Raw genomic sequence first — 115,343 nt, 5'->3', positions numbered from 1 at the left:
GCCATCACAAATTCAAAGCTGCGTTCTAGATGCGGTCTGAATAGTCCGGCATCCAGTGTGATTCCAATAATGATATGATGGCCTACAGGTAGTTTGACCGTCATTTCGGTCTCGGGCAGATACAGGTAGCAGGCACGATCCTGCTGAAAATGCACTGACGACTGTCCGTTATCTTCATGTAAAACGAGCGGATGCTCTCCATTGCTCACTAAGGGATAACACAAATACAGGTCTGGAGCCTCAGAAGTGAAAGATAGGGACATTGCTGTGCTGATCCAGAATTCATAGTAATAGATGTAGGCATACCGTCCATCAAAGGTTTGTATAGCATAACTGTTGTCTCTGTAGGTCCAATACTTTGTGTCGGCATGACGTATTGGATAAGTGACCCTCAGGTCTGGTTGGGCTATCTCCCGAACACCAGGAGGTTGATTTAGGATAATGGTTCGTCTCATAATTAAGTTTATTCTGGGTTGAGACGCAATGGGTGAACCTTTGGGTACAGCTTTTATGATAATCGTATGTGGCTTTTTTGTTTCAAGTTCACCTCTATTGCATCTTTTTTTTCAATCTGGTAGGTAAACACAGATGGGAGAGGAGACATCTGTATTTATTGTACCGATCTACTGAAGTAAAGATAATGGCAAGAAGGCCGGTTTGGATCTTAGATATTTGAGGTTTTCATCTACGATTTTCGAGAAAATGATCTTCGATTTTGATGATTTAATTCTTTAAAATCTAAGATTATGCTTTTTTTGAGTGCTGTAGCCATACTTGGAAATGATTTGCAGTAAGGAGGGGTCTTGCAAAAAAAAAATTCTTATTTAAGATAGACAACTGCATCTTTAACTTGAGGCTGCAGTTGTCTATAGAAGCCTAAATTGTGCTGTAGTAAGAGGCGCTTATTCCTAAAAATGAACTTTTATCGCTTATACTGCAATGAAAATTTGCTTCTGTATATTCTTTTCCAAAAGTTGTTTTTCGGTCTTTTGCAGGCATTTTGAGAAGTCTCCCTCTGAACGATCTACGATTCAATACTGTCGCAATTAAATAATTTGAATGGTTTGCAAAAATGGGGTGCTCTTCCATGAGCTTGATGATGTTCTTTCGGCTAATGAAAGCCGTCACGACATCGCTATCTGTTTTAAAATAACTGCCATCAACATCTTCAATATGAAGAATAAATTGTTTTTTTGAGATAAAGTCGATAACATCATTTTGGAGAGGCCCAGCGTCATCCCAGCGTTTGATGATGATGCCTTCCAGTACAATATGCAGATCCAATAGCTTGGCCTGAAGTTGCCGGTTTTTTTTATAGGATCTGATTTCGACAACGGCTAATATGCTTGACCATAAATCGGGTGGCACAGGAGCGAGTTCATGCAATATTTCAAATAATAGGTTATGATAGTTTGTTCTTTCCATATTTAGACTATCCAATTGTTTACAGATATGAGAATGAAAAGGTGAGCACCATCATGCTTGTTTCTGGTATTTCTGGATCTGGAACGAAGCTTTGCGTCGAGTTGGCGGTCTTGCTATTTCCTTGTCCTTTTCTTTGGGCATCGTTTACCAATACTATAGTTGCTCTGTTATCAATAGCAGTAATAAGCGAATTGGCAATAGATTGTTGTGCCTGTGGACCTAAAGATACGGCGTATTGAAATTGATCGGTACTGAGTTGAAATCGTTGCGGTAACCAATTGATAAAACCGGTTTGAATAAACTGTTTTTCGACATCTATAACAGTTTGAGTAGCTGCGTAAAGGGCAGTTCTCCAATCTGTAGCTCCTACCTGATTGAAGGGAAATTGATCTGTCATTATTGTTTAGATTTATGTTAAATATTACCTTCAAAGATATGCTTCGATTTAAAAAAACACCTGAAATAACGTATTGGAAAAATCGAATCGGCAGTTTATTTTATCGAACCGATAGTTTCTTGCATTTTAGGTGCTGTTTTGATAGCTTAACGCCTGTTTTTTTTTCATCAATTACGTGATTCGCTTTTTAGTGGTTGCGAAATTGTTACTCTAAATGTCGAAATTTTTAAATATTTTTATATTTCTTTTTACTTATGGTTTGTTAACCGCTGGTCATAAGTAATCCAATTTGACAACTTAAACCAGTGCATGAATAGTTATATCAAAACATATTTTAAAATTATCAGTTGGCGTATTTTCGTTATCTGCATTGCCATTGCTATGGTCATGGCATCTTTGTTTCCATTCGATGATATGTCAATGAGTTATATTTTCAGTAAGCCAGTAATGAAGGTCATGCTTAAAACCTTTGTAATCGGTGGTTTGTTGCTGACGATCGTAAATGTTGTCGCATTCTATGTGTTTCGTTTACGGCTCTGGGAGACTAACGTATTACATGCCAGTTTTTATCATACTTTCTTTGGAGTCATTTTGCCTTTTATCTGTGGTGTGGGTTTAATAAGGTTTTTTTATGGTCCTGCTATATTTCAGCACGATCATGTAAACAGTGACTTAATGCTGATGCTCCTTTTATTGGTTCTGTGCAATGCATTTATGGTAATACGGATGTATGCTTTTTACCTTAATAAAAAAACCGTGCTGGTAAAAACTTTAAAGGATGGGCATAAAGATGGAGATGTACGTCAAAAAATGTTATTAGAAAAAGCTGATTTAAAACATAGGGAGGAGCTAGATGGATTAAAGTCTAGTTTGGATAGTATCAATGCTGAATTGAAAATAAGTTTAGTTAATGCAGATAAACATGTGGCGCAAGCTGAATTGCGTGAACGACAGTTGACTGATGAGATTGATAGGCTGACAAAAGAAATCGTGCTCAAAAGTACATCTGTAACACATGAACTTGATGAGCACCATATACAGCAGCTATCGTATATTTTACTTAATGATATTGTTCCTTATGAATATGATCCGCTTAGTAGATATCAATTTGCCAGTGAATTGAATGACAGGGTGATCAAAGAAGAGCATGTTGCTTTTATTTTTGGTGCAAATCGGGAAGGTGTGCTCTGTCAGGATATCTATCTATTGGATGGTGAAGTGTTCACTGTGTACGAAAGTTCTTTGGAAGAAATGAACAGGGTATTTCCAAGAATGGTCCGGATCTCACGCAATCACCTTATCCCAGGTACATCGGTTGTTTCATACGAAGTCATGAGCTCTAAACTTGTTAAAGTAAAAGTTCGAGGTCAGGAAGAACCGATAGAAATGAAACATGAGTATATAAAAAAAGTGTTTTCCTGGATTATATTGCAGTATGTATGGAATCAATATAGGGAGAAACAGTCCTCTCCAGCTGTTTCAGTTTAAAGCATATTAGAGCAATAATTTTCTAATTTCTTCTTCCGGCAATCCGGTATAGTCTGCAAATAAACTGATGCTGACATACTGGTTTGATTTCAATCCGTAGCAATCGCGTATGGCCTGAAAGATTTTGTAGGTGTGTTTTTCTGTACGTCCCAATATAAGTGCTGCTTCTTTGGGGTAAATGCATAAACGAGATTTGTTTTTCATGTTATTCTGGTTTTTAGAGGGATGATCTGTTGATAATCAGATCATCTGGATTTGCTAATGATTGTCCTGACCGTAGACAAACATTCCCTATCAAACCACCTGTGAAGCAGGTATAAAGCAGTAATGGAGCACGGGTAAAGTCTATTTGGCTATGTACAGTATGCGCATAGGCTAAGTGCGTGGTAAGTGTGTGCTAAGTGCGTGAAACATACTGTTTTTACACTGTATCTACGCTCTATCTACGCTTTACATACGCTTATGCCACGCTTTATAACCGTACAGCGTCCAAGTTTACAACGTACTTAAGTCCTTAAGCTTTGCAGATTAGGTTTGATTCCTCTCCAGAAAAATGATGTTATTGGTTATTCATTTACTAAGATAAGTTTTTTCTATATAATATAGTTTTATTCGCGTTTAGGTACATTTTCGTCAATTTATCGCGCCAATTCAGTATCATTATTCCGTATTTTTCCCCTTTTCTACGCTTTTGATCCCCATCCTTTTGTACTGATGATCATCTTAGCAGTGTCAAAACAATACTATTATGGCAAGAGTAGAAAGTTTAATCAAATTAAATGGAACGATCGGGGATCTTTCCTTTTACAAATCAAAAAGTGTGGGTTATCAGGCTCGTATGAAGACCGGTGTATCGGGAGACCGTATTGCCAATGATCCAGCATTTGCACGTACACGTGAAAATGGCAGTGAATTTGGCAGAGCACAGCAGGAGAGCAAAAAGCTACGTGATCTGTTGCGGGATGTGCTGTTCGAAAATTCGGACAACAGATTCAGTACCAGGCTGGCAAGCCGGATGTTAAAAGTCATCCAGATGGATCCGATAAGTGTCCGCGGGGAGCGCGTTTTAGTACCGCAAAACATGGTATTGCTGAATGGTCTAGAATGTAATCAGCGCGCCAGTTTAAAAAACATCACCTTAAAACCTTTGTCGGTAACCTTTGACAATTTTAGCGGTGAAGGTTTTTTATCCTGCGAGCAACTGATCCCGAATTTGCATATCGCCAAGTTGAGTGGGGCGACGCATGTGCAGTACACCCTGGTTCTGCAGGAATTCTCGGGAGATGAAGCCGATAAGCGTCCCGTAATCCAACGGTCCGCTTATATCAAACTTGGTGAAATGCAACCCATGGATCTGGATATTGCGGCTACACTTGCTCATGATCCTGATAAAAGTGTTCTGGTACTTGTGGGGACAGGATACTATCAGCTTGTGAACGGTGCTTATTATCCTTTGGCAAATGGTCAGTATAATGCGCTGACCATTCATCAAGTAGTGATACCGTAATCTAATTTTAGGATGTATTGATGGGATTATTTTTCAGGTAGTGGGTGGTTGTGTTATAGCAACGACCTGCTTCCTGAAATTTATTCATCAGGTGGAGCTGAAAAATGAATAATAATTTTTAATAGATGATGTAATAAGATGTCAACAAAACAAATCTTGCATCTCCAACGGATTTATGGAGAGCAAGGGACGAACGGTACACTTACTTTTGAAGGTGAGGTCATCTGCCGTACTATCGAACTGCCTTGGCGCAATAATTTGCCGAGGCTTAGCTGCATCCCGGTGGGGAGTTATAAACTTGAAAAACGAAAGTATACCAGACATGGTGAGCAGATCGGAATTCCGGCTGTATTGGGACGTGAAGCGATATTGATCCATGCAGCCAACGATGCACGGAAAGAGTTATTGGGATGCATTGCTCCGGTTACAGCATTAACGGGTGAAGGTTGCGGTACGGAGAGTAAAAAGGCGCTTGCAAAATTGAAGTCTCTGGTTTATTCGCTTTGGGATATGGAGCAGGAAGTGTTTTTACATATAAAGTAGTGACGAGTGATGGAGTAACATAGTGACGAGTAACGAAGTGACAAGTGACATAATATGTTTTGTGCCTCTGTCGCCGGCACAGGACGACAAACTTTGTCTTGACACAAAGTTTGACAAAAGTCAAGGCTGCATTCCTTTATGCTATTTCACCTTGAATAGGCTAAATGAATTTAAACTCGTTTCACTCAAACAGAAATTCATTTTTAACGTCTTTTCATCGGTAAAATTACGCAGTCGGAATACTAGGCCTCATGATTAAGCCTGAAGCTTTTGGGAAAGAACAGTGAACGAGTAACGAAGTGACAAGTGATAGAGTAACATAGTAACGAAGTGACGGAGTGACATAATATGTTTTGTGCCTCTTTCGCCGGCACAGGGCGAATTACTTTTTTCGTTAATGATTTGATTTAACGAGGTACTCAAGAGTCTCTTCGAGAGTTTTCTTGATGAAAAAAGTAATCAAAAAAATCAAGGTTGCATTCCTTAATGCTATTTCACCTTAAATAGGCTAAATGAATTTAAACTCGTTTCACTCAGGCAGAAATTCATTTTTAACGCCTCTTTTTCGGTGCAATTACGCAGTCGGAACGCTAGACCTTTTAATAATTAAAAACATGAAAAAGATAATTCAAAAAATAAGCCGTGCGCTACAGGTGGTACTGATGGCGCAGATTAAACTGCCGGGAAAGGCAATAAATATTATTAAATACATTGCTCTGGGGCTTGGTGTGGTGGAGACCGTAATGGATGATAAAGACAAAAAAGGAGAGGAGGAGTCACCTCCGGCAGACCAGCTGTTAATTGATAAAGAAAAGGAGGTTCAGGATGAAATGGAATGATATCCGTATAGGAACTTTAGGGGGTACGCTCTGTTCGATATGGGTTAGCTTTTCTCTTGGTGATGTCGCGCATACCGCATTGATGGCGGTTGTCGGGACAGTCGTGAGTTATGTGACGAGCCGACTGTTGGGAAGGATAAGGAAAAGGTGATAAAAAAGGAGATTCTTTATAGAGTCTCCTTTTTATTTTAATTAATTTGGCATTTGCTTTTCCAACTTTAATATCTTTATCAGAACTTAAAACTTATTATTTCCATAAAGCCACTTGTTGGTTCAATGTAAATTTTGTTTTCCCCATATAATGTTTTTTCCATTGACTGTGTTGAATCAGATGTCATTATATTTCCTTTAAAAAATTGGATCAACCCGGTGATATCAAATGTATGATAAACCATAATTGGCCAGCCTAAGCTTTTTTCCAGCGATCGAAGCATGAGGCGTGATTTCTCCCGATTGCTTTCATGAACAGCTTCAAATGGTATAACATAGTCCAGTATTACTGCTTTCTGTCCATCAGCGGCGGCTAATTTTTCAAGCAAAGTACTGAACTTATCTCGGCTGATGTAATAAACAAAACCCTCCAGTAAGAATATCGTCGGGATTGATGTATGATAGCCCATTTTTTTAATTTCAACCAACAAAGGATCAATATCGGTAGCATCATGAGTAATCAGCTTTAATTTATCATTATCACCGATCAATTTGGTATACATAGCACGTTTTTCGTCCATAGATTCCATGTCAACTTCAAAAATAGTCTCGATTTGATCATGATATTGTTCTAGCAGATAAAGTGAAAGCGGATCAAGACCAGCTCCTAAAATACAGACCTGGAATTTTGGGAATTGCTTAGCATAGTCTTCGAAAAGATGGCGGATATACCGCTTTCTCAGTATTGCGATTGACTCGGAGTGTTCGAATACTTGTTTAAAACTCTTTACGAGCGATTCTCCTTCTGAAGTATCGATATTTTCTACATATGCCTGGCATGTTTTTCCGTCTCGATAAAGCTCACTGGCTAAACAAAGTACTAGACTGGCGGTCGGTGAAATTTTAAATTTCCTTTTTAAGGGCTCGTTTATCATGATTAAAAAAAAGGTTGTCGTTGAAGGTGTAAGTCTTTACTGTCGATCTTTACTATCACAATAATACCAAATAAAATGAAATTGTAAATAATTATTTTTCAAAATATTCATAAATATTATCTTGTATTATTGATTACTGATGGATAAATCCTTGATTCATTACTTTAATGGGATCTGAACCTCTCATCCCAGCTCACTTTTTACTGCCTTTATTTGTGAACTGTTTCTATTAGGTTGTTAACTATTTTAATTTACAAAGTTTGTTTAAATATTCGCTTCCTAAAGGAGAAAGTTCGTAACCTACATTACGGCTTATGGTCAAGCCTAAATTTTTCAATTTTCGTATATTCAGCTTTAACCATTCTTTTTCAAATCCTGTCAATTCTGCTATACTTTTGGCATGTAAATTGGGATTGTCGTTTATAGTAGATAGAACTTTGTTCGTCCAATGTTCCTTCTTACTATAATTGTCTAATCGTTCTAATTTCTTTTTTAAATCGGTAAATACCTTTTCTGATAGTTCCGTTTGTTCTCTCAACTTAACTCGTGGGTCTGCGGAATGATAGCTGACAGATATTTTAAAAATGGTTCCTGTACTATGATGCGTAAATGATTTTAGTAACTGTTGTTTATCTGTAAAACCGGCCTGTATTGCATGCTGTTCGGTTATACAATTTTCGCTTATGGTTTCAATTTTACCGATTTCAATCAAACCAACAGAGGTATGTAAAAGGCTTCCGCATTTTACAGAAACCTTTTGCCACTTACGAAATGCCAATGTGATTTTTCCCGATTTAATTCCGTTCAGATGTACTTCCTTAAACAACATAATCAAAAGATTTTTATAAACTCGTTCAAGACTAACGGTTTTCTACCAAGCAATTTTTCTAGTGTGTTGTCAACATAGGAAAACTCACCTATTTTAATACCATTTGCCATACTGACCAATAAATTGACTATTTCAAGAGGCATTCGGTAACTAGTCAGTTCTTTTCTGAAGAATTCCTCTGAAATATCGCTATGTTGTACTGGTATGCCCTTTTCTGTAAAGATTAGCTTTGCCAATTCATCAAATGAATACGCTTTATTGCCTGTTATTTCATAGATTTGATTATCGTGTGTACTTTCTGTTAGTACTTTTACAATAGCTTCTGCAATATCCATTCTGGAGACAAAACTTATCTTTCCCTCGCCCGATGGGTAGCGGATTTCGCCCGATTGCAACGCATCTCCAATAAGTTCGGGAATGGCTTCCATATACATACTGTTTCTTAAAAACGAATAAGGTATTTTAGTCTCTTTTATCAATTTTTCCGTTTCGTATGATGTTTTAGTCCCTTCAAATATCCTGTTGGCTTGGGTCTGTACCATACTTGTATAAACAATGTGTTTTACGTTGTTTTCTAGCAATGCGTTTACCACATTTTTTTCCTGCTGTTTAGCTGTTTTTAAGTCTACTCCGATAGTGGAGATATGCAAGGCCTTTTCAACACCTTTAAACGCTTCCAGAAGCGTTTCATAGTTGTTGTAATCTGCTTGCCTGACAATAATACCTTGTTTAATAAAATCATGTACCCTTTCTGGGTTTCTGACAATGGCAACAATGTTTGTAGGTGAGACTTGCTGCGATAAAAATTGAATAGTGGCTTTGCCTAAGTTTCCGCTTGCTCCTGTAATGGCTATCATAACTCTTTTTTTGAAGCAAAGTTATTAGGCTTTTTTTTGATAAAATTGGATAAAACCGACAGTATCTAAACCTTCCATTCCGGAAAATTCGAAACGATCTCATTGGCATGGAGCTTGAATTTCTTTGGACTTGTTCCTGCAAATTCTTTGAAATCCCTGATAAAATGAGATTGGTCAAAATAATCACTTTGATAAGCGATGTCGGTCAATTTTTCAAAGGGGTTTTGACGTATGATTTCTAAGGCAGATTGAAAGCGACCTATTTTCGAAAATAACTTGGGCGAGATGCCAATGTACTGATTGAAATATCGTTCCAATGAACGTTCGGACATTTTAAGCTCATTTTGCACATCTTGCAAACTCATTCCTTTTTCCAGTTGTGCGATTGCAAAATCTGGTTTTTCACTATTGATATTTGTTCGTTGCAACTGCCGCAATAAGAATGTAGAGAGTAATGCTATCTTTTCATCAGTGCTTGCAGTATTTGAAATCTGTTCAGTTATAGTAGTTTTTAGTAGATCGTCTATGTCAATATATTGGTTCGTCAGTTCGCTTGCATCTATTCTGAAGATGGATTTAAGTGCGCTCGGCTGAAAGTAAATTCCAATATTTTGGAAACTGTTTATTGCTCTTTGTTCAGTATATCGTGTAGTTTGTCCATATACGAATAATTGTGGTAATTCCTGATTGTTCTTGTCTCGAAATGCCTTTTTGTTAGTTTGAAAAATAAGACCTGGCATACCGTCTGACATTATCTTAAATATTTTTTCAGAAAAATCCAGACTATTACCCTCCAATACCCAAAAGTAGCGAACATATTTCCGCAGTGGTTCTATTGGATATATTTGTTGATAAAACATGTGTTATTTTTTAACTCTGAAATATAGAGATTTTTATGCTGAAATCAAATTCACCTGTTTTTTCGATCACTGTATGAGTTCAATTAGAAAAGCGCCTATTAGATTTCCGGAAAAGGCTCTGAATATTATTAAATACATCGCTCCGGGGCTTGGTGTAGTGGAGACCGTACTGGATGATTAGGAAATTGTTGTATTACCATCATGCACATTCTCAAATATAACATCGCAAAAGATTTATAAAAAAACCCTCGAAAGGATATCTTCGAGGGTTTCAAATTTTAAAATTTATCAAAAAATAAAATTTATGAACAGCTTAAAATTATGCAAAGGCATAATGATCTGCTATGGTACTAAGATACAAAAGCTTAATTAAAGATGCAACTTAATTGCAATTTAAACTTTATCTACTTTTTGTATTCCTGTTGCTACTAACAGTGAGGAGCATACACGTAGATCTTTGTCGCTAACGTAATTTTTTACTCTAAACCCAAAGAGAGTGTTGTTATTACTTTTTGACCATTCGTGGTGTTTGCTTGTAATGCAAGTGTGTAAATTCCAGCTTTCAATGAAGTATTATTTTTTACACTTACCATTCCTGTTCCTTTGTCTATGGTAAATACTGTTTCAGAGTCATTAAATACATGACCATCTTTCTCTATAGAAGAAATTTCAAAGCTGGATATCAATTTCTCTGGAAAAAAAGAAGGTTGAACCATGCTACCACCTGCAACCGAGCTGCGTCTAAAGCTGGTATTGATCTTTTTAATGGATTTGGTAGACGGATCGAGATATAAATCGCCAAAAAAGAATTCAATTTTTGGAATGTACCTGACCGAAAAACTTGCTGAGCCGATAGCGAAACCATCTTTCTCCAATTTAGGATTTAATTCCATGTATTTGTCATGCTCTTGGTTTGGGTTACCTTTCCAATAGACCTTTAGCGCATTGTCCTGCAATGAAAATCCCACCTCTTTTGCTTGTGCTTCATTTAACTTTAGTATTAAGTTTTTTGAAGGAACTGGCTTTGCTAAAGTTAAATAACTTTCTGTGTCAGAATATAAGGTATTAAGCATTTTTAGTTGACCTTTTTTTAATTCATGAAAATATTTAAATTGAAGATCTTCCAACTCTAAAACACGTATTGACAACAATTTCTGAGCGACTTCTTTACCATCAGTTGATTTGGCGGACACTGTTACGCTGTATTGTGCAGGAATTTTTTTGCCATTTAAGCTGGAGGTGGTTCCATTAGGATATAATTCTTCGCTTTTAATAAACAATTTTCCAGATTTATCGACAAAAATTGCTTTTTCAAGTTGATTATGCAATGTTATTTGGGGTGTAATCTGTACATTCTCGGTGGGTTCAAAATCTATAGAAAAATTGACACCATTTCCTTGATTAATAATGAATGTGTTTAAGTCAATTGTATCATGTTTCCCATACTCCAGATTGATGTCTGCGGGTAGGTCAAAGGAAATCTCAGGTAATGCCATCGCGCCATCTTTTTTACAGCTCATTAAAGCCAACATCAATAATCCATAGACTAAAAAATGCGGAGGTCTCATGTTAAATGTTTCTATCATATCTATTTATTTAATAATAGGCGAAAGTAATAAATAATTCTGAAAAAGCAACAGTGTTGCATTTGTGAAGTTATATTTTGTGTTATGTATAAAAATTCTGAACAGTTTAGGAATCCATATTTTATAGTCGTACTGTAGGAACATTGAGTTGGCAGCAGGGAATGTAAATAGTTAAAACATAAAAATGTCAACAAAACAAATCTTGCATCTCCAACGGATTTTTAGAGAGCAAGGGTCGAAAGGTATCCTCACTTTTGAAGGTGAGGTAATCTGCCGTACTATCGAACTGCCCTGGCGCAATAATTTGGAGAGGCTTAGCTGTATCCCGGTAGGGAGTTATAAACTTGAAAAACGAAAATAATACCGGACATGGTGAGCAGATCGGAATTCCGGCTGTACTAGGTCGCGAAAAAGGAGAGGAGGAGCCTACACCACCAAAGCAGATCTTGCCGAATCAAGAAAAGGAGGTGCGGGATGAAAGGCAATGATATCCGTATCGGAACTCTGGGAGGTAAGCTCTGTTCCATCTGGGCAAGTTTTTCTCTTGCTGATGTTATGCATACTGCCTTGATGGCTGTAGTCGGGACGGACCTGAGCTATGTGACTAGTCGACTTCTAGAGAGAATAAGGAAAAAGTGATCATGATACAGGAGCAGGCAACTAGGTATTTGCTCCTGTAAATATGTTAGGGAGAACTCAACTTTGCTAAACTATATTTAAGGTATAGTATATTCTCCTATAAAAAATCAAGGGTTTTTTACAAAATCCAATAATATTTTCTTCTGTTTTTTTATAAAACCTGCTTTGTCTTTTTTTACAGCATTAATAATCTCCTTCTGTTCTACGGGTATCGTGTAATATTTATCTGCCCATAATTGCATTTCAATCAATAACGGGAGTAAATCTATTCCCTTTTTAGTAAGCGTGTATAACACTTTTGCTTTACTTTCCGGATGTTCTAATTTACTGATCAGTCCATTTTCTTCGAGCATCAACAATCTTGAAGCCAAGATATTCGTTGCGATCTTTTCCTCAGATTTTAAGAATTCACCATACGTGCATTGCTTCGATAGCATCAAATCCCGGATGAGCAGTAATGACCACCTATCTCCTAAAATATCTAGTGAACAGCTGATAGGGCATTGCGATCTATTTTTCATAATAATGTACTTTTTTTTAAAAAACACTTGCATTTTGCAAGTTGATATTTATATTTGCACTTGCAAAATGCAAGCAAATTTACGATTTTAAATTATTAATACCATGGAAAACAGTGCAATCTTTGATTCTTACCATAAAAATGGATTACAATTGCGGAACCGTATAGTGATGGCTCCCATGACCAGAAGCCATTCTGATAATCCCGAAAATAAAGCAACTGAGCTAACGGCACTTTATACTAACAGCGTGCTTCTGCCGGATTAATCATTACAGAAGATACATTCATCAGCCCTGAAGCTGTCGGTGTGATACATGTTCCTGCAATTTATTCGAATGAACAGGTTGCAGGCTGAAAATTGACCACGGAAGCAGTCCATGAGCAAGGTGGAGTCATATTTACAGCTTTGGCATACTGGTGCATATTCGCACCCTGATCTGCACAATGGTGAAAAGCCTTTGGCACCTTCGGATGTAAATCCAGGGCAGCAGTTTTTTACTACGGTTCTTCATTTTGTTAACGAATGAAGAACCTCTTTAAGCAATTTATATCAATTATGAAATTAAAAGGAAAAACAATACTAATAACAAGGGGAACATCTGGAATAGGGCTGGAGGCCGCAAAACAATTTTTAGAAAAAGGTGTTCATGTCATTATTACAGGACGAAATCAAGCTAAATTGGATGCAGCAAAAGCAATGTACCCCGGCGTCATTCCGATTAAAAGTGATGTCGCTTCTGAGGAAGAAGCACAGTTACTCTTTAAGGAAATCGAAAAACTCGGTGGAATAGATATTTTATATAATAATGCCGGAGTTGGAGTCGAACCTTCTAATCTCGGGATTTCAGATGTAAAACATCTGCAAGGAGCCGCCTATGAGATGAATATCAATTATTTAGGAGTTATTCGTTTGAATAATCTTTTTCTTGATATGTTGAAGTCAAGACCTGAAACTGCGATTATTAATACCACATCGCTGTTGAGTTATGTACCTTCTTTACTTGAGGCAACTTACTCATCATCGAAGACTGCGCTTGCATTTTATACAACAGCTCTACGTGCACATCTTGGAATTTTAAAAAGCCATGTGAAAGTTTTTGAGCTCATACCTCCACTTGTTGCTACTGCAATGACTGTAGATAGAAATGATCCTAAATTAAGTCCCGAAGAACTGGTAAAAGCTTTAGTTGCTGGATTAGAGAAAGACCGCTTTCACATTCGAGTGGGCTCTTCCAAATTGGTTTATATTTTAAACCGTATTTTCCCTAAACTAACTTTTAATCTTGTTAACCCGAAGAAAATAAATCCATTATTAAATCCTGATCAATGAAAGCATTTCGCATTAACCGCTATAGTAAAACAGATAAGTTAGCACTTGTTGAAGTTCCGGCACTCAAGATTAAAGAGCATGAAGTATTGGTGGAAATCTATGCTGCCAGTATCAATCAATTGGATGCTAAGTTAAAACATGGCGATTTCAAATTATTATTACCCTATAAAATGCCTCTTATTCTAGGTCACGATGTGGCAGGTGTTATCGTACAGGTTGGTTCAAAAGTAAAAAACTTTCAGGTCGGCGATGAAATCTATGCTAGGCTTCCCGATTTTAGTATTGGTGGTTTTGCGGAATATGTTGCCATAGATGAAAATGATATTGCTTTAAAACCGACGAATATGACGATGGAAGAGGCCGCTTCCATACCACTCGTTGGTTTAACCGCCTGGCAGGCTCTTGTTGAAATTGCTCAGATTAAAAAAGGTCAAAAAGTATTTATTCAGGCCGGATCGGGTGGAGTAGGAACGATTGCTATCCAATTGGCTAAATATTTGGGTGCGACGGTGGCGACCACTGCGAGTAAAAATAGTTTTGATCAACTGAGCGCGCTAGGTGCAGATCTTTTGATTGATTATAAAACTGAAAAATTTGAAGAGATACTCAGTGATTATGATGTCATATTGCATAGTCAGGATACCAAAACATTGGAGAAATGCTTCGATATCTTAAAACCAGGAGGGAAAGTTATATCAATCTCGGGTCCTCCTACTGTAGATTTTGCTCAACATCTGGGTTTAGCCTGGTATATGAAATTGATAATAAGTTTATTGAGTAGGGGCATAGAAAAAAAAGCAAACAAGCTGAAAATTGACTATACTTTTCTATTTATGCGCGCAAACGGTCAACAATTAGCCGAAATTACCAAATTGATTGAAGCTAATCAGATAAAAGCTGTTATAGATCAAATTTTCCCATTCGAGAAAACCAATGATGCACTGACTTATGTAGAAAGTGGTCGTGCAAAAGGCAAGGTTGTCGTGACCAGATCTTTAAAAGATTAATCCGCTTGGATATAGTGACATGAATCAATGGAGAAAAATCTTTGATTTTATATTCAAGAAGATGGATGATTATGTATTATAGGTTGAGGTTCTTATTAATTTGTTTTGATATGTAAATTTTCACAGTATTGTTTACTATAATTGTGAAGCAATGAAAGATCGAAAAAAGATAGCAATAAAAGATAAACTGGAAACTCAAAGGTTAATAAAAGTTGTTGATTTTGACCTGTCCAAAAATATAACTAGACCGCATAAGCATAATGGCTATTTAGAGCTTGTTTTTCTATCTTCTACGTCGGGAAAGCATATAATTGATGGTCAGGAATCAATTATAAAGACACCTTGTTTACTCATCATTCAGAAAGATAATGTACATCATTGGGAGCTGGTCAATCCGGTAAAGGGTTTTGTGCTGTTGGTAAAAGATGCTTTTGTGAGCCAAAGTTTGGATCTGGAAATAAATCGGCTGGTCGGTACTATTTGTCACTTCAACACCATATACTTCGATAATGGTGTTGTTTTTGAAAATCTACTGAAGCTTTTGGCCGTGGAAGATAATAAAATTTGCCAAGAAGGCTTGTTTAAAGCTTTCTTGGCAAAAGTATTAGAATATAAAGCCAGTTCAAAACAGGCTAAATATACGCAGCAAAATCTTTATGACCGATTCTGTGAATTACTCAACAAAGAGATCAGAGTGGTAAACCATGTTGCTCACTACGCCTCTCTGCTGAATACGAGCCCACAAAACCTCAGTGCTAACTGCAAGACTAATGCCGATCAAACGGCGTCGGAGGTATTAGCAGGGTATATTATTAAGGAAGCCAAAAGACTGTTGTTCTATACCGCAAATACAATATCTGAGGTCGCATATGCCTTAGGTTTTTCTGATAAATCAAATTTTTCAAAATATTTTAAGCGTTATACGGGTATGACTCCTTCTGAATTCAAAAAACAAGGAAACTAAAATTCTTTTTCTCCAAATTCGCTTTTCGGTAGTTTAAATAACTTATTCAGTTTATGCATATTGAAGCTTAGATTAAGCAAAACTATATTTTTTTCATAAATGTAGTTTGTCGTGGTGTAGAAGTCACTGGAGTAGGTGGTAATTCGTTGTTCGTTTACACCCCAGTCACCAAGCTCAATGAATTGCCATTGCAATTGAGCCGTTAGTGCTCCCTTCCAAAAAGCTTTACTTAAATTAAAGTTCGGTACGATAAATCGGGAATCCATACCCTGTACGGTGGGTTTTTCCGATAGATAATTTAGCTGTATTCCTGTACTCCAGTTTTTTAAGAAATCAGCCTGAATACCCGCATTAATGGAGTAAACCCAGTCCTGATTTGTTCTGGTATCCTGATAATTTAAGACCTGTCCTGAAATTTTGTAATGGTATACATTTAGTCCACCATTAACCTTCAGCCAGGAAATCAATCGACCTTCGCCACCTAGCTCCGCACCATATCGAGAGGCATAATCGGCATTTGTGAAGACACGGCGAAGAATGGTATCTGCATAAACGGAATTTACTCTTTGGATCGGATTTTTAGTGTGTTGGTAATAGCCGTTGAAAAAAATGCTTCCTGTTTTTAGTTTTTTAATCAGTCCGGTTTCAGTATTTACAGTGAACTCGGGCAATAATTTCGGATCTCCCTGTTCTAAGGTTTCGGAGTGTTCCCGTTCTGGAATAGGATTCAGCTCAAAGTTATTGTTACGTTGCACCCGTCTGGATGCAGCTACTTTCCATGACCAACCGGATCCCAGATCGTGCATTAAATTAAAGGTTGGATATAGTTGATGAATAGCATAGGGATATTTCTGATCCGTATGAAGTAAATGCAGATCACGCTGGTAATATTCGTAGCGGAGACCTAGGGACAGCTGGGTAGCTGAAAATTGCTGATTATACTGTGTGAAAATAGCATGTACACGATTGGTCGCTGTTAGTTTACCAGTAAATTCTGGAACTAATTGCTGGTTGCCGCTGCCATTTTGAGAAGCGTAATAGTCGAAACTTCCTTTTTGGTTATCGTTCCTTAACTGGTAACCGGTCGATAATTCCTGATGATCAGATTTCCAGGTGTGCTGTAGGGAAAGTCTTAATCCATGAAGTGGATTTTTATACTTATTGTGGGTCCACTGTACTGTATCCACATCATGCTCGATATTTCCATTTTTGGTTGAGCCATAAATATGAGCATATTCATAGATAACACCCATTTGAAGGGAATTAGCGGTGTTGATTTGATATTGATAATTAAAATCAAACATGTAAAATTCTCCTTGTTTATTCTGGAGATTAGAATTGAAATAGTCTGTTCGGCTTATTTCCTCACCTGTAGATGGACGGATGGTCCTGTTGTTATAGTAAATATCGGCAAGTCGATCTTGAAATTTTCGGGAAGCTAGCATACCTAAGCTCACAGCATGTTTGTCAGATATTTCGTACGAACTGTTTACTCTCATGCCGAAGTTATATTTATCAAAGCTTCTTTCACCTTTTGAAGGAAAAATGGTCTGACGGTCCCCAATGACCGTATTGACATCACCTTCCCTAAATCCAGCATTATCATTTCTGAGATAATTTGCAGCACCATTTAATGCTAATTTTTTCTTTTTGTATTGGAAAGCAATGTCGCCTCCGAAACGCTTTTGCGGCTCACGATTATTATAGTCATCTATACTCGGTAAACCGGCTTGAAGATTGACTAACCAGGAAAATCCAGCGGCAGTAGATTTTTTTGTTTTTAGATTGATGATGCCACCTTTGCCATCCGGATCAAACTGGGCGGTGGGACTGGTGATATATTCTATTTCGGTGACATCGTTGGCCGCTATCTGATTTAAGATAGTTGCAGGATCCAGGAAAGAGGGTTTCCCATTTATTAATACAATGACACCCGTATTACCACGCATACTGATATTGCCACTCGCATCAACCGATGCTGAGGGTAAATTTTTCACAATATCCAATGCAGTGCCACCTGTGGCATTTTTGTATTGACTTGTCATATACGCCTGTCTATCACTACTGTGTTTTTGTGTTGCTGTATTGGCAGTAATGGCTACCTCTTGAAGATTTTGCCCAGTTGAAGCCAGTAATAAGGTTCCAATATCGATTTTCTTTTGATCCTTGATTTCAATAGACCGGTGTATTTGTTTGTAACCGATGAATTTGACATTGATTTTGTATTTTCCCTTCTTGATATTGGAAAATCGAAAAGCTCCAAGTGAATCTGTCATCATTCCATCGATTACCTTGTTGTAGGTATCAAGTAGGCCAATACTGGCATAAGGTATTGGACTGTTTGACAAGGAGTCTTTAACCAGACCGGAAAGCTTTATGCTCTGGGCAATTCCAAATTGAACTGTTAATAAGAAGTAAAGTGCAATTAAATATCTAATCATTGGGCTTAAGTTTGGGCAAAAGTAGAAAAGATAAAAAGCTTTCTGCCCAAGATCGCATATTATACCCCAATTTTTTCAAATGCACTTTTTTATACCATTTCTTACCACTTTTTATCACAGGAGCGGATAAGTCGTCGGCATTTGGAGAATGATATGGTGATCCCTGACGGGGTTATTGAATAAGGAGTACTGAAGTAGCCCGTGACGTAGTCTCTAGGAGGTTTTGATCCTGATAACGTTTTAATAATTAAACGGTCAATTAAATGACTGTCTAAATTCTAAAGGTGATCTTTCGGTTTTCTTTTTGAAAAGTTTACTGAATGATTGGGGATATTCAAAACCTAACTGATAAGCAATTTCACTTACAGATAATTCCGTTGTTGACAATAGTTCTTTGGCTTTTTCCAAGAGCTGGTTTTGAATATGTTGCTGTGTAGTTTGCCCTGTCAAATTTTTCAGCATATCATTGAGATAGTTTGATGATACCGATAGCCGTTCGGCGAAATACTGAACGGACGGCAGCCCTGATACACTTAAATCATCTTTTTGATAATATGCATTTAATAAATCCTCAAATTTTAAGAATAAATCATTTGACGCTTTTTTACGTGTAATAAACTGACGGTTGTAAAACCGGTTGCAATAATTCAGCAACAAATCAATATGAGAAACAACAACATCTTGTGTGTAGTTGTCTATCATGGCTTCAATTTCCTGTTGAAGATTTAGCATCAATCCTGAGATTACGGACTCTTCTTTGTCCGAGAGATGCAATGCTTCATTGTTGGCATATGCGAAAAAACCGTATTCTTTAATACGTTTTGCTAAAGCATAACTTTGAATAAAATCGGGATGAAAAACAATCATCCAACCTTCCACAGTTGATGAACTGTTTTGTTCAATCGAAAATAGTTGTTTGGGTGCAAAAAAGGTCATTATCCCATCATCATAATCATAATATTGCTGACCATATTTTACTTTTCCGTCAAAATTCTTTTTCAGATAAATCGTGTAGAAATTATAGACAATCGTTAACATTTCTTCAGCAACGCAAGAATTGATTTCATCAAGATTCACCACACTTACTAAAGGATGTGCTGGTTTTTTGATGTTTAAGAAATGATGAAGTTCTGAAACCGTGTTTAGAAAATAAGTTTTATTATTTTTCATTTTATAAATTTATAAAAAAAACAGTGGATAAACGTTAATTTATCCACTGTTTAGCCTGTTACAAATTAACGCCTTTCATACTTTCAGCATCGTACCTAGCACCTGTTTCTGTACCCAAAGGAATAATACTTTCCAAACGGTTCAGATCGTCTTGCGTCAAAGAAATGCGCGCTGCAGCTATATTCTCTTCTACATATTTTACGCGTTTTGTCCCTGGAATCGGCGTGTGACCTTTAGCAATCACCCAGGCAATAACCAACTGTGCAGATGTGATATTTTTTTCGACCGCCACTTTCTTAATTTCATTTACCAACTCCACATTTTTGAAAAACTGCTCACCTTGATATTTGGGTATAAATCTTCGGAAATCATTTTCGTTAAAATCTTCTGGTTTTTGTATTGTTCCGTTTAAAAATCCACGTCCTACTGGTGAATAGGCAATTAAGCTGATGCCTAATTCTTTCAGTGTATCCAGAATGCCCAGTTCTTCAATTTGTCTTTCAAACAAGGAATATTCGGACTGTACTGCTGTAAGTGGATGAATCTGGTGTGCTCTTTTGATGGTTTCAGAATTTACTTCCGAAAGACCGATATATTTTATTTTTCCTTCTTTTACCAATTCGCCCATCGCTGCTACGGTCTCTTCAATTGGAGTACTGGTATCCAACCGATGCTGGTAGTACATATCAATATAATCGGTACCCAGATTTTTTAGGGAACGCTCTACGGCTTTTTTTATGTAATTTTTACTGCCATTGAATGCGCCAGTTGCTTGTCCGTTGTCGTCAATTTCGAATCCGAATTTTGAAGCTATGATGTATTTTTCTCTATTACCTTTGATCGCTTTTGCTATTAACTTTTCGTTGAGAAAAGGACCATATATATCTGCTGTATCTAGAAAATTGCCACCCAGCTCCAATGAACGATGAATAGTTGCAATCGCCTCTTTTTCATCTGCTTTTCCGTAAATATCTCCACCGAAACCTGTTGTCATACCCATACAGCCGAGGCCAATCGTTGGTATGGTAAGTCCTTGACTGCCCAATTTTACTTCTTTCATGTTGCTCATAGATCTATTATTTTTAATTTAAATCAAAATTATGATGAGAAACCTGATTAAAAGTGTTCAAATCACGGAAGGTTGTATCCAAAAAGTTTGCACCTAGCCGGTCATCTATTCTGGTGATACTGCGGAAGACTGGATTTATAAAGGAAATCATGATGTCATTGGTGGGTGGTCTTGTGAACTCGAGTTCTTCTATAATGGAATCGATGCAACATTGAAGTTTGAACAAAAAGAAACCAAATTTACAAATTGTCCTTTTTTCAAAACGGAATGGATTTGGATTTTCTCAAGAAGTAGGTAGTGTGCATATCTCTCTTCTTAATTTGGTTTTTCAATAATCAAAAGGGGACGCTGTTTGAATTTAAAACTAGAAACTTAAAGGACGTTAAGTTTTTTATTTTAATAGATTTGAATGCTCTTAAAGTAGGAATCGGGTCTACTCTATAGCCTCTTAGCTTAATATAACTTTTTGTGCATTTGCCGTTTTAATGAATTTAGAATATAACGCTGATCATACAAATTAAAGGGTTTTATTTTTTAGTTTTGTAACTATTGGACAACAACTTAGAAGCATTAAATTTGAAGTATCAGAAACATAATATTGAACAGTTTGAAATTTTCCCCCATGCCAAAGCGGGTGTTTTCGTCCTAAATATGGATAAGCGAGAAGTTGGGTCACACAACATTTCGAGACCTCATCGGGATGATCACTGTCAATTAATGATCGCTTTGAGCGGTAACTTTAGATTAAATATTGATTTTGAAAATGTTGAGTTTACTGGTCCAGCGTTACTTTTTGTGTCTCCCGAACAAGTCCATTATATTATGGAAGTAAAAAATCCTCATGGATGGATGTTCAACATTGATGCCTCTTTAATTAACGAAGAATTACTTCAGATCATAGAAAATAAAATCCGTAATCCCCTAATACTTCAAAATGGATCTGCTTTCCATCAGCAGCTTGCATCATTAACAACGTTAATTGAAAATATACAATTAAACAATAGTAATCACTATACTGAAAAAATTATGCATTCCCTAGTGAACGGTCTTCTAGGTATTATTGCAGGAGAAATTGTATCTATTTCGCCTATCGCTAAGGAGAAAGAAAATAGGGGTGTTTTGATAAAAGAAAAATTCATTAAATTGCTCAAAGAGCATTTTAAAAATTGGAAACAACCTGCAGAATACGCCTCTGCACTTTCGATTTCAACGTCCCATCTCAATGATACTGTAAAATCTTTAACAGGAGGATCGGTATCCACTCATATTCAAGCAGCATCGATTATGGAAGCCAAAAGATTGCTATATTTTACAGATGGTACTGTTAAGGAGATCGCTTATAAAGTTGGCTATGATGAACCTGCTTATTTTGGGAAACTTTTTAAGAAAATAACCAATCTTACACCTCTTGAGTTTCGGAATAAATTCCGTGATTAGAACTATCTTTCCCTGCTTTGAAACTATTATAAAGTATAATTCTGTAAGTAGTTTTGCATTAATAATTTAATACAGAAAATTGATATGCAAAATGAAATCAATATCCCAATCATCTTAGCTTCTGTAAGAAAGATAGGGGATGCATTTTTAAAACAGTATAAACAAAATACCATACCTCAAAGTATGGATGAACTTTTGAAACAATTAGAAGATATTGATGTATTGTGTCTTACATCTTTGAAAAAAGATCTCACTGCTACTTTTCCCCATATGCCTTGGCATATCGGGGATGAATTTGATACCGAATCGCAAAAGGAGTCAACCATAAAAGGGGATTACTGGCTCTGTGATGCAATGGATGGTGCCATCCAATATCTTCAGCATATTCCGGGATGGACAATCAATTTGGCATTTATTCGTGATGGAAAACCATTATTCTCCGTTATCTATGATCCCTTGGCCACTGAAATGTTTTGGGCAGAAGAAGGTGCGGGAGCTTATATGAATGGCAAACCTCTTATGGTTAGTAAGAAAACTGATTTGGGGGTGATGTTGTCAGTCTTTGAATACGGTCATCAAGATAAATCGACAAACCAACTTAATAAAGAAATTGGAATGACAGTTACAAGACTGCTTGATAATTTTGGAATTGTAAGAAATTATGGACCTCACGGATTGCAATTGGCCTATGTGGGCGCTGGAAGAATCGACCTGTTTATTCAGGAAGATATCGATACCTATAACTGGATAGCAGGTATGTTAATCGCTAAGGAATCAGGTGCCGAGATATTGAACGCAGACGGAATTCCCTGGCAATGGGGGAGTGAAAGCCTATTGGTAGCAAGGAAAAGTATCACCGAAAAATATCTTGAAATAAAATCATTAAAATAAAATGAATATAGCAATAATAGGGGCAGGGGCGGGAATTGGCTTACATGCGGTTAAACAGGCTGTTGAAAAAGGACATATGGTAACGGCATTATCGACAAATACGGATCAGCTCCCTACGCATCCCAATCTCATTAAGATAAAAGGAAGTGCAACAGTGTCTGAGGATTTGAAAAATACAATTAAAAATACTGATGCCGTCCTTATAACTGTTGGAACAAAGAATAAAAAGGCAACGACTCTTTTTTCTGATATAGCCAAAGCACTTATAAGCGTTACAGCTGATCTGAACTTTTCTTCGCCTGTTTTGGTCATCACGGGATTTGGGGCCGGAGAGAGTAAAGGTTATTTAAGTTTCTTTATGCGCACAGTCATTTCATTGTTTCTTAAAGATCAGTATAACAATAAAACCATCATGGAAGATTTGATCACAGCGAGTGCTATAAAATGGGAAATCGTACGACCAGGAATGCTGACGGACGGAGAGTTGACTTCATCTTATCGTGTATTACCCAACCTTCAGAAAGGAATGAAAGTTCGGAAAATATCGCGAGCTGATGTCGCACAATTTTTAATTACCGAAGCCGAAAACCCTACGATGCTTCACCATTATGTAGCATTAACGAATTAATGATCAAAACAAAGGCGGGAGTAATTCTGTCTTTGTTCATTAGTAAAAGGAGTGTTTATTTGCTTTTTTAAAAGATATTTGTTTGCAGATATTTCTATCAGAATGAAACTGAAGGAATGAATAATAGATGGTTTAAGAATAAACATGCCTGTGGCTTTTAAATAGTAAAACCTGATAAGATATGGGTATTTGGAGATTCCGAACTTTTACTTCAACATTCCCTAATTGTTTATTTCACAATGATCTAGTCCTGAATGATAGGGGAGTTAATTCAAATTTTAGATTCTCCTCCTGATTTCTGATCATCATTTTTAATATTCGAATCATACTTTTCCTTTTGCGAACTGCTCTTGCCGAACTTCCATGAGAAGTTAATGCCGAAGGATCGAAATGGAATAGCGAAATTTCCATGCTGTTCATACAGATCGGTTTTTGCATAAGAACCAAGGTTCTTTATTTTTTGAAATGGATCGACCATAGTAAGCCCCAAAGTGCCTTTCTTCTTCAGTATTTCTTTCTTCACACCAAGATTCCACATATTGAAAGAGGCATAATACCCTTGGAATGTGCGCTCTGGAGCATCAAAAAATAAAAAAGACTCGGCTATCCATCCTTTTTTCAAATCTACAGTAGCGCTGATAAAGGTCTTGTAATTGATGAAAGTCTTATTTGCCTGATGTGTTAAATTACTGTATAGATCTTTGGGCTGTATATGGTAGGTATATAGATCGATGTTTCCCCTCAATGTTAATATTTTAAATAAATCGACGGATGCAAAAATATTAGCACCAAATGATTGTGTTTCGCCGATGTTGGCGAAAGTCTGCAATACGGTTGGTTTGTCGTTATGTATGGTATTCTTATAGATAGATTCAATGACATTGCTGTTTCTTCTGTGGTATAGCGAAAGATTAATCATGCTTTTTTTCATAGTGAGATGTGTGCTCAATTCCATGTTATGCGACAGTTCAGGGGCTAATTGCGGATTTCCCTGTAATTGGTTGACAGGGTCTGATTCGTTTCGGAATGGATTGAGAAAATACAGACTGGGGCGCTGCATGCGCTGGTTATAACTGATTTTGAGATTGAACTGTTCTGAGACTTTATAGGAGATCACTGCGCTAGGGAGAATATGGTACTGCTGATCATGAAAACCAGCTTGCTGATCGATTGCTTTAATTTCTGCTCCTGTATACTCGTATCGAACTCCGGCTTTAAGGTCAATTTTTGTATTTAAAGGGATCTGTAGGGTTGAATAGATGGCCCCTACATCTTGCCTGTAATTGAACTTGTAAGTTCTCTGACTGACATTTAAATAAGTATTATCCTGTCCGATTGTATCCACTTGAATAGCCGATTGGATGTCTCTAAGTATGGCTTTTGCTCCGAATTCTAACATCGCTATTTTAAAGGGATGCGTATAATCCAGCTGCATAGTTATTTCTTTATTTAGCCCTGTGTTCAGTCCTCTTTCATCAGGACGAAAATTGTACTGCATAAAGGAAGATTGATAATTTGTATTGGCGTTATTTTTAGATAATTGAACTGAAAAGTTTAATTCTTGATTTTTCTTCTGAAATTTTCGGATGTAATCGATACTCCAGTCAAATCCTCCGAATCGAATATGGCTATTATTGGTGCTGCTGATAGGGGCACTTGCTGCATAGCTCGTCTTGAGGAGATTGTCTGTTTGGATAGTGAGCTGATGAATGTTGAAATTGGAAATGAGGAGATTATTGGAATCAAGTTCATAATCTAATGATAAGCTCCCTCTCAAACCTTTCCTTTTGTTCCGGCTTTCGGTTTCTTGTTCAATAAACGATTCCGTATTCAAAAGTTTTTGATCAAATGTAATATGTGTATTGACCGGCCAGCTCCAGGAATTTCCCAAATTTGCATTCATGCCTAATTTACTCTTTCTGATGCTGATATTTCCATTAAAATTATTCTGCCGGGTGCCTAGACCACCGGAATATGATCCATGTACACCTTCTGTATTATTTCGTTTGGTATTAATTATAATTATACCTGACGCTCCTTCGGCGTCAAATTTTGATGATGGGCTGGTGACCACTTCTACATTCTTTATCTGATCGGCAGGTATCATTTTTAAAGCATCTGCAACATTATTGCTCATGGCTCCTGAAGGCTTTCCATCGATTAATATGCGCACATTTCGATCTCCTTTAAGGGATACGTTGCCTAATGCATCCACAGATAATAGCGGTACTTTTCGTAATGCATCAGCCGCATTTCCTCCAGACATGGTGGGGTCAAGTGCCGTATTATAAATAAGCCGGTCTGTTTTGATTTGTACAAGCGGTGTTTTATGGTATACATCCACCTTTTGCAACTGAAGATTGGCTGGAGACATACCAATCATTCCTAGAGCAACATTTTCGTTTTTGATGTGAATTGAGTGCGTTGTATTGGTAGCATAACCCAATGCGCTCAATTTTAAAAGATAATTGCCGGGCTGAACTTCTGTGATTTTAAAATAGCCTTCTTCATCACTTATCACTAATTTGATCGGTTTGCCATGCGGAGTAGATACGTTATATAAAGAGATGTTTGATGCTGAAATCTTTTTTTCTGTTAAAGAATCCACTACTTTTCCCGTGATAGTTTGACCGCTATGTTGCTGTTTTATTTGCCCAGACGTAAAGTTCGCCATGCTTAAAAGCAGGAGCAGTATTGATGATTGAATCTTAAAAAGTACCTTATTTTGTTTCATAATCATTGTTTACCCAAATGTTCAAACTTTGTTGGACACCGTAAATTTTATTACGCCAACGGGGCGGGAAATGATGTTAAACTAAGATTTATAGATTCACGTAATATTAGGTGCCATTGGTGTAAAAAATTATAAAATGGTTATTAAATTTTTAAATTTGGGTATGACGAATAGAAGGCTTCTGAGCATCGTTTTATTTTTTTGGCTGATTTCATTTTTATACCTCATAATCGGAGCAGTTTTATTTTCAAGATCATCCTTTGAAGGGGTGATATTGATTGTGTTTTCGCAATTACTTTTATTGGGAGAGATCATCGTCTGTCTGTTCCATATCTTCCCAAAGTTCTGGCGTGCGGATAAAGCTATTTTCTTAACGGTTAGCGTTGTGCTGTTAATTTTAACCATTGTATTATTGAGGTATTCGTTCGAAGAAGTACTGTTTGTGCAGTATCTTGGATTCAAACCGAATCTTCACCTTGATCCTTATTATTTCATCTACGATAACTTTTATTTTTCATTACCCGGAGTTTTTATTGCTTTGATTGTATTTCTGGTCGCAAAATCTTTTGAGGTTGAAAAGAAGAACAAATCGCTTCAGGCGGGGATGGAGCAAGCTGAATTGAATCTCTTGAAATCGCAGCTCAATCCTCATTTTCTATATAATACTTTAAATTATATGTATTCCATAGCATTGCCTTTATCCGAAAATTTATCAACTGCGATCCTAAAGCTTTCGGATACGATGCGGTACACGCTTGCGCAGAATAAGCGGGATATGCTGACGCTAGCTGAAGAAGTCGTGTTTATTGAAGACTATATTGCGCTGCATAGCATGCAGTTTCATCCTAATTTTTACCATACATTTTCAATAACGGGAGCAATAGACGGGCTCTTATTCCCACCTTTATTGCTTGCTCCATTTGTGGAGAATGCCATTAAACATGGCATAACACATGTTGAAAAGCAACCGGTCAATATCCGTTTAAATGTCACGCCAGCAATATTGGAATTTGAAGTTTCCAACTATATCAATAAACAGTTTCAGGAAAAAGGCAGTGGTATCGGAATCGCCAATGTTAAACGGAGACTTGAAATTTTATATCCGGGAAAACATACCTTACATATGGAGAAGAATGATCTGGTTTATCGCGTATCTTTAATTGTGAAATTATGATGAAGGGTGGGGTAGATCGTATTACATACCGGTGCATAGCACTGGATGATCAATTGTATGCGACGGGAATTATTGCAGCATATATCGATAAAACCGCGGACCTGACTTTAATAAAAGCGACCGATGATGCATTCGATGCTTTAAATATGATCATGAGCGGACAGGTCGATCTTATATTTTTAGATATTCAGATGCCAATGATAAACGGTATTCAATTTCTTAAACGTTGCGGAAATAAGTGCAAGGTTATTTTAACGACTGCTTATCCGGACTATGCACTGCAGGGTTTTGATCTGGATGTGGTAGACTATCTACTGAAGCCATTTTCCTATGAACGTTTTGAAAAGGCTGTTGATAAGTTTCGGTTATTAAAAATAGCGTCCATGACTCCACAGATTGAAAATGATTATCTCTTACTAAAAGGTGATGCTAAAAATAAATATTATCAGGTTAAATATTCAGATATTATGTTTATTAAGGGTTTGAATAACTATATTTCCGTCTACACGAAGGATCAGCACATCATTACTTATATGAATCTGAAAGAAATCATTAATCTGATTCCTGCCCGCCTTTTCTGTAGGGTGCATCGTTCCTATATAATCTCTTTTAAATATATCAAATTTATAGGTGGAAATTCTCTGGTAATTGATGAAGAGAAAATTCCCATCAGTGAAAGCTATAAGGCTACATTTTATTCGAGATTGAAGGAATTTCGATAAGGGGTATGATGTATTTTATAAGGTAAATTTCAAAATGTTATCTTTTTTAATTTCTTAGTAGGGTATAACAAGGTCATCTAAAACATCTTTGTATCGGTTTCGTTCGTGCTATTTTAATTGGTAGTATGATCACACTAAAAATCATAGCACTAATTTAAAAAAATCTCATTAACTCAAGTATTGTCGTAAGTGTAGTTCTCGCGAAAATGGAATTGTTTTTAATTACTGTTTGCTAAAATAAATAGATTTATTACTACTTATTTTAGTTCTTTATGTTTATATTAGTGTTTGATAATCAATTAACCATGAATTATGATGAGGCAAAAATTAAGACGTGTTGATGATCCCTTGTGGAAATCGATACTGGAGCAGACTTTTGCAGATTTCCTCCGATTTATGTTTCCCGAAGCTGAATTGTTATTTGACTTGAATAAACCTTTTGAATATCTCGACAAAGAGTTTGAGACCTTATTTCCGCCAGAAAAGAGTAATAAAGGTAAAAGATTTGTCGATAAGTTAGTAAAAGTCTATATGAAAGGTGGAGGTGAGCAATTTATCTTTTGTCATATTGAAGTGCAGTCCAATAAGGGTAATAATGATTTGGAAAAACGGATGTTTGAATATTATTATAAAATCACTGATCGATATCAAGTGCCAGTTTGTGCCATAGCGATATTGACTGATGAGAATAAACATTATAAGCCAAAGTTGTATGAACAAAGTTTTTTAGGAACGACTTTACGGTATGAATTCAATTACTATAAGATTCTAAGTCAAAATGAGGAAGATTTACGGTCTAATCCGAATCCATTTGCTGTGGTGGTATTAACGGCATTTTTGGCTATAATTAATAATAATGTGACCGACGAAGAACTTAAAGATATTAAACATGATCTTTACGATCAAATGATGAAAAGGGATATGGAAAAGACTACACGTCAGGGTATTTATGATTTCCTGGCTTATTATGTTAGTTTTGAAGATAAAGAAATTTTTATTAAATTTGAACAAGAAATCGATACAAAATTAGGAAGGAGCACAACAATGGGTACACGTGAATATTTATTGGATAAGGCTAAGCGAGAAGGACAGGAGCAAGAACGTGGATTAGCGGCGGTACGCATCAAGAAATTGGAAGCTCTTGCTGAGGCTGAAAGGGAGAAAGCTGAAGTAGAAAAGTTCGAATCAGCTACTAAAATGTTGAATAGTGGTTTTGATATAGCGATGATTTGTGATATTTTATCTCTGACTCCGGAGCAAGTCGAAAAATTGAAATAAAGTTTTACTGAGCTAATATTAAAAAAGGTGCCCAAAGGCACCTTTTTTTGTTGATATCAATTCTCTTTTAGAATCAGTACTTGCGCAGGGTTGGCAGTGTACCATAGTAATATGTTTTCGGCTGTAATGTAGTGACATATTGAAAAAGTGACATCGTTAAGACGTAACATATTGACGGAGTAACGGGACAAGGGAGTGACCAGCCGGCTGTCTGGGAGATGAAGGAAAAGTGATTAAAAAGGAGATTCTTTATTGCGTCTCCTTTTTTGTTTACGACTTTTGATGTCTACTTCTTCTATTCAACTGTTTTCTGCAAGGAAGACGATTAAACAGCCTATAGCTGTGTTTCAGAACTGTATTTTGAACATTTTTACCCTTATTTTTACGATCTGTTTCATTTTTTGAAAGCCTAAAAGTATAGTTTTGTTTTGCAATTGGAGATTCTTAAAGGCTGCATTTGCAGACCAAACCATAAACTACTAAACTTAAATTTAATAAATGAAATTTTTTATTGACACAGCCAATTTGAATGATATTCAGGAAGCCCAAGACTTCGGGGTTCTCGACGGTGTAACGACCAATCCTACATTAATGGCTAAAGAGGGAATAAGCGGAGATGATCTTGTTAAGAAACATTACCTCGCTATATGTGCTATTGTGGATGGCGATGTCAGCGCTGAGGTGATTGCTACCGATTATGAAAATATGATAGCAGAAGGACAGGAGCTGGCAATGGGGGAGCGAAAGCCTATTGGTAGCAAGGAAAAGTATCACCGAAAAATATCTTGAAATAAAATCATTAAAATAAAATGAATATAGCAATAATAGGGGCAGGGGCGGGAATTGGCTTACATGCGGTTAAACAGGCTGTTGAAAAAGGACATATGGTAACGGCATTATCGACAAATACGGATCAGCTCCCTACGCATCCCAATCTCATTAAGATAAAAGGAAGTGCAACAGTGTCTGATGATTTGAAAAATGCAATTAAAAATACTGATGCCGTCCTTATAACTGTTGGAACAAAGAATAAAAAGGCAACGACTCTTTTTTCTGATGTAGCAAAAGCACTTATAAGCGTTACAGCTGATCTGAACTTTTCTTCGCCCGTTTTGGTCATCACGGGCTTTGGGGCCGGAGAGAGTAAAGGTTATTTAAGTTTCTTTATGCGCACAGTCATTTCATTGTTTCTTAAAGATCAGTATAACAATAAAACCATCATGGAAGATTTGATCACAGCGAGTGCTATAAAATGGGAAATCATACGGCCAGGAATGCTGACGGACGGAGAGTTGACTTCATCTTATCGTGTATTACCCAAACTTAAGAAAGGAATGAAAGTTCGGAAAATATCGCGAGCTGATGTCGCACAATTTTTAATTACCGAGGCCGAAAACCCTACGATGCTTCACCAATATGTAGCATTAACGAATTAATGATGAAAAATAGAGACGGGAATAATTCTGTCTTTGTTTATTAGTGAAAGGAGTGTTTATCTGCTTTTTTTAAAAGATATTTGTTTGCAGATATTTCTATCAGAATGAAGCTAAAGGAATTGATCAGTAAAAAGGCTTATCTGTAATGGGATAAGCCTTTTTATCATTAAGAAAATGAACGGGTTCCTAAGCTTTATTTACGCTTTCTTTTTTTTCTTTTTACGTCGATTGTACCAGATGTAGAAACCGGTGACAGGTAGGCTGGCGGCAATCAACGATGCCAAAAATACCAGCATCTTGCCCGGGATTCCCAGAATACTTCCTAAGTGGATATCGTAATTTAAGGCCCGCATTTTTTCACCGCAATTTTTAGTTGAGAAATCTATGGTTTTTTGCAGTGCACCTTTTTTAACATCATACTGCCGTATGATAGAGGCATAGCTTTTTTCATAGCGGATATACACGTTTAACGGTGCTTCTTCCTTCTGTGGAAAATAAAAGTAATAGGCATGTGCATCGGGATAGGTTACCTGTACTTCGTTCAGAATGTTATCGTAGACCGAAAGATTTGTATTCAAATGAGCCTGTGACTGAATAGGTTTCGCCAGAACTGTTTCCGGAGCCTTATTTTCGATTTTATTGAGTACTTGCTGTACCGACTCATCAAACCAGGGAAAGGCCCAGATCATACCGGTCAATCCAAGAATTAAAGCGATCGTGAAGGAATAGAATCCTAGAATATTATGCAGATCGTAATTTTTCCGTTTTATGCCGGTTTTATTTTTCCAGCGAAACCAAAACCGAACACGTCTTGCTTTTTTGTTTTTTGGCCACCACAGATATAGACCTGTTAATAGTAAGAGCACAAAAAATAGCGTTGCAGTGCCTACAATGGGTTGGCCAATGTCGTTTTTGAACAGCAATGACCAGTGGAGGTAGAGTATGACCCTGAAAAATTCAAATTCAGCATTTTCACTGTATACGTTTGCTGCGGTATAGGGATTGATGAAAACAGACTCATAGTATTTTTTCTCGTTCCAGTACCAGATTCCATCGTTATCATCTTCTTTATATGCCCTAAAATGCCAGGTCCGTTGTGGATTGTTTTCAATTTCTACGGCCGAGACCTGTTTTTCAGCACCCCAATGCTGTTCTGCTTGGTCCAATAAGGTTGAAAACGACTGACGGTCATGATCTGGACTCGTGGACTCCACGTAAAAATGACTTTTATAAACCAAGGGTTTGATTTCATCAACAAATGCCAATATACAACCGGTTATGCCCAGTATAAAGACGATAAGTGATGAGAGTAAACCCATCCAAAGGTGTGTTTGATGTAATATTTTCTTTAGCACAATTTACAATCTAATAAAGCAGACCGCTCGCTAAAAGCGGTCTGCTCGTTGCTATACAATTTTTAGAAACGATAGGAAAGGTTTGCCGCCACACTGGATGGTGCCTGCAAATTGCCCCAACTGTCCCAATATTGTTTATTAAAGATATTGTTCGCTTTCAATTGAATTCCCCAAGCTTGTTTGTTATAAAACACAGTTGCATTGGCCAGCGTATAGCTGGGGATAAAAAAGGTATTTGTCGAAGCGCGGTACATTTTATCAACATAGTTGACTCCGGCACCGATACCGAGACCTTTTACTTTTTCTTGGAAAGTGTAAGAAGCCCAAAAACTGGCGACATTTTCAGGCGCAAATTCTGCCTTGTTTCCTTCAACAGCAGTATCAGAAGCTTTGATGATGCGATTATCATTATAGGCATAACTTCCGATGATGTTCAGTCCTGCGATGGGGTTGGCAATGACCTCCAGTTCTGCACCTTTGCTCACCTGCTTTCCATCCTGTTCGGTAAACATGTCCGCATTGACACGGGTGGCATTATCAATCTTGATATAATAATAGCTGGCCGTCAGACTTAATTTTTTATGAAAAAGCTCCGATTTTATTCCACCTTCTGCTTGATTGGCAAATATTGGATCTATGACAAATCGATTTCCATCTGGCTGGATGACCGGAGCAACATTTTGGAAACCACTCATATAATTGGCAAATGCAGAAATACGCTCGGGAAGAATCTGATACACCAATCCTAATTTAGGCGCTAATGATGTTTGTTTGAATCCTTCTTCATCTTCCACTTTGTTCCGATTGAAATGATCAACACGTAGTGAAAGCATGGTCGAAAGACGTGGCACGATGGTGATCATGTCGGATACATATGCACTGAGCGTTTGTTGCGAAGGAGTGGGGTACGGTGCAAATTCGGCATTTTTATCGATTTCCTGTCTCAACAGGGGCGTGAATTTTTGGGTCACATCTACTTTATCGAATAGCTGTATATCTCCGAAAAGGAAACTGCTGCTGAGGGTTCTATAATTGGCTCCGACCAGCAATTTATGTTTGATACTTCCTGTGTTAAATTCGCCATTGATATTTTGCTGAATATTTGCGTATCCATTATAGACATCCTTATATATGGATGCGGCTCTGGTAACCTCTGTAGGAGAACTGACGAGCACGACACGCTGATAGCTGTGGTCCACATTTTCCGAAACGTACGAGAACACGGTGGTGGACTGGAATTTATCCGATATTTTATATTTTGCCTCAGCAAAGATTCTGGAAGCGCTATTTTGTACATCGGCATCGCTATAATACAAGCTTTTGCGGTAATCCAACTTCAGATCTTTAGGTTGAAGTACATCTTTGGCCCGGATAACAAAATTATTGGGCTGTGTATTGTGAACCTTTAGGTATTCGGCATCTAAGTTTAGGGTCAGCTTCTCATTGACCTGATAGCTTAAACTGGGTGCGATTAAAAAGGTATTGTTAAAAGCATCCGAGAGGTAACTTCTTTCTTTATGGATAGCGGTATTCAAACGAAATAGTACACTTTTGTCGGCCTTTAACGGAGTATTGAGATCTATGGATAAACGGTTTAAGTCATAGCTCCCGGTGGTGTAGTTTACTTCCGTACGTTTTGCTTCAATTGGTTTTTTCGTAACGAGATTGACTACGCCACCAAATGAAGATACGGATGCTCCAAATAGTGTTCCCGATGGACCTTTAAGTACTTCTATGCGTTCTACATTGGCAAGATCCATTGCAGATCGGTCCGAAGTGGACTCCATACCGTTGCGGGCATTAATTCCTGTACTAAATCCTCTTAAATGGGCACTCAGTCCGCCAGAAGGATTGATCACAGGTACAGTACCACCTGCATTCCGCATGGCTTCGGCGATGGTATAAGAAACTTGTTCTTTCATCAACTGCTGCGTTACCACCTGATAGACCTGCGGGTTCTCCAAATTGCGCAGTGGCATACGGGCTACAAAAGGGGTCTCTTTATTTGCAAAGCGGTTTTTACGTTCGCCGTTGACCACTACTTCCTGTAGTGCTGTAGCATCTTCATAGAGCACAAGGTTGACTGTAGATGTTTTATTTGCTTCAATATGTACCTGTTGCTTTTGGGTCAGCAAGCCAACATATTTTGCTTCTACGGTATAGCTGCCGGCTTCTATATTACTGAACGAAAATTTACCATTTTCATCGGCCTGGATTTGTCTGCCCGCAAGGGAGATGCTCACATATCCAGCTGGGTGACCATCGCTGCTGTGTACCTGTCCGTTCAGATTGCCTTTTCCAGAAGAGGGCTGTAAATTAATGCGATTTCCATTGGTCTCTACGCGTTTTACAGCATCGCCCAGGATCTCCTGCAAAATTGTTTCTAAGCGTGCGTTTTGCAGGTTTACCGATACTTTTTTTTGTGCGTCGATCAGGTTGGGGCTGTAGATAAAAGAACAGCCTGTTTTTTCTTCAATTTTTTCTAGCGCCTGCGCTATCGTTTGGTTTTTGATCTGGATGCTGACCTTGGTCTGGAGGATACCCTGTTGCGCCTGTGTCAAGAGACAGGAGAAAGAAAGTGCTAATAAAAGGCTATTTTTTTTCCATGTTCTGGGAAATAGCGGTGTGCTAAGTAGCAAAAAGTTCATATTTTTACAAATGTGATTAAGTTAATGTATTTAATTTCATCCCCCGGTGGACAATTTTGGCGATGCGTACACCGGGTTATTTTTTGCGGATCGATTATCTATATAAGCTGACCTCCTTATCTTTGATGGTATATTTGATGGAGGTTGCAAAACTGATATCATGTAAAACTGATGCTAAAGAAGCCTGCTTAAACTTCCCTCTCACCTGATCATTCAGTATTGCTGTATTGTGACAGGTGATCTTTACATTATACCAGCGTTCAAGTTCCGGAATCACCTGTTTGATGGTTTTGTTGTCGAATATAAGTTGTCCTTCCATCCAGGCAGTCGACAGTTCACTATTTACGGTACTTGATTTCATCTTTCCTGCAGCATAACTACTTTGCATATTGGCTTTTAAAATAAGGGTGTCCGGACAATTTGCTGCGGTAAATTGTACTCGTCCTTCTTCCACAGTAAGCATATCGGACTGTCCGGTACGGCTTAGCAAATTGAATCGGGTACCCAGTACGCGGGTACTGGTATTTTTAGTCTGGACAATAAAAGGTCGTTTTGGATCTTTGCTCACCTCAAAAAAAGCTTCACCATCTAAGGTCACTTCTCTTTTCGCTGCATCAAATTTTTCGGGATAGCGTAATTTTGTTCCGGAATTGAGACTTATGGTCGTTCCATCGCTGAGGATGAGTTTTTGTTTTTTTCCAAAAGGTACTTCGATCTGTACAAAGCGGGTGGTTACGATCGGTTCTGCTGTTATTTTATCCGATCGAAGATAGAGCCAAGCTGCCGATAGGATACTCACGATACTGGCTGCTGCGACGAGTTTAGGCCAGCGTCTACGGGTTGATTTTTCTGCAGAAAACGTATCGGGGATATCAGCTTGATGGCGAATATTTTGCCATAAGATCGCTTTTTTCTCTTCGGGTGTATAGTTACTTTGCTTGCGTGGAAATTCTTCATCAGGAATACCATCAGCCATCCAAGCTTCCACAGCTTGTTTCTCAACAGGTGTGCACTGGCCTGACCAGTATTTTTCCAAGAGCTGATGATCGATCTTCATATATTTTTATATACCAGTCGTCGTTTAGCTGTTTTACCCTTAGTCTAAAAAAAAATTATTTTTGTTCTGATGTAGAGATCTTATTTCTCAGGAATTTTAGGGCTTTCGTGAGATGTGCTTCGACAGTCTTTTCGGACACAGACAATGCTTCGGCAATTTCGGGTATGCTTAGACCGCTATTGCGGCTCAGGGTATAGACCTGACGGCAACGGCATGGGAGTCGGTTGACCAGGCCATCTACAAAATGATCAAGATCTCTGAAATAGATGGTCTCCTCTGTGTTGTTGATGCTATGGCAGAAGGTCTCTGTCAATTCATGTGTCTGATCAATGCGCTTATATTTTTCACGGTAATAATCATTGATCCGTATTCGCGCAGCGCGAAAGAGATAGTGTTCGATCTGAATAATTTCTTCCATCACTTCTTTACGTTTCCAAAGCGAGCAGAAAATATCCTGTACCATATCCATAGCGATTTGCTCATCATTACAATGGTGTTCACAAAAATCAACAAGTCGATTCCAATAGGCATCGAACCACTCCTGAAATATTTGTTCAGGTGGTTTTTTCTGCTTGTTTTTTTTTGTAAAAAATAGTTTAAGGCTCACTAAGCAAGTCGTTTTAGATAGATAGGTTCAAATATAGGTTTTAATCTGGAATTGTTCTAAATAAAATTAAATTTCACTGATTTTAATATTTAGATGGCGATTATCTCCTAACATGAATTTGTGCTGTACAACATATTCCTCCCGATGAGGAATTTTTCACCGAGATTATAGCTTCTGACGCAGGTTTTATTGGGAAATTTTGATATCTCTGCACGAAAATTTGTGCGTATAATGAAGTATAATGTGTGTGTTTGGAAAATTTATCTATTTTTAAGGGAATTTAGTCAATACCTTTTTATGAGTTGGAAGTCAATTATCGTTAGTATTTTAACCTTTTTGTATTCGATCGCCTTATTTGGGCAGTCTGCACTGTTCAATAGTCAACGTCAATCTTCGGATTATTATATCTATAAATTAAACCCCGAGATTTTAAAAAAGATCCATATCGGAGAAGTGAAATTTAACGAGGGTATGCTGACCGATTTTGTTCAAAAAGGAAAGTATCGTAATCAAAAACTCAATTTGCCACGTGGCAATTATGTGGAAGTCCGTGCTGATGAAAATAACCTGGTATATGATGAATTTATCATTGATGATCTGTATGCTAAGGTCATTCCGACCGAAGCATTTGCGGTTTGCTTGTACGATTCATTGGGTAATATGATAACCGATGCACACCTTTCTTTGGGCAAGAATAGGGTCTCTTATGATCGGAAATTGGGCTATTATCATGCTGCTAATGCGAAAACAGGTGATATCGTCAGCATCTTGCATAAAGGGGTGTATCATTATCTACGTGTAGAAAAGAACTGGCCTTATGAAGAAAAAGTATCCTTTTGGCAAGGTGTGAAAACAAACTGGCAACGGACAAAATATAAATTTAAAAGGATTTTTCGTAAGAAAAAAAGTTTTGATAACCAAAGCTTTATGGTATTCAATAAGCCGATGTATAAGCCCAATGATCAGGTGAAATTCAAGGCTTATCTCGAAGAGGGTAAATGGAAACCAAATCTAGATTCGGTGGATGTACATGTAGTGGGCAATGCTAAAGATACGGTCATCACAAAACTTGCTCCCTATCGCCCTGGCATGTATGCTTTTTCTTTTGACTTAAATGCAGGACTGGGACTTACCCTAGATAAATATTACCGTGTTTTATTGAAGTCTAGCAAATCTAAGCAAGTGTTGCTTGAAGAGTCGTTTCGATATGAAGAATATGAATTGAAAAGTCTCACGTTTAGCATGAAATCCGATCGCACGGATTTTGCAAAAGGGGATAGTATCCGCCTGAAGTTAAAGGTTGTCAATGAGAATGATATGCCTGTTTATGATGGTCGAGTAGAATTGAAAGTTGTACCAAACTCTTACCGTACAGGAAAAATGAAGGCCAATCAGGTGAATTTTGTTCCGGATACGTTATGGCAGACAACGGTATCTCTTAATGAAGTCGCGGAAAAGGAAATCGTTTTGCCAGATTCGATTTTCCCGTCAGACATGGGTCTTCCTTTTCAAGTTATAGGTACCTACCTCAGTTCGGACAATGAGCGTCATGAAAAAATACTGCAGCTCCATTTGCTTGATACGGAAAAAGAAATTCGTATCGCCGTTAAAGACGGGCAGGCGGAGATTAAGTATTTTGAGAAAGGTATTGAAAAATCAAGCGATGCTAAGATCGAATTATTAGGTGAAAACAATGAAATGTTGCGCGTAGAGCAGGTTCGTTTACCCCATATCATACCGGTTGCATGGCATGCAACGGAAATAGGAGTTAAGGCGAATGGAATTTCTGAAATCTTGGATTTGGAACAGGAACAAAAGGAGCAACTGCGTTATCGTTTTTACCGCACGACCGATTCGGTTTTATTGACGGTGAGTAATCCGGCAGCTATTCCTTTTTGGTATCAGGTTAGGAAAGGTAAGAAAATGGTTTCGTCGGGTTATGCGACTCAATTAAACGAAGCATTTTCAGAACGGGGAAAAGAAGGGTATAGCCTGCAGATTACTTATCTTTTTGCAGGCCGTGCCAAAGTGATAAAGGAAGATCTTCCTTTTATGCAGAAAAATCTGAATTTAGAGGTCAATACAGCGACAACGGTTTATCCTGGTCAAAAGGCTGAGGTGCAATTGTCCGTGACCGATAAAGTGGGCAAACCTGTGCCGGATGTGGATATTACGGCTTATGGATTTACATCAAAATTTAAAAATACAAGTGCTCCAAATGTCAAGATTGGCGGGCTCATGCGGTATGCCCAACCTTTCCAGAATTTTAATTTTGATCTGGATGAAGCCCAGGTAAGACACCAGGAGGCATTAAAGGACTGGGCGAGATGGTCTAAAGAAATGCAGCTTGATACGATTGCTTTTTACCAATTTTTATTTCCTAAAGTTTATTATCAGGCGTCGCAGCCGGTCGCGGAAATTAAAAGCCAAATTTCTCCATATCTGGTGGTAAATGGCTTGGTACAAGGGGTTCACATGATGTGGATAGATGGTGTTTTGACTTATGCGAAACAGAGTCAACACCATGATGATTATATTTTTGAGATCTATCCGGGACAGCATGAATTTAAATTCAGAACACATGACAGGGAGGTATTGGTGAAAGGGTTCCGCGTTGAAAAAGGTCGGAGAACGATCGTATCCTTTAATATAGCGCAGGATACAATTGGATTCAACTACCCTGATGAAACGCTGGGTAAAGGACAGATCTTGGTCAAAATGCTGCCCAAGGACGATGTTGGAAAGCTGAAAGATACCGAAGTCACGGAACTCAAAAAACAGTTGATTTCCGTAACCAATAATTTTGGAGCTTGGCAATTGCCAAATCTAAATGTGCCTATCGAAATGCCAGGTTATATCCAGACTTCAGGCGATCTTTTTTATCTGAATCCATTTCCGAACAGGACCTATAACAGTAGGCTTAGGACTCAAGTGTCAGCACCTGTTTTGGTAGGTCCGTTTCCGCGTACCGAAATGTATAATGGCGTGCCCAAAATAGCAACATTAATCGTGGATACGACATCAATTGGACGTTTTGAAATAGAAGGCGGATATCAATATACACTTTATCAGCAGTACCAAAAGTTGAAAAGTTTTGATGCGGACTATATACGAAAAGATGCACCTTACTTTAAACCGCAATTGGATTTTACGAAGAAATTATGGATACGTAGTGATATTCAGAAAAATGTGGCGAGTAAATTTAGGGAGGCCATGCAAAATAATAGTGGAGTTGCGCAATTTGTTTTGGCGAAAAAAGATTCCAAAGAACCAACCTTTAACCTCAATTTAAGTTATGGTCTGGATGCTGAACAAAAGCTTGTCAAGCCTGCTCTTATTTTCGTAGAACCTGCAAAAGCGGAAGACCGTAGGTATTATAGACTGTATTATGGAGCTGAAAATAGCTTGCGTAATTTACCTCTCGGGGATATTATTTTGCATGTGGTGAAAGACGATTCGACGGCCTATAGTTTGGCTGTAACGTTAAAATCGAATGGACTAAACTACCTGAAACTAGATGGTATTCAATGGAACCAGCGATCACCTCATGCCGCAGTGGCTTATAAGATGGTCCGTGATGAAACCGTTGCAAACAGGGTGTTGAATCCGCTTCGTGATTCTATTCTTTATGAACAGCAGGGGCATGGTCAAGTTCTAAAAATAAACAAGGCTGAATTTATTGCAAAGCGTAATAGCAGCTCCTCTGTCAGAATTTTGGTTTATGATGGTGATGCACCGGTGATCGGGGCTGCTGTCAAAAATATGGGTTCGAAACAGCAGTATTTTTCCAATTTTGATGGTAGTATCGAATTGGATCTTTCGGATGAAAAAGCAGTACAGTTGCAGATCATTGCAATAGGCTATAATCCTTCGGATATCAAGGTATCTATGGGGCAGGATTATTTTGTTGAGTTGAAGGCGCAGGACAATCAATTGGATGAAGTCGTTGTGATGGGTGTGGCTAACCAGAAGAGGGTAAGTATGACAGGTTCTGTCCAGACGATATCGTTAAATGCTTCACAATCGTTGCAAGGAAAGGTGAGCGGTATCTTGATTCGAGGTAATAACAGTATGGATGCTGGTACAAAACCGCTGATCTTGGTGGATGGTGTGGTGTTCGAAGGTGATCTTGCTTCTTTTGATCCGGCTGCAATTGCTTCCGTGAATACGGTAAAGGATCAATCCATGATTGCCTTGTACGGCGCAAGGGCTGCCAATGGAGTCATTATGGTACAGACCAGAACTGGAACTGTGGCTGCAGTACAGCCGAATGTTTCAATGCCTTACCTCGAATCGGGTAATACGATGCGGGTCAATTTTCATGATGATGCTTTCTGGCAACCGAAGCTCAAAACAGACGCTGCAGGGAAAGCGAGTTTTGAGACTACTTATCCAGATGATATTACCAATTGGAGAACAATCTTTATTGCCAAGGGGGTAAAAGATTTTGCAGATACCAAAGAGCTGAATATTAAAGCCTTTAAAGCTGTTTCCGCACATTTGGCAGCTCCACGATTTGCTATTCGTGGCGATCAGTTTACCGCAATAGGTCGAGTGGTTAACTATCTTGGCGATAGTCTGGAAGTACTACGGACGATCTATAATGGGGTTGATTCTGTAAAAGCGAATTTGAAAATTGCGAAGTCATACCGCGATCCAATTGCTGTTCGGGCAAGAAAAGGCGATAGCTTGCAGCTTTCGTATGCGATCGGACTTTCTAATGGCTATTTTGATGGCGAGAAACGAAGTATTCCGATTTTCGAAAAAGGACTGGAGCAGCATCAGGGTGATTTTAAGGTGTTGAATGGAACGGAAGAATATCAGTTAAAAACATCACCTGAGCTGGGAGAAATCACCGTGCATGCTGAGGCCAATTCATGGGAATTCATCCAGCGCGAAATAGCACATATTGATGCTTATAAGTTTTTGTGCAACGAACAGCTGGCATCTAAATTAAGTGCGCTACTTTCTAAGAAAGCGTTAACAAAACTTTTAGGGAAGCCGTTTGAAGAAGAGAAAAAAATCCTTGACCTTTTGAAAGAATTGCAGAAAAACAAGAATACAGTTGGAGGTTGGGGCTGGTGGAATAAAAGTGAAACGGTATCATGGATCAGTAATTATGTCGTTTCTGTGCTATTGGATGCTGAAGATGCGGGTTACAGGACGGGGTTGACGAGAAGATTGTATATCGAACGGGAGGAGGAAAGCTTGAAAAGAAGTTTAGCTTCGTTGGATGTTCTTTGGAACAAAGATAAACTTAATATGGCCAAGGAAGGATTGTTTAACGCATTGGTGTTTTTAAACCGGCTGGATCCTAAAACGGATTATAAACACTATTTTCTTGCTATTGATGGAAAGTTGAAAAGTAAATCAACGAAGGATATATTGCTTAAATATCTGTTGATGGCTAAATTGGGGATCGCAGATGCTCATGCCGCAGATACTGTGCTGAAATATGCTTCAAAAACAATTTTAGGTGGTATGTATTGGACTTCGGGAGGTGTTTCTGATAAGAACGAAAGGATATTTTTGAATCCAACCGAAACGCATACGGAAAATACGTTATTGGCGTATGCAGTATTGAAAACAATCGGGGGGCATGAATCGGATCTCGAGCTTATTCGAAATTATTTCTTTGCACAGAAGCAACGGGGTAACTGGAGCAATATCTATGAGTCTTCACGGATTATTCGAAGTATTCTTCCAGACTTATTGAAAGAAGGCGAAACTTTTCAGGCACCTGTAGCAATTGTGAACGATAAGCGTATTACCGCATTTCCTTATACGCAGACATTTGCGCCGACTGAACAGATTCGAGTACGTAAAGAGGGGACAGGACCGCTGTTTCTGACGGCATATCAGAACTTTTGGAATGCCAATCCTGCTCTTGAAAAAGATAAGGGTTTGACTGTTTCTACTCGATTTAAGAACGAAAAAGGAACTGTAACTACGTTAAAAGAAGGTAAACCGATCAAAATAGAAGTTACTGTATCGCTGACGGGAGAGGCCGAGTACGTCCAGCTTGAAGTTCCGATTCCTGCGGGTTGTACTTATGAAAGTAAATCGCCTGGATATTACCGAAATGAAGCCCATCGGGAACATTTCAAGGATCGGGTAGTTATCTTTTGTCCAAAATTGAATAAGGGGTCGCATATTTTTGAAATCGAGCTATTGCCACGATACACGGGGGTCTATACGGTAAATCCGGCAAAGGCGGAGTTGATGTATTTTCCTGTTTTTTATGGTAATGAAAAGATAAATGAGATCGTGGTGGAATAGTTAAATAAAGGATTTTTACAATTTTATAATATAAAAGGGAGATACCGTATGTATCTTCCTTTTTGTTTGATATTTTAAAGATAAATATGGGGTACTGAATAATTTAAAATTAGAAGTCTAGCGCGCGATCTTTTTTGCTGCTCCTGTTTTTAAGCTCTCTTAAAACAGGAGTATGGTATGCGATACTTTTTAGCTTAGTATAATTTTTTGTCCATTTTGTTATTTTTTTCTAATGATCAGTGCAATGACCCAGATGGACAATAATGAAGTGAGTAGGATGATTTTTATGGTATTCATCTCCGGGAAAAAATTATTGAGCGAGTGAAATGCAGCTACTGCTAATAAGGAATGGGTATTAGTGGCAACTTTTCCGATTCCCCAGCTGCCAAGGATTAAAATCCCCAAAAACAAGAGGTTTGAACTGGTAAAATCAAAGTTCAGGTGCCAGATAAACCAGAGTACAGCCACGATGAATACATTTAAAAATTCCGGTAATGGCTTCAGTTGCTGCTGTAAAAATCCGCGCCATCCGATTTCTTCTAAAAGACCATAAATTAAGATTGCGGTAATAGCTTCAAAAGATAGGGTTCCTTTGATAGCATACTCCGTACCTAAAATTAGGATAATGGGTAATGCCCAGTATAAGAGAAAAGGTGTCATGATATTGCTGTAGTTCCCTTTTAATGTTAGAACGGGTTTTATTTTAAAGAGAGCGAAGACAGCTAATGCAGCAATGGTGGGAGAAATACCCTGTAGGATGATTTTAATAAATCCGCTTGATATACCGTTCAATAAATCAGTTTTATTGGTCAGATAGCGAAGAAGAACAGCAATAATAAAAAACGTCAGGACAGCGAGATAATTTACTTTATTTTTCATATACAATGGCTTTATTGAATGTCCAAAAGTAGCAAGATGATTTCGCTAAAAAATTGACGAAAGTTAAGAAATGTATACTACAGGTTTTTTTTTCTAATCCTGCTCAGACTTTCAGCTGCTATACCGAGATAAGAGCAGATGATTTTTAATGATGTTCTCTGGAAAATCTCGGGACGCTCTTTGATTAATTTTAAATATCTCTCGGTAGGGCTGAGCGTCAGTAAATTAATCTGTTCGGATTGTTTTCTGATGAACATGGCATCGGAAATAGCCTTGCCAATGATTAACCCTGTAGTGGACCTGGAATATAAAGCATGCAGATCGCTATGGCTGATAGACCATACGAGCGATTCTTCTAAAGCCTGCGTCTTGATAACCGTTGATGATTGGGTAAGAAAGGATAGGTAATCACTGAATAATTGTTCCTCGTAATATAGATTAATGCAGATATCTTTTTCCTCTGCCAAAACAAAGTGTGCAACAGAACCGCTAATTAATATGTTGATGTATTTTTCTTTACTATGATAATCTTTTATTAACTCATTTTTTTTAAAGGTGCGCACCTGAAGATATTTTGCAAATTCAGTCCATAGTTTCAGGTCAGCTTTGTAAAATGGGTCAAATATTTCTTTTACTCGTTGCGGTGTGGGTTGCTCCATAAGTAGTCTTAATTCTTGATCTTTTTTTAGCAGTTTATCATCAGTTGAACGGTTGATGAAATATCGGTCAACTTACAAAATATTTTCTTTATATAAACTCGTCTGTTTAGGAAAGTGAACCGAAAAGTTAGTTAAATAATAAGGAGGTTCAATATTGAACCTCCTTATTATTTAAAATGCGAGTTCATAAGGTTTCGGGGTAGGTGGTTGTGAGCGAAGTTCTCCTGCAGCTGCTAAGGCAAAATAGGGATTTCTTAAAAACTCTCTTCCTATGAAGATCAAATCGGCATCTCCGTTTGTCAAGATGGTTTCTGCCTGATGTGCATTCTTGATTAAACCCACTGTACCAACTATTAAATTGTCTTTTATTTCTCTTTTGATGGCACTGGCGAAAGGTAATTGATATCCTGAACCGACTGTAATGTTAGCTTTAGGTACTGTTCCACCGGTCGAAACATCAACAATATCGATTCCAAATTGTGATAACTTTTTACTTAACCATTTTGAATCTTCAATTGTCCAACCCTCATCCATCCAATCTGTTGCTGAGATGCGTACCGCAATTGGAAGATTTGCAGGCCATACTTCTTTAATTTTATCAATGATTTCAAATAGAAAACGCGAACGGTTTTCTCGGTTTCCACCATATTGATCGGTTCTTTTGTTCGAAATAGGGGATAAGAATTCATTGATTAGATAACCGTGTGCACTGTGTATTTCTATCAATTTAAAACCAGCTGTTAATGCTCTCTTAGTGGCATCTGCGAAAGCTTGTTGAACTGATGTGATATCTTCTGAACTCATTTCGCGTGGGGTTTGCATGTTTGGAGAGAATGCTATTGCAGACGGAGCAATAACTTCCCATCCATTTTCATCATGAGGCATCAACGGATGACTGTCACGTCCAGATGCCCACGTGCTTCCTTTTCTACCAGCATGTGCTAGTTGGATTGCTGGGACACTGCCAGAATTCTCTATAAATGATGCAATTTTAGTAAGCATTTCAATATGATCATCTTTCCAGATTCCCAAGTCTCCAACTCCAATGCGTCCATCGGAATGGACTGCTGTCGCTTCGAGCATAACACAACCTGCACCCCCCATCGCTCTAGAGCCATAATGTACTAAATGCCAATCATTGGCAAAACCATCATTAGCCATATACATACACATGGGCGACGTAACGATCCTGTTTCTAAAAGTTACTGATTTTACAGTTAAAGGACTGAATAATTTTGACATATCTAAATTTTATAACGAATTTTCACCGGAAAGAAAGGTCTTATGTCCAATGAAAAGTTGAAGTAATAGTTTTTGATTATTTCGTGTATAGATGGAATAGTTTTGCAACAATTTTCCATTCTCCATTTATTTTTATCAGGGAGTGATAATCTGTGAAATCTTCATCTGCGGCGTCGTGTTCCATTTCAACACGAACTACCGCTGTGGTGGACGTTTTGTGTAACACCGTAAGATTGGTCTGAATATTTGGTGCGGCACCAAATTCTTGAACGTAAGCATAAAGGTTCTCTATACTACCTTGTGAAAGGTCGTGCTCTAAATGACCATACATAACAGCATCTTGATGAAATGCTTTTTTTAACTGTTCGATATTGCCCGTTTTTAGCCCATCCACGTATCCTGCTACAATGGCTAACACATCTTCGTAATCTTGTACAGTATTACTGTTTTTATTTGTCGACATAATTTTATATTTTTTAATTTATGTTACAAATTTACAGACGATAAAAGGTTTTCATTTTTTTATAACGTCCAACTATTTGTTCTATTAAGTCCAAATGAGCAGGAGAAATCGGGCTTGATGGACATCTCTATTTTAATGACGAAATACGGTCGGTGCTTGTCCGTGGTATTCTTTAAAGATTCTCGAAAAATGTGAAATGTTTTCGAAGCCCAGAGAATAACAAATTTCTGAAACAGGCAATTGTGTTGCCTCTAACATTTCCTTCGCTTTTTCAAGACGTTTTTCCCGAATCCATGATGCAGGAGTCATATTGTAAATGGCTTTAAAATCTCGTTTAAAACTGGATAGGCTTCTGCCGGATAGATACGCTAATTCTGGTAAAGAAACTGGTGAGGCATAATGCATTTCGACAACATGACGGATATCCGCCCTAACGGGCTCATGCAACTGTAAAATTTGGAGAAACATATTCCGATTTCCCTCAGCGATGTCATACAGTAATTCCATGATCTTAAGGCGTAATTGTCCGGGCTGCACAACAGAATGATCTAGAAAATAAGGTTTCATAGAATTTGCAAAAGCAACAAGGCACTCATTCATCGGGTAAACTCCCGTCTTTATTTCTCCTTCAATTTTCGGAACCTTTATTTCAGACATAGCTAAAAATGATTTTAATAAATCATCTTTGATGCTGAACATCAGGCTGTCATAGATATTGTCATTATCGGGGTTACCAATTTTATCGTATTTGACCGCCGTTGCCTTTTTTAGCAGAATCATTTCATTTTTACCGACAACATACTGCTGTTTGCCATAAGTTAGCGTTGCAGATCCTTCGAGCACTATCATGAGGAGATGCTCTTCCAGATACATCGTTCCCTTAGCTTCCATACTATGGATGCATTGCTCGATAATAGAGCATCCGTCGAGCATTAGTGCATTTTGAGGAGTAGGACCACTTATTAATGATGTTGGTACTTTGATCATTTTTTTCATAAACGATATTTAAAACTCAGATGATAAAGGAAATCAAAAGAAATTTGAATCACCGATTGATGACCAGTGAAGTAAAAAATATAATGCAAATATATTGAAATAAATAACACTTAACTTTTCTAATTAGTCCTTATATTTTGACTATTTAGTTCAAATAATTGGCCAGTTTATGAAGGTATAAGTTTTCCAACATCTAAATCATGGGGCAGGAGATCTGCTTTTTTGCTTAAAAGTTTTAATAGAATTGCTATTTCTTATTTTAAAAATAACTGAACTTTACGCAACTGTACGAAAGATCTCATAGGTGAATTGATCTCCTGCTTGTCATCTTAACTTTTATAATATCAGTGCTCTACCTTAATTCCATCCGATAATACTTTCTTTTGCGCTTTTATAAAACCCTCTTTATCCTGTTTAACCGCTTTAATGATCTCTTTCTGTTCTTTGGGTACCGTGTAATATTTGTTTACCCATAATTGCATCTCAATCAATATCGGGAGTAAATCGATACCCTTCTTAGTAAGGATGTATAAAACTTTTGCTTTGCTTTCCGGATGATACAGTTTACTGATCAGTCCATTTTCTTCCAGCATTAATAATCTTGAAGCTAATATATTGGTCGCAATCTTCTCACCAGATTTTAAAAAGTCGCTGTAGGTGCATTGTTTCAAGCGCATTAAATCCCGGATGAGCAATAAGGACCATTTATCTCCTAAAATATCTAATGAACAACTGATAGGGCATTGCGATCTATTTTTCATAATAATGTATTTTTTTTAAAAAACACTTGCGTTTTGCAAGTTGAATTTTATATTTGTACTTGCAAAATGCAAGCAAATTTACTATTTTAAATTATTAATACCATGGAAAACAGTGTAATATTTAATTCTTACCATAAAAATGGATTACAATTGCGGAACCGGATAGTGATGGCTCCCATGACCAGAAGCCGTTCTGATAATCCCGAAAATAAAGCAACAGCGTTGACTGCGCTGTATTACAAACAACGTGCTTCTGCTGGACTGATCATTACCGAAGGTACATTTATCAGTCCTGAGGCGGTAGGTGTTATACATGTTCCTGGAATTTATACGCAAGAGCAGATCGCAGGCTGGAAATTGAACACGGAAGCAGTACATGCTGAAAACGGAGTCATCTTTGCCCAGCTTTGGCACACTGGAGCATACTCGCATCCTGATCTTCATCAGGGTAAAAAACCGTTGGCCCCTTCGGATGTAAATCCAGAGCAGCAGGTTTTTACAGCGACGGGATTTAAACTTACTGTCGCTCCTCAGCCCATGACGGTTGCTGATATTAAAAGAACGGTTAATGATTTCAAACAAGGGGCGCTTCATGCTTTTGAAGCTGGATTTGACGGTGTTGAACTTCATGCTGCCAACGGCTATTTACTGCAGCAGTTTTTTAGTAAAAATTCTAATCTGCGCAACGATGAATATGGGGGTTCGATCGAAAATAGAGCGCGCATTCTTTTCGAGATTTTGGATGCCATAAAAGAGGTGGCCGATATCCGTAAAGTTGCGGTACGTCTCAATCCTTCTTTAAACGGTATTATGGGTATTTTGGTCGACGATGAGACCATTGCACTTTACAACTATCTAGTCAATAGACTTCAAGATTACGACCTGGCATATCTGCACTTGATAGAGCCGTTTACTGATGTTTCAGGAAATCCCAATGCTATCCAGGAGGTTGCCAAACATTTTCGTCCGCTTTATACAGGTACGATCATCATCAACCGTGGTTTTAATAAAGACACGGCAGATAAAGTTCTAAGCGATGGCGATGCCGACTTGGTTTCATTTGGCGTACCCTTTATTGCAAACCCTGATTTAGTGGAGCGTTACAGAACCGGAGCTGCACTAAATGTTCCGGATCAGAATACCTTTTATACTCCGGGCGAAAAGGGTTATACAGATTATAAAACTATAGATCAATATTAACAATATGAAAACAACAGGAAATACCATATTCATCAGCGGCGGAAGTGCCGGAATAGGATTAGCGATTGCTAAGAAATTAGATGCAGCAGGAAATAAGGTTATTATCAACGGCAGAAATGAAGAACGGCTTCAAAAGGCGTTAAAAGAACTGGATCAGGCAGTGGCCATTCAGGGAGATCTGTCGGTCGAATCAGATAGAATCCGTATTGCCAATGATTTGAAAACAAATTATCCGGATGTTAATATTATCATCAATAATGCAGGTGCTGCTTTTGCTTACCTCTTAAGTGAAACGATCGGAGCACATGAAAAAGCAGCTATTGAGATGAATACCAATTATTTCAGTGTTATCCATTTTGCAGAATTGCTACTTCCACATCTTCTTCAGAAAGCTGAAGCGGCTGTTATTAATATTTCATCAATAGCAGTGTTCGGAAGCCATGTAATGCTACCCACTTATGGTGCTACGAAAGCGGCGCTCCATAGCTATACTACCGCATTAAGACAGACCTATCAAGATCAGAAAAAGCTGCAGGTCTATGAAGTTTATCCGCCTTTGGTCGATACCGAATTTTCCGCAGAAATCGGAGGGGCAAACGGTATTCCTGCTTCTGAGGTTGCTGATGAATTGTTTTTAGCTTTGGAAAAAAATCAATTTGATGTTCCTGTAGGAGATACCAAACAGTTTTTCCAAGAAACTAACTAGTCACTAGAAACGGTTCTTCATTTTAGCAAAAAATGAAGAACCGTTTTAAGTAATTCCTCCTTATTTCAAATTAACAGGAAAACGATGGTCGTTACAGTCTGAATATTGGGAATAGGACTTACTATTGGATGCGTTCTCGCAATTCACTTACGCTATTATGCATCTATGAACGTTGTTAAATTTCAAAAACCTGAGCTAGATGTGCCGGATAGTTTTGGAGGCTTGTTGCGATATCACCATCTTTAAAAATATCAAAACAGTTATAGTCCGAGACAACTTCTACGCCGCAGAATCTGTAATTACTTGTTATATGCATTAAATAATCAGCAGTGCTTATACCTCTAAATAACTGTTGGTTTTCATCATTAAAACTTGCTTCAGGTGCATTCCAGGTACTACATACCATAAATTTTTTACCTTGCATTTTACCTCCTGTTCCATATTGTCGGGAGAGATCTTCTCTGGTTCTGCCATCACCTGAAAGAAATTTTTCACTGAATAAGCCACTATTGAATACTTCATCTACATATTTTTTATAGATCCATGGAGCGCCAAACCAATTAATCGGTGTCTGTAAAATTATGATGGCCGCTTCCAAATGTTTTTCTACTTCCTCGTCTGCGTTGTATCCTTTCTCGATACTCGTCTCGATGACCTCGTAACCCTTTGATAAGAAAAATTCGTGCGCCACCTGTATAAAAGCTTTATTGAGTGTTCCTTCTGACCAATTGGGATAGGGCAGATGTGCATTGATTAAAAGTACTTTTTTTATAGTTTCCATTTTATATTTAAGCATTGATAATAAAGACTGTTTTTTAAATTTGTTAGCTCTGTATTATAATTATGAAACAAAATTATTAGATGGCAGGTACAGGCAAGGAAACAGACTACTAGAAAAAAGGAAACAAATTACAGGGCGTAAATTTTTTGGAAATTTGGGGTCAGAATTAACAGATTATTTATTGATCAGGGACTGACGGTATTGTCGAGGGGTAAGATTCACCTGTTTTTTAAAGAACTTGGCAAAATAGTTCGGGTACTCAAATCCAAGTGCATACGCAACCTCGGTACTATTCAATTCTTTTTTGATCTCGAGCAATTCTTTGGCTTTTTTTACTACAAAATCATGGATATTTTCAAGGGCAGATTTATTTGTTAAATGTTTGATGATATCGCCCAAATAATTGGCCGACAAGCCTAATTTATCTGCGAAATACTGTACTGTTGGAAGCTGCTTGACGGGTTGTCTATAATACTCGTGAAGGTGTTGTTGAAAATCTGTCAGGATTCGGTTGTACTGCTTTGGATCTGTTGAAAACTGTCTTTTATAAAATGCTTCTACTAAAGAGACCAACACGTTGACGTAGGATAATAATACCGTATTATTTTTCTTTTTACTGTTATAATAAGGCATCATCAATTCAAATACCGTACGGATTTCTTCCGCCTCCGCCTGGGTCAGATACAATGCTTCATGCTGTCCATAATCCAGGTAATTTTTGAATAAAAATCGGTTCTCCGCAATGATCTTCTTTGAGAGCTGTAGATACATTCCTGTATAGGTGGGGAGCGGTGCTATATCCCAACCATTTGCGAGGTTAGGACTATTGAAAAAAACGGCTGTAATGGGCGTTGCATCTGGCGTATTACTATAAACCAGATTTATCTTTATTGAAATCCGATAAAAATCTATTAAAACAGGATCTGATGTAGACCTCATGTGAAGTGGCTGATAATAACCGATATCTATATCGTCATCTAACGGTTCTTTTAAACCTACATACTGATTATAAGACGCAAAGTTTTCGAATCGTATCATACTACAAATATATATAATTCAAGTGCTGCACGCGTAAATTATTTATTGCAGAGGACAAGAACGTTCTCATATTCTTGATTTCTTAAATGTATACGGTATTTCATACCAGATCAGTAATATTGGTAGTTTAAAGAGTAATATGTGTAATTTATTCTTCTAAATCATGCTGAATTTTGTTATTAGGATTGACTTTGTTAGTGATCTATTCTATAGCATGCGACATTGCTATTATTTAATATTTGAGCTTTTGGTAATGAATTAAAACAAGGTGAAATAGTCTCTCATTGGCATGGGCAAGTGCAGATAGCGTTTTTGATGAAATAGCGTGTTCCAGACATGGGGTAGGTTAAGTAAAGTACGAAAATTATTGTCTTAATAATCGGGTTTTCCGCAACTTTTTTTGGAAGATATTGCGTAATTTTAGTAGCCAGTTTGAAATTCCTTTTAGACAATTATTGCGGTTCTATAATGATTCGGTAGGAAGTCAAATTGCGCTTCCAGTTAGATGATGATGAAGAACCGGATATATTTTTGAATTTGATGATCTCAAATAACTTTTAACAATAACTCGATCGTATTCCTTTTTTAATTGAAAGAATTTTATGCCTGTTCCAACAAATAAATCTGAGCTACAATTAGCAATAAACACGAATTACGATAAACTGAAAAAGGACTTAAGTACTGTTCCCTATGAACGGACAGCGGTGAAGGATATGGAAGGTCATGGTAAAGGCACATTGATGAGTATCAACGATCTGCTGGCTTATTTGGTGGGGTGGGGATCGCTTGTACTCAAATGGAATAGACAAAAGGATAATAACGAGGAGGTGTCTTTTCCTGAGTCGGGATTTAAATGGAATGAACTTGGTCTACTCGCACAAAAGTTTTACGACGATTATAAAGATGACGATTTTCATGTATTAATGGATAAGTTAAACCATACTGTAGAGGCGATATTAGCATTAATAGCTAAAAAGTCAAATCATGAATTATATGAAACACCTTGGTATGACAAATGGACCTGCGGAAGAATGATCCAATTCAATACTTCTTCACCTTATGCCAATGCGAGCAATCGAATTCGGAAGTGGAAGAAAGAAAATGGTTTAAAATAAATAAAGCACCTTATTTGATAAGGTGCTTTATTTATTGCAATGTAATTCCATCTTAGGGAGGAATATCCCATTTTTTTGTTTAAATAAACGACGATCAAAAATAGGAGCTAATGCGAAGGTCACCATGCTAAAACTAACTGTAATATTTCTTTTTGAGCCAAAGACTGGCACGTACTAAGAGGATGAGGACCGGTACTTCAATCAACGGTCCTATAACGCCCACAAATGCCTGTGGGGAATGTATACCGAAGATGGCTATCGCTACTGCAATGGCTAATTCGAAATTATTTCCGGTAGCCGTAAATGATATCGCTGCATTCTTATCATAGGCGACTTTCATCGATTTATTGATGAAAAAACTTATAAAAAACATCAGTACAAAATAAATCACCATTGGTACAGCCACTTTAATAACCTGCATGGGTAATTGAATGATCTGTTCGCCTTTTAAACTGAACATCAGCACAATGGTAAATAGCAGGGCATATAACGTAAATGGCGATATTAGGGGTATGAATTTTCGATGATACCAGTTTTCACCTTTTATTTTGGGGAGAAATCTGTGACTTAAAAAGCCCGCAAAAAAAGGTATTCCTAAGTAGATCAATACACTTTTGACAACTTCGCCCATCTCTATCGATATTGCATACTTCGCAAATCCAAAATAGGAGGGCAAAACATTGATAAACAACCATACGAATAAGCTATAGAACATCACTTGAAATACACTGTTTAAAGCAATTAGAAGTGCGGCATATTCGCGGTTTCCTTTGGCTAAGTCATTCCATACGATCACCATCGCAATGCATCGCGCGAGTCCGATTAGAATTAACCCTACCATATAATCGGGTTCATCTCTTAAAAATAGCACTGCCAGTATAAACATCAAGATGGGGCCTACCATCCAATTCAGTAAAAGGGATAGACTCAGTACTTTTTTATCTTTGAATGCCAAGGGCAGTAGAGTGTAATTTACTTTAGCGAGTGGCGGGTACATCATAACGATTAATCCAACTGCCAATGGTATATTGGTGGCACCAATGGATAGGTGATCCATTACATCTGAAATACCGGGGAATACATTGCCTATTAGGATACCTAATCCCATCGCCAGGAAGATCCACAGGGTAAGGTATCGGTCTAGAAATTTCATTTTTACCTGCATCCTGAATTTTATTTAATTTGTGAAAAGACGTAAAACATTTCAGAAGCAATTTCTACGCTTCTATTCTGATAGATCTCATCCTCTTGCGCGGTATGGTCTGCTATTTTAGGATCTTCAAAAGTAATCGGTATGCGTTTTTCTGCTCCTGGAATAAAAGGGCATCCGCCATCTGCCTGTGAACAGGTCATGACTGCTGCAAAGTTGGATTCAGGATTGAAAGGGGAGTCGTATTTCTTAGAGAAACCAATCATAGGCAAAGCATTTTTATCGTATTTGAAGGCATAAACCGGATTTAAAGTCTCGGAAATGATTGTGACCTCAAGGCCCGCATTTTCGAGTGTTGCGGCAATTTTAGGAAACAGTGCCGTCTCTTCAGTACCTCCTGAATAACAGGTTACGTTTGGTATTTGGTAATGTGCAGCCGCGATCTGTGCCCAGACCTGAGAGAGGTGACTTCGACGGGAGTTATGCGTACAGATGAAATTGATATTGATAGCTGAGCCAGCTGTAACTTTATCCTGGATATAATCAATCAGGGGCTGCAATGTAGATTTGCGCCCTTGATTGATCGTTAATTTCAGTATTTCTGAAATGGTCTTTACTAGTTTTGCGTTCATGTCGGTCTAATGATTAACAACAACCAGATCCTGGTGTGCAACTGTTTGAATTTGAACTGACTACTTGCAATGGATTGGGGATGCCACAGGCATCTTGTGCCAGACAAGCTGTGGTTTTGTTCGTTAAGACGAAATTCGTACCATTGAACGCTAATCCGTATTTTCCAATTGTACCACTTTGATATTCTACTTCAATCTCGTGATCTCCGATATTCAGTTTTGTTTCGGAGAGTTCAATAATGTGTGCCAATTTTCCTGGTTTCAAACGATGTTCATAATCATCGGCATTCCATAACTGGAAATTTACGGTGTTTTCAGTACGCGTAACGCCACCGCAGTCAATAAAAGTTTTACTAATCTGACCGACTTCGGTTACGTGGAAATGCTCTGGTACAAATGTTCCATCTTCTAATTGGAATTCAACATTTTCTAATGTTGGAAGAATCTGTTTGATTTCTGATAATTTCATAGTATTTCTATTTTATTATATCGTTATATTACGATGGTTATGGTTGTAAAAAAGATTATATTATTCTGTTTTTTTGTTAAAAAGTTACGTGCCGTAAGGACTTTCTAGCAACATTTTTGATTGTTTACAGATAGAATAATGTTACCAAAATAGGCTTTTAGGATCCCGAAAGTTTTTTCATCAATGCAGTAACAGATGGATGTTCCTTCGATATTCCCTTTTATTAATCCCGCATTTTTTAGTTCTTTTAGATGCTGTGAGATTGTGGATTGTGCCAGTGGTAATTCATCAACAATATCACTACAGATACAGGCATTTACTTTCAATAGGTATTCGATAATGGCAATACGAGCAGGGTGACCAAGTGCTTTCGCAATGTTGGCGATATGATTTTGCTGTTCTGTAAAGTGAACTGTTTTTGTAGCACCCATGGTATTATGATTTGTATATCGCAATATTACGATTAATGAATTGAATTCTAAAATTTTTTTCTCAAAAAGATTTATACATGACAAAAATACTCGTCGGGTGATATGAAGAGTATCTTGACGAAGCCAAGACGCAATGTTTTAGGAGTACGTACTGAAAAGCTTATTTTATTGTTAGCATAAACGGCAAAATTCGGCAGAATAGAAATAGTAGAATTCATTTGTGAATGGTTCTGCTAAATATGATTTGGAAGGAAATGTTGCGATTATCACTATTTTACACAAAAAAAATTATAAAGGAGGTATCGAGGGCAATATTTACGTTCGAGTTAGTAAAGATTATGAAAAAGGGACTGATGATAATTTTTTCCATCAATCCCTTTTATGCTATTACTTTTGATCTTAATGTATGGTTGTGCATCACATTAAAATATAATTTCAGCGTTTAATAAACCGATACTTCTGCCATGGCGGCATTTTGGGTGAAATCAAATGCGGATTTGAAAACAAGTTTAAAATAACGGAAGGATTGGGTTGATGGTAAGTCAATGTTTTGTGGTACACTATTTTCCTGCAGGGTAAATGTTCCTAGACTGTTCCAGTCTGCGTTGTTCTGACTCACCTGAATTTCAATTTCTCTTACTTTACGAGAACCATTTCTTTGGGTAAGCGTAAAGCCGGAAACCGTTTTGCTGGTTTTCATATCTACTGTAATAAAATAGGGATATGTTTCGGGATTGCTGGACCAGCGTGAATGCCAGAATGTATTGGCATTGCCATCAATTATATTCGCTGCCCTTCCATTTTCTGCACCGGTTTCCTGATTGGTGTAATCGATCACGAGCCACTTATTTTCCCAATTAGGATCATCGGTCTTAGTCGTAAGATCCTCAGTAGGCGTAGGTAAATTGAGATTCTGTATTTCTGTATATACTGATTCATCGACTTTAAGTCCCCATTTGCGAAAAAAACCGCTTAGATTTTTACCTGAAATTGTACATGCTTTTAACATAAAATAGCGCATCTTCTGTGCTCTTGTCGTCACATTAGGTTGCTCTATTCTGGTTTCTTTGTGCAAAGTTTGATAGAAAGTATCTCCAAATGCTAACCAGAGTTGCTGGAACATGGCTAAGCGCGCAAATATGCTGGTACTTGATGCATTAAAATCTTTTTCAGCATAAGGAATGATGAGATAGTCCATGACCTCTGTCCATACGTTATCACGGGTCAGCCTCGAGTTTTGAGCGCCCATTTTTCGTTCCGCAGCCAAAGAATAAATGTTAACGGTGGTTTCACCTAATTCTTCCCATGTCCAGGCAGACTGCTGATGCATATGTCCCAGTTCATGCCACGGACCCCAGCCGTCATTTCTAGCACCGGTTACTGTGAGTAGTGTATTCATTGTGGAGGTGTAGTAAGCAGTCCGATACCAGGTGGCAACCATGAAATAGTCTGCATTATCGGTCTCGGTCATTAATATTTTATGGATATTCTCATCATGCTGTGCCGCTGAACCGTCTATACCACTGATCGCATATTCTGCTTTGACAATTTCATCGTATGTCTGCATGAGCTGTTCTTGATTTTTCAGTCTGTGGTCTAAGGCCTTTGCGCGGGAAGCGACTAACATGGTCTCTTCGCTTTCTAATAACACATCGGGTGCTTCGGTCCAGGTATTCAGCATGACCTGCCATTGTGCATTGGTAGTTTTTCCCAACACATAATGAGGAACAGGTTTATGTCCTGCTCTAAATTCAACCCGTGCTTTACCGCTAGGTGTGCTGTTGTCATTGGCATTATACCGTATATACAACAAACCACCGTACTGATCTGCCTGAATGGTATTGAGGCCCTGTGTCAGCGGAACAACTGTCGGATTCCATTTGTCTTTATAGCGTGAATAGGTGCCTATTAATAAGGTGGGGATACCTGTTCCGTCCTCCAGCTGGTCTACATAAATGGATAATGTACCACTTGGTGCTACGTAAAACCCGGTAGCGGTAAAATCTGATGCTGGAAATGATTGCCCAAGTCTTTTAGATTCTTTGACTCCCGAGGGCAGTTCATTAAAAACCTGGATGGTATCGTAGCTGATCGCTAAACTATCAACCGGGATGGTTTCGATAGGGCCTATCGTTTTTTGACAGGATGAAAAGAGGGCGATGACTGCTATCAGCCCTAATTTGATTGTGTTTTTTATCATAATTAAAGTTTAAAATTTATATAATTGATCTGTAAATCTATCCTGATATCTCCCCATATCTTTCTTGCATGATCTAAAAAAGGGGCGTTTCTTTTTGAAAAACGCCCCTGATCGCCACTTATACATCACCTAATTTTTCGTTTCTTTTCACCTTATTTCAAGTAGGATGTTTTACCTACTTATATGTTGATATTTAAAATCTAATTTAATAAATATTTATCGATAAGATATTTTTTATTTTGTTTTTAATATAATTACCTTGAAAAGGCTTATCAGTTCTTTGTTATATTGTATTTATCAGAAAATGTCACCCGATATGTCGCTGAACTATATTTGAGCTTATGTTTATTGAGAGTGATTAATCAAGAAAAACAAAGAATTGGAAAAGAGATAATGGAAGATTATTTTCAGTTTTTAAACCATATTGACGATGTCGCTTTGGAACAAGTACCTGAATATCTTTAAATTGATAAAATTACAGGAAAACTATTTATTTCGCATAAGCACTCGAATGATCCTATTTTAGAAAGAGACATTTCACAAAAGAAATAGGTCTAAGGTTTGGACAATATAATAATGCGTATCTTGAAGAGCAAGATACAGAAGGTTTCCACGAATGTAGAATCGTTGAAATATTTGATTTCAAATTTAAGAATGGCCAAATACGGTATGTAATGTCCGATTTTACGCAGTAGTATAAACATATATAAGCATGGAAAAAGATAATTTTGACGAAATAATTCGTCGCTCAATAACTATCAGGAAAAAATACCACGAGTTGGAGATGACCCATCATGGCAGCGAATGGACTGTGGAAGAAGATGCTTTAGCTTATTTAACTGATGCTGGGTTGGTCGGACGGGACATTATGTCGCAACAACTACGCTGGCCAAAAGTGGGATCGGAAGCTGAGCTGGAACATAAACTAGGGGAAAATATATGGTGGTTAATCGTATTGGCAGAAAGATCGGGCATTGATATTAAAGATGCTGTTCATAATTTTCTGGACAAAACAGAAACAGTATTAAAATAAGCGGATCGAAATCTCATAGTGTCATGAGATTTCGGTCTGCTGGATAATTAGTTGTCTTTTAGTTGTGATAACTAATTATTTAGCTGATATTTGAGTATAAAAGAATCAGCAATGGAAATAGTAGAATTTACCAAAGTAGAACACCAATTGATGCAGGTGCTGTGGAAATTAGAGAAAGCATTTGTTAAAGAAATCATACAGGAATTGCCTGAACCAAAACCTGCTTATAGCACCGTGTCTACGATGATCCGTATTTTGGAGACAAAAGGTGCAGTGGCTTACGAAGCTTTTGGTAAAACTCACCGTTATTATCCGTTGATTTCAAAAGAGGAGTATATGCGTTTCGAGGCCGATAAATTTTTGGACAATTACTTCTCCAATTCTATTCAGGATATGTTCTCCTTTTTTGTTAATGAAAAGAAAATTGACTTAAAGGATGCTGAACAGTTACTTAAGATGATTGATAAAATTAAAGACTAAGTCCTGTGGAAAACCAGCTCTACTTCATTTGGTCGAGTATCGCGATGACCATTTTTTATATGTTTTATCAATTGGTGCTCAAACGTGAGACTTTCTTTTTATGGAATCGAATTTATTTGTTAGCAACACTTTGTTTGGCGATGATGCTCCCATTGCTGAACCTTTCAGCGCTTTTTGGCTTACCACAAATGGTGCTGATGGAAATTCCTTTATCTTTTATTGCTAAAGATAAGCTGGTTTCTGTCTCGGAGATACAAATTCACCTGTTTTCTGTTTTATACTGGACTGGCGTTAGCTGCAGTGCTATATGGCTGGTCATAAAACTTGCTGTTATAAAAAATCAATTGCATTCGCAGGAGATCGGTAGAGCATTTTCATTCTGGAGAACTAAAGTTATTGATCCAGATCTATCGGATTTTGACGCAATAAATGCGCATGAAGAGGTTCATGTTAAACAGTTACATACACTGGATATCATTTTTGTCGAATTGATTGCCGTATTTTTTTGGTTCAACCCGCTCATATATTGTTATCGTAAGAGTCTTAAGTTTGTTCATGAATATCTCGCGGATGAACATGCTGTCAAATATGCCGGCAGCACTAAGCAATATGCAATGACTCTTTTTCTGAAATCTTTTAAAGTTGGACCGGTGCTGACGAATACTTTTTATAATCCTTCCTTACTGGAAGCCCGGATCAGGATGCTTCAGTGCAAGAAGTCCAGCGTTAAACACTTATGGAAATACATTGGGCTTGTGCCTATGGCCGCGCTTGTTGTGGTACTATGTTCGTGGAAGATTTCAAATTTTAGTGCGATGGATTCGGACAGTAGGGTGCAGCCTGCTATTTTTCCTGGCGGGGTTGACGCTTTTAGTAGTTTTTTGATTCAGAATTCAAAAAAGGTCTCAAATGAAAGGGGAAAAGTAGCAGTGAGTTTCATTGTCGAAGCTAATGGTGAAGTGACCCATGAAAAAGTTGAAAATGGATTAAGTCCTATAGTGGACAGCGAGGCCCTGCGTATTATTTCTTTAAGTCCGAACTGGCAACCAGCAGTCCAAAATGGTCTTCGTGTTCGATCTCTTTATCATATGAATATAAATTTTAATCCTGATAATCAGTAGTTTATATTTATTTATTACATTATTAGTTGTGATGACTAATAAATTAGTTGTATAACTAGTTTGTTAGTTGTATGTTTGGGTATACCAATTTATACCAAACATGATCGGCATTCTGATTTTTAAATCCACTCGATTTTATAGCTATTTAGGCTTAATATTATGCAGTTTGATGTCTGCTCATGCACAGGAAAGAAAGAATAATGTGTTTGGAGCTGTTGTTAATGAAAAGAATATATTTATACCTTATGCTCAGGTTAGTTTAAAAAATAGTCTTGATTCAAACACGGTAAAGACGGTATTGGCAGATAGTTTGGGAAATTTTGGTTTTGCAATCGCATCTGGTAAATATTTGATTGAAGTGAAGAGCATGGGTTATAGGTCAGCTTATACTGTAACTTTTGAAGTTACTGCGGTATCGAGTATAAACCTAGGGAGTATTGCACTCCAAATTGAACCGACACAGTTAGGTGTTGTGACGGTTGATGCAAAGCTTCCTTTTATCGAAAGGAGGGCAGATAAAGTGATCGTCAATCTGAATGGTCTTGGTTCCGGAGCTCCATTAATGGAGGTTATGAATCAGTTGCCGGGGGTTACTGTTGATGCATCAGACCTAATTAGTCTAAACGGCAAATCGGTTCAGATTTATATTGATGGTAAAGTGAGCGCACTTTCGGCAGATGCATTGTCTGGTCTGCTGAAGGGTATTTCTTCGGCAGCAATTGAAAAAGTTGAATTGATTAGTCAACCTTCTGCTAAATATGATGCGGCCGGAAATGGTGCCATCATCAACATCATCCGAAAACGTAGTTACAAAGGCGGTCTAGATGGTAATGTTTATGCAGGAGCTGGGAAAGGGACTTATGGAAAAGCGAATGGTGGTGTCAATCTCAATTATAAAGGAAAAGGTTATAATCTGCTGCTGAATCTGGATTATAATTACAATAAGTATTTTTACAACACGGACATTGCAACCAATTTTTTAGATGATGCGGGGACAGTTGTTGGGGAGTCGATATCGAAAATGAAGAGCACGAGGGCTATTGCCAACTACACACCCAACTTGGGAATGGATTTTTATTTATCCAAGCGTACTACTTTATCTGCCTCTGTTAAGCCTGGTTTTCAAACATCGTGGCGGGATGGAGTAGCGCATATTGAAGAAGTGGATGTTATTGCTAAAAGTAAGTCACTTTCTGTGTTTAGCAACGACGTTGCTGTTTATGCAGGTAACTTTTCGACCGGACTGCGTCTGCAACATCAGATCGATACTGCGGGAAGGGATCTAACAATGGATCTGGATTATTATCGCTATGCAAACTATAATGATCAAAATAATAGAACAGTTTCTTTCGATCCTTTCGATGATCAGCCGAGCGTGATTGCTCAAGATCGTATCCTTCATGTATATGCTTTTAAAACGGATTATGTACAGCCTTTGGGTAAAGGGCGTCAGTTCGAGATGGGAATGAAAACGAGTTTTGTGTTTTCCGACAATAGTAATGATTTCCGGGAAGGGGCAAGCCATCAGAACGATCTATTTGATTATCAGGAAAACATTTCGGCTCTCTACTTGACATATGGTGCTACTGGTGAAAAATTTTCATACCAACTGGGTATCAGGGGTGAGTATACGTATGGACAGGGAGAGGAGCAATCTGGAAAGAACAGCTTTAATAAAAATTACTTTAATCCTTTTCCGTCGGTTCACGTTGACTATAAGCTAACTAAAAATCATAATCTTAGTCTCGGGATCAATAAAAGGATTGAACGCCCTGGTTATGAAAGTTTAAATCCACTGATCCGGATCATTAACAGTAATAACCTGCAACAAGGAAATCCTGCATTACGACCTGTACTGGCTTATAATGCTGACTTGTGGTACGGGTACAAAAATGCGTTTTACGCAGGTGTTACTTACAGTTACAGTGTAGATGATTTTACCAATATAACTGTGCCAGTGGAAGATGTTGTAGTCACAACATTACCGGGAAATGCGGATCATGCAGGTTACTTTACGCTTCAGGCGATGTATGGCAAGCAGGTATTACCGTGGTGGTACACCAGTTCTAATGCGATCTTGTCGAAGCGCCCGTTTAAAGGAGAGTTTGATGGTATTTTGCTTCAGACTGATGGCCGTTATAGCATCTCCGCCACTTCTTATAATAGTTTTTTGCTTCATAAAAACTTCTCTTTTTTATTCCTTTTTAATTATCGAGGTAAAAGTGTGGAACGAAACATCAGCAATGAAGCTTTTGCTTATTTAACAGTAGGAGTAAGGCAACAGTTTCTAAAGAAACGTGCTTCTGTGCAACTTAATGTGATGGATGTTTTTAATTCATATAAGAATAAGTTCCAACAAAATAGTGGGCCAATACAGCAGAACTGGCGTAATCATATTGAAACGCGTATGGTGAAACTGAATCTTACTTATAGTTTTGGAGGTTCGATTAAAAATACGAAGAAAGTGAATGCTGCTGAAGATGAGAAAAACCGAAGTGTGGTACGTGAAAATTAAATGGGAGATGATGTGACAAGATGCTAACGGGGTAGCGTAAGAAAAAAGACTGATGACCATTCGGACTGATCTCAAAAAGTGTCAACCATTTTTGGGACAGTTTATTGTATCCATCAGCCTCTTTTCAAAGCACTCTTGAAGGTTAGAATCTTGCTATTATATCTGCATTATTTTGAAAAATATCCTTGAAGGTTTCATTCATTCCTTAGAACATCACTACAATGCGGTTGAGAGGGTATAACTTTTCCATTGTTCAACATCATGGGTGATGAAATCCATTTTTTTGTAGACGACGTCATAGGCATCACTACCTAAGAACAAATGCACCGGTGGATTTTCTGTTTTGCTTATCGCGATTAGTACATCGGCCGCTTTTTCGGGATCATTGGGCTGATTGCCATCAATGTCATTCAAGTGTGCTTGTTCAGATTGGCGGGCTGCTTCGTAATCTGCTATGGTATGCTGCGGTGTTTTGACCGATCCTTTAGCAAGGAAATCGGTGCGAAAATATCCCGGATAGACAACCGTTGCTTTTATTCCGAAACCTTTTACTTCTTCAGCTAAACTTTCTGTTAAACCTGCAACAGCAAATTTTGTGGCACAATAAATACCCCAACCTGCAAATCCACCTGAATAACCACCTATTGAAGCGATATTGAAAATATGTCCCGATTTATTTTGACGTAAATGGGGCATTACGTTTCGAATGATATTCAAGGTGCCAAAGACATTGATGTCAAAACTGCTTCTTGATTCCCCGTCCGTTAGTTCTTCTATGGTGCCTATCTGTCCAAAGCCCGCATTGTTGACAACAACATCCAGTTGCCCAAAATGTGCGATACTTGTTGCAATTGCTTTTTTTACATCCTCGTTATCGGATAAGTTTACTTCTATCGGAAGGAATAGATTCGATATAGCGCCGATTTCTTTGATTAATGGTTGCGTGTTCCGTGATGTTGCAATTACCCGAAATCCCTCTTGTAGTAATTTTTTTACTAATGATAAGCCTAAACCTTTCGAGGCTCCTGTTACTAACCATACTTTTTGTGTTTCCATCGTTTTGATTTTTATGATAACACAAATGTAGGGCGACGATGAGGGAAGGGATAACGAAAAGCTAACAATACCTTACGAAATTCTAACATTTCGAAATTGAGTCGGATTAATAGCTAAGTGTTTTTTGAAAAAATTATTGAAATGGGTCACCTCGGTAAAGCCTAATGCAAATGCAATTTCAGAAACGTTCCAATCGGTTTGGATTAAAAGAACTTTAGCCTCTTGGAGCAATCGTTCGGCAATGATTTGAGTTGGCGTTTTATGTGTGGTTTCTTTTACTGCTCTACTCAAATGATTGACATGTACAGCCAATTGACCTGCAAAATCTGATGCGGAACGGAAGTGAACTCTTTGTCTTGCATCTTCAATGGGAAATTGCCTTTCCAGTAATTCTAAAAATAAAATAGCAATACGGTGTGAGGCACTGATCTCCTGCTTTTCAATCTTTTTTGCGGGTTGCATTTTTAAGGTCTGATGCAAAATTTCAAATACCAGATTTCGCAATGCATCGTACTTGTGCACATAATCGGAATCGATTTCTTCGAACATACTCAGGTAAATATGTTTTATGTTTTCGTTTTGTTCGTCGTTAAGTTCAAAAATAGGGGTTCCATTGGGCTGGAAAACTTCGTAATTTCTTAAATTTCCAAAATGATGAAAAAATGAAGGTGTAAATACACAGAAAAAACCAGACTGCTGGTCATCGAGAGACTCCCAATTATAGGGAATCTGGGGATTGGCAAATAATAGTGCCTGTTTTTTTATCTCGATTTCCTTATCGGCATAATAAATTTTGTTTTTACCAATAATCAAGCTGATTTTATAATAGTCTTTTCTGCTGTATGGAACTGGTTTAGCATGGCTGCCAACAAAATCATCAAGCCTGAATACATTGAAATGGCCAATCTCTTTTCGGATATTGTCAGGTACCCAATTGAGTTTGGTTTTATAAAAATCTTCGATTGATTGTGTCTTTTCCATTTTTCAAAGTTACAAAAAACAAATATATGGTAGCGTGTTCCTTTTTGTAAATTCATCCTTATGGCTATACCCAAAGCAGTAGTTTTTAAGAATTTCCGTATGCGTGATTGTTTGTGAATATCGATAGTCAAAAGGAATAAGATTTGCAATTAAATATGAATCCATTATATCCAAGACTTGAGCTGAAGGACTATGTTGTTTTTTATTTGGAATTAATCTAAACAATATAGTATCTTAGCGACCTCGAAAATGAAAACGCACTGGGTCAATATTACAAAAGGGGATAAGAAAAGTTTCTTTGTTTTCTATGATGCTATTTATAGGTCTCTGTTCCAGTATGGTATGGTTATCGGTAAAGATAGAGAAATCGTAAAGGAATCGATCCATATTCTATTTTATGAACTTTGGGAAAAGCATGAACGCCTACCGCAGGAAATCAAAGATCCTAAATTCTATGTCTTTGTTTGGTTGAAGAGGATTATATACCGGCAACTTAAATCGCAACAGTCTTCGCTGGAGAGTATACTAAATGAACCTTTTGAAGAATCTGTGGAGGATCAAAAAATAAAGGTCGAAGAAATCATCGAGAAAGAGCAGTTGCTGCATGCCGCGCTGGCCAAGCTCACCAAAAAACAGCGCCACTACATAGATCTGAAATTTTTTCAGAACAAGTCCTATGAAGAGATTGCAACCGAGGAAAATGCGGCCGTTCGGACCGTATATAATGTTATTTACGAAGCCATAAAGAGCCTGAAAGGTAATTTAACGCCTATTTTGATTTTTATTTTAAATTATTATAAATAAAATAGGTAAAATTAGAAGGTTTCATGCACTACTCTTAAAATGCATGAAAAACAATGGTTAACCCTACTATAGAAAAACTCATCTGTGATCCTTCTTTTATTGACTATTGTCTGGATCATGAATCAGAAAATTTCGTTTACTGGCAAAAATGGATTGCAGAAAATCCGCAATATGAACATTTGATCGTAGAAAGTAAAACATTGATTTTACAGCTCCAGGCTATGCCGTCTGAGGAAGAGATTGCAACGGAAAGATTGCGTCTGTCTCAAGCGATTGATGAATGGCATGTGAACCGCTTATTTCAGTTTCGCAAATGGTTGCCCTATGCCGCAGCATGTCTGGTTGTTTTGGGTATTTCAATCTTTTTCTACCAGCAAAGACAGGTTCCGCTGCAATCCCCAATGGCAACAGTGGAATTTTTAGAACAAAAAGTGCCTGCAGGTAAGTACATGAACATGCAGTTGATGGACGGAACAAAAGTACGATTAGGCCCTACTTCGACATTAAATTATCCTCAGAGATTTACTGAAGGCGAAAGGAAGGTTGCACTAAAAGGTGAAGCTTTCTTTGATGTTGCACATAATGCCGACCAACCATTTATTATCCAGGCTGGTGAATTTGATGTGAAAGTGCTAGGAACTTCATTTAATGTTCATGCTTTTGAAGAAGACAAATTAGCGAAGATTGCCTTATTTACAGGAAAGGTCGAAATCTCCAATGAGAGCATGCATCTGGTGATTGTGCCCGGACAGGCATTTGTTTATAACAAAGCCTTGGGAACTTATACAATAGAACCTTTTGATCGAGCCAAAGAACGCGAAACAATGGAAGGAATTCTACACTTTAAGCATGCAGGTTATTCGGAAATTGGTTCACAGCTGGCGCGTAAATATGGTATTGTTTTTCAACCTGATGCAGGTATAGAGCTTGATTTTTCTGGATCGATTGCACATGAAAGCTTGGCACAGGTGCTGGAAAAATTAACTTTAACTACCTCATATCACTTCTCTCTTGAATCTAACACCTTAATTGTCCGTAAAAAATAATATGAAAAACAATAATAAGCCCAGCGCAATCTGGGTTCGTTCTTTATTTCTTGGTGTCGCACTGACCTGTCATGGATTTTCAGTGACTGCACAACAGCTTAAAGTCGAAAGTAAAAGTCAGTCGCTTAAATCTATTTTGGAGCAGATCGAAAACCAATCGGGCTATACTTTTCTATATGATGAAAAAACCGTCAATCTGAATCGTAAGGTTTCTTTACAGATGAGTGGTTCTCTGACTCAGATTTTACAAAGTCTGGAGCAACAGACCTACCTACAGATGAAGTTGTCGGGACGAAATATTTTAATTAATAACGGTTCTGTAGGTCTTTTAACGGGTAAAGTTACTGATGAGGAAGGACTACCGTTATCATTGGTCTCGGTATTCTTTAGAGAACTAAACCAATATTTTTTAACCGAGCAAGATGGTTCGTTCAGATTCCAGTTTCCGGCACACCGTCTTAAATCTGCCGAAGTCCGTTTTTCGATGATCGGGAGGCAGGGGACAACCTTAAACCTATCGCTGGACAAACAGCAGACAGTTGCATCGACTGTTACCTTACCCTTATTAAGTGTGGGACTTGAGGAAATTTCAGTAACTCCGCGTACGAATCAGAATTTAGAAAGTAATACTTCGCTGTATATAAACCGCGAAGTGATTGAGCAGTCAGGAGCGCTCAGTCTTAATGATCTGTTGAGTTTGGTCCCTGGACAGAAGATTGCCGCGCCTTCTTTACAACAGGTGCAACAAGCTAATCTGCGCAGTGCTTCGATGGGGACAAATTCTCTGGGGACAAAAGATCCTTTTTCATTAAATAATTCGTTTGGTATTGCTTTGATTATGGATGGTATAGCACTTTCTAATAATGCCAATATGCAGACGCTTAATCCAGGGATTAGCGGAATGGGTAATTCTTATGTGGGCGGTGGAATATCGGGATTGATGGGGAGTGCTGATCGTGGCGACCGATATACCGGTGATTACACGTTTGGAGGAACAGATTTACGTCAGATTGCGACGGACAACATTGAGAGTGTGGAAGTGGTGGCTGGTATTTCCTCCGCAAAATATGGGGATATGACCAATGGTGCTGTTATTATCAATCGGGTAGCGGGTGGAACTCCTTTCAACTTTAATATGCAACTTCGTGATAATGCCACGGTATACGGATTGACAAAAGGGTTTAAAACAAAAAATCTTGGCGCTTTTACTTTTGGGGGTAATTTTACACGTTCGTATAATGATAACCGCGATAAATTAAAATCGTATGACCGTGTGGGGAGTAATCTGATGTGGAGTACTGCCGCTGGAAAGGACCGTGCTTTTACCAATACCTTCACAGCAGATTATGGTCGTCATCTGGATAATGTACGCCGTGATCCGGATGATCCTACGGCAACCATACTGCGCTATAAAGCTTATAACTTTTCTATAGGTAATCGTCTCAATTATAGAATTGACAATAGTTTCTTGACTAATATTGGTTTTAATGTACGCTATAGTGAGACCTATCAGAATACCTACAAAGAGCAGTATATGAATAATACCTACATCATATATACCGATGCAACTGATGTAGGAATCACCAATGGACAATATGCTTCTGGTATCTACACGGCAGTGACCAATCTGGAGGGAAAGCCTGTGGATTTTACAGCCAGATTGGATTTGAATGGTAGTTTCCATACGGGCGATATCTTGCACCAGTTTAATTTTGGATCCTCTTATAATTATTCTAAAAACAAGGGGCGGGGGCAGATCGTCGATCCGACACGTCCGCGAAATAATACCTCGGTTGCAAATGGAGACAATCGCTCGGAACGATATTATGATTTTTCACGGCTACATGCTCAAAATCAAATCGGTCTATATGCTGAAGATGTTTTTAGAACCACTATAGCGGACCGTAACCTGAATGTGCGGTTGGGTACACGATTGGATCTCTTTGAAGGTTATGTGACCTTTTCACCGCGTACAAATATCAATTATGAGCTTACACCCGATTTGCGTATTGGTTTAGCTTATGGTTGGGGAAGTAAAGCACCGGGATTGGCGCAGTTATATCCAGGTCCCGTTTTCTATGAAATCCCCTTATACCAAAAGACTGCGGTAAAAGATAATGGTGCCGTAGATGAGGCGAATAGTGTGTATTTGCTCTATGTTGATAAATTTACACCAGACAATAGCAAGCTGAAACCTGCACTTTCTGAACAGTTGGAGTTCTCGGTAGCCTATGAGCACCGCGGATTTAGAGCTGGGGTGAATGTGTATAGTAAACGAAATTATCGGGATGTATACTCCGAAATGTCTTATACACCGATCATTTTGCCAAATTATGTAGACAATCCTGATCCAGAGGCTGAGGTACCTTATGTTACTTCAGGAACTAAACGTCATCGTTTGTCCCGCTATACTTTTGTGAATGGTAGAACCACAAAAAATCAAGGTGTTGAACTCATGTTATCCACACCAAAATGGACGGCGATTGAGACATCGCTTAATCTGCGTGGCGGGATCACAAAATCAATTTATAGACCGGTTCAAAATTTTAGAAATTTCACCAATAATACCAATAACCCAAATTATGCTGTGACAGGTCTATATCCTGTATTTGAGCGTTCTACTTGGACAAGTAATGCCGCAATTACTTCGAGTACGCATATTCCAAAGGCTAAGCTCTTATTAAATTTTACGACCGAATTTAATATTTTGAATAGAACCAATACACAAGCGACTGACGGTATCCCGCTGGGTTATTTTACAGAAAATGGTGTCTACCGTGAGATTAATGAATTTGATGAAAAAAATATCGACTATAAGCATCTACTTATCCCTATTGAGGAAGTGAGAAACCAAAACCAACCGGGGGTATATACTAATTTTCACCTCAATTTATCTAAAGAAATAAGTAAACGCTTGATCTTGACATTTCATGTTTACAATGTTTTCAATTATCGTCCGCAGTATAAACGATCGGATAATACGATGGTTATTCCGAATGATAAACCGAGTTATGGTGCACAATTACGACTTAAACTTTAAGTATATGAAATTACAAAAATATTTAATATTGCTGTTTATCTGTACGGGTTCATTCAGCAGCTGTCAAAAGGAGCTGACGCCAAATAATGGGCCGGTGGATATCACGGCAGATGTTACTTATGCAAGTCAGGAATATCAAGAAAAATTACCTGTAGACACCATCACGGTGAATATCTATTCGTTAAAGGGAAAATTGATCTATAGTGCTAAGACTGGGCAGGATGGACATATTTCCTTTCCGGATCTTGCGCCAAATACGTATAGAATCCAAGCTGTGACCAGTTTTAAGGTCGATCTATTCAATCAATTGTTGAACCGGAAAGAAGACTTTGACGTAACTTTTAGTTCCGAAATAAAGGAAATAATGGTCGGTAGAGAAGTTGAAAATCATTGGGATCTGTCATTGGTAAGTGGCAATTCTAATCCAAATGGATTGGTGATCAAACAGATCTATTATGCGGGTTCGCATGCGACCTTGGGTGCGAGTTTTAGAGATCAATTTATTGAGATCTTTAACAATTCAAATCAGGTTCAATATGTCGATAGTTTATGTATTGCCGAAGCCTATGGAGCAAATAGTAACAATGCGCTGTACGCTTACCAAGCGAATAGTAAACAATACGATTGGAGTAAATCTTATGAAATGCCTCCAGACATGAAGGCAAATGCCGATTACGTTTATGCGCAAACGATCCTGCGATTACCTGGTAAAGGTCGGGATTATCCGATTGCACCTGGTGAAAGTATGGTGATCGCGGCTACAGCGACCAATCATAAGGCTCCTTATGAAGGAGCTGATGGCAAAGTGATTGCTGTTCAGGATCCGAGTTTAACGGTAGATCTGAGCAACGCTGACTTTGAAGCTTATTATGCTCCTTATATCGGAACGTCAAGACCATTGGCATCGGATGTTGATAATCCGAATGTTCCGAATGTTGAGGTGCTGCGCCGGGGTAGTGGGTTAGATCTGATTATGAATCAGGCAGCGCAACAGAGCTGGTTTATCTTTCGTGAAGATAAGGTATGGAATGAAAAGAAGTGGAAGGGCTATGGATTGCCTTTTGCTGATGGACGTGTCAATACCTCGGGGACTTATATTCAGGTACCGATTGATCTTATACTGGATGCTGTTGAGCTTCAGTCTTCTACTTCAACACAATATCCAAAAAAGTTTTCTGCTCAAAATGATGCGGGATGGACGGCTGTTGACGGTGGGGCGCGATCTTCGTATGCTGTGATTCGGAAAACAAAAGAGCTGGTTAATGGCAGGCGGGTGCTGCAGGATTCAAATAATTCTAAGGATGATTTTGTGTCCATTAAAGCTAACCCGAAGGGATTTGCAGACTAGTTTAGGGGCTTGATTACAAATAATACGATTCAATGAAGAAATTATATATAGTAGGACTGTTATTTTGTGTCTGGGGGACTTATCTTCCTGTATATGCGCAACATGCTGTCGAGCAGGATACCATAGCACGTCGTATACGTGCGTATACCGTGGATAACCCCATGTGGTTGGAGAAGTCTGTGGAACCTCGATACAGCCTTATTCAAATGGGGTATAGTCAGGTAAGTGGTGAATATCGCACCGCTCAGGATGCGCAGAAAATAAAAAATATCAATTTTAATTCGGAGGGTGCGGTAACGATCAAAGATATTCGCCTTTGGGGAAGATTTGCTTATAACCGTAGTACGGAAGATAGCACGAGATTTGCGCATCAAACGCGGGAAAATCCAGCATCGCCCTGGTATTTTGGTTCATATGGATATAATCATTATGAGAGAACCAATTACTTCATTCAGACAAGGGGGCAGAAGTATTTTGCAGATCGTAAATACTCGGTCTTTGGTGGGCTGGATTACCATGTCGGCAATCATTTTAGTAACAACGACCCTAGGAGCACAATCGATGCGATTCAGGTCAATGGAAGTCTTGGAGCCAGTGCCCGTATTAGCTCAGGATGGGAGCTCGGGCTAGAGGGAAAATATGGTTATGGTCAAGAACGGGTAGAAATAGCTTACCGTAATGAGCAATATGCGCTAAGTGCTGTTGAATCGCCGTATATGAACTACATCGTGAGAGGCTACGGTTGGAAAGTGAGCGACTGGCTTAGTGAGCGCAATATGTTTTACCAGAATGATATGAAGCGTTATGGTGCGAAGGGTTATTTATCTTGGGACGGTGATCTGGGTAAATTTTACGGAAATATTGGATACCTACAGGAGGTGCAGCACTATCGACAGACACTTAGAAATGATTCGCGGATCAATGAATTGAGTAAGTTTAATCTGGATCAGTTGAGTTATCAGCTCATGTGGAATTTAAAACGGGATAACAAAACCTATCTGGCTTCTTTTAATAGCTTGAACCATAGTGGTAAAGACTGGGTCACTGAAAGTGGTAATGCACAGAATTATGTGTACAGAAAGGAGCGTCAAACCATAGATCTTTCGTATTTGATTAAAAAGAATAAGTGGCAGCAATTTTATGAGGCAAATATCGGTTATACCCATGAGGTACGCCATGACGGCGGTACGGAAACTCGATTGGATTATGATCGGATGGACTATGCCTTGTCTACATTGTTGACTTATGCTACAACTCGAAATCAAGAGGTGGAGTTTGGGGTGACTGCTTTTGCCGAAACAAACATGGGTACTTCGTGGACGCTTCCTTTGATTAACGAGAATGTTTTTCACCAGTATGTGTTTTACCATGATATTCGCTATCATGAGGCAGATGTATGGGGAGGTAAGCTACGTTTAGGGTTTACGCAGCGTCTTAAAAAAGGTAATTTCATTAAGTTGGTCGGTACGTATACGTACCGAAAAGCAGATTTAGGGAGTGCGCTGGATCGCGTGAATTTGGCTCCTTTGGGTCGCACTCGTGAGGTAGGAAGTGTACGTTTAAGTTATGGTTTTTAAGTAGGGGCTCGTTGATTTTGATGAAGAGAAATAAGTTTTTGATAGCATTAACAGTTTGTTTACCGATGCTGATCAGTGCTTTTGTGGATCAGGTGGATACCGTTTTACCTCTGGCTGATCTTCGTCGCCGCTATAGCAGTGGTGATGTTGGGCAGTGGCCTGAACCGCATTTGGATGCTTCTGTTCAGCAGGGATTTGTTGATATCGGTATTTTGCCAGCTGTTGCATATCCGGCGTCAAATCCTTTTAGTAAAGAAAAGGCCTCACTTGGGAAACTCCTGTTCTTTGATGCGCGATTATCGGCATCGAAGCAACTTTCGTGTGCGAGTTGCCACGATGCGCAGCTCGGTTTTGGCGACGGTAAGAGTTTGGCGCATGGTCATGGTCGAAAAGAGGGGAAACGCAATGCCATGACGCTCTATAATGTGGGTTATTACAAGAGCTTTATGTGGGATGGAAGAGCTAAAACTTTGGAAGACCAGGTTTTGTTGCCGGTTCAGGATCATGTGGAGATGAATACGTCTTTGGATACGATGGTGGCACATGTTCGCATAATCAAGGGGTATGGTCCTTATTTTAAAAGTGCTTTTGGAGATGATCAGGTGAATTTATTGCGCATCCAACAAGCAATAGCAACTTACGAGCGTAGTATCGTGAGTTATCCTACTAAGTTTGACCGTTTTGTTTCGGGTCGGTCCGATGCAATTAATGATCAGGAGTTAGAAGGACTTCATCTTTTTAGAACAAAAGCACGTTGTATTAATTGCCATAATACGCCATTATTTTCGGATAATCTGTTTCATAACGATGGGCAGACTTTATATGGAACGAAGCAGGAGGACTTTGGACATTACCATTTAACAGGCGACCAGAAAGATATTGGGGCATTTCGGACACCTTCATTGCGTAATGTGGGTTTGACCGGACCTTGGATGCATCACGGAAACTTTCCCACGCTTAGGGATGTGGTAGAACTATATAATCTGGGTAATCCGGCTCCTATACAGCGTAGGGTGCAGGTGGATGAAAAGACAAGACCGATTCATTCACCGTTATTAAAGAAACTTAATCTTTCTAAAGCAGAAGTAGATGCGGTACTCGCATTCTTGCAGGCTTTGAGTAACCCGACACAACGTCGGATAGCGATGCCTGATTTTCCGGAATAGGAAGGGCATTTTGTTTATTTTGCATAAATACCGTATGTGGCTATACCTAAATACGATAAGTACTTGTCCATGTTGAAATTTAAATGTGAGCTCATAGATAAACTCCCGAGGGATGCAGTACCTCGGGAGTTTTATTTTGATATACCTATGGGGTTAAGGGTATAATGGTACTGTAGATCATCTTTCCTTCGTGATCGATGCACTGCGCCTGTAATTGTTGTTGATTTAGAGCGAAGTACATGAACCCATAAGTTGAAGCTTCAAACTGGCTATAACTTAAACCTTTTTTGACAGGGGTTACTTCAGATCCGCTTCCGGAGATGAACTGATGAAAACAATTGTCCTGTACTTTTAAGTGTTGCATGGAATGTTCATGTCCAGACAAATACAACGGAATACGATGTTTTTCTAACAGGGGTTTCAAGACCTTTCTCACGGCTAATGTGTCATAATTTTCTGTGCGGGGGCCTGCTGTATAGAGCGGATGATGACCAACGACGATCTTCCATTTTGCTTTAGAAGATTGAAGTAGATGGTCTAACCACTGCAGTTGTTTTTCTGGTTGCTGCCCCGCGACATGTGGCCCATATTCGCTATTCTGATAGAATTCTGGTATTAAGGGATTTGTATCTATAAAAGCGATCAGGACTTCATCGTTATCCTTAATTTTAAATGTTTTGCTGTAATAGCGTGCTGGCATCTTCCATCGACGGCTGATGTTGCTATAGCGTACTTGGGCATCGGGATCGGATTTGTAATCATGGTTGCCCAATATGGGATACCAGTCCCACTGTAAGGCGAAATCGGTGTAAATATTTTCAAATGAATAATGCCATAAGGGGTCGTGTTCGCTGACAACTCCTGATGGGTAAAAATTATCACCTGTTGAGATAATAAAATCATTTGGATGCTCGGTCGCCCATTTCCCCATCTGCTGTGCCACCTGGACTTGATGATCGGCACCATTACGCCCCCAGTCACCGATCGCTAAAAAATGCAGCTCGTACTCGTCCTTTAGTGAAGATCGGCTGTTGATATCTTCACTTTCTATTCTTCGATTTGCGCCAATGGCTAAAGTCGCTAAAGGTCCGGCAGAAAGCCCCGAAGCCACAGCTGTTCCTAATGTACTTTTTACAAATTCTCTTCTTTTCATACTCAACTGTGCTTAATATCCGCTATTCTGTTTCCATTTTGTGTTGACTTCCATGATCGGTCTGGGGATCGGAAATATGCGGCGAAAGCGTTCGGATAATCCTGCGCTGTATAAGGATTTGAATCCCCAGTCTTCTTCAAATTTTCCGTAACGGATCAGGTCATTTCTTCGCCATGATTCATCTGAGAATTCTCGTGCGCGTTCGTCCAATATCGCTGCTAACGTTGGTTGGGCTGTTAAAGCAGGTGCATTGACATAAGTACGTATCTGATTCATCAGCGACATCGGTGTTTCGCCATTTGTAGGTGCCGCTCCTCGGAGGATGGCTTCGGCTTTCATTAACAAAATGTCGGCATAACGGAAGATGGGTACATCATTGCTTTGGTTTCTATTGTTTGCCGCTGTCACATTTACATCCATGTAAAATTTAACCGATCGGTAACCCATTGATCGGCCTTTTTGATCATTTCCTGCATTGAGGGTCGGACCTCCATCGGGACGAAGTTTGATATCTTTTGTTGTTTCCATATGCCAGTCAAACGTTACGTTTGCATCACTGCCTGTGTAGTCCTGGTCGATGCCTTTTTTAGAAGTTTTGATTAATAGCGGACGATTTAAATCTGGCGCATAGTCCGACCAATAGTACTGTAGTCCACCCATGTAAGCCGCATTTCTGTCGTCACCTTGGAGGTTGAATTTGGCTAAGAAAGTAGGTAATACCCGAAATGTGCCGCCTACACTTTGTGGCAGTTTGGCAAATTGATTTTGTCCGCTGCGGTGTATCCAAAAACGTGCATATGTCATGCCTTGCTGTTTTTCGCGGTCGAAAGGCATGGCAAAGATGAAATCTTTGACCTGAGGACCATTGTCGGGGCGGAATTTTTCCATGAACTTGTGGCTGCTCAGGTTAAATTGACCTGAAGTAATAATATCATCACACATTGCAACGACTTGTGCTAGTTTTTCATTGGGCATATTGGGGGTGTAGGAAGCTACATCGGTAGCGGTATAAACCGACCAATTGAGGTATAGTTTAGCGAGTAGCGCATCGGCCATATAACGCGTTGCTTTGCCATATGTGGCGGGAGAAACTTCTTTGGGTAAACGATCTCTGACGGCTAGTAATTCGCTGGAGATGAAGTTGGCGATTTCGGCTCTTGAGGAGCGATCCGGAATCTGGTCAATCTTTCCTGTGATCAGTGGTGCTCCTCCAAAATTATCCATCAGGATAAAGTAAAAATAAGCTCTCATGGCGCGCATAGGCGCAGCCTTATCGCTTTCATTATCTCCAAAAATAGCCAATACATTATTGGATAGATTGATGCCTGACATGGCGGCATTCCAAACATCTGGAAGAATGGCGTTGTCGGGAGTCCAGTTGTGAACATGAAGTTCGCGGAATCTACCGCCGTCATAGTAATCTGTGCCCAATGCAAGACTGACTGCTTCGTCTGATGATAAAGTTTGTGTCATCCAATGGTTGTAGCCCAGTGCACTTCGGTATGCGGCATAAACGTCAGCTGAAATGGCCTCAGCCGCTTTATCCGTGGTTGGAAATTCAGTGTACTGTGATTTGATATCCACATCAAGATCGGTGCAAGCAACTAATGTTGCCGCAAATGTAGTTAAGGTAAATAGGCGGATATATTGTTTTGATTTCATGATTTGTTTTGCTGATTATAGGTTGAAGTTTAGACCGAATAAAATGGTACGGGTACGTGGATAAGTCTGCCTGTTGTCAACACCAGGTGTAAGTCCACCAAGATCTACCTCGGGGTCTACTCCCTTGTAATTCGTGAGCACAAAGACATTGTTCATCGAAGCGTATAGCTTTACATTTTTCAACTGACCACCGATATTGCGGATGTTGTAAGAAAGGCCCAAATTGGCTAAACGCAGATAATTCCCACTTTCCAAGTAACGGTCTGATAAATAATGTGCGTTGATATCTGTTGCTTTCTCCGTGTCGATTACACTGGCCAATAGATTTTTCTGTCCGGCATTGCCTACGACATTGGAGTGTCGGGCGCGGGTCGCATTCATGACCTTATGTCCAAATACACCCTGGAACATACCGGTTAAAGCGAAGTTTTTGTAGGTTACGGTATTGTTCCAGCCTAAAGTCAGTTTTGGCTGTGCGCTTCCCGTTACGGCACGGTCTTTATTGGTCGGGGTAATGGTGGTTTCACCTGTACGTTCCTTCGTTTGCGCATCGCGTACATAAAAAGTCGAGATACCGGCATCATTATAACCTGCCCATTCCCAGGTATAAAACTGACCAATAGGCGCACCTTCTTGTAGGCGTTGCTGAAAAGCATTACTTTGACCGGCGCCACCCAAGTCTGCTAAATCCACGTAGTCGGTCGAAAATTCCTGATTCGTAATTCGGGTGACCACATTTTTATTGTGCGAGGCCACAATCCCTGTGTTCCAGCTGAAATGTGTCGTTTTTACGGGGACAGCATTTAGGGTCAGTTCAATTCCTTTGTTGTTGATCTCACCGACATTGGCTGTTAGTGAGCGGTACAGATATTTGGTTGTGGACACGGCATAGTCGTAGATAAGATCGGTGGTATTTTTATCGTAATATTCCAAGGTTCCGCTTAATCTATTTTTCAGGAATGCGAAGTCGATACCCAGATTAAGCATCCCTGTGCGTTCCCAGCGTAGATTGGGATTTGAATTACGAAGTGCAGCAAGTGTACGGAGATCGTTTCCGAAAGCATCGGTGTAGAAACTCGAGGTGGCACCATAGACCTGTCTAGCGGTAAACACATCGAAACCTAATGAATTGCCACTGACGCCATATCCGGCACGCAGTTTTAGATCATCAAAGAAATTCATATCGCGAATAAATGGTTCTTCCGATAGTCTCCATGCTCCTGAAATAGAAGGGAAGGTGGCCCATCGGTTGTTTGCACCAAATGCCGAAGATCCATCACGCCTTACTGTCGCCTGAAAAAGATATTTATTGTTGTAAGCATAATTTACACGTCCGTAAACAGAGATCATACGCAATGTTGAAAGGTAATAATTGCCAAATCCCAAAATATCGACAACATTGGCCATGCCGGGATTATAATAACTTAAACCATCATCGTAATAGTCTGAAGTTGTCAGTTGAAACCCATCGTCATTATTGTTTTCTTCCCACGAATAACCGGCAAGAGCTGAAAACTTATGGACATTTCCAAATGTTCGATCGAAGCTTAGATTCATTTCCATGATCTTTCTTTCGTCTTCTACTGCTGCACGGATCGATTTTCCATTTTGATTACGTGCTGCCATGGATAAACTCGAGTAGTACTGTGCGTTGTTATACTGGCGGTTTTGCAGGGACAGGTCGATGTTGTAGGTTAGGCTCGGTAATATTTTATATCCAAGTTTGGCATGTCCCTGTATCATTTTGGTTTTGGTATAATTGGTATTCTCCTCTATTAATGATAGCGGATTCACATATTGCGAACGGTCTGTTTTTTCAAACCAAGCGCCAGATTCTGTCCGGACAGGGGATACTGGCAAGTAGTAATACATCGCGTCGTATACACTTAAACCATCGCCAAGGGCAAGGACATCATTTTGTTTGGTAATACTGGTATTGATATTAAAAGAAGCCGTAAGCCGTTTATCCAGCGCGCTTGTTTGTACAAATCCGCGTGCGATCTGACGGCCCAGGTCTGTTCCTTTGATAATACCGTTGTTTTTAAACGTATTGAGACTGGCACTGTATTGTGTTGTTTCGGTTCCACCGATCAAAGAGACATTGTGATTATTGGAAATACCCTTTCGTTCTACCTCTCGTTGCCAATCGGTATCTGCTCCTAAATCATCGGTCGGTTCCATCGCGAATTTGTTAGCCGCAATATAATTTCGGTACTGTTCACCGTTCATCATTTCATAGCGTTTTGCGATTTTGTCTATCGCTAAATAACCGTTGTAGCTAATGCTTGCCTGTCCTGCTTTACCGCGTTTCGTTGTAACGATAATGACCCCGTTTGCGGCTTTTGAACCGTATATCGCTGTTGCTGATGCATCGCGTAACACATCGATCGATTGGATATCGTCTGGTGCTACTAGTGCGAGTGATGCTCCGGGTACGCCATCGATCACATAGTAGGGTTCCATCGCTTCGCCACTTCTCAAAGTAGAAGCACCTCTTAGACTGACGGATGGGGTTGCATTAGGATTACTGTTGTTAGTTGATATGGTCAGGCCCGGGACCTTTCCCTGAAGCATCTGAGCAGGGGAGGTCATAACACCGACATTCATGTCTTCAGCTTTGACTGTTGTGATGGAACTGGTGAGGTCTTTTCGAGCGATACGTCCATATCCGATAACGACTTCATCGAGTGTTGTGGACATGGGAATAAGTTTGACGCTTAAGGCTAATGGCCTTCCGGGTTGCACACTGTAGCCCGAGAGCGTATCTGGCTGATAACCTACCGAAGAAAATATAAACTGATAAGGACCTCCTTCTGGCAGGTTGTGAAAAGAGAAAAGTCCTTTTTCGGAAGAGCTCGTCGTGAATGTTTTCCCCGATTCCCGATTTAGGGCTTTAACGCTGACGCCAGATAAAAACTTTCCATTTTCATCTTGTGTTGCTCCTTTTACTTGATCCTGTTGCGCCTGTGCGTAGGATAGCCCCGTCGCAAATAGTGCAAAGAATAACACGCTTTTTCTGAATTGGTTCTGTTTGTTAAACATGATTTTAAATAGTGATTGATTTTATGGATTTATAGTTGATCGTTGCTGTATTCATTTTGACGATAGATGGTATAAGAACCATCCGTTTCTTGTACATAGCGCAGGTTATTAATCAGACAGATGACTGCAAGTACGTCTTGTAACTGTTCAAGTTGCGGGTTTATACTGCCAGTGTATTGGATTTTGGAAATGTCCTGTTTGCCTATTTTTATAGGCGTGTTATAAGTCGTGCTGAGGGCAGCAAAAACCTCCGACAAAGGTATATTGTTTAGTTCAAGCAAGCCGTTGGGCTTGTTCTGACTCGGGGACTTGCTCATACTTGCTTCTTTTTTTACAGTACCGCTGTGATGCGCTACGAGATGCATGTTTGCATCAAAAGACAGGGACTCACCTGCATTTTTTAGGAAAATATTTTTAAATGTAGGAATGGCCATTATAGATGCAACAACAATCTTTCCGGTGTGTAATTGCACAGATATATATTTTGAGCTGCTGCGCGAATCAATGGTAAAGGATGTACCTAAGGCAGTCGTTTTTGTTGCACTGGCGTATACGCTAAATGGGCGGGAACCATCTTTGTATACCGAAAAATAAGCTTTTCCATTTAAATAGATCTCCCGGCTGTGATCTGTGAAGTACTGCGGGTAACGTATGGTACTCTGCGCAAATAGTTTGACCGTAGATCGGTCGGGCAGGGTATACGTTTGGATTGAGTTTTGGTTATTGGTTACTGAAACCCAGCTCGTATCTTTTTTGAGATCTGTTTTTTCCTGCCACTCAACTAAAGTTGGACTGTTGTTATCAAAAGCTGGTTTTATCCATAGCCACATGCCCAACGATACGAGTAGCAATGCTGCAGCCGCCGCGTAATAGCTAAATCGCTTGAGGTAAATGTTGTTATTCTTCTTTTCCTGTTTTTGTTTACTTTCCGTGCTAATTTCGTCATGTATATAATGCGCCATTTTAGTCGATGGGATAAACTGGTCGGCATCTCCCAGATGTGATTCCCATTCTTGATCGGGAAATATATCATCAATTATGGATGGATCTTTCCATAGTTGCTTACGTATGTATTGCTTGTCAAGACGATTTTGCTGCTTGCCTGTTTTGTTTTTTCTGAACCTCATAATAGCATTACGTGGTTCAAGGGGATATCCCTAGCGAGTTAACAATTATTTAATTTAGGAATTAGCAGGGGGAAGAGCTTTTTGATTGGTATGTGTCTTGTTGTCAGTGTGATGTGTTGTAAGGGGGCGAATTTATTTTTTAATCGATCGCTGGGACATTATTTTATAGCATAATCGAATAAAGATGCTGCTTGAGTTGCATCAAGGCTTTACCAATATGGTGTTCGACCGTTTTTGGAGAAATGGAGTAGAGTTGTGCGATTTCTTTATGTGTTAACCCTTGTTTCCGACTCAGTTCAAATACCAGGCGACGCATTTTAGGCATATTTTCGATATCCTGCTCCATGATCTTCAAGAGATCTTTACTTTCAATCGCAGTAATTAAGCTGTCCGTGAATGGGGTATTTGCCGATTCGCCTTCATATTTAAAACGGTTGGACTCTTTTCGGAGCAGATCGATCATGACTTGTCTGGCCATTCCAAAAATTTGGATATGAATTTCTAGATGCTCATTTAATTGCTTACGTTGCTTCCATAGTTTGATGAACGTGAGTTGGGTTACTTCTTCAGAAATGTATTCAGAACGCGTTTTCAGTATAATAAAGCTATAAATCTGCTGGTGATATTGTTCATAGATCTGATTAAAAACTTTATGGTTATCTTCTTTTATCGCTTTAATATGTTCCATACTTGAACAAAGTTAAAATGTCCGAGCTGATTAATGATTAAGCGAATATTATGATTATGTAAACAATCTATCCATTTAATCTTGAGCTAAAGGAGTAATCCGTGGCTATGTGAAATGTCCTGTTGTATACCATAATGGGAGTGAGGATTTTTTTTCTGATCAACTGTATGTTTCAAAATATGTTTATCTCAGTTTCTCAGATCCCGCTAGTTTAAATCTGCATAAGCCTATGATAGATTTACCTGCTTCTTTTGGAAATTTCTTGCTGGCAATAAAATAAATGAATACATTTTTTATCACTTCAGTCATTTCAATTGAGACCCAATAATTGAAGTCGTACCATGCATGTGGAAAGGAGAAGTGAATGTATAATATACTACACTTACATTTGATACATAAAGATTATGTTCATAAGTTTGTTATTCTTAATTAACAAATTAATATGGATATTCATAGTGTTTTAGATCCCGTCGGCTATATCAGAACAGTGTATGCTTTAAAAAAAGATATTGAAGAATGGGCAGAGGCAAATTTGCAAGATCTTTGGCCTGGGAAGTTTCAATTATCTTATATGCAAGTGTTGATACACATCGATAAGGATGGTACCACCAATAAATTGTTGGCACAACAGGCGCAGATCTCGAAACAAGCGATGAGCCGGATTATATCTCATATGGTAGAAAAGAATGTTATTACAATTCAACCGATGTCTTCCGATAAGCGCTATTCAAAAATAATGTTAACAGATTTTGGTAATCAGATTGTTAGCGAATCACTTGTCCGTGTTAGTCAATATTTCGAAACGATTTCAAAAGACGTGGATCGAACATCTATCATAAACAGTTTATCAGTTTTAAACTCTCTTATCAGAAAATAATCAAAATCGTTTTTTTTGTCATTTTAAAGTAATTATTGGTTTTATAGTAAACAATGTTGACTAATATTAGTCAACATTGTTTACTATTGTAGAACTAATTTATAAAATGATGCCAAGAATTAAAATTAAAAGAGTTGCACCTAGTGTGGATATGACGGCAATGTCTGATGTGACATTCCTATTGCTCAATTTCTTTGTAATGACCGCTGTATTTAAAGCTCCAGAACCTGTTCCAGTAGACACTCCATCTTCTGTCAGTACTGAAAAAATGCCGGATGAAAACTTTGCTATGATAACCATCAATAAAGAGGGCACTTGTCTGTTGTCCATTGCTGAAAGAGATGTCAAAGAAAAGACATTAGAAGTTATGGCTAATAAATATAATGTAGCATTTAGTCCAGAAGAAAAGGAAAAATTTGTTGTCATGGGTACTGTGGGTGTTCCCGTAAGACAGCTTAAACAGTTTCTTGCCCTTTCTCCAGAGAAACACATGGACAAAACATATCATACCGGTATCCTAGTGGATTCAACAACTAATCTTTCTAATGAGCTGTACAACTGGATCTCAAGCGTGCGCACAGTACACTATCAGTTACATGAGCAACAGTTGAAGATATTAATTAAAGCTGATGCGAGTACAAAGTTTCCTGAAGTAAATAAGGTGATCGAGACATTACGCGATCAAAAAGTCAATAAATTCAGTTTCATAACAGACCTTAAGAATTTATAAATATAAACTGGTCAATAATGTTTTCCATGGTAGCATACATCATACAATTCTATCGGTTTATGACAATTTTGTTTTTAGGAATATGCACGTCTGTTGTCATGCTATTTTTGACCTACACGCACTTCTTACAAAATGATTCTGCCTTTTCACAAGGATTGAAACATGGACTTTCTATAGCTACACTTCTAGTTATTTGGGAGACTTATATATTTATACGTAGGCAGTCTATATTCGTAAATAATACCGAATTAACGTCTCATACAATCGCTTCAGAAATAGAAAAAGGGAGCACAAATCTTAAAAAACTGCGGGTCAAGATCATCATCACATTTGTGATTACTTTATTAATCAGCATCATGCATTTACTAAACATTTATGCTGAAAACCTATTCTTACAAGGTCTGAAAAGTGCAGTGTTGCTTTCAACAATTTTGTTTTTAATGATATCCCTTTTTCTTTTCTTTAAATACAGATCTTTTTTAAGTAAAATAGCCTAACATTTTACAAATAATATTGATGCATGATATCACTCATCCCACTGCTACTATATTGATCATCTATTTCTGTATCCCAATTTGCATCATATTTTCTTGTAAGATATGATGCAAAATTAATCCTAGATAAAAGATACGAAGTTACTCCAAATAACTTATAAAATACCTTTTTGGATAATCCATGAGAACATTAATATGTTTTTCGTCATGCTGAATTTTAAAAATGGTAAGATCTCTCACCATTTTCTATTGGCAGAAGTAAGGTAGTGTCCTTCTAGAAATAAATAAGTAACGCAGTCTTCTATCAGCGCGTTACTTATTTATTTTAAATACACCACATGATTATCCAGGTGTATACAAGATATTTTACTCAACTCTAAACACAACTGCGGTTGCATAATCCATCTGGGAAGGACAAGTCACGACCAATCCATCGGCCACCTGCTTCCATTTCAACTCACCTTCGTATCCGAGCATGCTCACTTTTTTAATTGTTTTTTCCAATAAGTTTGCGTTACTACCAAGTGATTTTATTTTCAATTCAGATCCAGCTTCCGGCAGGTTCATACAAAAAGCATAAAGCGATCCGTTTTTTCCTACGGTAAATCTAAAGTCCGTTGTGTTAAACTTAAATTCTGCATGTCTGCGACCAAGTCCGCCACCCGGGAGCATTTTCAATTTCCCGTTTGCTTGTTCTCCTTCACCAGGAATTTTCCATGCTCTGCTTCCATAAACCGCCTCCCCGTTACGTCGCATCCATATTCCTACCTCTTTGAGCATCTTTAAACTACCCTCATCCAATGATCCATCTGGTAGTAGTGAAACACAGAGAGCAGCATTACCATCCCGAGCAATAGCCTCTATCACATATCGGATCATCATTCCGGAGTCATAAGTAAAATTAGGTGCATAATACCAGTCTCCAACCGGCGCTTCCGCTATCCAAGGCTGGTCTGTTTTAATTTTTTCAGGAATAGCAAATTCCTCGGTTGTAACCGTACCATTTGTTTTATCCCGAAATTTCACAATACTAAAAGTATTGACCTTTCCGTGTCTCTTTAGTGTCCTATTGTAATAATCAGCGATCACATGCTGCATCGCATCTGCTTTATAACCCGTACCTGTCCCGTTACCAGTGAAAGGTCCTTGAACAGTACCATCTGTATATATAAAATCCGGGTCATATTTTTCCACCACATCCATCATACGCAATGCCCATTGCTTGGCATACCAATTCGCATATTCCAGGTGTCTACTAAAAATTCCTGGTGATGGTGGTGACCACGGTGTGTGAGATTTTTCAGCAACTCCTTTATATTCGCGCAGATCTATGCCATAGAGTAGGCGAGGGTCATATTTTTCCCACCACTTACCCTTTCCATCAGTAGCAGTAAGATTGCCATCATAAGGTAATCCTTTCTTAGCCCCTGTGGTATCGCTTCCAAAAGCTGTTTGCCACCACCACCAGGTGTATTCATGATGAAAGGTTACTCCGTAACGAATGTTATTCTCGTGGCAAGCTTTCGCCCACTCGCCAATTAAATCACGTTTAGGTCCTATGTTAACTGAATTCCATGGTTGATAGCGTGAGTTCCACAAGTCATAATTATCATGGTGTACGCCTTGGATCATTAAGAATCTTGCTCCGGCATCCTTATATATTTTAGCAAGTTTAGCAGGATCAAGTTTGGTGGGATTCCATTTGTTAAGTATTTCCTTATAACCAAATTCGGAAGGGTGACCATAATTTTTAAGGTGATTTTTATATGCAGGCGTACCAGGTGTATATAGCTTTCTCGCATACCAATCACCACTTTCTCCCGATGCTTGAGGGCCAAAGTGAACCCATATACCAAACTTCGCTTCCCTGAGCCAATCAGGATCTCCAGGATAATTAGCCTCTATCGATTCCCATGTTGGTTTGAATGGACCTGGGAAAATAGGAATATCGAGTTTAACTTCTTCGAAAGACTTCCAATCTCCCATAGGCAAACTATCTACCGGTCCTGTTGGAGGTATTTGAGGTATAGGAAGTACTGCTGTTGCTGAGCTAACTTTAGTTTGTGCATTTGATTGATGACAAATGTAGGTTAGAAGAGCGAAAGAAAAACCAACACTTATCTTTAAAATTTTTATCATTGATCTATAATTTAAATGGTTTTATACTGATTTTTTACTAACCGTCATAACATCTGTTTTTTAATACATGTAATTTGATTAAGTAATAAGTGTTAAATTAACATTTATTTATTTAAATCACTAATATTTTGAATTACTGGAACGTTTTTTTAAACTTTCTGCCTGATTATTTATAGGTTAAGAGTTTAAATTAGTTCAAATTTGTATTTCCAAGGAGCATAGTAAGAACAAATTTCTTATTCAACTAAGCCTGATATTGGGAGTAAAATTCTTTCACACTTCATACAAGCCAAGAGTACAAAATGAACGATGTAACAAAAATAAAGTATGTTTTTATAGCGCTGTTTTCCGTAATGATCGGAAATGCTATTGCACAAGAAAAATCTCAAATTTCAGTCATAAATCCACCAATAAATACAGAGATTTTGGGTAGCAACAGAGGATTGGCCCTTCAAATGATCATCGATAAAAAATTTAAGACTATTCCCAAGCTAGGCTTTTTTAGTGTCACGTCTCTCGTGGGAGAATGGGACAGTAATCAGATCAACGATTACATGACGCAAGCCAGTCTGACCTATGATATCGCAAAGGGTTTCAAACTAGCAGGCGGTTTGCACGTAACCCCAGTGAAAGGCATGCGACCCATAGCAGGTATAATCTATACCGTAGCTAATCCAACTTGGTTGTTTGTGGCTAATTCTAGAATAGATTATTCTAAAGACACGAATGTCGAAGGAATGTTTTTAGTTGAATATAAACCACAGATAAATGATAATTGGCGCCTTTATTCGCGAATTCAGGCTTTGTATGAATACAGTACTGTCATCAATTTGCAAACAAGAAGTTACCTCATGGCTCGAGCTGGTTTAAGTTATAGAGAAATAACTTTTGGTGTGGGTGCCAATATCGATTATTACGGTCCAGAGAAACACAATGAAAACAGCATCGGTGGCTTCTTAAGTTTCTTGTTATTCTAAGCGTAATAAAAGATACATTTTACACTAAATTAAAAATGGAGAAGTATATTATCAAAACCGCAATATTACTTTTGTCTTTTTGCGTTAATGCCCAAGGTTTTAAGTCAGATCATGTTCGGTATGCAGGTCATCAGAACTTTTTTCTGTAATGGCATTTGCACCTGTATACAGTTACCTGCTGTACCGTTATCAGTTGCAGAGTATTGTAGATCTTGTAGTATACCTGGATATGAATACTTTCGGAATGCTAAATTTACAAAAATATTCGCAGATGGAGCAACAAGCTATCTTGGTGTCTCTTAAAAAGATCTTTGGTTGGGTGATTATTTTCAGCTTGCCTATTCTGTCTTTTGTACTATGGTATAATTTCGGGAAGGTAAATCTGCGCAGATTAGTATACCTCAAAAGCAGGTTTTTGAAAATCAAATCTAAAAATTATATCAGATAATCTCTAGTCAATAAAGCAATACAGTACAAATTTTGATTTGTACTGTATTGCTAGTTACTCTTAATGGAAGTAGAGAAAGAGTTGTGAAAATTTGAAGTTTTATGACAGGCTACTTTTGACTGTATCACCTACAGGTGAGCCTTCAAGTTCTTGGCAGTCAAAACCATAGTCGCTCAAAATTTTAATTGTACGTTCAGTAATTTCGTTTATACTGTCAATACGCAAAATATTGTCGCAGTCTTCAAGGTCAAAATTCCACTTTGCAATTCCGAGATGTGTGTCAAGAAACGGTTTTAGTGTCTCTATTTCTCTTATACTTATCACACTTGTTTTAAACACTGAAATCATCAATTATCTTTTAGTTTGATTACTATTTTTTCAAGGTCAGACCAAGCACCGCCATTAAAAACATTTTTGAAACCTTTGTCTTTTAAAATGTTTTCCACTTTCACACTCCTTAAACCATGAGAACAGGTTGTAATGTATGTTTTGCTCTTATCCAGTTCAATGTATCTTTCATTAATTGTGCCTAGTGAAATATTTATTGAACCATCAATATGTCCCATATTATATTCTTTTTCGGTTCGAACATCTAAAATTACCGCTCCATTCTCTATTTTATGAGCGAGCCCATTATCAAGTGTTGCGAAACGATAGGTTCGATACGAGATGTAAATCAATATAACTATAGCACCAATAATATATATCGTCTTCATAGTTTGCTTAATATTTTATGGTCAATGTAAAATGTTCCGAATGGAATAATGCAGGCCAAAATAACTTTCCAAGTTGTCGTTTTAAATTTCCAATTCTGCTCTACAGCAACACTTAACGTATTGAACAGGAAAAGTAAAAAAATTGCTCCATGAATCGGTCCTAATATTTCGCTTAAACTAGGATTGTGAAAATAATGTTTCAGAGGTACAGCTACGAAAATGAGCACTAATAATGATACGCCTTCAAGAAACCCAATAATGCGCAATCTTCCGATTTTTGTTTTGAATAAATTTATCATACTATCTAAAATAAGGTCTGGTAGCAAATGGTGAAAACGGCCAAGGAATGGCTATGAAAATAATGATGAGTGAAATTGAAAACCAAATCAACATTGTTTTGAATTTTTCTTTGTCGGTTGTTTTTCTTTTTGCTTTAGCAGAACCAATGGTAATTAAAATGATCGCTATTAACATTAAAATTAGGTGAAGTAGACCAAAAAAGGCAAGATCAAAATTTTCAATGGCCTCATTAAAATTATTCCAGAAGTATTTGATGATGGGGCTTTGAGTGTACAATACAATTCCAACTAGAAGCTGAATGTGTGCCATTGTTGCTGTCCAATGACGTGTAGCATTGTCTCTTTTGGAGAATACAGCGTTAGAAGAATAACCTTTATATGCCCGATAAATAGCATAAACTATACTTGCCAGCACTAGCCAGCGTATGAAGGAATGATAAAAAGTAAGTGTTTGATACATCGCAAATTTTGTTTGTCGATGTAAATATAATAAAAACATACTAAGCAGTATGTTTTTATTAAAGAATATTTAAGCTAAATTGTTTAGGTAAATTTTCAGTTCTTTTAAATAGGAGTGATAGCATGCTGTACTGTTATAAACTTTTCCGAAATTTCTAATTCCCCAATACCCTGACATAATAAAATACGCGACTTGCTGCGGATCTACATTTTCCCTTATGGTTCCATTTTCTTTGGCACTTTTTATACTATTTTCAATTGTTTGCTGCCATTCTAGAATCAGCTCAGATAGTGCCTTTCCAAAAGCTGCATTCCAAGGTGTCATTTCCTGTGTTAAATTTCCTGCGGGACATCCATATTCTAACTTCAAAAGAGGATTTTCCAGAAGTAGCGCTTTTGTCATATCATAAATTTCCTGAGTAGGATTTTTTGCATTTTGTAAAGGTTTAATGAAATCATTTTGCATTGTTGGTTTTAAAATTTCATTAATTATAGCCATACCCATTTCATCTTTGGTCTTGAAATGATAGTAAAATGCTCCTTTTGTAACTTTTGTTGTCGCAATAATTTCATCAATACTTGTCGTTTGATAACCTTTGGTATAGATAATTTCAAATGCTTTTTCAAGAATTGTATGCCGAGTTGCTGATGACTTTTTCATAAAAAATACTAATTAGTATGAATACAAAGAACGTAATTCTTTATTGGTTTGGCAAGTTGTGGTGAAGCCTGTTGGCTACTGACAAGGCTGCCTCTTTATTTTCAGTTATCAAAAAGATAGTATTCAGATTATTTTTGGTACCCTATGCTTTTTTTCTGTTTGTAATTTTGCATCATATTCTAAATTAATAGTTTATGAAAAATAAAGATAAAGACAATTCCAATAATATACCCGTTTCTTTTCATTCGGTTAAAAAGCAAGGAAGCGCTCCGGTGCCCTTGTCCATCCTTGATGTGGCTACAACGGGAAGAGGTTATTCAAGTATTGAAGCAATTAATAACAGTATTGAGCTTGCTAAACTTGCAGATAAACGGGGCTTTGCCCGTTATTGGGTAGCTGAGCACCACGGCATGCCCGCTGTTTCTACCTCTTCACCTGCGATGTTGCTCTCCCGACTGATCGGCGAAACACAACAAATAAGATTAGGATCTGGTGGCATGATGCTACCAAACTTTCCACCTTTGGTCGTTGCCGAGCAATTTGGTATGCTGGAGGCTATGGCTCCAGGGCGTATCGATCTTGGAATAGGACGTGCACCGGGGACCAATGAGCTTACAGCCTCAGCACTCCGTCGTGAGCAGTTCGGAGCTGAAAATTTTCCAGAACAGTTGACAGAGTTACTCCATTTTCTTGAAGATGCTTTTCCTTTGGGACATCCTTACAAGGGCAAGGTATTTGCAGTTCCTGGACCCGGTCAAGATCTTGAAAACGGTATTGCACGATCTTTTGAAAGTCCATTAGTTTGGCTATTGGGATCTAGCGGTTATTCTGCGCAATTGGCAGGAAAGTTAGGACTACCATTTGCCTTTGCTGCGCAACTGGCACCTGAAAACATGTTGGCCGCATTTGAACTTTATAGAAAGTACTTCAGATCTTCAAAAGTACTTGACAGTCCTTACACTATTGCCTGCTTTTCAGTTTATGCAGCAGACAATGAAGAAGAGGCCAAATCACAGTCATATTCGGTATCACATAGTATGCTCCGAATGATGAACAGGCAATCATATATAATTCCATCTCCGCAAGAATTAAAAAATTATAAGTACAGTGATTCCGAAAGGTATATATTGGACGGTTGGAACCATAAAATGATCTATGGAACTGCAGACCAGGTCGTAAGTAAGCTAAATCACTTTCAGCAGATTTCAGGGGCAGATGAATTGATGATAGCCAATTTAGGTCATTCTCTCGAAGGGATACTGCATTCTGCAAAACTGATAGCAGATGCATACCATATGCCCAATCTGAGTCTGTAGCAATCAATAGTTTTAGCGTAATGCCATCTAGAAAAATGAAATCTATAGAGTGGGCTATTTTTGCCGAAATCTTTTTGAAAATTCAAGGTATAAAAAATACAGTATAGAGAACGGTATCAAAATGGTAGTAACCAGTGATATTATGGTAGCAGATCAATAACATAATATCTTGACCTTTGCAATGATATTACTACACGAACAAGTCAATTAGTGTGGTGTTTTAAATAATAATAAAGAAAACATGAAAAAAATATTTCTGGCAGTTACGTTTACGTTATTAGCCGCAATTGTGTTTGGACAATCCAACGTAGGTACGAAGCCTACCATTCAGTTAGTTAGAAATGCCACTTTACTTATAGAGTATGGTGGGCAGAGAATTCTTGTTGATCCGATGTTATCTCCAAAAGGAGCTATCGATTCTTGGGCGGGAATCCAACGCAATCCAACGATTGAGCTGAAAATGCCAGTTGAGAAGATTGTTAAAGATGTTAATTTAGTGCTTGTTTCCCATAGTCATGAAGATCACTTTGATAAAGTGGCGAGTAAAACCCTTAACAAATCGATCGAATTGATGATCCAACCTGCAGATAAAGATTTCTTTGACAAGGAAGGTTTTAGTAATGCAACCGTTCTCAATGACACTAAACTATGGAATGGGATTAAAATCCATCGTCTAGAAGGCCAACACGGAAGTGGTGAGGTATTGAAGATGATGGGCAAGACTTCTGGATTTATCCTAGAAGCTAAAAACCAACCTACGGTATATATTGTTGGAGATGCAATCTGGACAGATGATATCAAGCAAAATATTAAAAAATATAAGCCAGATTACATCGTTGTTAATTCCGGAGGAGCACTTATAAAAGGATTTGAAAATGTTCCGATTATTATGAACGAAGAACAGACAATGGCTCTCATCCGTGAAAGTGGTCATGCAAAAGTTATTGCAGTACACATGGACGCATTGGACCATTGCCGTACAACAAGGAGTTCTTTAATTCAGAAAGCTTCCGAGTTGAAGATCGGTAAAGATAAATTGATAGTCCCTCAAGATACAGAAGTTATTACGTTATCACTTTAGGTGACATAGCATTGTTAAAAAAAGGATCAGAGTCTTATCAAAAGACGTAAACCCCAAACCCACTCAATAAAGTGGGTTTGGGGTTTAAATATATTTTTTTTAAAGGTGTTCTTCACCGGTCTTTTTTTACACTACATTATACCATGTTGTCAATTCTGCAATGTGTGAAAAAAATTGGAAAAGAACTTTTAGTACATTTGTTTAAAAGAAAATAAATTGAGAACCGTAAAATTTCATAAAACAGAATGTGGCGTTGATTTTCTCATTAATGTTTTGCCTTCAGATGAAGTTAAAGAAAGCTATCTTAATAGTGGAATATACGACACCGATTACCTTGAAATCGCTTTTATTAAAAAGGGAAGCGGTCATGTTATTTTGAATCATCATAAAATAGAGATCAGCGACAACAGTATTATATTTCTGTCTCCTTTTCAAAAACGGGAATGGAACCTAAATCCAGAAGGTTTAGATTTTGTAATTTTAGTTTTTCAAGAGGACTTTTTGAATGATTTTTTTTCAGACAAGTTATTTGCCTATCGTTTATTATACTTTTATCAGTTGGAATGTCCCTTGAATATGCAGATCGATGATGCACTTATGGAAAGGTATTTCTCTCTTCTTGCTGAAATAAAATCGGAATTGGTAAGGACTAGAATTGACAGTGTACATATTATCCGTTCATTGATTTATTATCTGCTTCAAAAACTAAACCGAGAATATAGTCAGATAAATCATTTGGCAGTAGAGAAAAATGAGCAAAATGATGCTTTCGCGTTTAAGCAATTGATTGAAATTCACATCAAAGAAAAGCAGCGTATAAGTGATTATACCGATCTTCTTCATATTAATCGCATTGCTCTTAATAAAGCGGTCAAAAATCAATTTAATGTTACAGCGACCCATTTGCTAAAGCAACGTTTATTGATAGAGATCAAAGATTACCTAATTCATTCCAATCTTACCGTTGCAGAGATTGCCTATCAGCTTAATTTTTCAGAACCCAACCATTTAATGCGTTTCTTTAAAAAACAGACTGGACTTACAACAAGTGATTTTTTACATGAGTATCAAAATGGTATCAGTTCATAGTTTTTTTTGTATTCGCCATGTTATTGTACTTTTCTTTATTCAAGAGCAACAATAAAATAATCAGCAAAGCATTATTATAGACATGCAGCATGAAAACATTTTGAGACTGGTGACCAAGAACCCAAAAGGCGGTAAGAGCTGGTTAGCAAGTAAAAAGTTCTTGACTTTTTTTACAAATTGCAGTTAAATTTAGCACTGCGTTATTTGTGTTTTGATATTATAATTTTCCCAAAAAGTATCTGACTTTTCGGGAAAATTATAATAAGGATAAACGCCTTTCGTATTTATGAATTTTATATTATTAGCAAATTACCTATTTTAGTTACTGCAAAGGCTGCCTGCAAGATGTAATAGATTAAAGCCTATTCCTTAGGTTTTTTATCAAAACTAAAACGTCTTGCAATACTAAATCCCCATCTAAATTGTCCTTTACCCCAAGAACTGATTGTTTCACTAATAAACTGAGATTCCTGCATAGCTGTTGCATTTGTAAAGTTTAAATGGAAGATATGGCCACCTGTATCCATTTCCAGTCCCACACCTAAAGCATTATAGTAGCGTTGACCCGTTATGTTTTCTCGATATTGCTTTTTAGACGACTGACGAAAAGGAAGAAAATAATCTGCAACGACCGCGATTCTGTTACTAACCTTTGCCCGACCTCCGATTCCGATAGCAAACATATTATTCTGATCATTAAAAGCTGTAAAATTGCGATGAAGATAGGTGGGGACCAATGCAAGAGAAATATCTGGACTAAACTTCCTAGCTATGATCAATTGACTTACATAACTCATACGGTCACTAAAATCATCAAAATTAGCTGCCGAATTTTTATCTTCCGAGGCTTCCATCGCCGATACGGTCGTACTTCCAAAAAAAGCGATGGATACAGGTACACTGTTATCGACAGTTTGTTCCAAAAAGCGGTATTTTAGATTAGCCTCATAGAGCTGTCTGATTTCTGTTGCTCCTTTCGCTCTAGCAATTCCAATTGTTAGGTTATCCAATAAACCATAATCAAGACCAATTCTGATATCCGAAGAGTTGTCTAGACCAAAGAAATTTTTGGAACCACCAGCACTTCCTGCGATATCTCCAAAACGATGATCCACCTTAAAATCCAGTTCATTTCGATGAATAGTCTCCGTAGTTTTAAGATTAATCAAGCTACCCGACTTAAATGTTGCGGTAACTTTTTCATTCTTCGGGTTTCCTAGATCGATCAGTTTATCAAGATCCTCCTGTGCAAATGCCCCTGTCGTGATGCCACATAGAAGTGTACATATTATACTTTTCATATTTCCTTGCATGCTTTAGATTAATGTTTATATGTGGCATTTATTTTCACCTTCACAACCTCTGCGATTTTTTTTCCAACCACAGATGGAATGGTAATCTTATGATCTGCAAGTCTGACGTCGAAACTAGCTGCAGCAGTTATAATTGAGTTTTTGACTGTAAATGTCGCCATGGTAGCGTAAGCTTTGGTGACACCATGAATTTGCAATGTACCCGAAACCTTTGCGGTATAATTCCCATCCTTGGTTAGTTGTCCACTATTTTCAATTTTCCCTTTAAACTCTGAAACAGGATACTTGTCACTTTCCATATAATTTTCATTGAAATGTTCTTGCATCAGTTTCTTATCAAATTGGAAAGACGTATTCTTTACCCGAAATAAGATATCTCCAGTTTTTATATCCAAAGCTGATCCCGCCAAGTTGCTCTTAGCCTCAATGTCCTCGAGCATTGCACTACTGAAAAAGCTGATCGATGCACCTTTTGAAATAAAGGAACTGCTCTGTTGTGCAAAACCGTCAAGGCTCAGAAGCAGAAACAGGAATACACTATAAATAGTAATTTTTTTCATAAGAGTTAACGTTTAATTTTCAGGTGTATTACGTTTAAACCAAGCATCTAATAATTCTATCTCTTTCGTGGACAATGTTGAACCGATCGGCATTGTTTTGGTGACCAATACCACATTATTAATCCGGGCAGCATGATCTTTAACAGAACTAAACCCGTTAAAAGTCCAACGTGCGCTCGCCGATCTGCCAGTGGCATGACATGAATTACATTTTGTTTCGAAAAGTGCCTTCGCAAAATTAATGTAGGTCACGTTTTGTACGGTTACGGTTTCAGTCTCATTAGGCAGCTCAGGAGAAATCTCCTGAGCCTGTTTTTTTGTACAGCTAAATAGAACAGCGATTCCAAGCAATACTAAAGAAGCCCTGAACTGCCTACCAATTCGTATATCGTATGATGGTTTTTTAAATTTTAATATTTCCATAATAAATAGGAATAAACCAAATGGGATTAGATTTAAGATTAGTTTGTGGCTGCGACGGTTGTTTTATCATTCACAATAGGCCATACACCTGGACGCGGATAGCTGATCCCTCTGTTGTCACCTCTTTGTTGATCTTGACCAAAATAATATAACGGCCATCCTTTATACGTCAATTGCTTCTTTCCAAAAACCGTAATAACGGCAATATCTGTAGCAGAAACCAAGGAAGGTAGTGCACCTTTTTCTTTCTGGAAGATAGGCCACAAAGCATCATTGCTAAAATCAGCGGCTGTATAGTTATTTTTATTAAATCGATCTGGTTTAAAGGCATATAATGTCCTTCCTTGATCGTCGGTCAGATAGGTTGTATTGCCTTGTCCTTCGGTATAGTTTTCTAAATAGTTTTTGGTGTCATCTCCTTTTAGTTGCCCGTTTGCAACCATAAGTAGGTAGTCGGGTTTTGCAACATACCAGATTTTATTTACGGCATCACCTTGTACTTCGCCAGATTTGTTATCGCCAACATAATAGTAAAGAGGCCAACCTCTGTAGGTACTTTGTTTTTTACCGTCAGCCCGCGTGATTTCACCTAATTGGCTTTTATCAATCTTCACATCGCTACTTATATCACCACTGTAATAAATTGGCCAGACTGTCAAGCAGTTTCCGGTACAACTTGAAGAGCCCTTGGTATCATTTGAGAAAAAGTATAATGTTTTTCCATTGCTGTCAGTAAGAATTGTGCCGAATTTAGCATCTTGGGATGTCTGCATACCTTTCGTATTATTTTCAGGATTTTCAACCTTGTCTTTAGAGCAGGATGAAAAAATGGTTAATAGCGCGGTTGCCATCATGGCAGTTTTCATTTTGGTTTTGTTGGATCTCATGATCAATAGTTTTAGTGTAGTTTATTAATCAATACGGTGCTATTCTGAAGATGGTTGCCTGAGATCTAAAAAAAATAATTTACCAAGGCAACCTTTTTTATTTCTCCATCGTAATATAGTTAACACTATATTTATCAAAGAAAAGCAGCATCTCGAGTGACGATAAACGAACATGACGAAAACACGATCCAAATCATAAAAGGATGCATCATAGAGGACCGGAGATCCCAAAAAGATCTTTATAAACTATACCATGCCCTGGCATTGGGAATATGCCTACGGTATTCAAACGATAAGGAAGAAGCATTGGCAATATTAAATGACGGATTTTTTAAGGTATTTAAGCACATAAAAAAATATAATTTTGATAAACCTATATCAGCATGGATCAGAAAAATCATGACAAACACAGCAATCGATTACTACCGGAGCAAGGTTCGTATGGGCGCTGTGGTTGATATAGCATCTTATGAGCATCCGATTACAGATGAAACAATTACACAAAAGTTGCATTATGAGGATCTGTTGCTGATGGTACAAAAATTGTCGCCTACGTACCGGACTGTTTTCAATCTCTATGCCATCGATGGCTATACGCATGAAGAGATCGGTAGTATGCTTGGCATTGCAGTAGGCACTTCAAAATCCAATCTACATAAGGCACGACAACGATTGGCGGAAATGGTAAGAAATCAAAATTCAATAGCAATTAAAAGTTAGGAACATAATTGATGGAAAAGAACAAGATCGATGAACTTTTTAGAAAAGGATTAAGTGATCCTAAACTAGACTTCGATGAAGATCATTGGCAAGATATGCAGTCACTTTTGGAGAAGAAAAGTGGTAAAAAAAAAGTTAGAAGATTGCTTATTTTAGCTGTAACAAGTGCAGCTGCTATTGCAACCGTATTCTTTATTTTAGACAGAAATATATTGGTTCCAGATGAAAATGAAAGTTTCGAAACTGTGAATACTGACAGTCCTGTGGTACGGGAAAAATTCAACGGAAAGCTACAAGGAGAAGGCGGTGCGAAAGAAGAGCAAACAGCATTAATCTTTAATGAGGAACTAGCCGAAACTTTCTCATCAGCACAGCATCCACAGGCTTGGCAACGTACTGCGTCTATTGAAGTCGTTAATTCAAAAAACATGATACTGTCAACAGGTTCATTGAGCGAAATCTCGATCCCGACAATAAAACCCATGACAAGATCGAAATATCGCTTTCACCCATCAATAGAAACTTTTCCAAGCTTCACGAGTGAATCCACACTGGCGCTACAGCATAAAAATGAGTACAATGCAGCTCCTCGTGATGCCCGCTCCGTATTAAGTATATTAGCCGGGCCAGATCTATCTAGTGTAAGAGGATCTGATCAATCGACTTTAAGTGAAAATGTTGGCGTACTGTATTCTTATCCCGTGGTCAATAGATTAAGTATATCCTTAGGAGCCACTTATGCAAAGAAAAATTATAGGTCGGACTACAGTTTATATTCACCTGCAAATCCCCCAACCTTAACCGAGATGCCAAGTATTGTCAATGCCGAATGTGATGTCATCGATATTCCTTTAACGGCCAATTATACTGTTTTAAAAAATAAAAAAATCAAGTTCAATGTTAGTGCAGGTCTTTCCAGTTATTTCATGTTAAAGGAAAAATACACTTTTGAATATGGAGGATCAGGCAATTCAGAAAATAAAAGAAGCGCCGTATACGAAATCAGTGGTGAAAATCAGCACATATTTGGTGTAGCTGATTTTTCAATCTCATTAGAGAAAAAAGTGAGTGATAAGATCAATGTCGGCATAAAACCTTTTCTTAAAATGCCCCTTACCGGTATCGGTTATGGAAGGGTAGATCTAGAGTCAAAAGGAATAGCCTTGATGGTTGGAGTGACACTGTAATCGATACTTTAGTTTTCTTTGACTAATTCAATCTTTTTTTCTGTCCATTCATTTATTCCTCCGGAGAACATTTTGATATTCTGAATACCTGATTTTTTCAAGAGCGAGTATGCCATCGCAGCACGGACTCCGCTTTGGCAATGAACGATGACTGGTCTGTCTTTGCTGATTTTGTGCAGATTGTTTTTTAAAGTAGTCAAGGAGATATTTTCAGCACCTCTGATGTGCCCGTTACCGTATTCATTTTCCGTTCTTACATCTATGATCTGCACATCATTCTTATCCAAATGCTTTTGCACTTCTGTACTAGTTACCAGATTAGATTTTTCCAGTTTCATATTCATCTTGTCCAAGGCGGTTACAAAACCATATATATTGTCCATACCGATACGCATCAGTTTTCGGGTTAAATCTTCCGTTGTATCGTCGTCAGCAATCAATACCAATTGTTGTTGATAATCTACTAAAGAACCGATCCAAGTAGCAAGAGACTTTCCATTTTCGATATGTAAGCTACCAGGAATGTGTCCTTCTGCAACCATATTTTTGTTGCGCGTGTCAATTATCAGGAGGTTGTTTTCAATTGCCTTTTGCAGCGCTTGCTTAGTAAGTTTTTGATGAACAGGAACCTCGATAAGCAATGGACGTTTCTCTTTGTTCATTTGCTTCATTACGGCAAAATATTTAGGAGGAGAGGGTTGTCCTTCCAAAATGTATTTTACAAAACCCTTTTCATCATTTTTGAATTCAAAAGCTTTACTGTTGAGCTTTTCGTCCTTCAATGTTGAATGCGGAATATTGCTCAGGGTTTTGCCACAAAAAGAACCCGCTCCGTGTCCGGCCCAGATTTCCACATCATCAGACAATTTAGAAAATTTTAGAATGGATGCGAAGAGTTGCTTTGCACCGATTTCCTGCGAGCCTATCTGTCCGGCTGCTTTTTCCAAAAGATCAGGACGACCAACATCTCCCACAAAAATAAAATCGCCAGTAATTGCCCTTTTTGGTGTGGTAAATACTTTTGTATCTACGACCAAAAAAGTGATGCTTTCGGGAGTATGTCCAGGAGTGTGCATTATTTTGAGCTCAACTTGCCCCATGGAGATGATGTTACCATCTTTTAGACCTTTATGAGGGAACTGATATTGCCAGTTTTTACCGCCTTCGTCTGATAATAATAGGTCAGCATTAGTCGCAGCCGCCAATTCACGAGCGCCACTTAAAAAATCAGCATGAATATGTGTTTCGGATATTTTGGTGATTTTGAAATTATTGGTTTTAGCTATGTTCAAGTAAACATCCATATCCCTCTTGGGGTCAATAACAATTGCTTCTTTTGTAGTAAAATCTCCGATGAAGTAACTCGCCTGCGCAAGCGTTTCATCATATACACGTTCGAAATAATAGCTTTGAGCGTTTATTTTATTATTTATTAACAGGGAAATAAGCAGGAGTAAAGCACTTTTTAAGTTTATCTTATTTAGCATAATCAATTATTTTTGAAATTCATCACCTACAAAGGTAGATGATCTTATCCCTACACTATGTAACAAAAGTTACATAACAAGATTGATCTGTCAAAGATACTATTAACCAACAGTTGCATCAGGAAATTAATCGATTAGAATCAAGTCCTGCGTTTAGCGCACTTCTTCATATATTATTTCATCTGTTTTTTTGTTGCTTTTTGGAAACGATGTACTGCAGCTCGAAGTGCCACAGCAACCAATATTTAGCAAGGGCATTAGTGAAAATAAACCACCTAGTGCTACGAACATCCACTGATTATCCATAAACCCTTGTATGATGATCAAAATACCCATTGCCAATCGAAGCAACCGCATGAAGTTCCAGTTTCTAAAGTAATTTTTCATTGTTCTTATTTTTTTCTTCCAATAAATCTGATCACAGAACCTGTTCCGTTGTGGTACAGTCCTTCCTTTAATTCAATTTCCTGTTCTTCTAATTCCACAATTTCATAATTCGGGAAGTCTGCTTTTATTTCCTCTATTGAAAATAAACTTTCAATGTCTTTCGGTCCGCCTACTTTTTCGTTTGTCCTTACATAATCAATGTGTTTTTTGCTAAAGGCTTCAAAGATTACGGTACCGTTTTTTTTCAAATATTTGTCCAGTGCCTTATGGTAGTTAGATTTTATATCAGCTGGAAAATGTGCATAGATTAGGGCGATTGCATCAAATTGATCGGGTTCAAAACCTAAAGTTTCCAATTCGCCCACTTTGTAGTCGATGGTTACCTCATTTTTTTTAGCAAGTTTAACCGCTTTATTTTTACCCTCAATACTTATGTCAAACGCAGAAACATTCCAGCCGCTTTTGGCTGCAAATACAGCATTTCTTCCTTCACCTTCTGCAGGAAAAAGAATGGATCCAACGGCTAGTTTTGCCAATTGCTTTTTTAAATAATTGTTTGGTTCTTCACCATATGCAAACTCCTCGTTGCTGTATCTGTCGTCCCATCTCGCAGTCCATAGCTCATTTGCTTTCTTATTTTTTTCCATATTGATGTCTAAATATTTTAGAATAAATTTTAGTAGTTTTAGCTTTTTTTACATTCAATTTCTTTTAAACTTTCTTTTGTCAATATTGGAATTACTTTTATATAGATTAGTTCAAAGAAAATTTCAACAATCGTCTGTGTTACGATGATGGATGCTACTAATTGATTTTCTGGTTCGGGAAGTGCAAGTGCCAACGGTAGTACTACTAATGAATTTCTTGTACTTGTCGAAAACGAAATTGCTCTTGAATTATAAACATCAACTTTGAAGAGTTTAGCCGAAAGTTTTCCAATAAAAGGAGCGATGAGCGCAAATGTTATATAAATTGGAACAACTTTTAAAATTGCTTGAGGATTGTTATATAATACCCCAATTTGGGAAACAATCACAACAAAAAATGTGAAAGCCATAAATGGAACAGGCAACCAACCAGAAAAATTAAGTATCGCTTTTCCAGCCGGGTTATTCGATTTAGAGATTATTTGCGTTACAATAGAAAGTATAAATGGAATAATTATCAAATAAAGAAAGGCTTTTATAAAAGGTTCTATTTCAATGATGTCGATTGTTTCTTTCCCGAGAAAACACCATAAGTATAATGGCAATAATAACATTTGAAAGATAAACAGCAAAGGGGTTGATGCTAATATTGACTTTGAGTTACCCTTTCCTAAATGCGTAAAAACGATTACGTAATCAATGCAGGGTGTTAGTAAAACTAAAATTACTCCTAATGTTATGATTGATGACAATGGAAAAATGACAGTTAAAATCCAAACTAATAATGGAATTAGTACAAAATTACCAAATAATAATGCCTTGAAAAAAGAACGACTTTTTAATGCATGTTTCAATTCCAAAAATGGAATTTGACAAAACATACTATAAAGCAAAATTCCGATTATAGGTTCAATTGTTTTTTCAAGGATATGGCTGTTATTCCAGTTTAGTCCAATAAACACACTTATAATTAATGTTATAATGTAAATTCCAATTTGTTTTTCTTCAAGCTTTTCTCTTGTTATCATTTTTCAACTGTTAAATTTTGTTAGTAGACTACTATTCGTATGCTTAATAATGGTATAAATAACTTCCGGCTAATTTCTGAAATGTAGTCATACATATAATCAAAGCTGATAAATTAAAACCGGAACGGCAAGGAATAATAGCTCCACCACCGATTGAACTTACCTGCAATATCCATCACTTGTAAGATGGTTTAGTAAATATGCATCAATTTAATAACAAGTTCAGCTACTTTGGTTACATAAGTGATATATTGTTTCTACCGAGTTGACGAGATCATTTGGATATTAGACAATGCAATCGGTTTGTTGGACCTATTGATGTTTCAATGTTGAGCACATTTGTATTTTGGTTATCTTTGTATAGGTAAACGAGATGGATATAGCTACATACCAAAAGGTAAGAAATACTGATAATCAGTGGATATAAGCAATATTAATATGGTGGCGGAAATACTACTTTTTCGGAAATTCCTACTTTTTCGGAAATTCCTACTTTTCTTATCGGAAAGTGGACGTTGGTGCTTTTATATCCGATAAATGAAATAATAGTAAGCTATATAGAGCTATGGAACGATTAGCAACTTTTGGATTGAGTTACCTAGTTTAGTAAGTGCACTGATGCAAAAACGACAAATGATGTGTTTTGAAAAACTTGACCGTCATTTTAGAATAAATAGTAAATACAGGATTTTCTTCCTGTCCAATGTTTAGAAGAATAACAAAATGGATTGTATATTACCCAATTACAGTATAAATTTCAGGGATGAGTTTTCATTGATTACAGGAGAAGAATTGGAGCGCTTTATGAAGTTAGATTCAGATGCTCACACCCATAATTTTTATATCCTGAGCTTTTTGTATGAAGGTTATGTGAGTCATCTTTCGGACTTTGAAAATAAGCAACTCTCAGGGCCCGCGGTTCTAATGCTGGATGTTGATCAGGTACACACGCATCCTGACATGAGCAATTGCAAAATAGTATCAATCGCATTCTCTAGTCATTTTATTGCCGATCAGACTCATCAATTTCTTCAAAAAGTAAATCTGTTGTTCTCACGGCCGTTCATTCAAATTTCTTTTGAAAAACTTCAAGAATTGGATCATATCATCAAAATTATTTCGACAGAAGTTGATAAAGAAGATGCCGATGAAGAATTGATTAAAGCCCTATTGAATGTTTTGATCGTCCAATGTTATGGACTTTCGGTAAAGTATCCAGTTAAAGATCACAATGTTCAAAGCATCTACGATAGTTTTAAAGCGTTGCTAAAACAACATTACCATAAACAACATCAGGTAAAATTCTATGCAGATCGACTGAATGTTACAACGCGGACATTAAATCAAAGTGTCCGTAAATCAACCCTTAAAACACCTAAGCAACTAATTGATGCGCATTTATTACTAGAGGCAAAAAGACTCCTGTACTGGTCAAAAGTTCCAGCAAAGGAAGTGGCATGGGAGTTGGGATTTGAAACGGATAGTTATTTTAACCGCTTTTTTAAGAAATATACTGGTGAAACTCCGAAGGAATTCCACAGAAAACAGTTTCAAGGTAAAATAGAATAACTGCTGACAAGTCATATTTGTCAGCAGTTACTTCATTTGTTATTTTGCGTTATTTTTTAGGTAAAAATTCCATCGTATTATAACGGTCATAAACCATTCCGAGTGCGATATCGTCAGCAATTTCTTTACCGTTTATCAATTCAATAGCTTGAAGAGCCACATCCATACCAGAAGTGACACCGGCGCCAGTTAAAAATTTGCCATCCACTACAAATCGAGTTTTTTCCTGCACTTTTATTTTAGGGTGCGATCTCAGTTCATCAATTGACCAGTGATGTGTAGTTGCAGAGCGCCCATCAAGCAGGCCTGTATTTGCCAGTATAAGTCCACCAGTACAGACAGACATTGTCATTTGGGTTTTTTCATTCTGTGAGACAATCCAATTCATCATTTTTTTATCTGCAGAAATCGTTTTGACAATCTCAGGAGATGTTCCAGGGATGACCAATATATCTGATTGTGGAGCATCATATATACTGTATTTAGAAACTAGATTTACTGTTCCACCGTCCATGACTATATTTTTATTGGCTGTTGCCGATACGGTGTAAATATTATAGTTGCCATTCCAGTTATTAGCCTTTACAAAAACATCAATAGGACCACCCGTATCGACAATCTCTACACCATCATAAACTAAAACTCCGATATTGATCTTACGATCAGTAGGGAAATTGAATGTACTTTTTGCGCTTTCCTGTGCATTACTATTTAAAGAGCACACTAAAAGAGGAAGAGTCAGTAAAGAAAATTTTATGAATTTCATCTTAAAAAAATTATGTTAAAATTATTTGTTATAGGTGCTATATCTTATGCCGGCTAAGCTATCTTTACACCGATACAAATGTAGCTATGGGCATATCAATAAAAATTACACTTTTGAGCGCTTTAATTACACTTTAAGGTTCTGTTTATTCAACACCTTTTATTTTAACTCATCTATCAATTTGACAATTCAAATAATGAAAAACTTAGCTAGAAATGGTTTGATTTTAATTCTTTTTTATTAACAATATGGATGCGCGCACTATAGGATAACCGTTTGATCGAGATTCTTTCGTATTCATCCTGTTCAATATTGAATTAAAGCAGGAGGGGGCTCTGTAAGTTCACTTTACGGTAAACGGATTTAAGATCGAAATGTCAACTCTGTTGGAAGAAGGAGATAATAATAAATACTAATTGCGAAGAATGTACCATTGACAATCAAGATCTTGATGGACTTAAAGCAGAAAGGATATAATATCCTAAAGTCCGGCAATAGTGTGGGTGATGTTATACAGCATTTTGTCCCGACAAAAGTAAACGACCTATGGGCGTTTATGAGTGAATTTAAGGAGGAGTCTGCGACAGTAGTGATTGAGCAGATCCTGGATGTACCCGAAGAAGTGTTAGAAGGAAAATTCTTAAAGGTTTTCTAATTGATCTATTAATTTTTAAAAATTATACAGATGAATTTAAAGCAAATATACCAAGACTATATATTTAATCATCCTACAGCTGTAAAAAGCAGAGCAATCATTTCTATAAGTTATGTTAAATTACCGGGTTTTTACGTATGTTTGCCTTCCAGCTCAAATTAGTCGTTAAAGAAATTAAGGATTTTTTTATTTCTATAAAACATGCTGTATTTTTATTTGTTATCGTTTTAATTTCTTTATTAATTTTTTAGATGAACCAAGTTTTCGAATTGAATATTGATTCCAAGATTGTAAGAGAAATAGCAAAATCTTACAATACTTTAGATTATGTTCCCAAGTTGCGCAGTCTTTTAAACCTAGTTTATTCGGAAAAAAAAATAAGTAAATTTTGTAAACTAGACCTACATAAAGAAATTAATAATCTATTGTTAAATAGTTATGAAGGTGAACCGATATTAAAATATAAATTATTCAAGGCTTTTGTGAATAGAGATGTCGTGGCGGCTTATGAAATTAAAGTAAAGAATAGCCGTGTAGATTTCCTTACTGTGGATGATGCTACGACGAGCTTTGAAATTAAATCCAGTCTCGATAATTTAACAAAGTTGGCCAAACAGTCCAGTGATTATGTGAGTGCATTTGAATTTAATAATATTGTTATTCATGAGCGACATTTGGCTAAATGTCTTGAAATCGTACCACGTAGTTTTGGAATTATTACTGTTGATAAAAGTGGATATGAAATTTTACGAAAACCTATTCTCAATAAAAAGACTGATCCCTCTGAGCAGTTAAACTTACTTACTAAAAAGGAGTTGTTGAAAAACTTCGGTCATGTAGATATCAGTCATATTATGAATGACCTTAGCAATATCGAAATCAATAAAATTTTCAAAAACGCACTTAAGCAACGATATAAAAGCCGTTGGAATTTTATTGTTGAAAACTCAGCCAATATTCTTCCTATTGATTTACAGTTTTTCTTTAAGACAAATGTAGAACCAGCACTAATTTATAATTAAGTTAAATGATGGCAGCCTGTATTTTTTTATTGATGCAGTATAAATAATGTAACATAGAAATACGTTTAAATTTTGATTGACTTTTAGGATTCTCAATGCCTGTCAACATTTCATTTATTAATTTCCAGCCAGGGTTGACATTATCCAAATACCGTTCAGCAGATATTAACATCCTGTTTACTGCATCTGATTTTAAAACTTTAGGAATAATTATATCAAGAAAATCCTCAAGTTCACCCTGTTTCCTTTTTAGTCCTTTGTACCCATAGTATGAATTTTCAACAGCATCATAGAATATAAATCCAGGACTAATTCTACCACCACCTTCTAGTACATCTTTTTTTAAACCAGCATAATCCCCAAAACCCTTTGCTCCATAAGATTTATACGAATATTGTAGAGAATTATCTGCTTTTTCGATTCGCATTCCATGTTCCAAACCTGAGTTTGTCGTCGTATGATGAATAGGGCTGTTTAAAATAATCACAGGACATGATTTGAATGACTTAACGAAATCTAACATGAAATCAATTGCATATCTATCATCACCACTTGCAAGACAGTATTCCTCAAGATCAACAAACAGATAATCATCTGCTTTCGCGACCTTTATTATCTGCTTCATGTCATTGTCAAAAGTCGATGATGAAGTTCTAAAGCCTAGACTATTAAACACAGATCTTAAATCATTCTCCTGGGCTATGATCGAATTTGGTTCTCCTGTTCTTTGGGAATAGGTACTGATAATAGGGATAATTTTATTATTTAGCGACTTTAAACCTATTAGATGTGATGTTCTTTCGAGTCTATTACCAATAACCTGTGTTAAAAACTCAACAACTTCTTTTTTCATTTTTGTGGATGTTTTTAGGTGTACGGGAAGATCCACAAACACTTTATTACTTTTTATATCTCGTAGTATTGGAAGATGCACTTCATGAAAAGTCGGTTCGGATTTTTTCTTCGAAGTATGTACTCGTTCTAGCTTTTTAAAGATCTCAATATATGGATAGATCTTGTCCCCGAAGTCGAAACTAGTTAAAACTTTTTTCTCCTCCTGACGATATCTTATTACAGGTGTGTACACAGGTTTATTCATGATATTTGATTTTAGTGTTTAATAAAATAATCCAAATTTATCCTCACTTTCAAGTTTGTACCAAAATGATAAGGAACTTTATTTAAATTTTGAAGTCTTCCCAATACAATTCCAGGGTGAATAGCATATTTTTTTGCCACTTTTCTAATCATTCCTTCACTTATCGAACCCTCAATGTCTTCTAGAAAAGAATCTGGAATAAGCCAGTCCCTAGCAAAATCGTTTGCTTCCTGTTCTTTATCCTTATCGTTTTCGAGCTCTCCAAAATCTTCTATGAAAACATCTTTTTTACCATGTAGCAGAATATGTCCGGCTTCGTGGTAAAATGTAAACCAAAAGTGATCATTAGTTTTGTAACGATCTGTGATTTGTATTAGCGGTGTTCCCGATACCCATCTCGTAGCGCCGCTTATTGGTGCTTTTGAAAGACTTTTCGAGTAGATTACTGCCACACCAACTTCTCTGCACATTAATTCCAACTGGTCAGCGAAATCCTCGGGTTGGTTTTCTGCAAGACGTTTTATTTGAATGAGGATTTTTTTAAACGCATCTTTATTGTACTCAGGAATTTCTAATTTTCGTAAATTTAATTCTCCTATTCTTAACCATGCAGCCATATTACTCACTGCTGCAGTTAGCGTATTACTCTTTCTAAAATTGGTGTTTACATAGTTATCCACATAAACATGTTGCCATTGAGTAGGAGAGGCTACTCCATAAAATTTTAAGCATTCTTCCGCTAGTTCATTCCCAATTTTGTTTGAAGATAAATATCCGTATGCATTCAATTCTTTGATGGGTTGTTCTTTCAGCCAGTCGATGCATTCTTCTAAAAACTCTTCTTGCTCAATACGAGCTATCTTTTCTCGATAATTAGCCTCTCTATTTAACCAGAACTGCGTATCTATTCCCAATACTTTTTCAAGCTGAAGAGCTGTATTGACCGTAATAGGTGCTTTACCCGAAATCATATCATTTACCTTACCGGGTGTCTTGCCAATCCGCTCTGCGAATTCAGCTTGTGTCATTTTTAGAAATTCTAATGTTTCCAAAATTGTATCACCAGGTTTTGATAATAATTCCTTCTCTATTTCTAAGTTCTTGTTCATATCTATATATTATTAGAATTAATGATAATCTATTGTATCAATAATTCGAATGTCTGTCACTTTTATTCTATCTATTTCACCAGTTAGCGTGAGCGGCATAGGATCGTTATCTATTTCAAAAATCATACGATGATTAGGTGAAATATTCACAGCCCATTCACCATCTCGATTTCCCGAAAGAGCATGGCAGTTAGCTGCTGGAATCTGTGTCAGTACATTGAGATTGGGCGATGCTTCAATATCGTCCAATCGTGCCTGCACTTTTTTTGCCATTGCCCCAAATGCTTTCTTGATCTCAGCTGCTGATGAAAACTTCTTTTTTATTTTATTAGAATAAGTGATACTCATTATTAAAATTTTTCATTACCTAAAAAAGGTAATAATATTATACAAATATAGATAAGATTTTGTAAAATCCAAAACATTAGTAAGTTAACGAAATTTGTAATCTGCTCATTTTTGAGATTATTATTAAATATTGTTGCACATTAAAATTTACTTGAATATGGGAAATAGGTAATTTAAAATATTTAGGTTAAATAATAACTTAAATATAATGAAAATAATTAATTTTTTAAAGGTTCAGTATATGGATAATCTAGGACTAAATGTATGAACATTTTGGAAAGCAATGGCTGTTTCTTTGTTACAACAAGCAAATCCAACATGAAGTACACTGTGATCAAAACAATTAGGAGTGAGGCTCTAATGAAAGGTGGAATAATTGAAGATCAGACCATCGAGCTTTTTGGATCACCTAAGGTATGGTATGGAAGGAAAGAAGATACGTCAGGTTCGTGTTTTGGACAGCACTAAAAACGTAGTTTATGAGTTCTTAACAAACAATTTTAGTTGGAAACCCAAGACAGTAGCATCTCTTTACAAGGAACGGTGGGAGATTGAAACATTCTTCAAACATTTAAAACAGAAACTAAAGGTTACCAGTTTTGTAGGCACATCCCAAAATGCGGTGTATATACAAATATGGACAGCATTGATCGGAATATTGCTCTTCAAGTATATTCAAAAGAAGGTTAAATACGATTGGAATCTATCGAATCTTGTCAACTTTATACGATTAAATATTTTTGTAAAAATAGACCTATGGAAATGGGCCGATGCTCCGTTCATTTCAGGAAGACCTCCTAATAAAGAGGGACAGTTTGTGCTTTTTTAAGCGAAAGGGTAGGGTTACTTTTTTTTCAAACAGCTAAACCTGCATTATTTGACGCTAATGTTAGATTTTTTATGCACTAAAATTTATTTAGGACAGTACTGATAAAGGACTATTTATTTTATAAATTAGTAGAATCAAATATTATCAAGATGAAAAAAATTGTTATTGAAGAGCAGGATATAAATGCTTTGCAAGATACGATATACGTTATAGGGGGTAAATGGAAACTTCCCATCATTTATTCCATTTGTAATGGAAATAAAAGATTTATGGATATCCAAAGAAGTATTCCAGATCTAACGACCAGAATGCTTGCCCGGAATCTTAAAGAGCTTGAAGATAATAAGTTAATCTCACGTATCATGAATGCGGATATCGGGGTAGCTGAATATGAATTCACAGAATATGCAAAAGAATATGGTACTCTTATCATGAATCTAATTGCATGGGGAAAAAAACATCGCGCTATGATTATTGAATCACTACGTTAGATTTAATTAACTTCTACTACTATTACTCTTGTTAACTGTAAATAATTTAAAAGTAGTAATTAATCATTTTTTAATACTGCATTCTTCAAATTTTGGTTATTATAGATGCAAGTTCCTGCATGTTTTTTCATTCAGCAACTACTAAGGCTGCTTCCATACCATTGTAAATGTCATAAATCTAGAGAACTATTTCATCCTTCAAAGCTTACTTTTATAATTTGTAATTCCAGTGTAAAATGATATTCAAATACCACTTGCCTGTGAATTTTAAAAAAAAAACACTCCAAATCCATACTGTGGAACATTATAATTTTCCCTCAAAATCTTTCATTTAATCTTCTAAACTTATATCAGGAATTATTTAGTACTTCTGTAAAAGTCACCTTACCAATATCATCAGTGATAGTATCAAGAAAACCAGATGAAATTCGAGATAACTTTGAAAAAAAATACAGAAATGAATATTCCAAATTTGATGAAACAATGGGAGCTAAGTGATTTCGGATTAAATAATTTGAAGCTGAATACAGTTCCGGTTCCAACACCCGGACCTAAGGAAGTATTGGTCAAAACAGCTGCGGTCTCTTTAAATTATCGAGATCATTTGGTTACCAGTAATGGTATGGGTATGCCTTTGGCCTTTCCATTCGTGCCAGCTTCTGATATGTCGGGTGCCGTTGTCAAGATCGGTAGCCGGGTTAGCAGATTTAAAATTAATGATAAAGTTATTTCTACAAATATAGCCGGATGGATTGAGGGACCTGCACCATCACCAGATATTGCGCCCTCCTTGGGTGGGATGGGGCCAGGAGTCCTTGCAGAGTACGTTTGTTTACCTGAAGACTGGTTATCACTTGCTCCCAAGAATTTATCTCCTGTTGAGTCTGCAACTTTACCATGTGCAGGACTCACTGCGTGGATGGCGGTTTTTGAAAAAGGAAAGTTAAAGTCAAATGAAACACTAGTTGTTCAAGGAACAGGTGGGGTTTCGCTTTTTGCAGCACAATTTGCCTTTAGTATTGGTGCCAATATTCTTTTAACAAGCTCCAGTGACGACAAGATAAACCGGGCAAAAAGTTTAGGTATTTCCGCTGGAATAAATCGGTTTAATAATGAAGACTGGCAACATAATGTATCACAGTTGACTTCAGGACGTGGTGCCGATCTTATCATTGAAATGGCCGGTAGCGAAAATCTTCAAAAATCATTAGATGCAGTAGCACAAGAAGGTCGAATTGCAATTGTGGGCGTATTAGAGGCTGCGGATGCGACTTTGCCAATCTTTAAAGTACTATCCAAACGATCATCATTATTAGGTATAGGAGTCGGTTCCAGGAAAAGCTTAGAAGCAATGTGTTCCTATATTGATCTTCATGAAATTAGACCGGTTATCGATGCCATATACAGATTTGAAGATAGTCCAAAAGCATTCGATCACTTAAAAAGAGGAGCCTTTGGTAAAGTGGTTATTGAAATTCAATAATCATAGTTATAAGAACAAAATCTCTATGCTATCCTTTTATGATTAAAACTGATAGGAGAGATTATTATATAAAATTTAATTAAAAAAAAGATGTTAAGTTTAAAAGGAAAAGTTGCCTTTGTTACAGGTGGAACACGTGGCATGGGGCAAGCAATAGTACAACGTTTAGCCGCTGAGGGAGCCTCAGTCGTATTTACATATGTTAACTCACAAGCGATAGCAGAAGACATTGTTGCTGGGATTGAGCGTGCAGGAGGGAGTGCAATAGCAATACAGGCAGATGGAGCAAAACAAGGAGCTGTTTCATTTGCAATTGAACAAGCCGCTGAAAAATATCAAAAAATAGATATAATGGTCAATAATGCAGCAACAGTTGTAGCTGGTAGTATTGAAACAGCGATAGACAGGGAGTTAGCATATAATCGTCAACTTGATACTAATATTCGTTCCGTTATTGAAGGAATTCGCAAAGTTCAACAGTATATGCCAGATGGTGGTAGGATTATCAATATTGGTTCGGTCGGTGCCCGTCGAATAGGAGGACCTAATATGGCCGACTATGTGGCTACCAAAGCGGCAATAGGTGGCCTTGGTAGAGGTTTAGCATGGGACTTTGCCCCTCGTAATATAACAGTTAATACAATTGAACCAGGTGCGATCGATACCGATATGATGCCTGCTGATCCCGCAATCCGTGAAGCATATATTAATGCCATTCCACTTAAAAGACTTGGCAAGCCAGAGGAAATTGCTTCAATGGTCAATTTTCTTGCAGGTCCAGAAGCTGGTTATATTACAGGATCGAGCTTTGTTGTGGATGGAGGAATTACAGCTTAAATATTACACATGAAAGCCATGATATTGAGTGCACAGGGAGGAATTGAGAATTTCTCTCTTGCCGATATTCCCGTGCCGTCTTTAAAGCATGATGAAGTGTTGATTAAGACCAAGGCCATCAGTATAAATCCTGCAGATACCATTGTTAGAAGTAACAATAATGTAAGTTGGGTATTTGGAAATGATAATCCTTTGGTTTTAGGATGGGATATCTCTGGTGAAATTGTAGATATTGGGTCATCAGTTCAAAATTTCAAAGTAGGCGATGAGGTTTTTGGTCTCTTAAACCATCCCTATATTGGCCGGACATACGCCGAATTTGTAGCCGCCTCCGTTGAACATCTTGCACTAAAACCAAAGAAAATAAGTCACGAAACAGCGGCAGTATCAACATTAGCAGCATTAACAGCTTTACAGCCTTTAAATAAAGTAGGGATTAAACCGGGCGATCGGGTATTAGTTACCGCGGCAGGCGGTGGAGTAGGACATTTTGCTGTCCAATTTGCAAAACAAGCAGGAGCATATGTGATTGCCTTAGCATCAGCATCTAAAAAAGATCTTTTGCTTCAACTTGGAGCTGATGAATTTATTGATTATAAAAAGGAGAAATTTGAAGAAATTATCCATGACATAGACATTGTTATTGATGGAGTTCGAGATGATCAGCATCTACTTCGAAGCTTAAATATTATAAGGCCAGGCGGAACTTTGATTAGTCTGTGGACGAATGTAACGGAAGCATTATCTGAAGAATTTCAACTTAAAGGGATCAATATATTTTATAATATGGTATTACCCAATGGTGTTGATATGCAATATGTTGCTGATTTGTTAGATAACGATCTTTTAAAACCTCATATCAGTAAAATATTTCCATTCGAGGAAATCCCTAATGCCCATATAGAAATAGAGAAGGGACATACCACGGGAAAATTAGCCGTATCGTTTTAAAATAGTAGTTAAATACGTAAATTTATCATATTTCAGCAGGAGGCCTTTCAAGCTATTTTAGCATCATATTTTGCTAAAGTTTAATAAATCTATTAAAAATAAATCTATTAAAAAAGTCATTCTTTTTAGAATGACTTTTTTAATAGTGTGGATGATGTTATACAGCATTTTGTTCCGACAAAAGTAAACGAACTATAGGCGTTTATGAGTGAATTTAAGGAAGAGTCTGCCACAATTGTGATCGAGCAGATCCTTGACATAGCAGAGAAAATGTAAGAAGGAAAATTCTTAAGGGTTTTTCGATTGATTTTTTTAGAAAAACTATACAGATGAATTTAAAGAAAATACACCGCGAATATATACTCAATCATCCTACAGCTGTAAGAACAGGTAAAAGTAGATCACAGTTAAGTTTTAGACAGATTGCCGGTATTCGAGAGTCTGGCTTGAATATATATCAGTCATTTACGATATCTGACTATCTGCATGACAAGATATAGCAACCAGTAAGGATAGAGTACAGTGCACCTGCGATTATTTATCAAAAGAAAGATAGGCTTCAGAAAACTTTTTGGACCATTATTTATTGACTCTTCTTTTATTAAGATGTGGTGAACAGACATCTCCTGGGCAAGTACCTTTATTTATTAAGGTAGTTATAAGTAAAATAGTTCCAAGAACTGAGATGTATATTTCACTGTCCATAATTCCTATGACAATGAAAAGCAGACCGAAAGCTATTTTAATCAGTCCAAGTATGGTAAAGTTTCTGAAATATTGTGTCATATGTTTCTCTTAATATTTTTTTATAACTGATTTATTGTCGTCATTAGCATTGATTTAGGATAAAATTATTATCAAAACCTATAGGTATAACAAAATTATTCAACAGATTTTTTTACAGTTGTAGCTAAACTTGCTAAGTAGTACTGTATCCTTTTCATAGCTATCCGTAAGGCTTCATCATCAAAACAAGTATATACTATTCTAAACATGCCTTTTTTTGTGTGACCGAAACCGATTCCCGGTGTTAATAAGACACCTGTGTTTTTGTAAAGATTCTCCCAAAATTCGATTTCCGCAGCCAAAGTTTCCGCGAATAAAAATTTAGAAAAATCAGCCCATATAAATAAGCTTCCATAGGAAGGAACAAATGGTACATCTAAAATTTTTAACATATCTACCACTACAATGTATCCCTTGGTTAAGGCTTGATGCTGTGCATCCAAGAAATTGCGCATAAACTCGTGATCTCCCAACACATTTTCCATTAACCATTGTGTATGATTTGAAACCATGTGTGGAAGGTTTAAATTATTAAAAGCAGTTAAGAAGGCTTGATTAAGCGAGTATACCATACCGACTCTCATTCCTGAAATCCCCAGATCTTTAGAAAGTGCATACCACTGGTGTAAATATGGACTGTTTTTATTATGGATTATTGAGAGGAAAGAAGAAAACTGACGATGATCGAGGTAATCACCAGCTATAGCTGGATCTGTTGTATCTATGGTTACAAGTCCATAGATCTCATTGACGATAAAATGAATTTTCCTTTCTATACACCAATCGGCAATAGCTTCCAGATGCTCTACGGTGTATAATCCTCCGGTCGGATTATCAGGATTAGTAACTACCAGAAGTTTGAAATTTGAACCTTGGAGCTCGATATCTCGTTTGGCTTTTTCCAGATGTTCAATCGACAGAATAGGTCCGTGATGGATAGCATCACTATCATGATGCGTGATTAAATCATATCTTTCTATGCCAGCCTTATTCATGATGTCGCGGCTGTATACAGGATATGCAGGGGCTGGAAATACCGCAACATCCCCTTTATCTGCCAGAATTATTGCGGATAGCTCGATCACGGCGGTAGCTCCAGCAGCCACTCCTATATTTGCAGGATCTAAGGGGCGTTTTGCTAAAAAAACACCCAGAAAATCTGCTAATGCTGCTCGGAAGGTTTCGTGCCCCAGGCCAGAAGTATAGCCTGAAACCCAGTCTGGAATTTCCTGCGTAGCAGCGATTTTTTGCAAGCGCTCACTCAGGATAGGCCAATTTAGATTGTTATCCGCGACATTCAATGGAAAAGTTCCGTGTGGATTATCAACAGCATGATATATATTTTTTGATGCTTCAAAATAAAGTTCAAAATCTGGTCTAACAACAGTATGGTAAGCACGATTGCCTCTTGAAGATATATAGGATAAGTCTGACATTGAATGATAATGGTATAAATTATATATCCCAAAGCTAAGCAATGGGCAACTTCGAAAACATGGACAATACTGAAAAAAAATGGTACTTATTGATCATAATTCTATCTATATCTTGTCAATTTTAAATTTAAAGTATTGATAGTGAAATGAATAATATTTTTATGAAAATACTTTTTGATTATCATAATTTTTAATGACTATGGAAATACTACTATATTTGCAAAATCAATATAGTAAGCATAAACTGAAGTCAAAATGGAAAAGCAGGAAAAGGAAGCGATCAACGAATATCATTTACATGCTGATTTTCCAGGTAAAATGCAGTTTGAGGTCCAGTCTTTACAAGATTTGATAGAAGATCATCAGGAAGATATTGTCAAACCCCATATCCACAGTTTTTATCAGGTTATCTGGTTCAAGTCAGGTACTGGGAAGCATTTTGTTGATTTCAATGAATACGATGTATCAGAAAATACGATATTCTTTATTGCTAAAAACCAGGTTCATGCTTTTGATAATAATCCAGATTACGAAGGATTTGTTATTCATTTCGCAGAGGATTTTTTGGTTCAAAAGGAAGATGATGTTGATTTTTTTCTCAAGTGTAGTATGTTCAATAATGCCTATCAAATTCCTTCTTGTTGTGTAGGCAGCGGAAACGAATATAAACTGGA

108 protein-coding genes and 1 pseudogene (2 of these 109 cut by a window edge) are annotated in these 115,343 nt (G+C 37.7%); 52 read left to right on the top strand and 57 right to left on the bottom strand.

Translation table 11 applies throughout. The features are described 5' to 3' along the window. The 3 genes from M2265_RS04885 to M2265_RS04875 all read right to left on the bottom strand — a co-directional run. On the bottom strand, window positions 1-455 hold the beginning of the coding sequence (locus M2265_RS04885) for an AraC family transcriptional regulator (RefSeq protein WP_132767320.1). It extends 535 nt beyond the left edge of the window; 455 of the gene's 990 nt are visible here — the first part of the coding sequence; it begins with the start codon at window positions 453-455; its stop codon lies off the left edge, out of view. 421 nt (window positions 456-876) lie between these two features. Next, window positions 877-1,425 (bottom strand): hypothetical protein, encoded by a 549-nt coding sequence (locus M2265_RS04880; RefSeq protein WP_132767322.1) that lies wholly within the window; start codon window positions 1,423-1,425, stop codon window positions 877-879. A gap of 19 nt (window positions 1,426-1,444) precedes the next feature. Continuing rightward, window positions 1,445-1,822: a hypothetical protein gene (locus M2265_RS04875; protein WP_132767324.1), complete on the bottom strand. Its 378-nt coding sequence runs from the start codon at window positions 1,820-1,822 to the stop codon at window positions 1,445-1,447. Between the two features lie 309 nt (window positions 1,823-2,131). Between M2265_RS04875 and M2265_RS04870 the strand changes: the two genes are divergently transcribed. Next, window positions 2,132-3,310, top strand: coding sequence for a hypothetical protein (locus M2265_RS04870; RefSeq protein WP_132767325.1), 1,179 nt, complete (start codon window positions 2,132-2,134; stop codon window positions 3,308-3,310). 6 nt (window positions 3,311-3,316) lie between these two features. Here M2265_RS04870 and M2265_RS04865 read toward each other — a convergent pair whose 3' ends face one another. Further along, window positions 3,317-3,514: a hypothetical protein gene (locus M2265_RS04865; protein ID WP_021190160.1), complete on the bottom strand. Its 198-nt coding sequence runs from the start codon at window positions 3,512-3,514 to the stop codon at window positions 3,317-3,319. A 544-nt stretch (window positions 3,515-4,058) separates the two neighbouring features. Here M2265_RS04865 and M2265_RS04860 point away from each other — a divergent pair. The 3 genes from M2265_RS04860 (at window position 4,059) to M2265_RS04850 (ending at window position 6,199) form a co-directional block, all read left to right on the top strand. After that, the gene (locus tag M2265_RS04860) at window positions 4,059-4,817 is read left to right on the top strand and encodes a hypothetical protein (RefSeq protein ID WP_132767327.1); all 759 of its coding nucleotides are present in this window, start codon (window positions 4,059-4,061) and stop codon (window positions 4,815-4,817) included. 138 nt (window positions 4,818-4,955) lie between these two features. Then, complete coding sequence (locus M2265_RS04855) at window positions 4,956-5,360, top strand: DUF5675 family protein (protein WP_132767330.1); 405 nt, start codon at window positions 4,956-4,958, stop codon at window positions 5,358-5,360. A 614-nt stretch (window positions 5,361-5,974) separates the two neighbouring features. After that, complete coding sequence (locus M2265_RS04850; protein ID WP_132767331.1) at window positions 5,975-6,199, top strand: hypothetical protein; 225 nt, start codon at window positions 5,975-5,977, stop codon at window positions 6,197-6,199. A 230-nt stretch (window positions 6,200-6,429) separates the two neighbouring features. On the opposite strand, the gene M2265_RS04845 is transcribed toward M2265_RS04850, so the two are convergent. From M2265_RS04845 to M2265_RS04825, 5 genes are all read right to left on the bottom strand, one after another. After that, complete coding sequence (locus M2265_RS04845; protein WP_132767333.1) at window positions 6,430-7,284, bottom strand: class I SAM-dependent methyltransferase; 855 nt, start codon at window positions 7,282-7,284, stop codon at window positions 6,430-6,432. Between the two features lie 241 nt (window positions 7,285-7,525). Continuing rightward, window positions 7,526-8,113 carry an ASCH domain-containing protein gene (locus M2265_RS04840; protein ID WP_132767335.1) on the bottom strand — a complete coding sequence of 196 codons (588 nt, stop codon included), beginning with the start codon at window positions 8,111-8,113 and terminating at the stop codon, window positions 7,526-7,528. Between the two features lie 2 nt (window positions 8,114-8,115). Further along, entirely contained in the window at window positions 8,116-8,970 is an 855-nt protein-coding gene (locus M2265_RS04835; RefSeq protein WP_132767337.1) for an SDR family oxidoreductase, read from the bottom strand. A 65-nt stretch (window positions 8,971-9,035) separates the two neighbouring features. Then, the gene (locus tag M2265_RS04830) at window positions 9,036-9,830 is read right to left on the bottom strand and encodes an AraC family transcriptional regulator (RefSeq protein ID WP_132767339.1); all 795 of its coding nucleotides are present in this window, start codon (window positions 9,828-9,830) and stop codon (window positions 9,036-9,038) included. Between the two features lie 476 nt (window positions 9,831-10,306). Next, a complete protein-coding gene (locus M2265_RS04825; RefSeq protein ID WP_132767341.1) occupies window positions 10,307-11,416 on the bottom strand; it encodes a hypothetical protein in 1,110 nt (369 codons plus the stop codon). Window positions 11,417-11,600: 184 nt separating this feature from the next. On the opposite strand from M2265_RS04825, the gene M2265_RS04820 reads away from it, so the two are divergent. Both M2265_RS04820 and M2265_RS04815 read left to right on the top strand, forming a co-directional pair. Beyond that, the gene (locus tag M2265_RS04820) at window positions 11,601-11,777 is read left to right on the top strand and encodes a DUF5675 family protein (RefSeq protein ID WP_156169837.1); all 177 of its coding nucleotides are present in this window, start codon (window positions 11,601-11,603) and stop codon (window positions 11,775-11,777) included. Continuing rightward, window positions 11,761-11,904, top strand: coding sequence for a hypothetical protein (locus M2265_RS04815; protein WP_165905805.1), 144 nt, complete (start codon window positions 11,761-11,763; stop codon window positions 11,902-11,904). The genes M2265_RS04820 and M2265_RS04815 overlap by 17 nt, the downstream gene beginning before the upstream one ends. A gap of 258 nt (window positions 11,905-12,162) precedes the next feature. Here M2265_RS04815 and M2265_RS04810 read toward each other — a convergent pair whose 3' ends face one another. Beyond that, the gene (locus tag M2265_RS04810) at window positions 12,163-12,576 is read right to left on the bottom strand and encodes a winged helix-turn-helix transcriptional regulator (RefSeq protein WP_207902315.1); all 414 of its coding nucleotides are present in this window, start codon (window positions 12,574-12,576) and stop codon (window positions 12,163-12,165) included. A gap of 103 nt (window positions 12,577-12,679) precedes the next feature. Here M2265_RS04810 and M2265_RS04805 point away from each other — a divergent pair, with 103 nt between their 5' ends. From M2265_RS04805 to M2265_RS04790, 4 genes are all read left to right on the top strand, one after another. Further along, on the top strand, window positions 12,680-12,841 hold the full coding sequence (locus M2265_RS04805; RefSeq protein ID WP_207902316.1) for a hypothetical protein: 162 nt from the start codon (window positions 12,680-12,682) through the stop codon (window positions 12,839-12,841). A gap of 290 nt (window positions 12,842-13,131) precedes the next feature. Beyond that, complete coding sequence (locus M2265_RS04800) at window positions 13,132-13,905, top strand: SDR family oxidoreductase (RefSeq protein ID WP_132767345.1); 774 nt, start codon at window positions 13,132-13,134, stop codon at window positions 13,903-13,905. Further along, entirely contained in the window at window positions 13,902-14,912 is a 1,011-nt protein-coding gene (locus M2265_RS04795; protein ID WP_132767347.1) for an NADP-dependent oxidoreductase, read from the top strand. The genes M2265_RS04800 and M2265_RS04795 overlap by 4 nt, the downstream gene beginning before the upstream one ends. A gap of 151 nt (window positions 14,913-15,063) precedes the next feature. Further along, window positions 15,064-15,876 (top strand): AraC family transcriptional regulator, encoded by an 813-nt coding sequence (locus tag M2265_RS04790; RefSeq protein WP_132767349.1) that lies wholly within the window; start codon window positions 15,064-15,066, stop codon window positions 15,874-15,876. Here M2265_RS04790 and M2265_RS04785 read toward each other — a convergent pair. The 3 genes from M2265_RS04785 to M2265_RS04775 all read right to left on the bottom strand — a co-directional run bounded on the left by M2265_RS04785 (window position 15,873) and on the right by M2265_RS04775 (window position 20,556). Beyond that, window positions 15,873-18,317, bottom strand: coding sequence for a TonB-dependent receptor (locus M2265_RS04785; protein WP_132767351.1), 2,445 nt, complete (start codon window positions 18,315-18,317; stop codon window positions 15,873-15,875). The two genes, M2265_RS04790 and M2265_RS04785, sit on opposite strands and share 4 nt — an antisense overlap. A 255-nt stretch (window positions 18,318-18,572) precedes the next feature. Beyond that, on the bottom strand, window positions 18,573-19,487 hold the full coding sequence (locus M2265_RS04780; protein WP_132767353.1) for a helix-turn-helix domain-containing protein: 915 nt from the start codon (window positions 19,485-19,487) through the stop codon (window positions 18,573-18,575). A 58-nt stretch (window positions 19,488-19,545) separates the two neighbouring features. Further along, window positions 19,546-20,556, bottom strand: coding sequence for an aldo/keto reductase (locus M2265_RS04775; RefSeq protein ID WP_132767355.1), 1,011 nt, complete (start codon window positions 20,554-20,556; stop codon window positions 19,546-19,548). Between the two features lie 576 nt (window positions 20,557-21,132). Here M2265_RS04775 and M2265_RS04770 point away from each other — a divergent pair. From M2265_RS04770 to M2265_RS04760, 3 genes are all read left to right on the top strand, one after another. Beyond that, window positions 21,133-21,993 carry an AraC family transcriptional regulator gene (locus M2265_RS04770; protein ID WP_132767357.1) on the top strand — a complete coding sequence of 287 codons (861 nt, stop codon included), beginning with the start codon at window positions 21,133-21,135 and terminating at the stop codon, window positions 21,991-21,993. Window positions 21,994-22,077: 84 nt separating this feature from the next. Beyond that, window positions 22,078-22,884: an inositol monophosphatase family protein gene (locus tag M2265_RS04765; RefSeq protein WP_132767359.1), complete on the top strand. Its 807-nt coding sequence runs from the start codon at window positions 22,078-22,080 to the stop codon at window positions 22,882-22,884. A 1-nt stretch (window position 22,885) separates the two neighbouring features. Continuing rightward, window positions 22,886-23,512: an NAD(P)-dependent oxidoreductase gene (locus M2265_RS04760; RefSeq protein ID WP_132767361.1), complete on the top strand. Its 627-nt coding sequence runs from the start codon at window positions 22,886-22,888 to the stop codon at window positions 23,510-23,512. A gap of 271 nt (window positions 23,513-23,783) precedes the next feature. Here M2265_RS04760 and M2265_RS04755 read toward each other — a convergent pair whose 3' ends face one another. Beyond that, window positions 23,784-26,246, bottom strand: a complete 2,463-nt coding sequence (locus M2265_RS04755) for an outer membrane beta-barrel family protein (RefSeq protein ID WP_165905806.1) — start codon at window positions 26,244-26,246, stop codon at window positions 23,784-23,786. 136 nt (window positions 26,247-26,382) lie between these two features. On the opposite strand from M2265_RS04755, the gene M2265_RS04750 reads away from it, so the two are divergent. The 5 genes and pseudogenes from M2265_RS04750 to M2265_RS04730 all read left to right on the top strand — a co-directional run bounded on the left by M2265_RS04750 (window position 26,383) and on the right by M2265_RS04730 (window position 30,856). After that, on the top strand, window positions 26,383-27,420 hold the full coding sequence (locus tag M2265_RS04750) for a sensor histidine kinase (RefSeq protein WP_132767365.1): 1,038 nt from the start codon (window positions 26,383-26,385) through the stop codon (window positions 27,418-27,420). Beyond that, entirely contained in the window at window positions 27,417-28,142 is a 726-nt protein-coding gene (locus tag M2265_RS04745) for a LytR/AlgR family response regulator transcription factor (RefSeq protein ID WP_243655351.1), read from the top strand. The genes M2265_RS04750 and M2265_RS04745 overlap by 4 nt, the downstream gene beginning before the upstream one ends. A 312-nt stretch (window positions 28,143-28,454) precedes the next feature. Then, window positions 28,455-29,420 (top strand): hypothetical protein, encoded by a 966-nt coding sequence (locus M2265_RS04740; protein ID WP_132767367.1) that lies wholly within the window; start codon window positions 28,455-28,457, stop codon window positions 29,418-29,420. Window positions 29,421-29,918: 498 nt separating this feature from the next. Beyond that, a pseudogene (locus M2265_RS04735) lies at window positions 29,919-30,152 on the top strand (transaldolase family protein); the annotation flags it as partial. A gap of 77 nt (window positions 30,153-30,229) precedes the next feature. Continuing rightward, window positions 30,230-30,856, top strand: coding sequence for an NAD(P)-dependent oxidoreductase (locus tag M2265_RS04730; protein WP_132767369.1), 627 nt, complete (start codon window positions 30,230-30,232; stop codon window positions 30,854-30,856). Between the two features lie 197 nt (window positions 30,857-31,053). On the opposite strand, the gene M2265_RS04725 is transcribed toward M2265_RS04730, so the two are convergent. The 4 genes from M2265_RS04725 to M2265_RS04710 all read right to left on the bottom strand — a co-directional run bounded on the left by M2265_RS04725 (window position 31,054) and on the right by M2265_RS04710 (window position 36,523). Continuing rightward, window positions 31,054-32,211, bottom strand: coding sequence for a PepSY-associated TM helix domain-containing protein (locus tag M2265_RS04725; protein WP_132767371.1), 1,158 nt, complete (start codon window positions 32,209-32,211; stop codon window positions 31,054-31,056). 62 nt (window positions 32,212-32,273) lie between these two features. Beyond that, window positions 32,274-34,859 (bottom strand): TonB-dependent receptor, encoded by a 2,586-nt coding sequence (locus M2265_RS04720; protein ID WP_132767372.1) that lies wholly within the window; start codon window positions 34,857-34,859, stop codon window positions 32,274-32,276. A gap of 94 nt (window positions 34,860-34,953) precedes the next feature. Next, window positions 34,954-35,916, bottom strand: a complete 963-nt coding sequence (locus tag M2265_RS04715) for a FecR family protein (RefSeq protein WP_132767374.1) — start codon at window positions 35,914-35,916, stop codon at window positions 34,954-34,956. 55 nt (window positions 35,917-35,971) lie between these two features. Then, the gene (locus M2265_RS04710; RefSeq protein ID WP_132767376.1) at window positions 35,972-36,523 is read right to left on the bottom strand and encodes an RNA polymerase sigma-70 factor; all 552 of its coding nucleotides are present in this window, start codon (window positions 36,521-36,523) and stop codon (window positions 35,972-35,974) included. A 297-nt stretch (window positions 36,524-36,820) separates the two neighbouring features. Here M2265_RS04710 and M2265_RS04705 point away from each other — a divergent pair, with 297 nt between their 5' ends. After that, the gene (locus M2265_RS04705; RefSeq protein ID WP_165905807.1) at window positions 36,821-42,802 is read left to right on the top strand and encodes an alpha-2-macroglobulin family protein; all 5,982 of its coding nucleotides are present in this window, start codon (window positions 36,821-36,823) and stop codon (window positions 42,800-42,802) included. Between the two features lie 219 nt (window positions 42,803-43,021). On the opposite strand, the gene M2265_RS04700 is transcribed toward M2265_RS04705, so the two are convergent. The 6 genes from M2265_RS04700 to M2265_RS04675 all read right to left on the bottom strand — a co-directional run bounded on the left by M2265_RS04700 (window position 43,022) and on the right by M2265_RS04675 (window position 47,802). Beyond that, a complete protein-coding gene (locus M2265_RS04700) occupies window positions 43,022-43,681 on the bottom strand; it encodes a CPBP family intramembrane glutamic endopeptidase (RefSeq protein WP_132767380.1) in 660 nt (219 codons plus the stop codon). 77 nt (window positions 43,682-43,758) lie between these two features. After that, window positions 43,759-44,340 (bottom strand): Crp/Fnr family transcriptional regulator, encoded by a 582-nt coding sequence (locus M2265_RS04695; RefSeq protein WP_132767382.1) that lies wholly within the window; start codon window positions 44,338-44,340, stop codon window positions 43,759-43,761. 171 nt (window positions 44,341-44,511) lie between these two features. Beyond that, window positions 44,512-45,582, bottom strand: coding sequence for an NADH:flavin oxidoreductase/NADH oxidase (locus tag M2265_RS04690; protein ID WP_132767384.1), 1,071 nt, complete (start codon window positions 45,580-45,582; stop codon window positions 44,512-44,514). 76 nt (window positions 45,583-45,658) lie between these two features. Then, window positions 45,659-46,045, bottom strand: coding sequence for a nuclear transport factor 2 family protein (locus M2265_RS04685; protein WP_132767386.1), 387 nt, complete (start codon window positions 46,043-46,045; stop codon window positions 45,659-45,661). A gap of 132 nt (window positions 46,046-46,177) precedes the next feature. After that, on the bottom strand, window positions 46,178-47,041 hold the full coding sequence (locus tag M2265_RS04680; RefSeq protein WP_132767388.1) for an AraC family transcriptional regulator: 864 nt from the start codon (window positions 47,039-47,041) through the stop codon (window positions 46,178-46,180). Window positions 47,042-47,385: 344 nt separating this feature from the next. Beyond that, a complete protein-coding gene (locus tag M2265_RS04675) occupies window positions 47,386-47,802 on the bottom strand; it encodes a winged helix-turn-helix transcriptional regulator (RefSeq protein ID WP_132767390.1) in 417 nt (138 codons plus the stop codon). A gap of 102 nt (window positions 47,803-47,904) precedes the next feature. On the opposite strand from M2265_RS04675, the gene M2265_RS04670 reads away from it, so the two are divergent. Then, window positions 47,905-49,002, top strand: a complete 1,098-nt coding sequence (locus M2265_RS04670) for an alkene reductase (RefSeq protein ID WP_132767392.1) — start codon at window positions 47,905-47,907, stop codon at window positions 49,000-49,002. Window positions 49,003-49,006: 4 nt separating this feature from the next. Next, window positions 49,007-49,708: an SDR family oxidoreductase gene (locus M2265_RS04665; RefSeq protein WP_132767394.1), complete on the top strand. Its 702-nt coding sequence runs from the start codon at window positions 49,007-49,009 to the stop codon at window positions 49,706-49,708. Between the two features lie 175 nt (window positions 49,709-49,883). Here the strand turns inward: M2265_RS04665 and M2265_RS04660 are convergent, their stop codons facing one another. Both M2265_RS04660 and M2265_RS04655 read right to left on the bottom strand, forming a co-directional pair. Beyond that, a complete protein-coding gene (locus tag M2265_RS04660) occupies window positions 49,884-50,489 on the bottom strand; it encodes an NAD(P)H-dependent oxidoreductase (protein ID WP_132767396.1) in 606 nt (201 codons plus the stop codon). 174 nt (window positions 50,490-50,663) lie between these two features. After that, a complete protein-coding gene (locus M2265_RS04655; RefSeq protein WP_021188927.1) occupies window positions 50,664-51,527 on the bottom strand; it encodes a helix-turn-helix domain-containing protein in 864 nt (287 codons plus the stop codon). A 602-nt stretch (window positions 51,528-52,129) separates the two neighbouring features. Between M2265_RS04655 and M2265_RS04650 the strand changes: the two genes are divergently transcribed. Then, a complete protein-coding gene (locus tag M2265_RS04650; protein ID WP_132767398.1) occupies window positions 52,130-52,642 on the top strand; it encodes a ClbS/DfsB family four-helix bundle protein in 513 nt (170 codons plus the stop codon). Between the two features lie 133 nt (window positions 52,643-52,775). On the opposite strand, the gene arsB is transcribed toward M2265_RS04650, so the two are convergent. The 5 genes from arsB to M2265_RS04625 form a co-directional block, all read right to left on the bottom strand. Further along, on the bottom strand, window positions 52,776-53,807 hold the full coding sequence (gene arsB, locus M2265_RS04645) for an ACR3 family arsenite efflux transporter (protein ID WP_132767400.1): 1,032 nt from the start codon (window positions 53,805-53,807) through the stop codon (window positions 52,776-52,778). Between the two features lie 8 nt (window positions 53,808-53,815). Next, window positions 53,816-54,424 (bottom strand): low molecular weight phosphatase family protein, encoded by a 609-nt coding sequence (locus M2265_RS04640; protein ID WP_132767402.1) that lies wholly within the window; start codon window positions 54,422-54,424, stop codon window positions 53,816-53,818. 13 nt (window positions 54,425-54,437) lie between these two features. Then, a complete protein-coding gene (locus tag M2265_RS04635) occupies window positions 54,438-54,893 on the bottom strand; it encodes a DUF6428 family protein (RefSeq protein WP_132767404.1) in 456 nt (151 codons plus the stop codon). A 104-nt stretch (window positions 54,894-54,997) separates the two neighbouring features. Next, the gene (locus M2265_RS04630; protein WP_132767406.1) at window positions 54,998-55,324 is read right to left on the bottom strand and encodes an ArsR/SmtB family transcription factor; all 327 of its coding nucleotides are present in this window, start codon (window positions 55,322-55,324) and stop codon (window positions 54,998-55,000) included. 442 nt (window positions 55,325-55,766) lie between these two features. Next, window positions 55,767-57,524, bottom strand: coding sequence for a M60 family metallopeptidase (locus M2265_RS04625; RefSeq protein ID WP_132767408.1), 1,758 nt, complete (start codon window positions 57,522-57,524; stop codon window positions 55,767-55,769). Between the two features lie 712 nt (window positions 57,525-58,236). Between M2265_RS04625 and M2265_RS04620 the strand changes: the two genes are divergently transcribed. The 4 genes from M2265_RS04620 to M2265_RS04605 all read left to right on the top strand — a co-directional run bounded on the left by M2265_RS04620 (window position 58,237) and on the right by M2265_RS04605 (window position 62,673). After that, complete coding sequence (locus M2265_RS04620) at window positions 58,237-58,557, top strand: MazG-like protein (protein WP_021192058.1); 321 nt, start codon at window positions 58,237-58,239, stop codon at window positions 58,555-58,557. A 111-nt stretch (window positions 58,558-58,668) separates the two neighbouring features. After that, entirely contained in the window at window positions 58,669-59,037 is a 369-nt protein-coding gene (locus M2265_RS04615; protein ID WP_021192059.1) for a BlaI/MecI/CopY family transcriptional regulator, read from the top strand. Window positions 59,038-59,042: 5 nt separating this feature from the next. Further along, window positions 59,043-60,158: a M56 family metallopeptidase gene (locus tag M2265_RS04610; protein ID WP_132767410.1), complete on the top strand. Its 1,116-nt coding sequence runs from the start codon at window positions 59,043-59,045 to the stop codon at window positions 60,156-60,158. A gap of 169 nt (window positions 60,159-60,327) precedes the next feature. After that, a complete protein-coding gene (locus M2265_RS04605) occupies window positions 60,328-62,673 on the top strand; it encodes an outer membrane beta-barrel family protein (protein ID WP_165905808.1) in 2,346 nt (781 codons plus the stop codon). A 216-nt stretch (window positions 62,674-62,889) separates the two neighbouring features. Here the strand turns inward: M2265_RS04605 and M2265_RS04600 are convergent, their stop codons facing one another. Both M2265_RS04600 and M2265_RS04595 read right to left on the bottom strand, forming a co-directional pair. Next, window positions 62,890-63,729, bottom strand: a complete 840-nt coding sequence (locus M2265_RS04600) for an SDR family NAD(P)-dependent oxidoreductase (protein ID WP_132767414.1) — start codon at window positions 63,727-63,729, stop codon at window positions 62,890-62,892. A gap of 72 nt (window positions 63,730-63,801) precedes the next feature. Continuing rightward, window positions 63,802-64,710 (bottom strand): helix-turn-helix domain-containing protein, encoded by a 909-nt coding sequence (locus tag M2265_RS04595; protein WP_132767416.1) that lies wholly within the window; start codon window positions 64,708-64,710, stop codon window positions 63,802-63,804. Between the two features lie 249 nt (window positions 64,711-64,959). Between M2265_RS04595 and M2265_RS04590 the strand changes: the two genes are divergently transcribed. The 6 genes from M2265_RS04590 to M2265_RS04565 are packed head-to-tail and all read left to right on the top strand — an operon-like array spanning window position 64,960 to window position 73,691. Further along, window positions 64,960-65,514 carry an RNA polymerase sigma factor gene (locus M2265_RS04590; RefSeq protein ID WP_132767418.1) on the top strand — a complete coding sequence of 185 codons (555 nt, stop codon included), beginning with the start codon at window positions 64,960-64,962 and terminating at the stop codon, window positions 65,512-65,514. 53 nt (window positions 65,515-65,567) lie between these two features. Then, entirely contained in the window at window positions 65,568-66,560 is a 993-nt protein-coding gene (locus M2265_RS04585) for a FecR family protein (RefSeq protein WP_132767420.1), read from the top strand. Window position 66,561: 1 nt separating this feature from the next. Continuing rightward, the gene (locus M2265_RS04580) at window positions 66,562-69,600 is read left to right on the top strand and encodes a TonB-dependent receptor (RefSeq protein ID WP_132767422.1); all 3,039 of its coding nucleotides are present in this window, start codon (window positions 66,562-66,564) and stop codon (window positions 69,598-69,600) included. Between the two features lie 4 nt (window positions 69,601-69,604). Continuing rightward, entirely contained in the window at window positions 69,605-70,948 is a 1,344-nt protein-coding gene (locus M2265_RS04575) for a DUF4876 domain-containing protein (RefSeq protein ID WP_165905809.1), read from the top strand. 32 nt (window positions 70,949-70,980) lie between these two features. Continuing rightward, a complete protein-coding gene (locus M2265_RS04570) occupies window positions 70,981-72,525 on the top strand; it encodes a DUF6850 family outer membrane beta-barrel protein (RefSeq protein ID WP_132767426.1) in 1,545 nt (514 codons plus the stop codon). Between the two features lie 38 nt (window positions 72,526-72,563). Continuing rightward, the gene (locus tag M2265_RS04565) at window positions 72,564-73,691 is read left to right on the top strand and encodes a cytochrome-c peroxidase (RefSeq protein WP_243655352.1); all 1,128 of its coding nucleotides are present in this window, start codon (window positions 72,564-72,566) and stop codon (window positions 73,689-73,691) included. 145 nt (window positions 73,692-73,836) lie between these two features. Here the strand turns inward: M2265_RS04565 and M2265_RS04560 are convergent, their stop codons facing one another. The 5 genes from M2265_RS04560 to M2265_RS04540 all read right to left on the bottom strand — a co-directional run bounded on the left by M2265_RS04560 (window position 73,837) and on the right by M2265_RS04540 (window position 81,363). After that, on the bottom strand, window positions 73,837-74,844 hold the full coding sequence (locus tag M2265_RS04560; protein ID WP_132767428.1) for a purple acid phosphatase family protein: 1,008 nt from the start codon (window positions 74,842-74,844) through the stop codon (window positions 73,837-73,839). A 12-nt stretch (window positions 74,845-74,856) separates the two neighbouring features. After that, complete coding sequence (locus M2265_RS04555; RefSeq protein WP_132767430.1) at window positions 74,857-76,506, bottom strand: RagB/SusD family nutrient uptake outer membrane protein; 1,650 nt, start codon at window positions 76,504-76,506, stop codon at window positions 74,857-74,859. Window positions 76,507-76,521: 15 nt separating this feature from the next. After that, window positions 76,522-79,548 carry a SusC/RagA family TonB-linked outer membrane protein gene (locus M2265_RS04550; RefSeq protein ID WP_132767432.1) on the bottom strand — a complete coding sequence of 1,009 codons (3,027 nt, stop codon included), beginning with the start codon at window positions 79,546-79,548 and terminating at the stop codon, window positions 76,522-76,524. Window positions 79,549-79,577: 29 nt separating this feature from the next. Beyond that, window positions 79,578-80,675, bottom strand: coding sequence for a FecR family protein (locus tag M2265_RS04545; protein WP_132767434.1), 1,098 nt, complete (start codon window positions 80,673-80,675; stop codon window positions 79,578-79,580). 163 nt (window positions 80,676-80,838) lie between these two features. Continuing rightward, a complete protein-coding gene (locus M2265_RS04540; RefSeq protein ID WP_132767436.1) occupies window positions 80,839-81,363 on the bottom strand; it encodes a sigma-70 family RNA polymerase sigma factor in 525 nt (174 codons plus the stop codon). 442 nt (window positions 81,364-81,805) lie between these two features. Here M2265_RS04540 and M2265_RS04535 point away from each other — a divergent pair, with 442 nt between their 5' ends. Together M2265_RS04535 and M2265_RS04530 are read left to right on the top strand one after the other, a co-directional pair. Beyond that, window positions 81,806-82,240, top strand: coding sequence for a MarR family winged helix-turn-helix transcriptional regulator (locus M2265_RS04535; protein ID WP_132767438.1), 435 nt, complete (start codon window positions 81,806-81,808; stop codon window positions 82,238-82,240). 106 nt (window positions 82,241-82,346) lie between these two features. After that, window positions 82,347-82,970 (top strand): ExbD/TolR family protein, encoded by a 624-nt coding sequence (locus M2265_RS04530; protein ID WP_132767440.1) that lies wholly within the window; start codon window positions 82,347-82,349, stop codon window positions 82,968-82,970. Window positions 82,971-83,830: 860 nt separating this feature from the next. Here M2265_RS04530 and M2265_RS04525 read toward each other — a convergent pair. Next, entirely contained in the window at window positions 83,831-85,603 is a 1,773-nt protein-coding gene (locus M2265_RS04525; protein WP_132767442.1) for an alpha-L-fucosidase, read from the bottom strand. 302 nt (window positions 85,604-85,905) lie between these two features. On the opposite strand from M2265_RS04525, the gene M2265_RS04520 reads away from it, so the two are divergent. Next, on the top strand, window positions 85,906-86,580 hold the full coding sequence (locus tag M2265_RS04520; protein WP_207902324.1) for a hypothetical protein: 675 nt from the start codon (window positions 85,906-85,908) through the stop codon (window positions 86,578-86,580). Between the two features lie 148 nt (window positions 86,581-86,728). Beyond that, window positions 86,729-87,028: a hypothetical protein gene (locus tag M2265_RS04515; RefSeq protein WP_132767444.1), complete on the top strand. Its 300-nt coding sequence runs from the start codon at window positions 86,729-86,731 to the stop codon at window positions 87,026-87,028. A 99-nt stretch (window positions 87,029-87,127) separates the two neighbouring features. On the opposite strand, the gene M2265_RS04510 is transcribed toward M2265_RS04515, so the two are convergent. From M2265_RS04510 to M2265_RS04490, 5 genes are read right to left on the bottom strand one after another with little or no spacing between them, the layout of a single operon-like run. Next, entirely contained in the window at window positions 87,128-87,376 is a 249-nt protein-coding gene (locus tag M2265_RS04510) for a hypothetical protein (RefSeq protein ID WP_132767446.1), read from the bottom strand. Beyond that, window positions 87,376-87,744 (bottom strand): rhodanese-like domain-containing protein, encoded by a 369-nt coding sequence (locus M2265_RS04505; RefSeq protein ID WP_108160955.1) that lies wholly within the window; start codon window positions 87,742-87,744, stop codon window positions 87,376-87,378. Before M2265_RS04505 ends, M2265_RS04510 begins: the two co-directional genes overlap by 1 nt. Further along, window positions 87,741-88,043 carry a DUF3817 domain-containing protein gene (locus M2265_RS04500; protein WP_108160954.1) on the bottom strand — a complete coding sequence of 101 codons (303 nt, stop codon included), beginning with the start codon at window positions 88,041-88,043 and terminating at the stop codon, window positions 87,741-87,743. Before M2265_RS04500 ends, M2265_RS04505 begins: the two co-directional genes overlap by 4 nt. A gap of 1 nt (window position 88,044) precedes the next feature. Beyond that, on the bottom strand, window positions 88,045-88,542 hold the full coding sequence (locus tag M2265_RS04495; protein WP_243655353.1) for a hypothetical protein: 498 nt from the start codon (window positions 88,540-88,542) through the stop codon (window positions 88,045-88,047). Window positions 88,543-88,572: 30 nt separating this feature from the next. After that, complete coding sequence (locus M2265_RS04490; protein WP_132767448.1) at window positions 88,573-89,163, bottom strand: TetR/AcrR family transcriptional regulator; 591 nt, start codon at window positions 89,161-89,163, stop codon at window positions 88,573-88,575. Between the two features lie 194 nt (window positions 89,164-89,357). Between M2265_RS04490 and M2265_RS04485 the strand changes: the two genes are divergently transcribed. The 3 genes from M2265_RS04485 to M2265_RS04475 all read left to right on the top strand — a co-directional run bounded on the left by M2265_RS04485 (window position 89,358) and on the right by M2265_RS04475 (window position 92,649). Next, entirely contained in the window at window positions 89,358-90,479 is a 1,122-nt protein-coding gene (locus M2265_RS04485) for an LLM class flavin-dependent oxidoreductase (RefSeq protein WP_132767450.1), read from the top strand. Window positions 90,480-90,720: 241 nt separating this feature from the next. Further along, window positions 90,721-91,560, top strand: a complete 840-nt coding sequence (locus M2265_RS04480; RefSeq protein ID WP_132767452.1) for an MBL fold metallo-hydrolase — start codon at window positions 90,721-90,723, stop codon at window positions 91,558-91,560. A 216-nt stretch (window positions 91,561-91,776) separates the two neighbouring features. Then, entirely contained in the window at window positions 91,777-92,649 is an 873-nt protein-coding gene (locus tag M2265_RS04475) for a helix-turn-helix domain-containing protein (RefSeq protein ID WP_132767454.1), read from the top strand. Between the two features lie 362 nt (window positions 92,650-93,011). Here M2265_RS04475 and M2265_RS04470 read toward each other — a convergent pair whose 3' ends face one another. The 4 genes from M2265_RS04470 to M2265_RS04455 are packed head-to-tail and all read right to left on the bottom strand — an operon-like array spanning window position 93,012 to window position 95,832. Next, window positions 93,012-93,950 carry a DUF5777 family beta-barrel protein gene (locus tag M2265_RS04470; protein WP_237682712.1) on the bottom strand — a complete coding sequence of 313 codons (939 nt, stop codon included), beginning with the start codon at window positions 93,948-93,950 and terminating at the stop codon, window positions 93,012-93,014. A gap of 20 nt (window positions 93,951-93,970) precedes the next feature. Beyond that, entirely contained in the window at window positions 93,971-94,522 is a 552-nt protein-coding gene (locus tag M2265_RS04465) for a YceI family protein (RefSeq protein ID WP_132767458.1), read from the bottom strand. 12 nt (window positions 94,523-94,534) lie between these two features. Further along, window positions 94,535-94,945 (bottom strand): hypothetical protein, encoded by a 411-nt coding sequence (locus M2265_RS04460; RefSeq protein ID WP_132767460.1) that lies wholly within the window; start codon window positions 94,943-94,945, stop codon window positions 94,535-94,537. Window positions 94,946-94,983: 38 nt separating this feature from the next. Then, window positions 94,984-95,832: a hypothetical protein gene (locus tag M2265_RS04455; protein ID WP_132767462.1), complete on the bottom strand. Its 849-nt coding sequence runs from the start codon at window positions 95,830-95,832 to the stop codon at window positions 94,984-94,986. A 156-nt stretch (window positions 95,833-95,988) separates the two neighbouring features. Between M2265_RS04455 and M2265_RS04450 the strand changes: the two genes are divergently transcribed. Together M2265_RS04450 and M2265_RS04445 are read left to right on the top strand one after the other, a co-directional pair. Continuing rightward, the gene (locus M2265_RS04450) at window positions 95,989-96,552 is read left to right on the top strand and encodes an RNA polymerase sigma factor (RefSeq protein ID WP_206368227.1); all 564 of its coding nucleotides are present in this window, start codon (window positions 95,989-95,991) and stop codon (window positions 96,550-96,552) included. A gap of 11 nt (window positions 96,553-96,563) precedes the next feature. Further along, window positions 96,564-97,739, top strand: a complete 1,176-nt coding sequence (locus M2265_RS04445) for an outer membrane beta-barrel protein (RefSeq protein ID WP_132767464.1) — start codon at window positions 96,564-96,566, stop codon at window positions 97,737-97,739. Between the two features lie 8 nt (window positions 97,740-97,747). Here M2265_RS04445 and M2265_RS04440 read toward each other — a convergent pair whose 3' ends face one another. From M2265_RS04440 to M2265_RS04425, 4 genes are all read right to left on the bottom strand, one after another. After that, window positions 97,748-99,226, bottom strand: coding sequence for an MBL fold metallo-hydrolase (locus tag M2265_RS04440; RefSeq protein WP_132767466.1), 1,479 nt, complete (start codon window positions 99,224-99,226; stop codon window positions 97,748-97,750). Window positions 99,227-99,379: 153 nt separating this feature from the next. Further along, the gene (locus M2265_RS04435; protein WP_132767468.1) at window positions 99,380-99,613 is read right to left on the bottom strand and encodes a hypothetical protein; all 234 of its coding nucleotides are present in this window, start codon (window positions 99,611-99,613) and stop codon (window positions 99,380-99,382) included. Window positions 99,614-99,618: 5 nt separating this feature from the next. Continuing rightward, window positions 99,619-100,260, bottom strand: coding sequence for a class I SAM-dependent methyltransferase (locus tag M2265_RS04430; protein WP_132767470.1), 642 nt, complete (start codon window positions 100,258-100,260; stop codon window positions 99,619-99,621). Window positions 100,261-100,298: 38 nt separating this feature from the next. After that, window positions 100,299-101,288: an arsenic resistance protein gene (locus M2265_RS04425; RefSeq protein ID WP_132767472.1), complete on the bottom strand. Its 990-nt coding sequence runs from the start codon at window positions 101,286-101,288 to the stop codon at window positions 100,299-100,301. 723 nt (window positions 101,289-102,011) lie between these two features. On the opposite strand from M2265_RS04425, the gene M2265_RS04420 reads away from it, so the two are divergent. Continuing rightward, window positions 102,012-102,857 (top strand): helix-turn-helix domain-containing protein, encoded by an 846-nt coding sequence (locus M2265_RS04420; protein WP_132767474.1) that lies wholly within the window; start codon window positions 102,012-102,014, stop codon window positions 102,855-102,857. Window positions 102,858-102,906: 49 nt separating this feature from the next. Here the strand turns inward: M2265_RS04420 and M2265_RS04415 are convergent, their stop codons facing one another. Further along, a complete protein-coding gene (locus M2265_RS04415; protein ID WP_132767476.1) occupies window positions 102,907-103,623 on the bottom strand; it encodes a DJ-1/PfpI family protein in 717 nt (238 codons plus the stop codon). Window positions 103,624-104,074: 451 nt separating this feature from the next. Here M2265_RS04415 and M2265_RS04410 point away from each other — a divergent pair, with 451 nt between their 5' ends. After that, a complete protein-coding gene (locus M2265_RS04410; RefSeq protein ID WP_132767478.1) occupies window positions 104,075-104,278 on the top strand; it encodes a hypothetical protein in 204 nt (67 codons plus the stop codon). A 251-nt stretch (window positions 104,279-104,529) separates the two neighbouring features. Next, on the top strand, window positions 104,530-105,300 hold the full coding sequence (locus M2265_RS04405) for a sce7726 family protein (protein ID WP_132767480.1): 771 nt from the start codon (window positions 104,530-104,532) through the stop codon (window positions 105,298-105,300). Window position 105,301: 1 nt separating this feature from the next. On the opposite strand, the gene M2265_RS04400 is transcribed toward M2265_RS04405, so the two are convergent. Genes M2265_RS04400 through M2265_RS04390 form a run of 3 tightly spaced genes read right to left on the bottom strand, consistent with a single transcriptional unit; the run spans window position 105,302 to window position 107,856 of the window. Beyond that, window positions 105,302-106,399, bottom strand: a complete 1,098-nt coding sequence (locus M2265_RS04400; protein WP_132767482.1) for a beta family protein — start codon at window positions 106,397-106,399, stop codon at window positions 105,302-105,304. Window positions 106,400-106,410: 11 nt separating this feature from the next. After that, on the bottom strand, window positions 106,411-107,508 hold the full coding sequence (locus tag M2265_RS04395) for an ImmA/IrrE family metallo-endopeptidase (protein WP_132767483.1): 1,098 nt from the start codon (window positions 107,506-107,508) through the stop codon (window positions 106,411-106,413). 18 nt (window positions 107,509-107,526) lie between these two features. Then, window positions 107,527-107,856 carry a type II toxin-antitoxin system RelE/ParE family toxin gene (locus M2265_RS04390; RefSeq protein WP_132767485.1) on the bottom strand — a complete coding sequence of 110 codons (330 nt, stop codon included), beginning with the start codon at window positions 107,854-107,856 and terminating at the stop codon, window positions 107,527-107,529. A 264-nt stretch (window positions 107,857-108,120) separates the two neighbouring features. Between M2265_RS04390 and M2265_RS04385 the strand changes: the two genes are divergently transcribed. From M2265_RS04385 to M2265_RS04355, 7 genes are all read left to right on the top strand, one after another. After that, a complete protein-coding gene (locus M2265_RS04385; protein WP_264599341.1) occupies window positions 108,121-108,324 on the top strand; it encodes a hypothetical protein in 204 nt (67 codons plus the stop codon). Continuing rightward, window positions 108,278-108,685, top strand: a complete 408-nt coding sequence (locus tag M2265_RS04380; RefSeq protein WP_165905810.1) for a transposase — start codon at window positions 108,278-108,280, stop codon at window positions 108,683-108,685. Before M2265_RS04385 ends, M2265_RS04380 begins: the two co-directional genes overlap by 47 nt. A gap of 149 nt (window positions 108,686-108,834) precedes the next feature. Next, complete coding sequence (locus M2265_RS04375; protein ID WP_132767489.1) at window positions 108,835-109,176, top strand: winged helix-turn-helix transcriptional regulator; 342 nt, start codon at window positions 108,835-108,837, stop codon at window positions 109,174-109,176. A 421-nt stretch (window positions 109,177-109,597) separates the two neighbouring features. Then, on the top strand, window positions 109,598-110,659 hold the full coding sequence (locus tag M2265_RS04370; protein ID WP_207902326.1) for a zinc-dependent alcohol dehydrogenase family protein: 1,062 nt from the start codon (window positions 109,598-109,600) through the stop codon (window positions 110,657-110,659). A 90-nt stretch (window positions 110,660-110,749) separates the two neighbouring features. Further along, on the top strand, window positions 110,750-111,496 hold the full coding sequence (locus M2265_RS04365) for an SDR family NAD(P)-dependent oxidoreductase (protein WP_132767491.1): 747 nt from the start codon (window positions 110,750-110,752) through the stop codon (window positions 111,494-111,496). Window positions 111,497-111,505: 9 nt separating this feature from the next. Next, window positions 111,506-112,447, top strand: coding sequence for an NADP-dependent oxidoreductase (locus M2265_RS04360; RefSeq protein ID WP_132767493.1), 942 nt, complete (start codon window positions 111,506-111,508; stop codon window positions 112,445-112,447). Between the two features lie 329 nt (window positions 112,448-112,776). Beyond that, on the top strand, window positions 112,777-112,947 hold the full coding sequence (locus M2265_RS04355) for a hypothetical protein (protein ID WP_165905811.1): 171 nt from the start codon (window positions 112,777-112,779) through the stop codon (window positions 112,945-112,947). 381 nt (window positions 112,948-113,328) lie between these two features. Here M2265_RS04355 and M2265_RS04350 read toward each other — a convergent pair whose 3' ends face one another. Further along, window positions 113,329-114,669, bottom strand: a complete 1,341-nt coding sequence (locus M2265_RS04350; RefSeq protein WP_132767495.1) for an aminotransferase class I/II-fold pyridoxal phosphate-dependent enzyme — start codon at window positions 114,667-114,669, stop codon at window positions 113,329-113,331. A gap of 255 nt (window positions 114,670-114,924) precedes the next feature. Here M2265_RS04350 and M2265_RS04345 point away from each other — a divergent pair, with 255 nt between their 5' ends. Then, window positions 114,925-115,343 carry the start of a helix-turn-helix domain-containing protein gene (locus M2265_RS04345; RefSeq protein WP_132767497.1) on the top strand. 484 nt of this gene lie beyond the right edge of the window, so 419 of the gene's 903 nt are visible here — the first part of the coding sequence; it begins with the start codon at window positions 114,925-114,927; its stop codon lies off the right edge, out of view.

Origin of the sequence: Sphingobacterium kitahiroshimense (genome assembly GCF_025961315.1) — a bacterium.
In the GTDB taxonomy this organism is placed as follows: Bacteria; Bacteroidota; Bacteroidia; order Sphingobacteriales; family Sphingobacteriaceae; genus Sphingobacterium; species Sphingobacterium anhuiense.
This window is presented reverse-complemented; position numbering and strand designations above follow the sequence as displayed.

What these genes read in the sequence shown, in the direction of transcription:
- M2265_RS04880 (WP_132767322.1), bottom strand. Translation starts at nt 1,425, where the DNA reads ATGGAAAGAACAAACTATCATAACCTATTATTTGAAATATTGCATGAA.
- M2265_RS04875 (WP_132767324.1), bottom strand. Translation starts at nt 1,822, where the DNA reads ATGACAGATCAATTTCCCTTCAATCAGGTAGGAGCTACAGATTGGAGA.
- M2265_RS04870 (WP_132767325.1), top strand. Translation starts at nt 2,132, where the DNA reads ATGAATAGTTATATCAAAACATATTTTAAAATTATCAGTTGGCGTATT.
- M2265_RS04865 (WP_021190160.1), bottom strand. Translation starts at nt 3,514, where the DNA reads ATGAAAAACAAATCTCGTTTATGCATTTACCCCAAAGAAGCAGCACTT.
- M2265_RS04860 (WP_132767327.1), top strand. Translation starts at nt 4,059, where the DNA reads ATGGCAAGAGTAGAAAGTTTAATCAAATTAAATGGAACGATCGGGGAT.
- M2265_RS04855 (WP_132767330.1), top strand. Translation starts at nt 4,956, where the DNA reads ATGTCAACAAAACAAATCTTGCATCTCCAACGGATTTATGGAGAGCAA.
- M2265_RS04850 (WP_132767331.1), top strand. Translation starts at nt 5,975, where the DNA reads ATGAAAAAGATAATTCAAAAAATAAGCCGTGCGCTACAGGTGGTACTG.
- M2265_RS04845 (WP_132767333.1), bottom strand. Translation starts at nt 7,284, where the DNA reads ATGATAAACGAGCCCTTAAAAAGGAAATTTAAAATTTCACCGACCGCC.
- M2265_RS04840 (WP_132767335.1), bottom strand. Translation starts at nt 8,113, where the DNA reads ATGTTGTTTAAGGAAGTACATCTGAACGGAATTAAATCGGGAAAAATC.
- M2265_RS04835 (WP_132767337.1), bottom strand. Translation starts at nt 8,970, where the DNA reads ATGATAGCCATTACAGGAGCAAGCGGAAACTTAGGCAAAGCCACTATT.
- M2265_RS04830 (WP_132767339.1), bottom strand. Translation starts at nt 9,830, where the DNA reads ATGTTTTATCAACAAATATATCCAATAGAACCACTGCGGAAATATGTT.
- M2265_RS04825 (WP_132767341.1), bottom strand. Translation starts at nt 11,416, where the DNA reads ATGATAGAAACATTTAACATGAGACCTCCGCATTTTTTAGTCTATGGA.
- M2265_RS04820 (WP_156169837.1), top strand. Translation starts at nt 11,601, where the DNA reads ATGTCAACAAAACAAATCTTGCATCTCCAACGGATTTTTAGAGAGCAA.
- M2265_RS04810 (WP_207902315.1), bottom strand. Translation starts at nt 12,576, where the DNA reads ATGAAAAATAGATCGCAATGCCCTATCAGCTGTTCACTAGATATTTTA.
- M2265_RS04805 (WP_207902316.1), top strand. Translation starts at nt 12,680, where the DNA reads ATGGAAAACAGTGCAATCTTTGATTCTTACCATAAAAATGGATTACAA.
- M2265_RS04800 (WP_132767345.1), top strand. Translation starts at nt 13,132, where the DNA reads ATGAAATTAAAAGGAAAAACAATACTAATAACAAGGGGAACATCTGGA.
- M2265_RS04795 (WP_132767347.1), top strand. Translation starts at nt 13,902, where the DNA reads ATGAAAGCATTTCGCATTAACCGCTATAGTAAAACAGATAAGTTAGCA.
- M2265_RS04790 (WP_132767349.1), top strand. Translation starts at nt 15,064, where the DNA reads ATGAAAGATCGAAAAAAGATAGCAATAAAAGATAAACTGGAAACTCAA.
- M2265_RS04785 (WP_132767351.1), bottom strand. Translation starts at nt 18,317, where the DNA reads ATGATTAGATATTTAATTGCACTTTACTTCTTATTAACAGTTCAATTT.
- M2265_RS04780 (WP_132767353.1), bottom strand. Translation starts at nt 19,487, where the DNA reads ATGAAAAATAATAAAACTTATTTTCTAAACACGGTTTCAGAACTTCAT.
- M2265_RS04775 (WP_132767355.1), bottom strand. Translation starts at nt 20,556, where the DNA reads ATGAGCAACATGAAAGAAGTAAAATTGGGCAGTCAAGGACTTACCATA.
- M2265_RS04765 (WP_132767359.1), top strand. Translation starts at nt 22,078, where the DNA reads ATGCAAAATGAAATCAATATCCCAATCATCTTAGCTTCTGTAAGAAAG.
- M2265_RS04760 (WP_132767361.1), top strand. Translation starts at nt 22,886, where the DNA reads ATGAATATAGCAATAATAGGGGCAGGGGCGGGAATTGGCTTACATGCG.
- M2265_RS04755 (WP_165905806.1), bottom strand. Translation starts at nt 26,246, where the DNA reads ATGAAACAAAATAAGGTACTTTTTAAGATTCAATCATCAATACTGCTC.
- M2265_RS04750 (WP_132767365.1), top strand. Translation starts at nt 26,383, where the DNA reads ATGGTTATTAAATTTTTAAATTTGGGTATGACGAATAGAAGGCTTCTG.
- M2265_RS04745 (WP_243655351.1), top strand. Translation starts at nt 27,417, where the DNA reads ATGATGAAGGGTGGGGTAGATCGTATTACATACCGGTGCATAGCACTG.
- M2265_RS04740 (WP_132767367.1), top strand. Translation starts at nt 28,455, where the DNA reads ATGATGAGGCAAAAATTAAGACGTGTTGATGATCCCTTGTGGAAATCG.
- M2265_RS04730 (WP_132767369.1), top strand. Translation starts at nt 30,230, where the DNA reads ATGAATATAGCAATAATAGGGGCAGGGGCGGGAATTGGCTTACATGCG.
- M2265_RS04720 (WP_132767372.1), bottom strand. Translation starts at nt 34,859, where the DNA reads ATGAACTTTTTGCTACTTAGCACACCGCTATTTCCCAGAACATGGAAA.
- M2265_RS04715 (WP_132767374.1), bottom strand. Translation starts at nt 35,916, where the DNA reads ATGAAGATCGATCATCAGCTCTTGGAAAAATACTGGTCAGGCCAGTGC.
- M2265_RS04705 (WP_165905807.1), top strand. Translation starts at nt 36,821, where the DNA reads ATGAGTTGGAAGTCAATTATCGTTAGTATTTTAACCTTTTTGTATTCG.
- M2265_RS04700 (WP_132767380.1), bottom strand. Translation starts at nt 43,681, where the DNA reads ATGAAAAATAAAGTAAATTATCTCGCTGTCCTGACGTTTTTTATTATT.
- M2265_RS04695 (WP_132767382.1), bottom strand. Translation starts at nt 44,340, where the DNA reads ATGGAGCAACCCACACCGCAACGAGTAAAAGAAATATTTGACCCATTT.
- M2265_RS04690 (WP_132767384.1), bottom strand. Translation starts at nt 45,582, where the DNA reads ATGTCAAAATTATTCAGTCCTTTAACTGTAAAATCAGTAACTTTTAGA.
- M2265_RS04685 (WP_132767386.1), bottom strand. Translation starts at nt 46,045, where the DNA reads ATGTCGACAAATAAAAACAGTAATACTGTACAAGATTACGAAGATGTG.
- M2265_RS04680 (WP_132767388.1), bottom strand. Translation starts at nt 47,041, where the DNA reads ATGAAAAAAATGATCAAAGTACCAACATCATTAATAAGTGGTCCTACT.
- M2265_RS04675 (WP_132767390.1), bottom strand. Translation starts at nt 47,802, where the DNA reads ATGAAAAATAGATCGCAATGCCCTATCAGTTGTTCATTAGATATTTTA.
- M2265_RS04670 (WP_132767392.1), top strand. Translation starts at nt 47,905, where the DNA reads ATGGAAAACAGTGTAATATTTAATTCTTACCATAAAAATGGATTACAA.
- M2265_RS04665 (WP_132767394.1), top strand. Translation starts at nt 49,007, where the DNA reads ATGAAAACAACAGGAAATACCATATTCATCAGCGGCGGAAGTGCCGGA.
- M2265_RS04660 (WP_132767396.1), bottom strand. Translation starts at nt 50,489, where the DNA reads ATGGAAACTATAAAAAAAGTACTTTTAATCAATGCACATCTGCCCTAT.
- M2265_RS04655 (WP_021188927.1), bottom strand. Translation starts at nt 51,527, where the DNA reads ATGATACGATTCGAAAACTTTGCGTCTTATAATCAGTATGTAGGTTTA.
- M2265_RS04650 (WP_132767398.1), top strand. Translation starts at nt 52,130, where the DNA reads ATGCCTGTTCCAACAAATAAATCTGAGCTACAATTAGCAATAAACACG.
- arsB (WP_132767400.1), bottom strand. Translation starts at nt 53,807, where the DNA reads ATGCAGGTAAAAATGAAATTTCTAGACCGATACCTTACCCTGTGGATC.
- M2265_RS04640 (WP_132767402.1), bottom strand. Translation starts at nt 54,424, where the DNA reads ATGAACGCAAAACTAGTAAAGACCATTTCAGAAATACTGAAATTAACG.
- M2265_RS04635 (WP_132767404.1), bottom strand. Translation starts at nt 54,893, where the DNA reads ATGAAATTATCAGAAATCAAACAGATTCTTCCAACATTAGAAAATGTT.
- M2265_RS04630 (WP_132767406.1), bottom strand. Translation starts at nt 55,324, where the DNA reads ATGGGTGCTACAAAAACAGTTCACTTTACAGAACAGCAAAATCATATC.
- M2265_RS04625 (WP_132767408.1), bottom strand. Translation starts at nt 57,524, where the DNA reads ATGATAAAAAACACAATCAAATTAGGGCTGATAGCAGTCATCGCCCTC.
- M2265_RS04620 (WP_021192058.1), top strand. Translation starts at nt 58,237, where the DNA reads ATGGAAAAAGATAATTTTGACGAAATAATTCGTCGCTCAATAACTATC.
- M2265_RS04615 (WP_021192059.1), top strand. Translation starts at nt 58,669, where the DNA reads ATGGAAATAGTAGAATTTACCAAAGTAGAACACCAATTGATGCAGGTG.
- M2265_RS04605 (WP_165905808.1), top strand. Translation starts at nt 60,328, where the DNA reads ATGTCTGCTCATGCACAGGAAAGAAAGAATAATGTGTTTGGAGCTGTT.
- M2265_RS04600 (WP_132767414.1), bottom strand. Translation starts at nt 63,729, where the DNA reads ATGGAAACACAAAAAGTATGGTTAGTAACAGGAGCCTCGAAAGGTTTA.
- M2265_RS04595 (WP_132767416.1), bottom strand. Translation starts at nt 64,710, where the DNA reads ATGGAAAAGACACAATCAATCGAAGATTTTTATAAAACCAAACTCAAT.
- M2265_RS04590 (WP_132767418.1), top strand. Translation starts at nt 64,960, where the DNA reads ATGAAAACGCACTGGGTCAATATTACAAAAGGGGATAAGAAAAGTTTC.
- M2265_RS04585 (WP_132767420.1), top strand. Translation starts at nt 65,568, where the DNA reads ATGGTTAACCCTACTATAGAAAAACTCATCTGTGATCCTTCTTTTATT.
- M2265_RS04580 (WP_132767422.1), top strand. Translation starts at nt 66,562, where the DNA reads ATGAAAAACAATAATAAGCCCAGCGCAATCTGGGTTCGTTCTTTATTT.
- M2265_RS04575 (WP_165905809.1), top strand. Translation starts at nt 69,605, where the DNA reads ATGAAATTACAAAAATATTTAATATTGCTGTTTATCTGTACGGGTTCA.
- M2265_RS04570 (WP_132767426.1), top strand. Translation starts at nt 70,981, where the DNA reads ATGAAGAAATTATATATAGTAGGACTGTTATTTTGTGTCTGGGGGACT.
- M2265_RS04560 (WP_132767428.1), bottom strand. Translation starts at nt 74,844, where the DNA reads ATGAAAAGAAGAGAATTTGTAAAAAGTACATTAGGAACAGCTGTGGCT.
- M2265_RS04555 (WP_132767430.1), bottom strand. Translation starts at nt 76,506, where the DNA reads ATGAAATCAAAACAATATATCCGCCTATTTACCTTAACTACATTTGCG.
- M2265_RS04550 (WP_132767432.1), bottom strand. Translation starts at nt 79,548, where the DNA reads ATGTTTAACAAACAGAACCAATTCAGAAAAAGCGTGTTATTCTTTGCA.
- M2265_RS04545 (WP_132767434.1), bottom strand. Translation starts at nt 80,675, where the DNA reads ATGAGGTTCAGAAAAAACAAAACAGGCAAGCAGCAAAATCGTCTTGAC.
- M2265_RS04540 (WP_132767436.1), bottom strand. Translation starts at nt 81,363, where the DNA reads ATGGAACATATTAAAGCGATAAAAGAAGATAACCATAAAGTTTTTAAT.
- M2265_RS04535 (WP_132767438.1), top strand. Translation starts at nt 81,806, where the DNA reads ATGGATATTCATAGTGTTTTAGATCCCGTCGGCTATATCAGAACAGTG.
- M2265_RS04530 (WP_132767440.1), top strand. Translation starts at nt 82,347, where the DNA reads ATGATGCCAAGAATTAAAATTAAAAGAGTTGCACCTAGTGTGGATATG.
- M2265_RS04525 (WP_132767442.1), bottom strand. Translation starts at nt 85,603, where the DNA reads ATGATAAAAATTTTAAAGATAAGTGTTGGTTTTTCTTTCGCTCTTCTA.
- M2265_RS04520 (WP_207902324.1), top strand. Translation starts at nt 85,906, where the DNA reads ATGAACGATGTAACAAAAATAAAGTATGTTTTTATAGCGCTGTTTTCC.
- M2265_RS04515 (WP_132767444.1), top strand. Translation starts at nt 86,729, where the DNA reads ATGGCATTTGCACCTGTATACAGTTACCTGCTGTACCGTTATCAGTTG.
- M2265_RS04510 (WP_132767446.1), bottom strand. Translation starts at nt 87,376, where the DNA reads ATGATTTCAGTGTTTAAAACAAGTGTGATAAGTATAAGAGAAATAGAG.
- M2265_RS04505 (WP_108160955.1), bottom strand. Translation starts at nt 87,744, where the DNA reads ATGAAGACGATATATATTATTGGTGCTATAGTTATATTGATTTACATC.
- M2265_RS04500 (WP_108160954.1), bottom strand. Translation starts at nt 88,043, where the DNA reads ATGATAAATTTATTCAAAACAAAAATCGGAAGATTGCGCATTATTGGG.
- M2265_RS04495 (WP_243655353.1), bottom strand. Translation starts at nt 88,542, where the DNA reads ATGTTTTTATTATATTTACATCGACAAACAAAATTTGCGATGTATCAA.
- M2265_RS04490 (WP_132767448.1), bottom strand. Translation starts at nt 89,163, where the DNA reads ATGAAAAAGTCATCAGCAACTCGGCATACAATTCTTGAAAAAGCATTT.
- M2265_RS04485 (WP_132767450.1), top strand. Translation starts at nt 89,358, where the DNA reads ATGAAAAATAAAGATAAAGACAATTCCAATAATATACCCGTTTCTTTT.
- M2265_RS04480 (WP_132767452.1), top strand. Translation starts at nt 90,721, where the DNA reads ATGAAAAAAATATTTCTGGCAGTTACGTTTACGTTATTAGCCGCAATT.
- M2265_RS04470 (WP_237682712.1), bottom strand. Translation starts at nt 93,950, where the DNA reads ATGAAAAGTATAATATGTACACTTCTATGTGGCATCACGACAGGGGCA.
- M2265_RS04465 (WP_132767458.1), bottom strand. Translation starts at nt 94,522, where the DNA reads ATGAAAAAAATTACTATTTATAGTGTATTCCTGTTTCTGCTTCTGAGC.
- M2265_RS04460 (WP_132767460.1), bottom strand. Translation starts at nt 94,945, where the DNA reads ATGGAAATATTAAAATTTAAAAAACCATCATACGATATACGAATTGGT.
- M2265_RS04455 (WP_132767462.1), bottom strand. Translation starts at nt 95,832, where the DNA reads ATGAGATCCAACAAAACCAAAATGAAAACTGCCATGATGGCAACCGCG.
- M2265_RS04445 (WP_132767464.1), top strand. Translation starts at nt 96,564, where the DNA reads ATGGAAAAGAACAAGATCGATGAACTTTTTAGAAAAGGATTAAGTGAT.
- M2265_RS04440 (WP_132767466.1), bottom strand. Translation starts at nt 99,226, where the DNA reads ATGCTAAATAAGATAAACTTAAAAAGTGCTTTACTCCTGCTTATTTCC.
- M2265_RS04435 (WP_132767468.1), bottom strand. Translation starts at nt 99,613, where the DNA reads ATGAAAAATTACTTTAGAAACTGGAACTTCATGCGGTTGCTTCGATTG.
- M2265_RS04430 (WP_132767470.1), bottom strand. Translation starts at nt 100,260, where the DNA reads ATGGAAAAAAATAAGAAAGCAAATGAGCTATGGACTGCGAGATGGGAC.
- M2265_RS04425 (WP_132767472.1), bottom strand. Translation starts at nt 101,288, where the DNA reads ATGATAACAAGAGAAAAGCTTGAAGAAAAACAAATTGGAATTTACATT.
- M2265_RS04420 (WP_132767474.1), top strand. Translation starts at nt 102,012, where the DNA reads ATGGATTGTATATTACCCAATTACAGTATAAATTTCAGGGATGAGTTT.
- M2265_RS04415 (WP_132767476.1), bottom strand. Translation starts at nt 103,623, where the DNA reads ATGAAATTCATAAAATTTTCTTTACTGACTCTTCCTCTTTTAGTGTGC.
- M2265_RS04410 (WP_132767478.1), top strand. Translation starts at nt 104,075, where the DNA reads ATGGACTTAAAGCAGAAAGGATATAATATCCTAAAGTCCGGCAATAGT.
- M2265_RS04405 (WP_132767480.1), top strand. Translation starts at nt 104,530, where the DNA reads ATGAACCAAGTTTTCGAATTGAATATTGATTCCAAGATTGTAAGAGAA.
- M2265_RS04400 (WP_132767482.1), bottom strand. Translation starts at nt 106,399, where the DNA reads ATGAATAAACCTGTGTACACACCTGTAATAAGATATCGTCAGGAGGAG.
- M2265_RS04395 (WP_132767483.1), bottom strand. Translation starts at nt 107,508, where the DNA reads ATGAACAAGAACTTAGAAATAGAGAAGGAATTATTATCAAAACCTGGT.
- M2265_RS04390 (WP_132767485.1), bottom strand. Translation starts at nt 107,856, where the DNA reads ATGAGTATCACTTATTCTAATAAAATAAAAAAGAAGTTTTCATCAGCA.
- M2265_RS04385 (WP_264599341.1), top strand. Translation starts at nt 108,121, where the DNA reads ATGAACATTTTGGAAAGCAATGGCTGTTTCTTTGTTACAACAAGCAAA.
- M2265_RS04380 (WP_165905810.1), top strand. Translation starts at nt 108,278, where the DNA reads ATGGAAGGAAAGAAGATACGTCAGGTTCGTGTTTTGGACAGCACTAAA.
- M2265_RS04375 (WP_132767489.1), top strand. Translation starts at nt 108,835, where the DNA reads ATGAAAAAAATTGTTATTGAAGAGCAGGATATAAATGCTTTGCAAGAT.
- M2265_RS04370 (WP_207902326.1), top strand. Translation starts at nt 109,598, where the DNA reads ATGAAATTCGAGATAACTTTGAAAAAAAATACAGAAATGAATATTCCA.
- M2265_RS04365 (WP_132767491.1), top strand. Translation starts at nt 110,750, where the DNA reads ATGTTAAGTTTAAAAGGAAAAGTTGCCTTTGTTACAGGTGGAACACGT.
- M2265_RS04360 (WP_132767493.1), top strand. Translation starts at nt 111,506, where the DNA reads ATGAAAGCCATGATATTGAGTGCACAGGGAGGAATTGAGAATTTCTCT.
- M2265_RS04355 (WP_165905811.1), top strand. Translation starts at nt 112,777, where the DNA reads ATGAATTTAAAGAAAATACACCGCGAATATATACTCAATCATCCTACA.
- M2265_RS04350 (WP_132767495.1), bottom strand. Translation starts at nt 114,669, where the DNA reads ATGTCAGACTTATCCTATATATCTTCAAGAGGCAATCGTGCTTACCAT.